The following is a 115,343-nucleotide window of genomic DNA, read 5'->3' on the forward strand; positions in this document are numbered from 1 at the left end:
AAGCATAATCCAGATCGAACCAATTACGATGGTCATCATAATCAGTAATCCGAAAATAAGGGCCATGACATTCCAGCGTGGTTTCTCTGTTTCACGGATATGCATGAAGAAGAAGAGTTGAACAACAAACTGAAGTGCTGCCGTGCCCAGAACAACAATGAGTGTTCCTGTTCTTTCCATCATATCATTGAGAACCACCACAAGTGGAATGATTGTCAGAACGACGGACAGGATGAAGCCGATGACATAAGACTTCAATGAACCATGTTGCTCATGACCGTGGGAATCATGTGAGTTGTGCTCTGACATCTACATCACCCCCATGAGATAGACGATCGACAGGAGGAAAATCCATACGACGTCCAAGAAGTGCCAGTACAAGCTGATTACGTTGATTTTACCGCGAGTAACATCGGTAATACCACGTTTTTTCAGTTGTAACATAAGTCCAATCATCCAGATCAGACCGAGCGATACGTGAAGTCCGTGAGTTCCCACAAGGGTGAAGAATGCGCCAGAAGCAGCACTCGTTGTAAAGCTGAACCCTTCGTGAATCAACTCAATAAACTCATATACTTCCAGTGCGATAAAGCTTGCACCCAGAACGGCTGTAACCGCCAGCCAACTGATTAATTGTTTTACTTTGCCTTGATTCATCGCCAGTACGGCTAGTCCGCTCGTGAATGAACTTGTGAGCAAGATAAACGTTTCGGCAATAACACCAGGCATTTTGATCAATTCAGACAAAATCGGTCCGCCCGCCGTATTGTCACGCAACACAATGAAGGTTGCGAACAATACGGAGAACAGGATAACGTCGGAAATCAGGAAGAACCAGAATCCGAGAATTTTCATTTCCTGTGGATCATGATGTCCATGGTCGTGACCATGTGCATGATTCTCACCGTGCTTAGCGGCTGCTTGAGCCATCTATACCGACCCCCTTAACGACGCTTCGGTACGCTTAATTTCGTCGACCGGAATATAATAATCCGTATCGTATGAGAATGAACGGGCGATCATACAGATCCCTACGCCAGCGAGTCCGAGAATTGCCATCCACAGCCATCCGAAGACAAAGCCGAAACCGGCGATGAACCAGAAGACAGACATGATGAACGGAATTCCAGAGTTCTTCGGCATATGAATCGGCTCAAGCGGTTGCTCTGGCGGATAGATGCCTTTGGCACGACGTTCTTTCTCTTCCCACCACTCATCAATATCATCTCCGCGCGGTGTAACGGCGAAGTTGTATTCAGGAGCTGGTGAAGGAATTGACCACTCCAGCGTACGGCCATCCCATGGATCGGCAGGAGCTTTGAGTGATTTGTATTTGCGAATACCGTCTGCGATTTGCGCAACTTGGAACAGGAATCCGACACCCATCAGGAATGCCCCGATTGTGGATACGAAGTTCAATTCCCACCAGCCAGTATCCCAGCCGTAAGTGCTCAGACGACGTGTCATACCCATCAAGCCGACAGCGTACTGCGGCATGAAGCAGACATAGAAACCAATATTCCAAGTCCAGAATGCCCATTTGCCCAGTTTCTCTTCGAGTTGGAAACCGAACATTTTAGGCCACCAGTAGTACAGACCTGCGAAGTATCCGAAGACAACACCACCGATCAATACTTGGTGGAAGTGGGCAATCAGGAAGTAACTGTTGTGGAACTGGAAGTCAGCAGGAGCAACGGATAACAGAACGCCTGTCATACCCCCGACAATAAAACACGGGATAAAGGCAAGTGTCCACATCATCGGAGTCGCCATGCGTATCCTTCCTCGATACATGGTAAACAGCCAGTTGAATATCTTAACCCCTGTTGGAATAGCAATCAACATCGTAGTTACGGCGAAGAATGCATTCACGTCTGCTCCGGAACCCATCGTGAAGAAGTGATGCGCCCATGTGAAGAAGGACAGGAAGCTGATGATCAACATTGCGAATACCATCGACTTGTAACCAAACAGTTTTTTCCGAGAGAAGGTACTTACAATCTCGGAGAATACACCGAATGCCGGCAAGACGACAATGTATACCTCAGGGTGACCCCACATCCAGATCAAGTTGATATACATCATTGGGTTACCGCCCAAATCAAGTGTGAAGAAATGCGCCCCGGCAAACCTGTCGAGGAATAACAATGCAAGTGTCACGGTCAAGATTGGGAAAGCGAACAAGATGATAATACAAGTGGAGAATACCGACCATGTGAACATCGGCATTTTCATCCATCTCATGCCTGGCGCACGCATTTTAATGATGGTAACCAGGAAGTTGATACCGGTAGCCAGGGAACCGATACCTGATATCTGTATACCCCATATATAGAAGTTCTGTCCTACCCCTGGACTGTGCGACAGCTCCGATAGAGGCGGATAACTCAGCCATCCTGCATCCGGTGAACCACCGATAACGAAGGACAGGTTAAACAGCATTGCGCCCAAGAAGAACAGCCAGAAGCTGAGTGCATTCAGGAATGGGAACGCAACGTCTCTTGCTCCGATCTGTAGTGGTACGATAACGTTAAATAGACCAAACATAAATGGCATCGCCATGAACAGGATCATGATCGTGCCGTGAGTTGTGAAGACCTGATTATAGTGTTCAGGATTTAGAAATTCATTGTTAGGCATAGCCAGCTGAAGGCGCATCATTAGCGCATCCACACCACCACGGAACAACATGATAATGGAAGCGATGATATACATGATACCGATCTTTTTATGATCGACAGTCGTTAACCAGTTACGCCAGAGCCAGCCCCATTTTTTGAAATAAGTTAGCACCGCTACAATAGTAATCATGGTAATTCCGATAGCTACCATCGCACCATAAATGAGCGGATCACCGGTTACGAAAAACTCCGATGCAAACTCTTTAAGTCCCTCTAACATTGGGGGCCTCCTTTCGAATCTTTAGTTAGCACTCTTGTCCTCGTCTTGATTGGACGTATCAGTTGCATTTTGAATGGCTCCAGAAGCTTCGTTTGAAGTTCCATGTTTGCTATGAGCACTTTGACCATCTACAACATACTTGGTTACGATATTTTGGAACAATCCTTCTGGGAAAGCAGAATAATAAGCAACATTGCTTGTTCCTGGTTCAGCCAGTGCACTGTAACCTTCTGTGGTCAATGGCTGAGAATTCTGTTTCACATCAGCTACCCATTTGTCAAAATCTTCGTCCGATGTAGCATTCACATCAAAACGCATTTCTCCAAAATGCTCACCTGTGAAGTTAGCACCGGAACCCCAGTACTTGCCTTCATGATCTGCCTGCAGGTACAAGGTCATTGCCATACCCGACATTGTATAAATTTGTCCTCCAAGTTGCGGAATCCAGAACGAGTTCATTGGTGAATCCGCAGTGAGTTCAAATTTCACGGGCCGATCTGCCGGAATATTCAACGTGTTGACCGTTGCAATCCCTTGCTCAGGATACATAAACAGCCATTTCCAATCCAGTGAAGACACTTGGATGGTAATTGGTGCTTTCTCGTGAGCCAACGGCTTCGAAGGCTCCAGATCATACGTGTAACGAATCGTAACAATGGCAAGTATTCCAATAATAATAATTGGAACGGTCCACCAGATTGCCTCCGCCTTCGTACTATGAGACCAGTTAGGTTCATAAGCAGCTTTGTTATCCGGCTTGTCGCGGTAACGCCATACGATGACAGCAGACAAAATGAGTACTGGCACAATAATGACAGCACACAAAATTGTCGAGATGACAATCAAATCTCTCTGCGAAGCGCCAATTGGTCCCTTCGGATCCAGAACAACGTACTGCCCGCCTGCCAGCATTGGCCAGACAATCAATGCAATTGTAACCAACGTCAGGACAACCGGAATGATAATCCGGGTTAGCGACCTAGGTTTCTTGTTCATTTTGATCCCCTCTCCTTAAATTCGCTCATACTGAAAAATCAGTATACTACTCTCTTCCTACTAAAGATATCAGAAATGAACAACTTTTTTGTTCTTGTTAACAAATTTGTCGATTTTACACCTTAAATGTGTGAATTTTTTCTCACAAATCGCTTGCATGGTTGATATTTGCTTATTGTAATCTTTACACATCAAGTCACAAAATAAAACCCTTTGCAGTCCCGTTGAACAATGTCAACGAATCCGCAAAGGGCTTTATTGACTGGATTCCGGGAACTTATCCAGTCTTATTATGAACGAATTAACGCAGGATTATAATCAATCGGCGCCTTCGTCTTCCCGGCGTGTATGAACAAGGCCAATCGCTTTGGCAATAACGTAAATAAACACACTACCTACAAGGAATCCAATACCGACCATCAAGCCAAGATTACGATCATTAAATTCATTCAGATTGATCAGACACATGATCACTCCCGTAATGAGTGCGACCCATGCCAGAACTGTCATCGTCAAGACGGCGCGCCGCATATTTTTGTCTTTGCGCTCCAATTGGCTAACCATTGCTGTCTTCGATGCCATAGTAAACACTTCCTTTTCCCTTTTTGTAAGTGCTTTCCTTATACCAATATACCACATCAGTATGATTTTTAGTCAACAAATGTTCAAATTTTCTTCGCAATTTGGACACTTTATTTTGATTTCAACCGTTGACAAAACATTTTTCAATTCATTCATACTTCTTATAACCCAAAAAACGTCTCTTCATAACAGGAACTGCACTTGACCTTATGAAACCTTTATGAACTACTCATTTTCAACGGTAAAAATACAAAAAAAGACGGCACAATGGAATACTCCAAAGTTGCCGTCTTTTTTATCTTTAATAAGGGAACCGTATATAATGAGGACCTGCTCTTCCCTTGTAACCTGCCACCCAAACTATTGGGGATTATGTTCGTTCCGTGTCTCCAACCAATTATTCTTGATGACGTTCTGATACCAGTAATAACTCTCCTTCGGTGTTCTCACGAGTGAACGATAGTCCATATGAACAAGACCAAAACGCATGCGGTAGCCTTCTGCCCACTCGAAATTATCCATCAGTGACCATGCCATGTACCCTTTCAGGTTAATGCCGTCATTAATGATGCGATGAATTTGAGCCAAATGCTGTTCATAATAGGCAATCCGGCGATCATCATTAATTTTGCCATTCTCCAGATCATCATTGATGCAGGCACCATTCTCTGTGATATATACATCCACATTTCCGTATTTTTGCAAGTAATGCATAAATTCATACAAACCACGTGATTCCACAGGCCAGCCAATATCGGTTTTGGTGAGGCCCATATCAACTTCTTCCGATTGCAGAGCACCTGCCTCCGGATTGAAGCGATTGATCCCCATCGTGTAATAGTTAATGCCGAGCAGATCGATCGGTTGTGAGATGATCTCCATATCGCCTTCCTGAATTGGCACAGTAGCCCCTGCTTCTGCAAACCAATCCACCATAAACTGCGGATATGAACCTTTGTAGATTGGATCTAGGAACCAATCGGTATTGAGCGCAATCGATCGGTCACAGGCAGCTTGGTCCTCAGGGGATTTGCTGTACGGCTCAGCCCAGCATACGTTCGGAGCAATTCCAATCTGACCTGTTGTTCCCAAGCGACGGAAGGATTGAACGGCTTTACCATGAGCAACCAGCAATCCATGAGCCACATTAATTGACGTTTGCAGGTCTTTGTTTCCTGGCGCATGAATCCCGAGAAGGTTCGACAGGAACGCGATACACCATGGTTCATTAAATGTCAGCCAAAAGTTGATCTTGCCTGAGAATTCTTTGAAAATCACTTCGGCATATTTCACAAAAGCGTCTATCGTTCTTCGGTTGCCCCAACCCCCGTCATCCTCCAGCGTTTGTGGAAGATCCCAGTGATACAGCGTGAGGAACGGTTCGATGCCAGCCTCTAACAATGCATCCACGAAGCGATGGTAGAAGTCCAGTCCTTCCCGATTGATCTCCCCATCTCCGTCAGGAATAATGCGCGGCCACGCAATGGAGAACCGGTACGTATTAATCCCGAGTTTCTTCATCAGTTCGATGTCTTCCTCGTAACGGTGGTAACTGTCACATGCGACATCCCCATTGTCTCCGTTATATACCTTGCCAGGTGTGCGCGCAAACGTATCCCAGATGGATACCCCGCGTCCACCTTCCTGTGCCGCTCCTTCTATTTGATAGGAAGCTGTTGCTGTCCCCCAGCGGAAATCTTGCGGAAATTTAAAAATGGTCATGGTTGGCTCCTCCGTCTCATGATGACACGCGGATCGTCTGTCCTACGGTCATCGTTAAAATAATTACATAATCGCCCTGAGGCGTAAGCTCTGCCTTGGCTTGTTCATGTCCTTCCACGCGTAGCGGATAAGCACTGCGAAGGGTAAGCGACTCACTTCGATCTGCCTTAATAACCGCTGAAGCAAGCTTGTTGTCCGTCCACGTTATGGCTACCGTATAACCACCTCTTGCACGAAGCCCTTCAACTCGACCTTGAGTCCAGAGTTCGGGTAGTGCCGGCAGTAAATGTAACTCGTTCAAGTGGCTCTGCAATAACATCTCCGCGATTCCGGCCGTACCTCCAAAATTACCATCGATCTGGAATGGTGGATGGTCATCAAACAGATTTGGATGTGTGGACCGGGCCAGCAACGTGCGCACAAACTGATGTGCCTGGCTGCTATCCAGCAGTCGTGCATACAGATTGATCAACCATGCACAGCTCCATCCTGTATGCCCGCCACCTTGTGAGATACGACGTTCAAGCGATACCCGTGCTGCTTCTACCAATTCCGGTGTGTGTACTCGATTGATCTGCTCTCCCGGATACAGTCCATACAGATGGGAGACGTGACGATGCCCTGGCTCGGATTCGGCAAAATCCTTAAACCACTCCAGCAATTGTCCTTCGCTTCCAATTCGGAATGGATAGAGTTTGTCCAGAGCCTCCCCCCACTCGCCCGCCAATGACTCATCTAGATTCAATTGCTTCGCGGCCTCAATACAGCGGGTGAACAGTTCACGAATTAACGTCATATCCATCGTTGAAGCCATGGATATACTGCGTGCCTCCCCATTATCTGTGAGAAACTTGTTCTCTGGTGAAGTGGATGGAATCGTGACCAGATAACCGTCAGGTCCTTCCACCAACCAGTCGAGACAGAACAAGGCAGCCTCTTTCATGATGGGATACGCACGTTTCTCAAGAAAACGCTGATCCCCGGTAAATTGGTAATGCTCCCATAGATGCGAGGTCAGCCAAACGCCGCCCATTGGCCAGAATGCCCAGCTCGCGTCTCCGCCTGTAGGTGTGGTGGTTCTCCAGATATCCACGTTATGATGCGCAGTCCATCCACGGGCTCCGTAGAGAATCCGTGCTGTTCTGCGCCCTGTATCACTGAGATCTGTCAGCATATCGAACAGCGGCTCATGACATTCACTGAGATTGCAGACTTCTGCCGGCCAGTAATTCATTTCCGTGTTGATGTTGATTGTGTAGTCACTATGCCATGGCGGCTCTACCTGATGGTTCCAGATTCCCTGCAGATTGGCAGGCTGGCTGCCTGGACGCGAACTAGCCATTAACAGATATCTTCCATATTGAAAATAAAGTGCCTCCAGTCCAGGATCTTGTTGCCCTGCCTGATAAGCCTGCAGCCGCTCATCTGTAGGTAATTCGGCGTTAGCCGATACCCCTAAATCAATAGAGACTCTGTTAAACAGCGCACTATGATCCTGAATATGTCGGTCACGAAGGCCTTCCACGCCATGTGTGATCGCTTTGGAGATCAACTCCTTGCATTCCTCTTCCAATACAGGATGATCCTTCAGAGGTAACACATCGTAACTCTCAAAGGAGGTAGCCGCTGCCAGATAGAAAACAACCTGGTCAGCACCCTGAATATGTAACTTGCCTTCCAGATTGGAGACCTTCACCTGATCGCCAGATGCCGTGAATGCTACACGGACAGCATAAGCCGTTCCCCGATCCTCTTCATAGAGGACGGATTCCGGGTGATCTCTGAAGTAATTGGACTCCACGTGACTTGGGCACCGACTGAACATGGTTAGTGCATCTCCCGAAGTCTCAACGCGATAAGGATGGGGACTGTCTAGCGTAACACTTACACTCACAGCGCCCTTCTGATCAGCAGTTAATGTGCAGACCATCAGATCATCCGAAGCACTGGAATACACTTCACGTACGTAACGAATTCCTTCCCATGAGTACGTCGTGGTTGCAATACCCGATTCCAGATCAAGTTCCCGTTCAAATGCATCATATGAAAGATCATCCAGACCTTCATGGTGCAATAGAAAGTGACCCATTGGCTGATAGGCCTCTACATCACGACCGAGCATTTCACGGTTTAACAAATCCTCAGCTTCACCATATTGTCCGGACAGGATCAACTCACGTGTCTGTTTCAAATACCGCTGGCTGCTGTATTGAATCGTATCCCGTGGAAATCCTGACCATAATGTATCTTCATTGAGCTGAATTCGTTCATCTGCTGCGCCACCGTACACCATGCCTCCAAGACGGCCGTTCCCGATGGGGAGCGCTTCTTCCCAGCGTTTTGCCGGTTGTTGATACCATAGACGATTGATTTTAGTTTGGTTATTGTGTTGGGACATGATTAGCTCCTGTTCCTGAATCAGCTGTATATTCCTTATGTCATAAAACGTTTTCGGTAAGTGCTTACAATAATAAAATTATATGTGATTTCAAAATTTGCGTCAATGCAAATCATCACATCATTACACAAAAAAAAGGCCCCATATAGGGCCCTTTCCTTGTTTAACCATGGATCACAGACAATCCATGTTATTTTACGTCTTTTCCTGTCCACAGAGAGACACGTTCCTTAACCCAAACCGTAAATTGTTTCTCCATTTCAACTGCACCCGCTTTGTCCAAATCAGCCAGTAAAGCATCATAGGTTGCATCAAAGTTTGCTGGTGTAGTCAGAACAGCTTCCGGAATCCGTTTACGGATGATATCCTGTGTTTTCTGGAACGTTACCTCATAGTCTGTACCGGAAGGTACGGACATGTTATACGCTGCGCCCCAATCCTTAACTGGCAGATCTTCTTCAGCCGGATAGAACTCTTTCCAAGTCGTGATACCGTAAGCTTTCAGTGTTTCTTTCTCTGCAGCTGTGTAACCAGCTACAATCTGCTCTGGGAAGTTCGTTGTGTAATAGTTATCCGTTGAATCTTTTACCCCATCACCGTATCTTGCGCTAAATACGTTGTACATCCCAATTCCTGTTTCCTTACTGAAATTGGAGTTGTCATTCGTTTTGCGGTCCTGAACGTCATCTGGAATCACGCGTTTACCATCTTCTACGTTGTAATGTTCACCTTCGATACCCCAGTTTCTCAGAACTTGTCCTTCATCGGAAGCAAGCCAATCCATGAATTTGATGATACGCACTGGATCTTTGGCCGAAGTTGTAATCCCGATGCCATAACCGTCAAATCCGGCTGGTTGGAACGTGTGATCCACAATTTCATCGTTAAGTGATACAGAGAAGTGAGCGTATGTGGCATCATCCTTGCCAGATGATTTAAGTGCGTTCTCCGCTTCTTGATAGTTCCACTCTTGGTCAATCAGACCGAGGACACGACCACTGGCAATTTTGGACTTGTATTGGTCATCCTTTTGAACAAATGCATCTTTGTCCAGTAGGCCTTCATTGTACATTTTATTCAACCAGCGGAAATATTCTCTTTCCTCTGGACGTTTGTAGTGCAATTTTGCTTCATACGTTTCAGGGTCAATGTAATATTCACCATCATCCGGTGCACCTGTTGCCTGGAAAGCTGGATTCGTTACCGTGATCATGATTTTCCAATCATCTGCATTTAATGTTAATGGAATGGTTGGTTGACCATCAATCGTTGGATGTTTTTCATAATAGGCTCTGAGTACATTCTCGTAATCCTCAAGTGTCTTCACTTCAGGGTATCCAAGCTCTTTCAATACTCTTTGTTGAATTTCGAATCCACCTGTAGCGTCAAACGTAACATTATCGACACCCATATTGGTTGGAATGGTATAGATCGCTTGATCTTCGAGACTGTATTTCAAACGGTTCATCTGTTCCCCATAGATTTTTTTCAAATTGGGAGCATGCTCCTCAATCAGATCCGTGAGATCCAGCATCGCGCCTGCATCCACAAGCTTAGATAAGTTACCTTTAGGGTAAATCATATCCGGAAAGTCACCACTGGCAGCCATCAGTGCAATCTTCTGGTTACCACCATCATTTACATCATATTCAGCTTCAATTGTAACGCCTGTTTGCTCCGTGATCTTTTTACCAACAGCATCTTGCATCTTGTTCCAGGTCGGACTAGCATCCGCTCCAAAGAACGTAACTGTAATGGGTTCGGTACCGCTGGACTCCGAAGTCTCTTTGGTTCCCGAATTCCCGCAGCCAGCTGTAACCAACATTGCACTTGCGAGCATCAACATTGCAAACGTCTTGGGTGTATTGCCTTTCATTTTGCCTCTCATTGTCTAGTTCCCCCTATTATTTATGAAGGTTTTATCTGTATAACAGGCTTTATGCCTGAGGATACCACTTTTTTTGAATACGCTTTCGAGTTCATTCATTCCGACGTTTTTAGTGAAGCTGACGTTTCGATTCTGTAAAAAGAAGATTATTCTTCTAACAGACGTAAAACGTTTTCGGAAATGAAATAAACCGCTTACTGAAAGTGCTTACATGATAGATTATACTGCTATCGCCACCTTACGTCAACAACAAAAAAAGCCCTTTTTCAAGGGCTTTTTTGCAATGAAAATCCTTAACTTTAATGCTTTGTTTTCAAGCTTATTTCACATCTTTTCCAGTCCACAGGGAGACACGTTCTTTCACCCAAACCGTGTATTGTTTCTCCATTTCTACTGCACCTGCTTTATCAAGTTCAGCCAGGAGACTGTCATACACGCTGTCAAAGTTCTCAGGTTTGGCAAGGATCGCTTCTGGGATCCGTTTGCGGATGATATCCTGTGTTTTCTGGAATGTTACGTTGTAGTCTGTGTCAGAAGGTACAGGCATATTATACGCTGCGCCCCAATCTTTTAATTTCAATTCGTCTTCGGATGGATAGAAATCTTTCCATGTTGTGATACCGTATGCTTTCAACGTTTCCTTCTCAGCTGGTGTGTAGCTTGCTTGGATCTGCTCTGGGAAGTTCGTTGTATAGTAGTTGTCTGTAGAATCTTTTACACCATCACCGTATCTTGCGCTGAAAATATTGTACAACCCAACTCCTGTTTCTTTCGTGAAATTGGAGTTGTCATTTGTTTTGCGTTCCTGAACCTCGTCAGGAATCACACGTTTGCCATTTTCTACATTGTAGTGTTCACCTTCAATACCCCAGTTTCTCAACACCTGGCCTTCATCGGAAGCGAGCCAATCCATGAATTTGATAATCCGTACCGGATCTTTGGCCGAAGTTGTAATCCCGATGCCATAACCGTCAAATCCTGTTGGCTGGAAGGTGTGATCCACAATGTCCTTGTTCAGGGACACGGAGAAGTGAGCATATGTGGCTTCGTCCTTACCTGCTGCTTTGAGAGCGTTCTCAGCTTCGCCATAGTTCCAGTCTTGGTCGATCAGACCGAGTACACGGCCACTGGCGATTTTGGATTTGTATTGATCATCTTTTTGAACAAAAGTATCTTTGTCGAGCAGGCCTTCATTGTACATTTTGTTCAACCAGCGGAAGTATTCTTTCTCCTCTGGACGTTTGTAGTGAAGCATCGCTTCATACGTTTCAGGATTAATGTAATATTCCCCATCATCCGGTGCACCTGTTGCCTGGAAGGCCGGGTTCGTTACCGTGATCATGATCTTCCAGTCATCTGCATTGAGTGTCAGTGGAATGGTTGGTTGACCATCAATCGTTGGATGCTTTTCATAATACGCTCTAAGAACGTTTTCGTAATCCTCAAGTGTTTTCACTTCTGGGTATCCCAGTTCTTTCAACACTCTTTGCTGAATTTCGAATCCACCACCTGCATCAAAAGCAACGTTATCTACACCCATGTTGGTTGGAATAGCATAGATCGCTTGATCTTCCAGACTGTATTTCAAACGATTCATCTGATCGCCATATATCTTTTTCAGGTTAGGTGCATGTTCCTCAATCAGGTCAGTCAGGTCCAGCATTGCGCCTGCATCCACCAGCTTCGACAGGTTACCTTTAGGAAAGATAATATCAGGGTAATCACCGCTGGCAGCCATCAAAGGTATCTTTTGGTCGCCACCATTGTTCACATCGTATTCTGCTTCAATTGTAACACCTGTTCTTTTGGTAATCTCTTGGCCCACTGCATCTTTCATGTTGTTCCAGCTTGGACTTGCATCTGCACCAAAGAATGTAAAGGTCACTGGAGTGGTTGTATCTCCGGAATCAACCGGCTTTTCTGAAGCGTTAGTTCCTCCTCCACTGCCGCTGCATCCTGCTGTAATTGCAAGTGCACTGGCTAACAGAAGCATTGCGAATGTTTTTGGTGTTTTGCCCTTCATGTGTAATCCCCCTTATGGATATTAATGAAGCTGTATATTTGTATAACAGGCTGACCTGCACATACCGTGACCAGATGAAACAAATGTAATTTTCTTGTTTTTATAACATTAGAAGCGTTTTCTTTAAAACGGTGAATGGATCTTCACACACCTTAATTTACTCGTCACCCTCTGGAATTCCCCTTGAATAAATGAGAATGATGTATGTTGTTTTTCTCTGATGTACGAGACAATGTAAGTGCTTTCATAATTGAATAATAATCGCTCCTATATCCCTTGTCAATAGTGAATTTATAAAATTGAAAACGTTTTTTAGAAAACGTTTTAGGTATAAAAAAGAACCCGGTTATCCGGGTTCTTTCTCGGTTTGAATCCATTTAATCGATAGCTTATTTAGTCTCTTCACCGCTCCACAATTGAACACGGTTTTGAACGAGTTCTGTGTATTGTTTCTCCATATCCTCTGCTCCTGCATTGTTCACTTCATCAATCATGCCATCATAGATGGCATCGAACTGCTCAGGAGTACTCAGGATGGCTTCCGGGATGCGTTTCCGAATGATATCCTGTGTTTTCTTGAAGATGACGTTGTAGTTGGAGTCACCTGGTGTTGGCAGATTGTATGCTGCTCCCCATGGTTTGATCGGGAACTCGTCTTCACTCGGGAACAGATCTTTCCACGTCGTAGCACCGTAAGCTTTGAGTGTTTCTTTCTCTGCATCGGAATATGCTGCCACGATCTGTTCAGGGAAATTCGTAGTGTAGTAGTTATCCGTTGAATCCTTCACACCGTCTCCATAGTGACCAGACATATTGGTGTACAGTCCAATACCCGTTTCTTTCTGGAATACGGCTGCATTATTGGTTTTCTGATCCAGAATGTCGGCAGGAATGACACGTTTGCCGTCCTTCACTTCGTACTGTTTGCCCTCAATTCCCCAGTTCATCAGCACTTGCCCTTCTTCAGAAGCCAGGTAATCGAAGAATTTGATCGTACGAACCGGATCAGGATTCGATGTGGTAATCCCTACACCCCAACCGGATACAAAACCTGGATCTTGGTAAGCATGATCCTTGATATCCTCGGACAGGGTTACCGGGAAGTGTGAATACGTTGCTTCATCCTTGCCCGCAGATTTCAGTGCATTTTCTGCATCGGAATAACCCCAATCCTGGTCAATGACACCCAGAACACGTCCACTTGCAATTTTGGATTTGTATTGGTCTGTTTTTTGGATGAAGCTGTCCTGATCCAGCAATCCAGTGTTATACATATGGTTCAACCAGCGGAAGTACTCTTTTTCCTCTGGACGTTTGTAATGCAGACTTGCTTCATACGTCTCTGGATCGATATAGTATTCACCGTCATCCGGAGCACCTGTTGCCTGGAAGGCAGGGTTCGTTACGGTAATCATGATTCTCCAATCATCCGCGTCCAATGTTAACGGGATTGTTGGCTGACCATCAATTGTTGGGTGTTTCTCTTTGTACGCCTTCAATACATTCTCGTAATCCTCAAGTGTACGCACTTCCGGGTATCCGAGTTCTTTCAGTACACGGTGTTGAATACCAAATCCACCACCTGCATCAAAGTACTTCTGGTCTACCGCATAATACGTCGGCAGCACATAAATAGCCTGATCTTCATTACTGTATTTCAACCGGTCCATGTAATTACCATACAGCTTCTTCAGATTGGGAGCATATTGGTCGATCAGATCTGTCAGATCGAGCATTGCTCCGGCATCCACCAGTTTGCTGAGTTCTCCTTTGGGGGAGACAATATCCGGATAGTCTCCGCTCGCCGCCATTAAGGATATTTTATCTTGACCACCACTAACGGCAAATTCACCGTTAAGGGTTATCCCTGTTTTTTCCGTAAGGACTTTACCTACTTCATCCTTCATGCCATTCCAGTTCGGACTGGGGTCAACGCTGAAGAAATCAAAAGTAAGTGGAGTTGTCTCTGCGCTTGTATCCTTGAACGACGTATCACTGCCGCTTCCTCCACCGCAACCTGCGAGTAAAGACATTGCAAGCACTGGTGCCAGTGCAATCTTCATTTTGGAACTTGCCATAATGGTAATCCTCCCTGTTTCATATGTCTGTTTGTCCGGGACTTTTTTGTCCCTGTCTATAGCTTCATGAATACCACACCGCAGCCCTATACGGTGAAGCGCAGACCAAATGGCTGCGCTTCGGGTATCCTGATGCTTCATTTGTTTGTAGATGTACGGCCGCTCTATGTGGCAGCCTGTACCCAATTGTTTAACCTTTTACTGCGCCCAGTGTCATACCGCCAACAAAGTACTTCTGAAGGAATGGATATACAATGAGGATTGGAACCGTTACAACGATCGTAATCGCCATTTTGATCGATTCCGGTGAAATCTGTGTCATTTGCTGTGCCATATCATTGGCATTTCGTCCAGCACCTGAGCCTTGCTGCGTACTTTGCAATACTTTCATCAGCTCATATTGGAGCGTGGTCAGATGTGCCTTTGAACCATTATACAGGTACGTATCGAACCACGCATTCCATTGACCTACAGCCAGGAACAATGCGATGGTAGCAAGCACTGGTTTACACAGTGGCAAGATGATTCTGTAATAGATTGTAAAGTCATTCGCTCCGTCCAGCTTCGCGGATTCCTGCAATGAGTATGGCAGGCCATCAATGAAGGAACGGATGATGAAGACGTTAAATGCACTGATCATGCCAGGCAATACATATACCCAAAATGTACCGATCAGGTCCAAGTCACGCATCAGGATGTATACCGGAATCAGACCACCGGAGAAATACATCGTGAGTGCGAGTGTTGTGGATACAAATTTTCTAAGTCCAAAGTCAGGTCTGCTCAGTGTAAAGGCGATCATGGATGAACTGATCAATCCGAGCACGGTACCTACAAGTGTACGCAGAATGGAGATCTGCAAACCTTGTAGCAATCCATCATATTGGAAAATCGTTTTGTAATTCTGTAATGTGAATTCGCGAGGCCACAAGTAAATTCCGCCACGTACTGTATCTGTCGAGTTATTGAGTGAGATGGCTAGTACGTTAAGGAATGGATAAAGTGTTACAACCAGCACCATGGTCATCGCGAGGATGTTGAATATATCGAACAGTTTATCGCCCCGAGTAGCATTGAATGCTTTGTTCGCCATAATGTCGTCCCCTCCCTACATGATGCTTTCTTTTGTGAATTTTTTGAACAAGCCGTTCGCAGTAAACAGAAGGATGATACTGACAACGGAGTTGAATATACCTATGGCTGTACCATATGAGAATCGTCCCATATTCAAACCATAATTGAGCGCGTATAGATCAAGTACTTCCGAGTAGTCTGTGACCAGACTGTTTTGTAGCAAAAATTGCTTCTCGAAACCGATACTGATCAGATGTCCAATTGACATGATGAAAAGTACGGAAATCGTGGTCCGTATGCCAGGCAGCGTGATGTGCCACATCTGTCTCCAGCGGTTGGCTCCATCTACACGGGAAGCTTCATACAGCTCATTGTCGATACCTGTAATCGCCGCCAGATAGATGATGGCATTCCAACCGGTTTCCTTCCACATATCTGAAGCGGTTACAATGTACCAGAACAAGTTCCCCTTGGCCATGAATTGGATCGGCTGATCGATAATGTTCAGTCCTACCAATAGATCATTGATAATCCCGCCATCGGTGGAGAGCATCTTGGTGATAATACCTGCCACAACGACCCAGGATACAAAGTGAGGCAGATATGATACCGTTTGCACGGCACGTTTGAAGAACATGCCTCTCATTTCATTCAAGAGAATAGCGAAGAATATCGGTACGATAAAACCGACAACCAGTCCCATCAAACTCATTGCAAGTGTATTTCGAAGTACCAGATAGAAACGATCATCACTGAACAGCTCTACAAAGTGTTTAAAACCAACCCACTCTTGATCACCAAACGATCTGGCAGGTTTATAATTTTGGAAAGCCATCGTCCATCCCCATAGTGGCAGATAGTTAAAAACGAAAACCCAAGCTACGAATGGCAATGACATGAGATAGAGATATTTCTGCTGTTTCATTCTGTCCCAAATTCCGTTCCGCCGATTCTTTAAAGGCGGTTTGGGGTCACTGCTTCTGTTCGCGGAAGCGGATTTTTTTGTTAGCGTTTCCATCTCCGTTCCCCCTCCTCTGTTTTATAAAATAATCATACCCGATAGAGCGTTTTCAAAATACCATCTGGATTTTAGAGAAAATCATATAAAAATTAGATATAGACATATATAATCAGACATTAATTCGTTAAAATCAGTGATATATTCTACTTTTAAATGAAACAAAAGTTATATTAAGGTAATATATTATCTAAATTGGTAAATTTCGAAAACGTTTTATAGAAATCGTTTACTTCAAACTGATTGCATACAAAAAGGACCCTTTCGGGTCCCTATAATTACAATGTGAATTGAATCGTTTGCAGTTTAACGATGCCGAGTAATTGCGCTACGGATATGGAGGTTGCTGGACGGAATTGATCTCCATGCAGATACGCAAGTATCTCCTGAAATAAAAAGGCGACTTCTGGACGCTTCATTAAAGCCAGGTTGGCAAACGGAAGTGAGGATATCAAAATCTTACCCTTCCCTACTTTTGCCTCAAAGGCATAAGCGAGTCGTTTGGCCCGATGGAAATGGTCCACCACTTCGATCAGCGGCTCCACCCCGGGCAACGTATCCAAACCTATCGCTGGTGTACCGTTCACCAAGTGATACCAATGCCAGTCCGAAGCCCCATCATGCGGGAAGGACCCTAGTAGTGCTAGCTGTTCTCTCAAATACATGCCCATCGTTGCACCAGGCTGTGTAGCAAACATCAGGTAATTCCAGAATACAGGCAGATACTTGGTCTTCACTGAATCATATAACCCTTCTGCGGTTGACTGTAGCCAAACACTCCCCCCGTTGACCACATAATCAACGACATTGGGTGTTAACGACTGAACGATCACCAAGTCAATCTCCCGATTTTTCAACAACTGAAATCCATCGATGCGATCTACGCCATCATGTTGTGCTTCCCCGAGAAGTGGCTGCAGCTCTGCCACGGTATTCCAGAACCGATTCGAACCCGGATGAGACTGATAAAAAGGAAACGACCAGCCATGCCATACATTCGCTACAGTTCTTTCCAAATCGCCTGATATCAACTCCGCCTCAATCCGAAAAGCCGCTGCTGCTTCCCGAGGTGCTGTAGCGACGATGCTTCCCAGTGACATGACGGACCCACATTGGATATCTCCGGTCTTCCATTCTCCTTCAGTGAGTATCACATCATCGCTTATTAACCTCCACTGAATGAGCGCGTCCTCAAGCGGCTCCTTACCGTAGTGAGAGATGCGTACATCGACATGAATGGATTCTCCGGCGTAAAATGTACGCTCCTTGCAGCTTAATAACAGCACCACATCTGCGTTGAAACGCATGAATTCTTCTGGTGTTGTAATGCCTTTGTCATCCCAAAATACATCAAGAATGCCCGTCGTAGCATGTCCCTGCCCTGGAAAATCGCGAATGTCCAGAAGCTGTACCCCCGCAGCGTCCGGTGTTCGCCGAATTCGCTCCATGGCTTCTTTTAAGGAACGTACCAGATGGGTACCACTGACCTGTTGAAAATGCTCGAGGTCCTCCATCATTCCTTTGTTAGTTAACGATTCTTCGATCGGTCGTAACCAGCTAGGACGCAATACGCCAGTATACTTGGCTCGCTCTTGGGGCCGCACATACATGGTGTACTGTGCATGTTCGTGCCCAATGACGGGATGCTCCGCAAGCCGGGTGACTGCATGATAGTCCAGCGTGGTATCCGGCACAGCTGAGTATGCGGATTCCAGGGGGGGATGCCAGTTCAACGACTGGATATAATAATCACCTTCCCGCCCTTGCGCCGGAAGTTGTCCAAAACCTGTATTGTCCGTATATAACCGGGTTGGGTCGATATCCCTTGCCCTCGATACCCATGCATTGAGTTCAGGGTGACCATTCGGGCCAATGAGTTCATTCCCCATGGAGAACATGACGAATGAAGGATGTCTATGCAGCGACTGAAGCAACCCGTCCAGTTCTTGTGTCAGATAGGACAATACTTCAGCTGGCGCAGACTGATCCGATTGCTCAAAGAAACGAGACCAATGGGGAAGTTCTGCCTGTACCAGCATGCCGACTTCATCAGCCGCCTCCCAGAAAGGCTCCGGCGCGCTCCACCCATGCAGTCGGACATGATTGAAACCATACGATCTGGCGATTCGAAACTGCTGAAGATAATGCTCCTTGTCCCAGACGGGATAACCCGTCAGTGGGAAGATACAGCAATCGACGTACCCACGCAGATATACTGGTGTCCCATTCAATTCAAGCTGCTTCCCGTTTGTTGCAAAGGAGCGTACACCAAATGATTGCTCCAGTCGATCCAGTTCCTGTTCACCTTCATGGAGACGGATCACTGCCTTGTATAATTCAGGGGATTCATCCGACCATTTTGCGATAGACTTTTCTGTTCCAAGTTCCAATTGCCACTGTTCTATTACAGCGTTGATTTCAGTTAAACCTGCTGAGCTTATATCCACATGTGATGGATCACTCAGATTCACATTACAACTATATCGATTAAGCCATGTGCCGTCCGGATGCTGGATATCCACATGTAATTGCATTGATCTAGCCGATTCATTTGCGGGAGCGCTTACAGTACAATCAACCAGAATGGTTCCGTTCTCAGCATCTGGTTGAATACGTAACGTCTGTAATCGGCAGGGAGGCATACTGTCCAGATAAACACCACCTGTGATTCCCCCCCAGGCTGTGGCCGTATGCAATGAATGAATATGGCTACCCGCCAGCGGAAGTTTCATCGTATTATCCACGCGGATCTCCACACGATTCACTTCTCCCTGCTTCACCAGAGAAGTGACATCCCACTTCTGTTGATTCACCAGACTATCCTGCTGCCCGGCATACTGTCCATTGATCCAGAGATGCGTTGTCCATCGGACACCTTCCAATCTGAATACATAGTGGCATCCGGGATCCTCTGATGGAACATGGACATCCTGAGCATACCAGGCTGAGCCTTCATACTCGCGTACCTTTGTCCAGGTATCGAGCCTTTCGTATTCAGGCTCATCTCCGTATCCTTGCTCTTCCCATGAACCGGGAATCTGAATGGTCTCCCATGATGTGTTTTCACACTGTGATGGCGGTAATATCTCTTGTTCAACGAGTTTATCGGACTCCAGATCCAAACAAAACTGCCATGTTCCATTTAAGTTCAATGGTTGACGTACAGCGCCTATATCAGATACATTCATATCGTATAGCCATCCCTTCAACTGGATTCTTGTAAATCCAGTCTAAAATGTGAAACATTCCGTGACCATTGCTTATCATGGGAAGTGCATGGACAATATGATGAATCTGGGAATTTCTCAGCAATACCGAAAACGTTTTACACAATAGGCAAGGGCTAGGCCCCGCACTCCATACTTATTCCTCGTTTATATCCGTAGCCGTTCCTTTAATTGATGATTGGTTTCTGGCCTGTTTGTACGCGGAAGGGGATTCACCTACATACTTCTTGAACTTACCGTGGAAATAGTCCACGTTCGCATATCCCACTCTGGCCGCAACCTGATGGACCTTGAGTCCTTCATCCAGCAATTCCTTGGCCTTTTCCATACGGACCTTGTCCAGAAATACATTAAAGTACTCTCCTGTATGGTTCTTGAACAACTTGCCAAGATAACTACTGTTATAGTTGAATACTTCAGCAAGTACCTCCAGCTTGAGATTTTCGCCAGGGTTACGCTGGATAAATTCAATCATCTGTTTTAATACAGTATCCTTACTTCCTCCACCCATACGTTGAATAAGTCGATTCAAATGTTCCGCTGCCATGACTTTGAGGTCAGACATCGTAAATTGATGATAGACTTCATTAATCAGAACCGAATGTTCCTGCATAATGGAGTGCATATGTTGATTCGTCGCTGCAAGCTTGTTGAACGCCAGGGAAAATACCTGTGAGAACGCCGTCTTGATCGCTTGCTCTGTTCGGTGATATGGAACCAGGCGCTCTTCCATCTCACCCAGTACTCGCATAACGGACTCACTACTTCGGATGTCTAACGCATAATACAGCTTGTCCGCAAGTTCGTCCTCAACTGGCTCATGGGCTCCGTCCACAGCTTCAATTTCTGGCTTAACAACGCTTTCGCTGCCTTCATTCCACAAAATGATGCGTTGCTCCGTGAACAAGAAGCGTTCCCCGAGTAAACGATTCGCCTGTGTGTATGACCGCGCAATTTCAGAAGTGGAATGTACAGGTTCTCCCGCAGCACCGTACATGTGAACCTCCCATTCTCCCAACAGTCCTTCCAGCTCATCATACAGATTTCTTGCAGAAGACTCGGATGTGATTGTTTCCTTACTTAACAGCCCCAGACCTGAATGGAACGAGAATACAATGCCTCGGTCTTTATGGTCAAATGCTTCAATCAGTTTGCGTTTCATAACACTTCCCCGTTGCAGGTCGGGGGCTACATGCAGCTCCAGCAGCACAATCTGATAGTGAGGCCAGTGCAGTCCCAAGCTATCTTCTTCCATGCTACCCGCACCCTCCAGACTGTCAAAGAGCAAAGCCTCGATCTGATGCTCCCGATAGACGGTATCTTCACCAGCATGACGTGCAATTGTCTCCCGTTCACGGGTCAGGATTGTAGCAATACGCTCCAGTTCACCAATAATCTCTTCTTCATCCACCGGTTTGAGCAGATAACCATCCACACCAAAACTGATGGCTTTTTTGGCATAATCAAAATCCGCGTAACCACTTAATATCAAAAAGTGCGAATCCGGATGATTCCGGCGGACTTCTTCAATCACATCCAGCCCGGTCATACCGGGCATACGAATGTCAATAATCGTCAGATCAGGCTCCAATTCCTCAAACCGGGAGATGGCCTCACGCCCGCTGGCAGCTGTAGCGATGACCTGGAATCCGTATTTTTCCCACTCGATAATGGTTGTCAGTCCCTCACGTATGCTCGGTTCGTCATCCACCAAAAATACTTTATACATGTTGGTCCCCTCCTGCTGGCAAAGTGAAAGAAACCTCTGTTCCTTCCCCATATACACTCTTAATCTGTAATCCATACGGCTCGCCGTACGTCAATGTTAAGCGTTGATGTACATTACGCATGCCGATCCGACTCTTCTCCTGTTCCTCCGGTCCACAGATAAACTGCATCACCTCAGCCAGTCGTTCTGGCGTTATGCCTGCACCATTGTCATCCACACGGATCTGTACAATGTTCTCAACTAAACGAATACTTATATGAACACGGACTGTCCCCTCTTTGTTCTCCAGACCATGGACAATCGCATTCTCAACCAAAGGTTGAATAATCAAAGGCGGAATGTACATCTTCTCCACCTCGGGATCGATATGAATCTGGAATGCGAGGCGATCGCCGTACCGGAATTTCTGAATTTCCAAATAGGAACGTACCATTTCTAGTTCAGCCCGGAAGGTTGTTTTTCCACTGCCAATCTCCAGACTCTTGCGCATTAGCTTGCCCAACAGCCTGACGATGTTGGCAATCTCTGCTTCCCCTTTGATATGGGCTTTCATGCGAATGGACTCCAATGCATTAAACAAGAAATGGGGATTGATCTGGCTCGCCATCATTTTCAGTTTAATCTCTTTTTGTGCGATTTCCAATTGATTGTTCTGTTCGGTCGCTTCTACCACCTGCGTCATGAGTTCATTGATACTTTTCACCATATAGTTGAACTGTCTTGATAGTTGCCCAATCTCATCATTTCCATCAATCCGTGAAGTCACGTTCAGGTCTCCTAATGCAAGCTTGTTGAGGTGTTTACTCAGCCGGAGCAATCGGTTCGAAGTGAGGAACGAGATGATATATACGAATAGTAGGGCGATCACCAGCACCAGTATAATAAAAATCATGCCAATCAAGCTGACGGTGTTGGCGTCTTTGACGATATTTTTGGTGGCAAAAACCGAAATCACCTTCAGGCTATTCATGCTCGATCCAGGGCCCAGCTCATCAATAACAATATTAGATGGTTCCCCCCGGAAATCACCCTCTATGGTGCCTTTCGCCTGATTCTGCAGATCAACGCCAAAATCAAGCTCATCCAGCGTTTTACCCACCAGCTCGGTATTCTTGGCTGCAACCACATACCCCTGCTCGTCCGTAATCATCGTCTCGAACTGTTCCTGACGTAGCAATCCGTTCAGCTCATCCTGATTGATCACAATCATCAACACGCCCTCTGTCCGATACTCGGCAAAAGGTACTTTGCGCACCAGGCTGAGCTTGTGTACAGGATTATCTTCCTTGTCTGGGATGTAGAACCACCCGATGCTGGTTGTTTTCAATGCCTGTTGGTACCAGTAACTCTCTTCCGTCTGCTTGTCTACCGGAATGAATTCGAGGTTGTTGATCAATGTTGGGTTAGTTGAGTAAAAGCGAATGCCGGCTATCTCACGGTACAAACGCCTGTATTCCTGAAAGTCTTTGTATGCAAGATACGCTGAGGTTAACTCCACAACGCTCTTGTACCGCTTATTCACGATCTCCTTGAGATCCGCATTAAACATTAAAAGATTGGATATATCGGTTGGTACACGCAGCATGGTTGCTGTCTGGCTCTTGATCTTGTCCACATTGATGATCGTCTGTCCTATCGCATTGTCCAGGGCTTGCTGGCGAAAATAACTGGTCACAGCAAGACCAACAATCAGGACCGGAATCATGACAACCAGTACATAGGAAATGAGCAATTTATGCTTTAATTTGAGATTATTGGTGGTTCGTATCAGCCTTTTCAACATGTCTGCACCTTCCGTCATCTGTATAAGCGCTTACATATAAACAGCAGGATCAGGATGCCCTGTCCTCAGAATTAATCATACCACATAACCGCCAGAATTCGGATTGTCATTGCAATGGGTAATATATTGCCAGGCCTACAAGCCAGCCTACCTCTAGTAGAAGAGGCCGCCATTAACATGGCGACCAGGCTTACGGAATTATTTTCTACTGACAGAAGTTTAGCGACTCCTAGTTGGACGGAATCTATATCCTTTGGCTCATGGGCATCTGGAACCTTGTTCAACATCCAGCCTGACTTTACTTACGAACTGTTGATGGGTTAGAAAAGCCAAAAAGGCACTCCCACGATTGGAAGTGCCTTCTCCGTATAAGATTTACTCATATGTGTTAAGGACGAGGTGTACTTACCCCATTGAGGATCAGTTTAGGATGAATATCAGCGTTCAGCGAAGCAGAAACTGCACAATATTTTTCCTCAGCCATCTGGATGGCTTTCCAGATACGATAATCCGGGATATCCCCATCGACTTTGAAGATCAGATCAATGGATGTGAAGCCTTTGGGCATCTCTTCACTTCGTGTGCCTTGCGCTTCAATCTCAATCGATTCAATTTTGTCCAAAAATGCGTCCAGAATCATCGTAATATCGATTCCCATACAGCCACCGAGACCCGCCAGTAACAATTCCATCGGGGTAGCTCCCTTGCTGTCACCACCATAAGCAGCAGTGGCATCCATGCCAACGGCGTAGCCAGAGGGTCCTTCGGAAGTAAACGCACGTTTGCCTTTCCATACGGTTGTTACATTCATGATGTTATCCTTCTTTCTTAAAATTCAGTAATCTGTTGCAAGAAACGGCGAGTGCGTTCTTGCTTCGGCTGTTCAAAGAACGCCTGTGGACTTGCTTCTTCCACAATCGATCCATCCGCCATAAAGACGATTTTGTTCGCCACATTACGGGCAAACTTCAATTCATGCGTCACAACCAGCATCGTCATACCTTCCTCTGCCAGCTCCTTCATGACGGAAAGCACTTCTCCGACCAATTCAGGATCAAGAGCTGAAGTGGGCTCATCAAACAACATCACTTCCGGCTCCATGGCAAGTGCACGTGCAATGGCAACCCGCTGCTGTTGTCCACCGGACAATCGGGATGGATACGCATCCTGCTTGTCCGACAAGCCGACCCGATCCAGCAGAATTCGGCCGCGTTCAGCTGCTTCGTCCCGTTTGATTTTTTTCACCGTAACGAGACCTTCCATCACATTACCCAGCACTGACTTGTGCGGATACAGATTGAATTGCTGGAATACCATGCCGGTCTGGCGACGAATCTCCAGTACCCGGGCACGCTGGACTCGCAGCGGATCTGCGCTGTTGACCACAATGCCGTTGACTTCGATCTGTCCTCCGGACAGCTCCTCCAGCCCATTCAGACAGCGCAGTAAGGTACTTTTGCCTGAACCACTTGGGCCGAGCAATACAACAATATCTTTGGCATCGACATGAAGATCGATGTTCGTAAGTACTTCATTTTGCTGAAAACGTTTGGTAAGTCCAGTTGTTGTAATCATCGGTTCTCTCCTCCCCTCAGTAAGCCCGGGCCAACCGGCGCTCCACTTGTTCCAGAATGGCCGAGAAGCCGATACTCATGATCCAGTAGATCACACCGATGGCCAGATAAAACGGCATGTTCAATGCATATTGTGATACCAGCAGTTGTGCTGACCGTAATAACTCGGTGACACCAATCGCCGCCACAAGTGATGTTTCCTTCAACATGCCAATGAAGGTGTTACCCATCGGCGGGATGGCAATGCGCACAGCCTGCGGGAAGATAATCCGTCTCATCGCTTGAGCCGGGGTCATTCCCGTTGCATATGCAGCTTCGGTCTGTCCTTTTGGTACAGCCTGAATGGCTCCACGGAACGTCTCCGACAGAAACGCTCCTGCATTCAGACTGAGTCCCAGACATGCAGCCGTGAGTGATCCCAAGGTCACTCCATAATCGACCAATCCGTAATAAATGACGAATAATTGCACCAGCAGCGGGGTTCCCCGCATGATGGATACATAAAACCTTGCGATCAACCTAAGCCACATCGGTCCCTTCAGACGAGCAATGGCAACGAGCACTCCAATGATGAACGCAAAAAACATGGAGATCACAGTTACATACAGCGTATAGTAAGCCCCCTTCAGAAAAAAGGGGATATTCTCAAATACCAGTTCCATGGGTCAAATCTTCCCTTCGCCTTGCAGGTTCGTTATTGCGCAGGCTCTTCACCAAACCATTTTTTGAAAATGGTATTGTACGTGCCATCATCTTTCATGCCTTTGAGAGCATCATTCAGTGCTGCTACGAGTTCCGGATTGTCTTTACGAACAGCAATACCTGCCTGGTCACTCTTAATCGGTTCACCTACAGCTTTAATATTCAACCCGTTGGCATCCACAATCGGTTTCAGTGCATACATATTGTTAATTGTTGCGTCAATCCGACCAGCATTCAGATCTTTGAGTGAAGAGATGACATCGTCATAGGTTTTAATCGTGAAGTCTCCCACTTTTGGCAATACTTCATTGCGCAGATATGATTCATCATTTGTACCCAAACCTACGCCAATCGTTTTTCCTTTGAAGTCTTCCAGCTTGGTAATATCGTTATTATCTTCTTTTACAATAATTTTAACTTGGTTCGTAATATACGGATCACTGAAATCCAGTACTTTCTTACGATCATCGGTAATCGTCATCTGGCTGATAATGGCATCCAGCTTTTTGGCTTGCAGACTTGGTGTCAGACCGGAGAACTCCTGAGATACAAATTCAACTTCAACCCCAAGACGCTTCGCAACTTCACGTGCAATATCAGCATCGTAGCCGTCCATTTCTTTCTTATCGTTCAGGAAGTTGTACGGTGCGTATGTGCCCATCATGCCCACTTTGATAACGCCAGCCGACTTGATCTGCTCCAATTCATTACTTGCCTGTGCACCATTTGTGCTTCCATTGTCTGTTGCCTTACTTCCACAAGCACTAAGTACCAGCACGGTCATCAGCAGAATTGCTGTCAAAGACCAGCCTTTACGAGTTTTCGATCCATATGTTTTGTTCATTACGTTAACTTCCTCTCAGTCGTGTATTAATCTGGATGTGCATTGGGTTAATTTATTGTGACTAAACCGCAGTTGTACCCATTATTCCCTGCTATTTGTTTAATCATGTGAATCTTACGAGCCTAATAGTCCGTAAAACTCAAAGCTTGCTGCCTCAGCTGCCAGCGATGAAGCTGTCATGGCTGAGAACTTGCTGTGCAACTCATCGGAACCGAACAACCAGCGTGTTATCATGCCTTCAATCATGCTTACCAATAGCGCTGCTCGAAGCGGTACATCCATGCCCTTAGGCAACATGCCGAGCTCGATGGCACGTTCCATATTGTGACGAAACGCAGTTTCCACAGCATTACGTGTCTCCTCGACCAGGCGTTGTACGGATTCTTCCGTCACGATGCCTTTGAGCAACAGTTCCATAAAATAGCGATTCTGCGCGGCAAACAAAAACAAGTCAGTGAACAGCCTTTCCGATGCTTTCACCATATCTTCTACCGATCCTGCATCCTTGCGGTACCCTTGTCCGATCGCCTCAAGCAACTCCTCCTTGCCCGTTAAGACAATCTCCGAAGCAATGGCTTCTTTACTCTTGAAGTGCCAGTAGAACGTCCCTTGCGCCACACCAGCCTCGCGGACGATATCGGAAATTTTCGTCTGATGGTAGCCTTGGGTTGCAAAACGCTCCATCGCTATGCGTATTATTTGGTCCCGCCGTTCTTCACCGGGTTCCAAACCGTTGATTTTGGTCATTCATGTAACCCTCCCGATTGATCAGTCAGTCAGTTAATTTATATCCTATGGGATAACTAGGTTTTTGTCAATATAGTTTTAAACAAATGGTTACAAGTATAAGTTGAAGTTGAGTGCATTTGTGATCATAATAGGTGATAGCCTTGTTCAAATGAACAGGCATGGTCAAGCAGGACAGCCTATGCTGTCACCTGCATTTCAAGGAGGAAGAGAATTGGATATTATATCATCCATTATTATGGGCATCATCGAAGGTTTGACAGAATTTTTGCCCGTATCCTCCACTGGACACATGATCCTGACTGCCCATTTGCTCGGTTTATCAGAGGACAACGAGTCAGTCAAAACGTTTGAGGTGGTTGTTCAACTCGGAGCTGTACTTGCTGTTGTAGTACTGTACTGGAACAAATTCATTGATATGTTCCGCTTCACTGGAGGGAGCAGACCTTACTCCCGCCGCCTCAATCTGGGACATATCTTCCTGGCGATGGTTCCTGCCGTAGTCATCGGACTTGTATTCCGCGACTGGATCAAAGCACATTTGTTTGGTCCGGAAACAGTGCTGTACAGCCTCGTTATAGGTGGTATATTGATGATCGTGGCCGAACGCTGGAGCCGTAAGAGTGAACGAATTACAACCCATGATGTTGACGATATCTCTTACAAACAGGCATTCACGGTGGGTATATTTCAGATCTTGGCATTGTGGCCAGGCTTCTCCCGTTCCGGGTCAACGATCTCAGGCGGTCTCATTGCAGGGGTAAGCCGTGTAGCCGCTGCGGAGTTCACATTCCTCGTGTCTGTACCAATTATGATTGGTGCTACGGGATATGACCTTTACAAAAGTATCGATCACCTGAACAGCAGTGATTTCCCAATCTTTGCGATTGGATTCATCGCTGCTTTCATCGTCGCCATGCTTGCGATCAAGACGTTCCTGTCCATTTTGAAAAAATTGAGCCTGACCGTCTTTGCTGTATATCGCTTTGTCTTGGCAGCCGTGTTCTTTATTATTTTGATGTAAGCATTACAACTCAAGTAAATAGAACGGCAAAATCAATGGCGGCCTCACTTTCCCTTGGGAAGTGAGGCCGCCATATTTTATATTCTGAGCTACGTTTCTGTTGCTTCACGATTCTGTAACGGCTTCAGAGACAGGAATATCTGTAATTAGAAGAAGTTTGACCCTTCATTACTTCCTTCTCTGCCGGATTGGATCATGGGTGATGCCGACTAGGTTTACTATGTATTATGGACATCCATATTTATGTTCACTTCTGAAATGCAGGCTGGCTAGTACCACTCTTTTACTTGAATGTTCCGGTGTTTCTTTCGACTCTTTAATCTCTCACGCAGATTATATCTATTCTCCTTTTGTTCCTGCAGCAGTTGTTTTACTCCAATCATCAACAATCGATATCTCCGGTCGTCATTGTGACTTAATTGGTGCATTTCCTCAAAAATTTCATTCTTCATATGGGTCTTGTTCACTCCAAATATTCAGTTTGTTCTCACAGTATACATGGGAGCACTGAACAAATTCTAAACAAGCGTTGTTTCTCCACTTCGAATGCAGATTTGAATACACATCATGCGTGCTGGAATGAAGCAGAAAAACCCTTCCTGTCGCGTGACAAGAAGAGGTTTCCTTAGCTAAGTTAATTAAACAAACTGCTGAGCCTTCGTTCGCTTAAACTTTGGATTCAAGCGTCTCCAGATACTCGGAGATTTGAGCAGGTGTTTTAGCCCATTTGCTATGCAGATGTGCGATTTTCTTGCCGTTCTGGAAGACGAGCAGGCTTGGAATCCCGCGTACACCATTCTCTTCGGCAAAAGGCTGGAACTTCTCTGCATCCAGGGCATAGAAGGTTTTGTCCGTATGTTGGTCGATAACATCCCCGATAAAACGATCCAGGTTTTTGCAATCCGGACACCAGGTTGTATCAAATTTAATGACGGTAAAACCATCAGAGTTGATTGTATCCAAATACTGCTGTTCACTTTGAATTCTTTCCATATGTCTTCTCTCCCTTTTATGTTCCTTTTTTGGCTGATCTTCATTGTACCTTGTATAGTTACAATTGAAAATAGGCTGTACCGAGTTAACGATGCTGCTTGTACAGATTAGCGGGACTAAGCTCTCGTATTTCCTGAATTTCCGCAGCGGTGAGTGCAGGCGAATTCGAAGCAGCAATATTGTGCAGCAACTGTTCTCTTGAACTGGCACCAGGGACAACAGCTGCTACGGCAGGATGGGATAATGCGTAGCGAATAGCCGTCTGAGCCATGCTCCGTTGATCCGTAACAAGACGACTTAGCCCTTGCCGAATGGTATATAGTTGCTCTGGTGTGTAGTCCAGATAACCTTTGTCTGCCTTGGCAGATCCAGAATCGGCTAGCACACCGCTAGCTACGGGCCCACGGGCAATTACGCTGATCCCCTTTTGTTCCAACAAAGGCAGCACTTCTTCTTCCGCTCTGCGGTCAGCAATGCTGTACTGGTTCATCACACTGACGATGGATGCCCTCTTTACATAATCCCGAATCACATTGGGACGAATGGAGGAAATTCCGTAATATCGGATAAGTCCTTCCTTCTTCAGTTCCTCAAACGCTTCAATCGTCTCTTCGATGGGGTCGTCCAAGGTCCCGCCATGCAGCTGATACAGATCGATGTAATCGGTCTGCAGACGCTTCAGACTTTCATGTACAGCCTGCTTAATGTAGGCTTTGGACGGGTCCCATGACCAGCCCTCTTTGCCCGGCATACGACGATTACCTACTTTGGTCGCCACAATGACTTGGTCCCGACGCCCTTTAATAGCTTGTCCTACAATTTCCTCATTACGCCCTGCGTCGTACAGATCAGCAGTATCCAGCAGATTGACTCCATGATCCAGAGCCTCATGAATCAGGCCCATAGCATGCTCCATTTCAGTTCCAAGTGACATACATCCCAGCCCAATCTCAGACACCATCAGTTCGGATGTACCCAGACGATTTTTCTTCATATTGCATCTCCCTTCATACGTTCTGCAAGTATCCATTGTATCATTCTTGCTGACAAAAATCGCTTTACACACAAAAGCAATGGACTGCTTTTGATTGCACAAAAAAACCTGGAACGACTTCATCTCCAGGTTTCTCATGATCATCATTTTAATTCAACGATAAACGAACTATCGCAATCTATTTCACTTCCACGCGTGGTCTAGTTTTACTTGTTCCATTGGACGACGAATTGGAGTTTTTCATCATACCCGAGACAGTGCTAAACAACTTATCTCTTGCTTGTTTGTTCCTCATCAGATAAGTCACACCTGCGCCGATAGCCGTCATGATAATTCCTCTTCTTTTAGACATGTGCTTCTCCTCCTTCAGGATAAATGTACATCGTGTCTTGTTTGACAATTACCCTGTGGGAGCAAAACGAAACGAAGTGCAAGCTTGATCGCAGAAAAAAAGATGACCGCTGAATTAAAATTCAGCGGTCATCTTCACTTGCTCTGTTGAGGCATAAACGTTCACACACCCGTTTAATCAGATGGCGTTGCCACATGGGTCATCTCTTCATGTTTGTAGGTAGAACCATCGGCGGTCAGATAAAAGTGTCCGATGGGATGCAGATCTTCATCCAATTCGTAGACAAGCGGAATGCCTGTCGGGATATTGAGCGCCATCACGTCTGCTTCGGACAATTGGTCCAGATGCATGACGAGTGAACGGAGCGTGTTCCCATGCGCAGAGATCAGCACTCTTTTGCCAGCAGACACCATCGGTTTAATCTCCGCATTCCAGTAGTCCAGTACACGCTTCGAAGTATCCATCAGGTTCTCCGTAAAAGGAATGGTACATCCGAGCCGCTTGTACTTGTCCAGATCCTGCACATAACGGTCATCCGTTTCGTCCAGTGCCGGGGGAGATACGTTCACGGATCGTCTCCATTCCTTTACTTGGTCTTCCCCATACTTCAGAGCCGTCTGCTGTTTGTTCAGTCCTTGCAGCGCACCATAATGGCGTTCATTCAGCTTCCAAGTCTTCGTAATGGGAATCCACATGAGGTCCATTTCATCCAGCGCAATATCGAGTGTTCGGATAGAACGTTTCAGCACGGATGCATAGGCGTAATCAAAATCAAATCCCTGTTCCTTCATGATCTTCCCTGCTTTGCGAGCTTCTCCGTAACCATCCGTCGTCAGATCCACATCTGTCCATCCGGTAAAACGATTCTCTACATTCCACATGCTCTGTCCATGGCGAATCAAAACAACTCTGTACATAAACGTGAACCCTCCTTCCATGGAAACATTACCCGCAGGTCAAACTAATTAGCACAGTGAAACGTTCATTACATTAATAATATGGTGCCATCATGAGATATACCACAACACCTGTAGAACTGACGTACAGCCAGATTGGCATAGTCCAACGTGCGATTTTGCGGTGTTTTTTCAATTGATTCGTCCAACCCCAGACAAGTGTGAACAATGCCAATGGAACAATCAGGGCTGCCAGTATACTATGGGTAATCAGAATGAAGAAATAGATCGAACGAATGATGCCCTCGCCGCCGTATTTGGACGTCTCTGGTGAGAGGTAATGGAACGTCAGATAGGTCACAAGGAATAACAGTGTCGTTGAGAATGCAGCAAGAATAAATCGTTTGTGCAGCTTCACATTCCGCTTGATAATAGCAATAAGCGCTGCGAGCAGGAAGATGAAGGTAAAGCTGTTAAACACGGCATTAAACCGCGGCAACACCGTAATATCAAAGGTTACATCACCTTTGTAACCAATCGATGGTGCGAAGAACAATAATAAAATAATGACATTAGCGAGAATGGAAATGGTGATAATGATGCCTGCGAAATTTTTATTACTCGTCGGGGATGGAATGTTCGGCTCCCCTTTGTTATTTTTGCCCAATGCAAAATCCTCCTCATATCCTAACTTCTATGTTCTATATCATTATATCTCGGCAATTCCGGGCTGTTAAGTGACAACACTCTGAACAAAAACCTTAGTACTACATGATAAAATGCCCCTTTACGGCTATTTTCAATCAAATCCAAACCAGCTCCCATTTACCCAAGTCCATATTTGTGGTATAATTATTGCAATTAATCACATACGCGTTGAAACTGGAGGAGCCTGTCACCAAGGGCCCCTCTTTGTCTTTTTCAGGCACAGAACGGCACTTTTCCTAATGCCTTTCTGTGCCTTTTTGTCTTTTTTAAGCTGAGAATGGATCGCCCTTGGGCTGGTTAACCTATAGACGCTACTACTGGAGGGGATAAACCTATGGAATTTATTTTGGTTCTTGCACTTATTTTAATCTTCACCAAACTTGCTGGTGATCTATCCGTAAGATTGGGTCAACCATCGGTTTTAGGAAAGCTGATTGTGGGTGTCGTCCTCGGGCCTGCAATTCTCGGTTGGGTTCAGCAAAGTGATTTTGTGCATTATATGGCTGAGATCGGGGTATTGCTGTTAATGTTCATTGCCGGACTTGAAACCGATCTGGAGCAATTAAAGAAAAACTGGAAGGCGGCCTTTGCCGTAGCAGTCGGCGGTATTATTTTGCCTTTTATCGGAGGATACGGTTCCGCCATGGCCTTTGGTATGTCACAGACACACGCGCTGTTCTTTGGACTTTTATTCTGTGCCACTTCCGTCAGCATTTCGGTTCAGACACTGAAAGACATGGATCAACTCAGCTCTCGTGAGGGTACAACAATCCTTGGAGCAGCTGTCGTTGATGATGTTCTGGTCGTTGTCATTCTTGCCGTTATGATGAGCTTGCTGGGTACTGGTGGAGGAGACACTTCGATCTCCTTGCTTATTGGTAAAAAGCTGTTGTTCTTTGTGATCATCATCGCTGCCAGCTGGTTCCTTGTTCCACGCATCATGAAGTGGATGGCACCACTGAAAGTAACCGAGACCGTCATTACTGCGGGATTAATTATTTGTTTTGGCTTCTCGTACTTTGCAGAGTGGATGGGTGTTGCTGGAATCATTGGAGCATTTGCCGCGGGTATCGCCATCTCCCAAACCAACTTCAAACATGAAGTCGAAACCAAACTGGAACCGATCGCCTACGGAATTTTTGTTCCAGTGTTCTTTGTAAGTATTGGCTTAAATGTCACCTTTGATGGTGTGGGTTCACAAATTTGGTTTATTGTTGTTATCAGTCTTATCGCTATTATTACCAAACTTGTCGGTGGTGGAGCTGGTGCACGACTGACCGGATTTAATATGACATCTTCACTGGCCATTGGTTCAGGAATGATATCAAGAGGTGAAGTTGCTCTCATTATCGCTTCAACGGGACTTGCTTCCGGATTACTTGATCCGGAATACTTCACGAGCGTTGTGATCATGGTCATTGTGACTACACTGGTTACTCCACCACTCCTCAAAATCACCTTTGCACGCAAAAAAGGGGAAAAACAAGTCGAACGAGGAATTGAAGAATCTCATTTAAGTGGTTAAGGGCATGTCACCGTTCAAAACTTAACAGTCCGCTTTGATCCATTTTCCCTTCAACGCGAAGGTTGGAAATGGTCGGAGCGGCTTTTTGTATTTTCACATGACAACCTGAAGCCCTGTTCACGTTCGTTTTATTTTATTTTTAGAGGAGATGAAGACGATGAGCATTGATTTTGATGAGGCTTACGAAGTCTGGATGCACTCCCTTTTGGAGGAAGAAACGAACCCTAGAGTGCTGTCCAGACTGGAAAATGGACTTGAACATGGCACATTGGAATTTTTGCGTTCAGTCTGGTTTCCGTTGATGAAAAACTTTAACCATTTGCAACCCGAATGGGAAGTTCGAGACTTTCATAACGGCTATCGATATCTGGATCTTGCATACATGCCAGGTAACGGCGTTAAGGCAGGTATTGAAATCCAAGGATACGGGCCACATGCCCGTGATCTGGATGTACGGCGTTTTAAAGATTTATGCTGGCGGAATTGTCTGCTAACGCTGGATGATTGGATTTTTCTGCCGATCACTTATATCTCCATTAAGGATGAACCGAAACGGTGCCAGCAGCTTGTGCTGTCTTTTATGGGAAAATTCATTGCTACGGACGTTCCGACATCCTTAAATTGGCTAGAAGCCGAGGCTGTTCGTTATGCCAGACGCATCATTCGTCCATTCGCCCCCTCGGAACTAGCAACACACCTGCGAATCACGGATCAGCATGCTCGAAGAGTTCTTCACAGCCTGATTGATCAACAAGTATTACTTGAAATAGCTTGCGGGCTAGTTTACAGCTCCAAGGGTAAGTTGCTTGTAGTCGATTAAATTACTTAGAATGAGGTCTCCTACCATATATAGAAAAACAAAAAAAGACCACCTTACACTCAAGAGGTCTTCGATCTTTGCCTGTTGTTGCAACAGGCTGTCCCATTTTAAGTTAGTACACCGACATAAAAACCAATGGAGATAAAGGCAACACACCATACAAAAGCACCAATGCCCGATACGAGGACGTACCTGCCGATGGCCATCTTGCTAATTCCGGAGAAACAACACATCAGATGACGAATGCCTGGAATGAAGTAACCCAGGATGATGGACCAATATCCATATTTGAGAAACCACGACTCCACCCTGCTGAATCGTTTGGCATTGACGCCGACCCACTTGCCGTATTTTTCAACCAGCGGCCTGCCCGCCTTCTTGCCGATCATGTAGCTGAGCAATCCGCCGGTAAATGCCCCACCGAAACTGACGGCGATGGATACGGAGTAATTCAATACCGAGATGGAGGCGAGATATCCGACAAAAGTCATCATCACCTCATCCGGAATCGGCATGCCAATAACGCCAAGAGCCAGTAGTCCGTATATTGCGAAATAACCATATTGACCAATAAATTCTTTTGCAAATTCCATACTGACTCGCTCCTTATTTCGGTTCCACAATATCCTTCTCATGTGAGGCTAACACTTGTTTTAGAGACGGGAATCGGATTTGGCTCACCATGAGACCGGATAATACAATAATGACAAGATAGGCTACACCCTGTGTGAAATAAGGACTCCAGAGTGCGAAAAAGGACATCAGACCTCCGGCAAATGTAATCGGCATCCCTACAAAACCACTGCTTCCTGTCTTCTGACAGTTATAACGGGCCAGACGCAAAGCACCACAAACCGGAAACAATGCAGTCAGGGCCATCCCCAGCACACTCACTTCAAGCATGGAATTCAGGTACAGAATCAGCACGGGTGCTGTTCCGAATGAAACTACATCCGCAAGTGAGTCCAGGGACTTGCCGAACTCACCCTCACAATGCAATTTACGAGCCGCATACCCGTCAAACAGATCAAAGAACATCGCTACCCATATCATCATCACAGCCAGGGCAAATTCACCATGAATAGCCATAATAACTGCCAACATGCCTGAACTCAGATTCCCCAAGGTTAAAATCGATGGTAAAGACTTCATAAGATTTGACTCCCTTTCGTACTAGGCTTTAGGAAAAATAATATAAAAACGGACTCCATCCGGTGTATTCTCCACTCCATAACTGCACCCATGCAGATCAAGAATCTGCTTCGCAATGGCCAGACCAAGCCCGGTCCCCCCCATTTTACGATTACGTGAGCGCTCTACCCGATAGAACCTCTCCCATATATACTGCCGCTCAGCTTCAGCTATCTGCTCGCCCTTGTTCTCAATGGAAATATGGACAAAACCTTCACGCCTGCTAATCTCAATAGTTATATCGGTATGTGGTATCGCATGACGTATAGCATTCATCATGATATTGAAAATAACTTGCTCCAGCTTGCTTCGGTCACCCTCAACCGTCTGTTCTGTTGTGGATACAAGCACCACATCCAATCCTTTGTCCTTCAGTTGCGGACCCAGACGGCCGGCGATATCTTCAATCATGTCAGCAAGTGCAACAGCATCCGTATTCAATTGAACCGCTGAGGATTCCAGTCGCACCAGATCCAGCATCTCTTCAACCATCGTTTCCATTTTGATCGCCTCATCGGCAATGATCTCAATGTAACGCTCCCGTTTGCTCTCACTCACGCCATCCTTCAGCCCTTCAGAATATCCCTTAATAATGCTGATTGGCGTCTTAAGTTCATGTGATGCATCGGCAAAAAACTTGCGCTGACGCTGTTCAATCTCCTGTTTCATTTCCATATCTGTACGCATCTGCGTGTTGGCCTGCCTCAGTTCTTCCAGTGTCTGACCCAAAGTTCCCGACAAGGCATTGAGGCTATTAGACAGACTGCCGATTTCATCATTACGCCGGATGGGTGATTTCACCGTAAAATCCAGCGTAGACATCTTCTTGGCGACATGGTTCAAGGCCAAGAGCGGCTTCGTTACAATTCGGGACAGGAGTAACGCCAGCAACAGAATCAATATAAATGCCCCTATGCCGAAATACGCATAGAACAAACGGGTTGCCTCATTCGCTTCCCTCATCTCCTGTAGAGAGGTGAGCGAGAAGATCAGTTGTTGCTCGGGTCCGGAACGATGCGCTGGAGCAATGGTGATGACATTGCGAACACCGCTCCAGCTATCCATCCACTCTTCATTGAGCATTTTGCCATTCGCCAAGGCCAGTTGGTCTTCGGTGGACAAAGGGAACCGGCTATCCAGTGCTTGCACCAGCAGGCCCTGCCTCTGACTCCACGTTGCCAGATTGGGAAGAACTACCTCAGTCAATACGCCAGACCATTCCTTTACCGGTTCAATTGATTCCTGAAAGCTTTCTGTTCCCCATGCGGCAGAAGTGGCATCCTGGATTTTGAATGGATAGACCATGGACTCGCTGGCCGGACCTCTCACCGTCAGTTCTTGCCCATATTTCAGATGGGATGTAATCCAGCCAGCATTCTCACTATTGATAAACAAGGACAAGGACACCTTCACGTGACTTCCATCTTCCTGAAGCAACGTAATGTGGAACGGGTCATTAACCAGTCTTCCGGTATTCGTCAGAATGACCAGATGTGACTGATTCTGACGCATGAACTTCCCGGTCTCCTTGGCTAGCTGTAAATCACTCCAATGTCCATTGGAATATTGCTGTTCGAACTTGGACAGCTTTTTCTTCATACTGCTGACCTTTTGATGCTGGTAGAAGTCGGGGAACCAGACCAACTGGGCAAAAACCGTCGTACCATATAAAAGAACCAGACATCCTGCCATGACCAGGAAAAGCTTCATCGTTACGCCATTTCTTCTCATGCTTCTGCCTCGAAACGATATCCAGTGCCAATCACCGTCCGGATACACTTGGCTTCATCACCCAATTTGCTGCGCAACTTCTTGATGTGAGTATCCACAACACGTGAGTCACCTTCAAAATCAAATCCCCAGATCCGATTCAAAATGGCATCCCGGGACAACACAATGCCTGCATTACGTACCAAATAAAGCAACAGATCATATTCCTTTGGTGCAAGTTCCACTTCAATTCCGTCCTTCTCCAGGCGTCTGGCCCATGGATCAAGGGTTACCTGTCCGAAGCGAATCACACCCTGCTCTCGTCCAATTGCACCTTCAACACGCTTCATTAATGTCTCTGCACGTGCAACCAGCACACGTGGACTAAACGGCTTGGTAACGTAATCGTCTACGCCCAGCTGAAATCCATGAATTTTATCGTCATCCTCGGACCGTGCAGTCAGCATGATAATAGGTACGGTGGATTGGGATCGAATATGCCCACATAACGTCCATCCATCCATTTCAGGCATCAAAACATCCAGAATAACCAGATCCACCTCATGCAGAGCCAACAGTTCCAGTGCCTGTACTCCATGTTCTGCTTCTATGACGTTCCATTGTTCTTTTATGAAATAATCGGCCACAATCTCACGAATGCGGCTTTCATCTTCCACCAGAAGCACTGTTCTGATCATGGCCGACTCTCCTTTTTAGATTTCTGATGTTAACATACCTATTCCATGTGTCGTTCATGTGTCCATACATGTTTTGGAATGCTCCCATGATATATACGATTAATATAAGCCAAAAGTTACTAATTTTTATAAAAATTCGCATGAAAAAGAAGCCATCAACGAGCAAGTTCCTGCTCATTGACAGCTACTTGAATGAAATCGAAGTGTGTTATCCAGAATTGATGCGCTACTGCGCGCTCCCTGGTAACACTTAGCGTTGTTGCTCCAGACGGTGTGCCACATGCAGTGTCGGACCAACAAAACGGTTCAGCGGGAATCCGCCAGCAATCGCTTTGGTCACAAAGGCTTTACCTTCACGAACAGCCTCTTTCACTGAAAGACCACGAGCCAATCCAGCGGTAATCGCCGCAGACGTCGTGCAGCCCGCACCATGCGTATATCCGGAGCCGACAACATCGGCTTCAAACCATTCGTAGTTGGTTCCATCATAGAGTAGATCCATTGCTTTACCAGGGCTAATGACACCTCTGTCCTTGATCAGGACATGTTTCGAGCCATGGGCATGAATTGCTGCTGCCGCTGCTTCCATCTGTTCCTTGGAGCGAATCGGTCCACTCTTCGCCAGTTGGGATGCTTCGAACAGATTAGGGGTAACCAGATCAGCACCTGGCAACAGGAATTCGATCATCGCTTCCGTATTTTCCGGTTGCAGTACTTCGTCTGTACCTTTGCAAACCATTACCGGATCGATAACGATCTGTGGCAGACCGCTGCGGCGAATATGTTTTGCTACCAGTTCAATAATATCTACAGAACCGAGCATACCTGTCTTCATAGCATCGAAACCGATACCGTCCAGAACAGTGCGAAGCTGCGCTTCAACTACATTTAATTCAACAGGAAAGACCTGGTGATCCCATGTTTCGGGCTCCATTGCCACAACCGTAGTCAGTACGGTCATGCCATACACACCCAGCTCCTGAAAAGTTTTCAAATCAGCTTGAATACCTGCACCGCCGCTCGTGTCCGAACCAGCTATTGTTAATGTTTTTGGAATCGTCATGGTAGTTGCATTCTCCTTCGTGTCTCAGTTGACATTATCCTATCCCTTGTACGAGCGGATGTCAATGGCATCTGAAGCCATACAGAGCATGGTTTTCCGAATGTTTCAGTTCACATCTTTGGTCTCCAGACGAACCATGGACATTGAAGCAATCCATATCCCTATTGCTCCAAGGGTCAGAGGGATAATAATAAGCGAATGAATGGAAACTTCCGACCCGTTGAAGCCAGAGCAGACAATCAAAACCAGCAAAATGGACGAGACCATCGTAGTGGTAACAGAATGCTTACGCATACCGAAGAATAGGGGAATGAGTGCCATACATGCAGCCGATAGAGAACTCATACTGTACTTCACCAGAAGTCCCAATATATCCTGATTTGTCAATGATCCGGGAATGAAGGAGTAGAAATGATTAACAATCAACAACAGTGAACCCATCAACAGATCGGTAACCATAATCATCACAAATGTAAAACCAAACACGATAATCAATTTTGCAGCAATGATTTTATGACGCTGGATGGGATAGGTGAACATGACGTTCATCGTTTTATTTCTATACTCACTGATCACCAGCTTGGATATTAAAGCTCCGGCAAATATGATAAAGGTCGCTCTCACAAATGTATCGATAATCATAAAGGCGGTCTGGTAATCGGCATAGGCATAATCTTCTGCTCCCACATCCACGAATCCAATCATGATCAGGAAAAGAAGAATGGCTAAACTGGCAATACCTGCACCTGCAAAATTACGTGCAAAGCGGTGCTTCCGCATCTCAAGTCTGATGAGTTTAAGCAACGTCTTCATCCCCTTTCACAAGCTTCATGAAGTGTTCTTCCAGGGAATGAGCCCGTTTGGATATCGATTCGATCTCAATACCATGCTGAATCAGCTTGGTGGTTAATTCCGATGGAATAATTCCCGGATCATAGATGCGTAACGTTTGGTCATCAACCAGTTTATAATTACTCAAACCAAGCTGATGTTCAATGACATAGGTCGCTTTGCGGATATCTACTGCCTGTAACTCGATGTACTCATTTTGACTTCCACGAATGCTCTCCATCGATACCTCTTCCACCAAACGACCGCCGCGAATGACACCAACCGTGTCCGCAATCTGCTCTATCTCACCAAGAATGTGACTGGAGACCAACAGGGTGATCCGATACTCATTACTAAGTCGCTTGAACAAATCTCGCATTTCCCGGATCCCTACCGGATCCAATCCATTAATCGGTTCATCCAGAATGAGCAGTTCAGGTGTGGTTATGAGTGCACGAGCCAATCCCAGCCTTTGCTTCATGCCCAAGGAGAAGTCTTTGATCGGTTTCTTGCCCGTATCCTTCAGCCCTACCATTTCCATCGTGTTGTCGATGATCTTTTTGTTGTAGAATCCCATGTATTCACAGTGAAGCTCCAGATTCTCGCGAGCAGACAACCTATCGTAGAAAAAAGGATATTCAATAATACTGCCCATTCGCTTCAGCACTTCATAGGAGGTCGGCGTAAGCTTCTCCCCAAACAGTTCAATCTCTCCTGTGGTTGGTTTGACGAGATTGGTGAGCATCTTCATGATGGTTGTTTTACCTGCACCATTCGGACCGAGGAATCCATAGATCTCACCTTGCTTAATATTCATATTGACGTTGGATACAACCTCCACCCCTTCATATACTTTGGTCACATCTATTGTTCTTGCGATATAATTCATCGTCTTGTTCTCCTTTACGTCCCCTGTCCGGGTTCCTATATCTATATTGTAAAGAGAAAAGTCTTCTTTTTTATTAATCAAATCTTACAAAAACCTTAAGTCTGACCGGACACGCCAACGCAGGGTCTACCGAGCCTTTAAATTAACCGAAAATACAGTCCGTTGATGTGGCACACTATGCAAGTGAATACTTCCACCCATCCGCTCAATTAGCCGTTTCGTAATGGTCAGACCCAGGCCGCTGCCTTGATAGAGTCGATTGCGGGAATCCTCCAGTGTATACATGCGTTCAAACACACGACTATGCTCGCTCTCCGGAATCCCTTTTCCCTGGTCCCAGATCTGTACCGTCACAGGTCCACCTATCGAATGATCCAGTGAAAGCCCCAGTACCTTACCCTCTGCCCCGTATTTCATTCCATTGGTGATGAGATTATCCAGCACACGGTCCAATGCTTCTTCATTCGCTTGCACGAAGATATCCCCATCAGGTATCTCCAGCTCCACGTGCAACCCAAGATTCGTCAACATTTCATAAAAGGAAAGCATCTTCAACCGGCATAATTCGCTGATATTCACTCGACTAAGCACCAGTTCCGTATCTCCAGATTCCAGCTTCGCCAGATCAAAAAAGGAATGGATCAAACGCAGCACTTCCTGCGCCTTATCCTGTATTTTCTCCGTCATCATCTTCCGTTCCTGATCGGTCAATGATGGGCTGTGCAGCAAGGTCTCACTATAACCCAGCACTACCGTGAGTGGCGTTTTCAGATCATGCGAAATGTTGGAGAGCATATTACGCATCTCCTTCTCCTGGTTCGCATACCCTGCTTTGGCGCGGTGCGCATGATCCAGCAGCTGGTTCATGTCTTTCAGAAGCCGACTAACTTGATCATCACTATTGAATACGAGCAAGCGCTCAAAGGTGCCTTGGTCCAGAATTGCGGATATTTTCTGATGAATATAGGACAGGTGTTGGTTTCTTTTCCGGAATTTCAACCACAATACAATGAAGGCAATGGCCAGAATACCCGTCGTGATGGCAAAAATCAGTGTCATCCCTGCTCCGCCTCCAGCTTATACCCGATGCCCCAGAGTGTCTTGATATACTGGGGAGCCGAAGGATCTGCCTCCAGTTTCTCACGCAGACGACGCATATGTACGTTAATGATATTTTCGTCTCCATAATAATGATCGTTCCAGACGGAAGCGTAGATCTGTGCCTTGGTGAACACTTTGCCAGGATGGGTAACCAACAGCTTCAGAATTCCAAATTCCTTGGATGTCAGCTTGACGGGTGTACCATCACGCTCCACCTCGTACGTCTCCATGTCAACTACGAGTCCTCCTATGTGAATACGCTGATCTGTAGCCACTTCAGCCACAGACGGAGTCGTATAATTGGCGCGGCGAATCGCAGCTTTGATGCGGGCAGTCAGTTCGATTAATGAGAACGGTTTGCTCAAGTAATCATCTGCGCCGAAGCCCAGGCCTAACGCTTTGTCCACCTCCCCATCCTTTGCAGACAGAATGAGCACAGGTACCAGACTGGCTGCCCGAATGGTTTGCAGCACATCCATCCCATTTTTGAGGGGCAGCATCAGATCCAGAATAACCAGATCATACCCGGGCTGTGACTGGCTGAACTGACGTTCTGCCTCTAAGCCGTCATATGCATAGGTGACGTCGTAGCCCTCTTTTTCCAAGTATGGCCCGACCATCTCACTAATTGAACGATCATCTTCAACAAGCAACAAGCGGTGACTTAACACATGTTTCCCTCCAACAAGAACAGTTTTCTTTATTACCTCACAGTTTGTTTGAATTGGCAATGACATACGAAAAAACCTGACAGGATCAACACTTTGACATCAAGTGTGTTTCCTGCCAGGTCTATGAGAGTCTATAGATGAATGCTGTGCGTCTAATCTCTGTATCCGTTCTCGCTGTGTATCCAGCACAGTCCAATGGTTCCTGCACCTGCATGGATACTTACCACAGGGATAAACGGCATGATTTCGGTCTTTAATCTAGGCAGCAGAGCTGCAATCTGTTTTTTGATTGTAACAGCTTCTTCCTGATTGTTGGCATGCATAATGCACACATGCTTTACTTTCTCCATATCCAGCTTGAGCATATCGAGCATGCGCTCTTTTGTCCGCTTGAACGTGCGGATCTTCTCATTCACAACCACTTTGCCCTCTTCAAATCGAAGCAGCAGATGGATCTTGAGCAGTTGACTGATGATCAGCTGTGTACCCGACACCCGTCCACTGCGATGAAGATGCTGAAGACTGGCAGGTATGAGGTAAAAGGACATGTTATCAATCATCTGTTCAATGTTTACTTTGATCTCGGCAGCTGAACATCCCTGCTTCTGCCATTCCAGTCCTTGCATAATCATCTCACGGTGAGGATAGGCACCTGCCTTTGAATCAATTGCGGTCACCGTCACTCCTGCAATCTCTGCAGCCTGCATGGACGTATGCAGCGTTCCGCTAAGCTCTGTAGAGCAATGAATCGTAATAATCTCATCGTACTTGTCTTTGAGCGACTCATACAGTTCAATGAATTCGCCAATGGGTGGCTGCGAACTGCTCGCACGTGAAGCCTCCGCAAGTTTCTCATAGAACATTTCAGATGTAATGTCATCGGTCTCCCGGTAACATTCCTCTCCAAATACGATGCGCAGCGGTACGATATAGATATGATTTTGCTCCGCAAAAACGGGATCCAGTGTACTGGTACTATCGGTGACCCATGCAATTTTCTTCATGACATCCTTCTCTCTTGCCGGATTGTTCATTCTGTATCCTAATCGTCAAGCACAAGCCCGGCGGTTTATTTAAAATTTGAATATTTCACATTGTAAACGTTTGCGATATTACCTCTCAATTATAAAGGAACGGACAGACCGTTGTCTTGTGGCGCAATCATGAACACCCCTGTTAATACCATTATTAGCTAAAAAAATGTCTTGCCTGTGAAGGAATAAATTGGTATGCTGTTGTCCTTCTCTCTTTTTCGCCTTGACTGAAGTGAACGGAAACGCCGTTCAATCCACTTATCGGAGGTGTCACATGCTTTATTTCACTCTGGCTTCCAAAGCCTACTCCCGGAATCTGCAATACCGCGGGGCACACATGGTACATAACCTGGCAAGCGCCATGTTTGGTTACATGTATGCCTGCCTCTGGATCGGCATCGGGGCCGACCATACTCTCGGAGAATACGGGACACAGGGGATGATCAGTTACATTGCGTTCACGCAATCCTCTCTCTGGATCTCGGGTTTTCTCACGAACGGATTGGGTATTCCCTTATCCGTCAGGACAGGGCAGATCGCACTGGATCTGATGAGGCCTGTTCATCTGTTCACCCACCTGATGGCACGCGAATGGGGGCAGATTGCCTACCAGTTTGTGTACAAAAGCATTCCGATCTACCTGCTCTTCTCCATTGTCTTTTCCCTGCATTGGCCCTCAGACGTTTCAACACTATTCTATGCCGCACTTGGTCTTGCCGGCGCCGCATACCTATCCATCTGCATGAACTACATCATTGGTGCCACGTCGATGTGGACCACGGAGTCCTCCTGGCTTCACTGGGGCAATCACGCGATGATGAATCTGCTGGCTGGTTTTTTCATTCCGCTGGAGTGGCTACCGAACTGGCTTGAACAACTTGCCTGGATATCACCCTACCCTTTCCTGCTCTATGTACCAACCCGAATCTATCTTGGTTTCGAAGATGGCTCCTTGTTATGGGGAACCTTGCTTTGGTGTGTCTTCATGACGTTGATCTGTCTTGCGATCACCCAAGTGTTACGTCGTAAAGTGGAGGTACAAGGCGGATGAAGCGAACTTCCTGGTTCAATTTATATAAAATGCTGATTCGAACAAGCATCCGCAGCCGGATGCAATACAAGTTCAATTTCATCATGGCATCCGTACTCGCCGCTTTAATTCAAATCTCCGAGTTTCTGATGGTCGCTCTCGTGCTGCACAAATTCGGAGCAATTAAAGGCTGGTCCCTCCATGAGATCGGCTATCTCTTCGCCATCATGACGTTATCCAAAACACTGTACCGCACATTCGGCAATGAGGTTCACCATCTGGAAAAATATCTGGTTAATGGCGAGCTTGACCAACTGTTAACTCGTCCCATGCCCGTATTGCTCGCACTGCTGCCCCAAAACTTCCGCATCATGGCTGGGGAAGTCCTGCAAGGCGGGTTCATTCTCTGCTGGTCTTTGGCAGGCATGATGCATAGCGGACAGATTGGCTGGATAGCCATTCCCTTCTCCCTGCTCATTATCCTGACGGGCGCAGTCATTCTCTTCTCCATCGGACTTGCTACCGCCACACTCGGATTCTGGACCACACGTATTGAGGAATTACAGACGATCACTGAAGATGCCGCACGAACGGCTGCCCAATATCCGCTAACGTTATATCCCAAATGGATGTCTGGCATTCTGCTAACGGTCATTCCGGTAGGATTCGTCAACTACATTCCATCACTTTACCTGCTACGGGGTGAAGGAGGAGCGTGGACTCTTGTTGCTGTTGCGGCGGTTGCCGCACTGAGCTTGGCTGCAAGTCTGCGTTTCTGGCAATTCGGCATGACCAAATATCAAAGTACAGGTAGCTAAGGAGGCGGTACGAATCATGAACATGATCACAGCAAGGCATCTGCAAAAGGAATTCAAAACTCCTGTTATTCGCGAAGGACGTTTCTCCGGTCTACGTACGTTATTTTCACGTGAATATGTGTCCAAGGAAGCGGTACGTGATATCAGTTTTGATATCGGCCCAGGGGAATTTGTGGGCTATATCGGTCCGAACGGAGCTGGCAAGTCTACCACGATCAAAATGCTGACAGGTATCCTTCACCCAACCTCGGGTGAGGTACGACTTGGTGGTATGAACCCGCATCAGGACAGACGCAGAACAGTTGGTCGACTGGGCGTTGTGTTTGGACAGCGCAGTCAGCTCTGGTGGGATCTGCCTGTGAAAGATTCATATGATATTCTGGCCGAGATGTACGGCGTCCGTGCCGAGGACAAAAAGAGGCGGCTGTCCCAGTTCGCTGAGCTACTGGACCTTGAATCGTTCTGGGCCACGCCTGTCCGCAAGCTCTCGCTTGGACAACGCATGCGAGCGGATCTCGCAGCTTCCATGCTGCATGATCCCGAACTGCTTTTTCTCGATGAACCAACAATTGGACTGGATGTGAACGCAAAGCGGAACATTCGCCAGTTTCTACGTACATTAAATGAAACGTTTGGCAAAACGATTTTGCTGACCACCCATGACATGGACGACATTGAACAGTTATGCAGCCGGGTCATGGTAATTAACCATGGTCAACTAACATATGACGGCACGATCTCGTCACTTCGCGAAACCATCGGACTACCTACGCTGATTCGGGTAACATTCCGGGGAGCGTTTCATATCCCGGATGTTGTGTCGTCCGCGATACATATTACTGGAGTGGAAGGACAGATTGTCACCGTCGAAGTGAACCGGAAGGAATGGAGCACAATGGACATTCTGAAACAGTTGGAGCACTGGGGTCAGATCGAAGATGTAGAGATGAAAGAACCGGATTTCGAAGATATCATTCATCGGGTGTATTAGTCGGCCCATTTTGTGAGGAAATAGGATGAAGACCTGTTCTTACGCCGTTACATGAAAGAGGGACATGGCGTACTGTAATAACGGAGGTGAAGTGTCATGCTTGTAACCAAACATGTCCTTGCAGCATCCAGCGCACACGCTACTCCCTACTTCATCGTACGTGGCATGATGCCGGGACCCGTGATGTTCATTACATCCGGGGTTCACGGGAATGAAACGGCGAGTATGGCCGCTGCGCAAAAACTCGCAGATGATATTGCGACAGGTCGTCACGCCATTCAGCGAGGGCTGTTAATTATCGTGCCACGCGTGAACCAGCAAGCCTACGCTAAGAAAATCAGAGGCAAGCCAGATTTGAATCGTACGTTTCCACGTCGTATGTCAGGCAAGGCCAAGCATCCGCTCGCTGCGGCAGTTTTTCAGCTGGCGCGTGAACATCGGGCCGACTGGTGGCTTGATCTGCATGAAGCCAACGGCCTGTCTCAACTGAGTTCACGAGTGCTTGGACAGACGTTGATCACCAATCCCGGCAGTCGGACAATTCCAGCTTGCAGAAGAGTTATCGAACGGATGAATCGGTCGATTGCCATTCGTAATCGTCATTTTAACCTCAAACAGCATGAATTGCCGGGATCTGCCCGTACAGCGGCTTCAAGACTATTACAAGCCCGTTCCGTCACGGTGGAGACCTGTTGGAGTCTGAAACGCTCGACCCGTATCAAGTATCAGACGAAGATTGTGCACCATTTTCTGCGTGAAGCGGGTATGTCATGATCAAGACGATTAAGATAGAACTAAAAGAAACCTCGAACAGAAAGCGCCCGAAGTACATCCCCAGGTGTTCTCTGTTCGAGGTGTTTTTTTATCTCTGCATCATGGCTTCCAGTATTTTATTACCCACAGGGTCTAGCGGCATGAGTGGATAAAGGTCTTTTCTAGTTATAAACTTGAATATCGTATCCAGATACTCATCCACAATAGAGGCTGATCCAAAACAATAATTGGACAATAATACGACCCCTATACCCTGTTCCTTGTTTATAGCCAAATAACTGGAGAAACCAAATGTGCCACCGTTATGCCAGAGAATATCCTGATCTAACAGCTTATCCTTATGCCATCCTAAATATAAGTCCGAGTCTCCAATCATTATAGGAACATGACTTTTTTGTATTGCAGAGGCTATCGGATGATCATCATTAAGGTTGGCCTGAACAAATAAACACATATCGTGAACCGATGACTTGATCGCCCCAGCCCCTGCATGTACACTAAGATCCCAGTGAGGGACTTTTTTCCCCGTTGACGTATGTCCATCCACAAATCTGCCATTCTGTTCTGGATTCAGCATAGCTGCTGTCTCCGTCATGTTTAATGGACCTGTGATATATTTTTTAAGCAGATCGTCATATGTACTTCCTGATACTTTACATAGGATATAACCCAGTAAGCCCACGCCGGTATTGGAATACTCAAATGAACCCATCTGATCCGTAAAGTCAGCAGCGGTTAAAAAAGCAAGTAAATCATCCTCGGTATAATCTGAATACGGATTCAATCGGTTTTTCGTGGGGTTCAGATTTGTGGCAAGTCTAGGTAATCCAGAGGTATGCGTAGCAAGACTTTTTAAGGTAACCTTATTCAAATAATCGTTTTTACCATTGTGTATGTACCTGCCAACCGTGTCATCCGTGGAAAGCTGCTGTTGACGTTCCAATTCTAATAGAAGGATAGATGTAAAAAGTTTGGTGACAGAGCCGATTTCGAACAATCTATGTTCAGGCGCAGCCACGCTCTTCTTTTTGGGATTGCCCAATGAATGATATTCGATATCTTCCTTTGTAATAACGCCAATCTCAAGATGCAGATGTTTCTTTCCTTTGATGTAATCGGATACAAAACCTTGTAAATCCCTCATAGAAAATGTTACTCCTTTTGTTGGTGTGAATTTCATTATTGAAACCACGTTAACCACCACTATGTATTGGCAAACTACACTATGTATTCTTTCTAAATCTCCGATTCCCTGCTCAATAGTCCACGCCTGTTTTCTCTTAAACAGGAAAAGAGCCGCGATTACGGCTCTTTCTTCTGCACCCTGAACGATTGAATATAATTATCGATATCGTCCTCCGGTGTATGCAACAGTCGTGCCAGATGAATCTGCATCTGTTCCAGATGGTCAATATGTGTCTGAATGTCAGCGATGCGTTCGCGTACAAGGGTTTTTAACGTATCCTTTTCCATGTCTTCCTGGCTGAGTAGTTGCAGGGTCTCTTGTATCTCCTTTAAGGAGTAACCCAGCAACTGGGCATCCTTAATGAACTTAATTTTGACCAGATAATCCTCGGTATACACCCGATATCCGTTGGAGGAACGACGGGGAGCAGGCAGAATTCCACTATCTTCGTAATAACGGAGGGTTGCCATACTTACACCGGTACGCTTAGCCAGCTCTCCTCTTGTCATGGTTTCCATGCCTACGCCTCCATCCTTCTGCAGATTTATTGTGTTTCTTCGTTGCGTATCTTAGTATATGTGGCATCATAGGTGGCCTCGGGAAATTGTGCTGAAGATCCTTGCAGCAATGGCTGCTCTTTCCCTTTCAGATAACGGTCAAAGAATGCCCGCGCATAGGATCTGGTTATATCCACATTATGTTCTGGCGTCATGCCTCTGGCAAACATTTTCGGTGAAATTAACGAAATATCCGTAAAGCTTTGATGGAACAAATTCTCTACTGTCAGATAATAGGTATCATTAAGACTATTTGACATCACCCGATCCAAATCAGGCTCAAACTCGGGATAAAATACTTTATCCTTGGCAGTGGCGTCCGGGTCCAGACTTTTGTCTGTCCCACCCGACATGATATACATAAACGGCTGTTTCAAGGCTGTTGTGGATACTTTACCCCAGAAACCGCCTTCCAGGCTAAGTCCCGCTTGGAATCGCTCATCCTGCGCCAGTGTTTCCGCTGTTGTTGCCCCACCATACGAATGTCCCATAATGCCGACGTGATCGAGATCAAGCTTGCCTTGCAGCAGTTGATTCGGGTCATGTGAATTCCACTGGGTAAGCGTATTGAGAACAAAGCTTGCATCATCTGCACGTATGCCTATGCCTTCTACATTATATTGATATAATTCCGCTGACGTTGCAAATTCAGGGTCAGCCTGATAGGAAACTGCACGTCCATCGGGAAATGTCACTTGTGCTGACGTATAAGGGTGATCTATCCCCACGACAATGTAACCGTGGCTAACCAGCTCCTCAATCATCGTCATGCTCTGAAAACGGGCTGAGCGGATACCCGGCGAGAATAGCAAAACCGGATACTTGCTTTGGACGGCGGACATCTCAGCTCCTTGCACCACATGTGTTGGAATGGTATCCAGATAACTGAACACCTGAGACGGGATGCCAAACACCAGACTGATCGCTTCTCCCAGTTCACTAGGATAATGCTCCAGCGGCAGCCCTTTGGCGGTTTTCTGATCCACCGGATACCACACATTAATCATAAGTTCCCGCTTATCTCCGGCCTTGGGTGTTTTGGTCTCTTCGCGAGATTCATCCACCAGGTGTTGTGAGAATGTCCCAATGGCATATGTGCCGGTTGGTTCAGGCATCGTAAAAGCAGGTAAGAGCCAGGTCAGTATAATTGAACATGTACTGAAGGCCAGAAGCAGAATCGATACCAGCGTCATCTTTATTATTGAAAGACGGTTGGGTCTCCGCACGCTCTGAACATAACGATCACCGCGGTATGATTTCATGAGTTGAATGATTAACGTAATGAATAATACAAGTGTAACGATATAGGTTGGTATCATCTGCACGCGAAATGAATTGATCAAGCCATGCAGAAGCACTGCCAGAACCAGAGCTGTGAGTATGCCCACTGTTATTGCCCGGCGCTTCGGAAACACTAGCATGAGTACCGTAGCTGCTACGGTTACCAATACCAAAATCCATTCTAAAATTCTCATTATTCAGCCTCCAATATTTCTTGATAAAAAAAGAATAAACCTTGAAGTATACTTCAAGGTCAAGGCTGAATATATGACGAAAAATCGTAGACACACTGAAACACCCGGTAAATATGCCATACCGCCTGAAAGAGCTTGCACGGTATATTCATCGGGTGAACTACAACGATTACTCCACGGTTACCTTTGTTCTAGGCATGGTATGCATCGCTCCTGAGGTTACATGCGCCTGAACGACATACACTCCGGGTTCCTGAAATGCATGTTTTACTTCATATATACCATCGCCTATAGATACAGCCTTCGTCGCTCCCCGAGATTCAAGTTCTTCGGCACTCATCATTCCTTGATCGAATGAAGGGGCTTCGGGTTCATCCTGCTCATTCCATACCTGAAACTGTACATGATCCGCATCATTTACAGGCTGTTCTCCCTGTGTCAGCTTGATCTGCAAAGCGACTTCTTCCTTGGCAGATACCTTATCCGGAATCATAAGTTTCACTTTGATCATCTCTGGCATCTCGCCCGATTGTGACTGTTCCTCATAAGAGCATCCCACCGTCAGGAGGAGCAGAATAATGAAGGGCATGAACCACCGAGCTTGTCCGCTCATCACCATCTATCCTTTCTTATTAAGAAGATTTTGGTGTTTTGCCGATGCCCCACAGCATCACGATGATGATAATAAAGGCGATCAGTGCCAGTAATGGAATCGTGATGAAACCAAACCAGTTCAAATAGTCGGTATAACATGGAACCTTACCGCATGCGACGGCATTACCTGTAGCTGAAAAAATACGCTGGATCGTTACATGATATAACGAAATGCCGCCACCGACGAAACTCAGTGGCAGTACGTATTTGGTGATACCCACGTCATCCTTAAAGTAGGCAATGCCCAGCAAGATGGTTAGTGGATACATGAATATACGCTGGTACCAGCATAGATCACATGGAAGATACCCCTTGATCTCACTGAAATAGAGACTCCCCCCTGTTGCAATAACGGAAACGGTCCAAGCAACAAATAAACGGGTATCCACATTTCTCGCTGGACGCTCCGATTTTGATGATGTACTCATTCCTCTGTCCCCCTCTTCATTTTGCTTATACCAAATTATCATACATCATTCTAGACTCCATCGGCTATTCAAGCTGTTATGTAGGTCATTACTCGATGATTATACCAAATATTTGAACTTTTGGGTGAATACAAAAAAGCTGCCGTATGGGGCAGCTCTTTTGTTTGATTCGGTATATAAAACGTTGGATTACATCGATTTAGTCAGCGTAATGGAACCATCTTTTTGTGCCCATTTCACGTCCCAGTTCAGAAGTTCAGCAATGAAGCGCAGAGGTACTTGTGTACGTCCATCTTTATTTACAAATACAGTTGAACCCACATTTTTCTTTACGCCGTTTACTTCCATAATGTTGTTGTTCACCCAGAATTCAAGGATATCATCGCCAGCCATTACCGTTACTTGTTTTGCTTTTTTGTCCCATTTCACTGTTGCACCAATACCTTCACTCAGGAAACGCAATGGAATGTATGTTGTGTTTTTCCAAAGCACTGGTGTAGTATCCATGTTGGTTGTTTTGTCGTTAATTTTCAGCATTTTGCTGTTCAGTTGCATCCACACCGTTGTCATTTCTGGCGCTGGTGCAGGTGTTGCTGGCTCTTGGAATTTGTCGTTGAATTGAGTCACGATGGCGTTACCAAGGGCTTGACCTACACCAAACATCACTTTGAAACCTTCACGATTTGTTGTGTACGAAGCATCATAGTTACCTGCTGCATATTGATTCAATACGTTTTGCACTTGATTTTCATGTGTTGTCAGCGCTTGTTGTCCTGCTGCTTTTGGCAGATTTCCAGCTGTTGCTGAATCCAGGAATGTAGCAAATTCTGTTGTAAATTCATCAATACGTTTCTCTACTGCCGCACGAGCCGCAGCATCGTTGTTTTTAACAGCTTTTACATAATCGCTTTGTGCATTAACGTGGTTGGTTACCCAAATTTTCTCGAAAGCATTGGCACCATCGTTACCGTAAACGGAAGCAATCGCTGCTTTGAAGTCAGTTGTGTTTCCAGCTTCAGCAGTAATCAATGCGTTGGAAGCCGCTGTACGTCCATCAAATTCCTCTTGCATTTGCAGAGCCGAAAGCGCAAAGTGTTCGGAAGCCAAGTGGTTGAGTGCAGATCTCAGATCAGCTGCTTTTGTATCCGCTTTGGTATTTTCGAATTTCTCAGGCATTTGTGTCGTAATTGCTGTGGAGAGTGCTTTACTTACGTCGAACATTTCTTTGAAACCTTCACGGTAAGCCTTGTATGCATCAGCGTAATCTCCAGCTACATACTCATCAAATACTTTTTGCACGAGATCTTCATGTACTTTCAACGCCTGTTTGGCTGCTGCTTTTGGCAATTTGCCTTCGGTTGCTGTGCTCAGGAATGTGGAGAACTCATCCACGAAACCGTTGATGTTTGCCTGTGCTTGTTTGATTCCAGCCTGGTTGCCCATTTTGGTTGCTTTCACCAGATCATCTGTATATTTGTTATGAGAGCGGAAGATGCGTTCGAATTCTTTGGCACCTGCGTCACCATATAGGGAGGCGATTGCCGGTTGCATATCCAGTGCATTCTGGTCGAGTGCTTTGTAGGCTGCGTCTGCGTCTTTTGCTCCGTCATATGCTTTGGCCATTGCGGTTACTGCGAGTGCAAAGTGCTCGGACAGCAGGTGATCCAGGTTCGCTCTCAGGTCAGCCGCCGGTGTGTTCACGGATGCTTTCATCATGGTCATTGGTGTTTGTGGTGCGGAAGCTGCTCCAGCGATCCCCGGCATCAACAGTGTTAAGCTAAGTACAGGTGCGATAAACTTCTTCATCTTCATTTTCATTACGTGTTCACTCCTCGATTATGTTTTGTGTATAATTTCTTTCCTCGTCGTCGTCTTCATAGGGTGTAACGCAGGGTTCTCTCTTCTGGATCACTCTGTGGGCAAAAAAAATTCACAGCCTTCAGTAAGGAAAGCTGCGAATGCCTGTTGTATCAAGGTTTTTTTGAATTAAAAAAATATAAAATTGTAGTGATCTTTCCGATCCAAGACTACATACATACTGTAATATAGATACTTCATTTTCCTTTATTTCTCAACTAAAGCTTACATCAAAGGTTATCCTGAAGTACAATAAGGACATATCATATTATTCGCGAAGGAGGTCCATTCATGACCTGGTTGCCTTATGTTTTAATTGTGGGTATCGCCTTGTTTGGAGGTATTGCTACCATGATCATCGGAAATTCCAAAGCCAATCAGACCAGCAACCCCGAATATGACCGCCGCACAAAGCAAAACCTAAGCAAACTTTCCTATGTATACGTTGGTGCGATTGTCCTTGGTTTTGGCGGACTCATCCTCTATCTTTTTAACTAAAATGTTACGATTCGGCAAAGAATACGTTCAACACACCAAGCAGTTTCAGTGTTCGTTCTACATTCTCCGTATATATACACATGTTTACAAGTTGGAGATAATTCAGAATTATTCTGGATATGTTCGGGGTTTAATATAAAGCCATAAGGGACAGCGAGCCCATTAAATAAAACTAACCCCCAACTTGAAGGAGAGATATATGATGAAAAAAAACATGAAGAAATCCGTAGCAACGATGATGGTACTGGGCATGACACTAACAGGAGCAACGGGTGTATTCGCCGGAACACAACTGGAGAAAATCTCCGCATACCTTAACCATGGAATTAGCTTTAATGTCGATGGCGCGGCTTACTCACCAACGGATGGCAATGGCAACAAACTTGCGCCAATTACTTATAACAACTCTACTTATCTGCCCGTACGAGCGCTTGCTGATGCACTGCATGTGCCTGTATCCTATGACGGCAAAAAAGGACAGGTCATGATCGGCCAAGCTACCAGCAATCCATCAGCCTTAACGAATGTAACGTATAGTGCAGCACAAAAAGAGGCGATTCAAAAAGCTTTTGCACAATTCGATGGGTTCGAGACCGCTTATGCACCTCAGCAGATGATCGCAGGTGACACGTTCAAAAGTGTAGGTGCGGGTGGCGACGGCGTCAGTTTTGTCTTCAACCATATGAAAGTGGATGTGTCTCCAAGAGATTATTCGGACGGTTATACGAGCAAAGACGTGAAACTGTCCAATGGCGTGATCGCCAAATGGTACACACCAGATCAAACGGGCATGCTCACGTTCCAACTGGATGATCGCTACGTTACGCTTAGCTCCCCGGATCATAAGCTGAGCCAAGCTCAGTTGCAACAAGTCGCTGTCTCTGTTCAGAAGGCAACTGGCAACAACGATCAAGGGACCACTGCATTTGCTGACGTGAACTATAGCAAACAACAATTGGATAATATTCGCAAAGCATTTGCGAAGTTTGACGGGTTCACAACAGCCTATGCCCCACAACATATGGTTGCTGGAGATACGTTCAAAAGCGTAGGTGCAGGCGGTGATGGTGTAAACTTTGTTTTCAATCGTATGAATGTCACGGTATCCCCTAAAGACTACTCGTTCAGCTATGATGGCAAAACGGTAAAACTGCCTAATGGCGTATCAGCCAAATGGTACACACCAGATCAAACGGATATGCTCACGTTCAAGCTGGATGATCGTTATGTAACTGTCAGTTCACCGAATAACCAATTGACTCACACTCAACTGGAGCAAATGGCGGTATCTGTACAAAAAGTGAAATAAACAAAATAAACACACATCATTTCGGTCCCACTCTATGAGTTGGGGCTGATTTGATGTGTGTTACGTATGCTCAAACTCTGCACAAAGATCTCTTCCTGTTCGTCCCTCCCTATCCTGCAATTAACTCTCTGCCTTGTTCATGACCTGGCGAAGCCAGTAATACCGATGCAAGTCCATGATAAAATGAAATACCACAAAAGCCAGCATAATGTATACACACATTAGCACAACAGCCACAGTCTGCTGTGTAACAAAGGCCAGTGAAATATTGGCCAGAAGATATGCTCCGCTTGTAATCATCGTTATTGTGGCAACAGGCACACCCGTGCTTTTATCCCCTTTTTTACGCTGAGGGGGCTGCTGCAGCTTACGCAAATGAAACTTCATGTACTGGAACAAGGCAAAACCATATACCACAAATGATCCAATGCCGTACCAAGGTGTCGACAGACCAAGTGTCCCGTAGGCAAACTTCTGAACAATCACCATAAATCCCACAGAACAAACGATGCCAAATACGCCTCGGAACAATACATAATTCAGTTGAAGTCTGCGCGGGGCCGCAATCAGGGCAATAGCCCATATATTCATAAAGCCCAGCGGTGGCACGAGAATATACGCATACAGCGATTGGAACGGGACACTGAACACGGGAATAAGCAGAAATACGTTAAGAAAAAACAGGACAAGTATGCCTGCACTCAGCCGAATACCATCTACCGCATAGACGACATAAGGTGAATCTTCATAAGGTTTTGAACGTTTATTATTCACCATTATAACTCTTCCTTGATAGATTCATTTTGTCATGACTACAATGCCATTTCCGTTAAACGAATAACCCTGCGATAGGCCATCGCATCCATCACATCCTCCCAGTCGAGTTCACTGGCATTAACGTCTCGATAATACACGGCAGCAGCAGGCAAAGAACCAACCAGTGGCCCTGTTCCACCACATATCAGGCTACCGCCGTCTCCACCTTTGGGCATCACATCCCCAGCCGAATCCTGTGTAAGCTCATACTTGTAGGGATCACCAGCAAATTGCACCCCAAAGAAATTTGGCAGTTCCAGATCATAAGGACGATCATCCTTTTCTTCAACCCGGGAAGAGGCCGTCTCTGCCGATCCATCCACAATCTCATCCACGCCTTCCAGACTTCCAAAATGCTTCAATCTCATCGTATAGTCGAAGCTGTCACCCCAGGGAAATAACGTGCGACAACCGCCGCCATAGATATACTCCCATTCGTCTTCGGTCAGCAAACCAAAACCCGCCGCAGCTTCCTCCCTCACAACGTCTTCCAACTCTATTCCTTCGTTGAACCACAGAATTCGGACTTCATTCTCACTTTGGCGAATCAGACGAAATTGTTGATGCAATTCATATTCACGTATTTCCGACTGCTTAAACTGCTCCAGTGCTGAAGGGAAATCAGGATTTTCCTGTGCAAATGCTTCCTCCTTGGACACTTCAATCCAGCCAAGTGAGATCAGTTCGCATTCAACAAGCATCGGCGCAATGTTGACCGTTCTTACAGGTGACATTTGACTCGCCAGAAACGAATCCACGTCCTCCACACCATACTCACTGACCGTTTCATGCAGGTCGGCTGAGGTCACTTCGTTCATACCATGCTGCCAACGATCCCAGCCGAGTGTTACTTGATCCCCAGGCACAAACACAAATCTCAGCCCATCCTCCGTAAATACACCTGTCTCTATTCGCTGACCAAACCGTTCAAATGTCTCGAGACCCTCATATACCATACCGTCTGGTAACTGACGAACAAGCTTACGCATCGAAGCCTCTTTGTCCTGAGCATTCAACGCCTGCCACATGTCTCGACTCCATGTTTCCATAACTCTCCCCACCCTTCCTTATACACTCTCACTTCTCTAAAATGCTTTACTGGGTGACACAGTACAATCTAACTTGTTCACATTTTTATTTCCCTGCGGCCTGCAACAGTTCCAGCAATAATTCCTTCCGTCTTCCCTCCGCTTTGCGAGCGAGCGTTGAGAGCTTCTCCACCTTGCCAAAGATCGGATAGATTACACGTTCCGCTTCATAATGCTCAAGTTTTTGAATCTGTCTAACCAACAGTTCGAGTATTTCCTCATTCTCCAGTTCGGGCTGAATCTTTAGCTTCAAACTATCGGTGGAACGACGCAAGCTGGCGACTAACGCAGGTATGGATTGAGCCTGTACACCCTGTTTTTCTACTAACGCCGCAATGAACTTATCCTGAATCAACTGATGCTCATCATCCACTTCGCCCATGTAATATTCAACCAGCGGGAAATACTGCTCATCCACAAGCCCCAGTCCAAAGGTTGCATAACTGCCCGGCATACAGCTTTTCTCTCCCTCGGTATCCTCGTAGAACTCAAACTCCTGGATAGCCTCACGCGCATACTCTTCCAGAAGTGGATGCAGCTCCGGGTACTCCAGTGCATTGGCAAAGAATCGGTGGGTATCCGACTTCGCGAGTCCTTTGATCGGCAAATACTGCTTTACGGCAGATTTTAGCTTGACCTTATAACCTTTCGGAAAGCCCTGTTTCAATAAATGAGTGATAAAGGTAAGTGCCTGCTGATAGGCACTTCGCTCTTCCTTACGAATGTGAATGGTCATCAGTGCAAATACATCATTTGCTTTGCATTCTACTTCTTCCGTTTTCACATGAATATCGTCCTTCGCATACGTTCCGCTACCTTCTGTCATCATCCGTGCCGCACGTTTGCTACCAAGCTGCTTCGCGAGTTCCAGAAAAGTCACACCTTTGGGTTTGCTATAACTCGGCTCAAAACGTAGAATCATGACCGCCGCGTATAACAGCAGATCGATTGGTTGAGTCTCGGATGTTTGCTGCTCCCCATGCTCGTCCAAATGTAGAGCTGTCTGTGTTTCAATGTTCGATTGAAGCGTTGCTCCGGGCTTAAGTGAATATTCATTGGTACGATAAGGCGAAGACTGAACATCATAATACTGTGGCAAAAACTGATTCTCCGTCCATGTCGTCACCGCACGAGTAATCTCACCACGATGTTCCGCAAGTGCCTCCGGACGCCCCTGATTCAACTCTTGTATCCGGTCATACTGCTTGATCGTCCATGCTACATCCAACTCCGGGAACAGCTTTGGATCGAGCAGATGACTCGTCAAAAAGAAGGATTCCAATGGCTTCGTTGGATATGTACTGTTCTCCAGATTCTTGTCTACATAGGTATGAATACGATCAAGGAGCAGCTCTCTTTTCTCTTCGTTGATCCATTCCAATAAAGTCAATTGCAGCTTGCCTTCGGTTGTTGGAAATTTCCCGCGGAAAGTGAAGCGGTAGTCAATCAACGGAGTATCTGCCAGCTTGTCCAATCTGCCCTGAACAACCTCAACAAGCTTAGGCCCGATCTCGTTCCGTACCTGTTCCTCGGTAAAGGCTCCTTCCTGCTTTGATTTCACATCATCATCCAAACCCAGATCCAGGCTGTCTACCGTGGTCCGTCCAGGTCTGTAATCAAGCACAATATCATTAAAAATACCCATTTGCAGTGTAGTTCGCTTCACAACACTTTCCAAGTCATCCCGCTTGTCCTGTTCATCAAACCATTCATGAATCGTCGTTATCATCTCTTCCATAGCCTGATCATAAAGTGTACTCATCTGATCTCCTGCCTTCCCATGCATCTTAAGATGTTCATCAACCACACTTGAATTTCTATGAATCCCGGACCAGTCCGAGGTATCTATGTTATAAATACGTATTAATGTTCGTATATTCCCTATTATTTTACTCTCTCAAGTACACCCGGAACAATAAGGCTTACGCACGGTTGCTTGCTAGTCAAAGAGATCTACGGATTCCTTTTTTTTCATATCTATGTACGCTCTCGGCATGCCCTCGCTATCGTCATCCCCACGTTGTATAATCATTGTATTCCTTTTCAGGAGGTCTGACGAAATGAGCTACAGCAAATACTTCCCCTTGGAAAACTATTTGAATCAAGTTTCAATCACCCTTACATATGCAGAGCTTGAGGAGATTCTCGGATTTACGTTACCCCCTACAGCGTATAATCGCGAACAATGGTGGGTGAATAATTCCAATAATCATACACAGGCACTATCCTGGTTAAATGCCGGATGGAAGGTGGATAATGTGGTTTTAGGAAAAAACGTTACTTTTGTCCGTTGCGAGTCTAATTGATTATGTACTTACTTGCACTGATGGTACTCGTCATTTCAGGTTCAGTGTGCTTAATAGATATTTTGTTCGGTATAAAAGATTCGGGTGAAGGAATCCGATTATTGGTTACGACTTCAAAGGCTCTATTTTTCTTATCCTTGTTGTTTTTTATCATTAAAATGCCTAATAAAAAAGCAGGGTAGATCCGATGAATTCATCAGTTTCCCCCTGCTTTTTAAATTAATTAACTGTCTTATACCACTCGTTCACTTCGGCGGTAATATCATCCCCGCCCATGGATTTCCACTTTGTCACAAACGCATCAAATTCCTCAATGCCCACCTGACCATAGATGATCTTGCTGAACGTATCCTTCTCCAGCTTGTCGATCGCGTCCTTCTTCATTTTCATCGTCTCGGTTGGTGCTCCCGTGAACTTGTTCTTGATCGCATTATCTTTATTTGCAACGACGACTTCAGCGGCGACAAACACTTCCGGTTTGTTCGCAATTTTCGTATTTTTCTCAAAAGGAGTCTCCGGTTCCTTGCCCTTCGCAAGTTCCGCCAGCGTATCCATCATGAGATTCGGAATCCGTGCACCATCATACGTAATTGTATATTTGAGTGGTGATACGCCGTCCTTCACTTCAGCTTCACCAACAACTTTGCCATCCACGATGTCATAGTCATATCCTTGTGCAAAGCCATGTTCGAACTCGCTGCCCACTTCCGGATTGGCAAAGTTGTCGAATAGATAATTTTGATACGTGAAGAAAATCTCCGGGTTCGCCATGTCTTTGTTAATCAGCACCACCCCATTGCTTGCACCAGAACCATGTTGGTGGCTCTCACCTGTTGGTCCTGTAGGTAAGGCAATGGCCTTGTACGTGGCACCGTCCACATTTTTCTTCACATCATCAATCGGCCAGTTTGGCATCCAGTGTGGTCCCACGATAATGCCTGCTTTACCTGCGGTGAACAATTCTGCTGCCTTGATCTCGTCATAGACGCCTGCTTCTTTGGGCAGGTAACCTTTGGACAACCAATCTTTCATCGTTGCTAGGCCTTCCTTCACACCTGGCTGGATGGAGCCATATTGCAGTGTGCCGTCTCCAGCATCATTCCATTGACCAGGCATCGTCTTGTACATGCCGAAGATCCAGCCGGATTCCGTCATCCAGGTATTGAGCGCATTTTTCATGCCCACGGTCAGACCATACGTATCTTTCTTACCGTTCCCATCGGGGTCCTGATTCGTAAAAGCATCCATGACCGTAACCAGTTCATCCATGGTTTTTGGTTCTTCCAGTCCCAACTTCTTCAGCCAGTCTTCCCGAATAAACATGACCGAATCGCCGTTGTAGGCATAATCGAAGATTGGAATGCCATAACGCTCGCCCTCATACATGTACGGATACCATTCCTCCGGTGCTGATTCAGAAGCCTGTTTCCATGTGTCCGAAGCATACTTGTCAAACAACTCACCTGCATTCGCAAATTTGCCGGACTCAATTAATTCCCGGACCAGATTGTAGTCTCCCCGAATGGAGACGATATCCGGCAGTTCTTCGTTAGCGGACAGGGACAAGCGTAATTTCGTGTAAAATGCATCATTGGTCACTGATACGGCCCACGGTGTGGTCAGATCGATGCCAAGTCGTTCCTTGGCCCATTTGGTATGCACATTGTTCTGTGCCGTTTCCCCGTTCTTGAATTTCGTATCATCATTCCAGGCCCGCAAATAACTCATCTGTACCGCCGGTTCATACTTCCCGTCTTGCAGAGCAAGTGGTGCAGCGGCTTCCTTCGCCGGTTCTTCCTTGGCCCCCGAACTACATGCCGTTACAGCAACCATCGTGATTGCGAGCAATGTTGTCATCATTTTTCTATACATAGACTAACCCCTCCTCAGGTAACTTGGATACCCTTATGTGCCAAATGCACCTTACATGAAAAGGATAGTGCAGCCAGGGAGGCAAACATATATCACAATTTCAATGTTCATATTGATTTGTTAACCGTTCCGAAAATCCTGCGGGGTCAGTCCATAATGTTTGCGGAACACCTGAATGAAATAAGGCGTGTTATTGTACCCCACTTCCTGACCGACTTCATAGATCTTCATCGCCGTATGCTTGAGCAAATGAACCGCACGTTCCATTCTGGAACGGATAATATAATCACTAATGCCTTCACCTGTGGATTGTTTGTACATTTTCGACAGATACACGGGATGCAAATGCACCTCTCCGGCAATGACTTGCAACGATAGATCCTCGCCTAGATGATGGTCAATCCATTGCTGCACCTGCCGAATCAGCGTTGATCCGGCATCCTGTCCCGCATCGCTTGTGCTCTCTTCCCACTGCTGCATCACAGACCGAGTCCACGTTTCCAGACTACGCAGCGAGATGCCATAACCATCCTTGAGCAACTGCTGGTACTGCTCGCCAAGCACTTCGGCTAACTGTCTTCCTTCCCGGTGAGCCATATAGGAGAATGCCGCCGCCAAATAATGAAAAGCCACATATACATGTTCCGGAAACACACTGTTCGACAGTTCGGCAAAGATCTGATCAATCTTACGGTGTGCATCCTCCATGCGCCCGGCTTCCAGTAACGTCGTCAGACCTGGCGGTTCATACAGCGCTGCAAGTGATTTCAAGGTAGCCCCATTGGTTCCTGCCGCCGCATTCAGATGTAATCCTTTGCCAGCCTCGGCTTGCTTGCGAAGCGCACTCACAGCTTGATGATATAGTTGCGGCACCTGATCTGGGAAACGCCCCATACGACTAACAAACAGGGAAATGGTCGCGTTCAGATATTGCCTCACACTGTGGATTAACCGTTCTCCAAGCCGTCCCATTAGCATTTCCGGTTCAGCTTGGGTTTGTTTGGGACTGGCCATGAAGACCAGATCATCATAGGCGTCATCCGTATGGCAGAGATGATAGGTACTGCCGTAGATCTCTTCCACCACATTGGAGATGGCATACTTCATCAGTCGAAACGCTTTATGTGTGGGTTGATGGTCATCATACCGGATGAGCAACAGTTGCATTTTATCCTGTGGACGGAACCCGATCTCCAGTTGCTCCAGCTTGCCTTGGAGTTCTGCATCCGCAAATTTATGCCCTAATAATACATCCTTCATCAGCTCCGCCCGCTTCTCGGGCAGATGTTCCCTCACCGAATACATGGCCCGCTGATGCAGCATTTGTTTCTCACCCTCTAGACGAATCTGCACGGCGGCCTGCTGCACGGATTCGATCAGTTCCTCATCTCGGACCGGCTTGAGCAGATAACTAACCGTCCCGTGTTTGAGCGCCTGCTTCGCATAATCGAAGGAGGCATGACCCGATAAAATAATACATTTCGTCTGTTCCCACTTTTGCCTGATGTGACTGACCAGATCCAGACCGGACAGACCCGGCATGCGGATATCCGTGATAATAATATGGACCTGATGTGATGCCATATGTTCCAAGGCTTCTTTGACCGAATAGGCTTTGAATACCTGACCAATCCCGTGTTCTCTCCACGGTATTGAGACAGCGATCGACTCTACTGCCGAATGTTCATCATCCACGACCATCAGATTCATCATGCGGTTGTTCCTCCTCAAACCATCGAATTTCTACACTAAGTCCACCATAGGGAATCGCTCCAAAATGAAGCCCGGACGACAGCCCATATCGCGTAACGAGACGCTGGTGCACATTCCATGTGCCTGTTCCAATCTCCTCACCCATCGGTTCATTGATCTCCCGTTCCAATTCGGCAATCTCTTCCGCTGTCAGCGTGACACCATCATTGTCAACAAACAGGCTATATCTTGTATATTTCCGACCCTCTATATGTTCGGGTACCGCCATCCCCGTTACGACGACATGCCCACTGCCCTCCATCGGCTCAATGCCATGGATCACCGCATTCTCTACGATGGGTTGAATGAGCAGTCGCGGAATGTGAAGCAACATCAGTTGCTGCGGTACGGCAATCTCGTAGGTCAGCCGGTTGGTCCGCATCTGTTGAATGGACAGATAATGGTCCAGCAGCCGGATTTCTTCCTCTACTGTCGTCATATCATTCTCGCCCCGCGTAATGTAGCGATAGTAGTCTCCCAGACTTAGCGACATGGCAATAACGGCTTCACGGTTGCCGAGCTGGGTCATATTTTTGATATAAAACAGGCAATTGTACAGGAAATGCGGATTGATCTGTGATTGCAGATGTTTCAATGTTGCTTCCCGTGAACGGATCCGTTCCTCGTATACCTTCTCGATCAGTTCCTGAATCTGCTCTGCCATATGGTTGAAGCTCTGGGTGAGATACGCGAATTCATCACGAGAGTGATCGACCGGAATCCGTGTGGACAGCTGCCCTTTGCGAATCTGTTGCAGCCCTCTCATCAAACGATGGATGGGCACCTGAACTTTTCGATACAAAAGCAGTGCAGCCCCGATACTCAACACGAGCAGTAACAAAATGGAGGTAATAAACATATTTCGACTCTTGTCCATCGGGGTTAACAAATCATCCAATACCACCGGGTTCACGTATACCGCTTGCAGTTGTTTGGAGTGCACGTAACTGACCAGATATTGTTTACCGCCCACCTCCAATTGATGATTGCCTTCCCTCTCCGGCCCGTTAAAAGGCATATCACGCATAATCGCTTCGACCAGTTCGGGGTCCGCCGTACGGTTCAGCAACGGATCGTTACCTGGTACCAGCAAGAAGGGATCTCCGCCCTGCGTTTCTTTAAAATCATCCAACATGGCAACCACGTTCATCGGGTCAAAATTAATCTCCATCACCGTTCGTACACCTGTGTTTACCGGTTTTTCATTCCACTCGTAGTTGTCCGTGAAAAAGTAGGTGAAACTCCCCTGCTCCAGCTGCCATTGACCCGGTTGCGGAAACGTCAACATCTTCTCATCGTAGACCGTCCGGCTGGACATGGTGGATAACACAAGTTCCGCTTGTGGCAGCACAATGGTAATATCGTTCTTCCAGCGGCTGGTGGACTGGTACAACGATAATTTGTCGAGAATATCCAGATAGATACTGTTCTTCTCATATTGGCTGGTTGAGTCCGTCATGTAACGGTAATGCAGGATACTCGGATCTCGCAGCAATGTCAGGCCATATAGTGAGAGCTGCTCGATATTTTTATCCACCTGGGAACTGAAATAATTGAACTGGTTCAGACTCGACTGCTGTTTCTCCTCCACCACCATGTCCACATTTGCCTGGTTCGCGTATGTATACAGCAGCAGAATGGGTACGAGCAGGCAAATTAAGAGAATGACCGTCTTCGCAAATACTGTGAATTTCATCGTTTCACCCTGTTCCTGAATTTGAAGTCGTTCTACACCGAAGTCCTATTTTATATTGAAAACCCTTACATTTCTATATGATTTTATGTTCTCCGGCTTTCCTGTGACTTGAAATCCTATGTTTCCATCAACAAGTTAATATTTCAACATCCGCATTGAAATGTTGTTCTATAGTCCACCCTTTTCCGTTGCTATAATTCAGTTGCTCCACTCTGTGCAGAGGTTTGCTCGCCTCATGTTGCCCGGGCTGGACGAGATAAAGGAGGGACCCTGATGGCTATGGAACAACCGTTAACAACCAATATGCCGGTGCGAAAAATGACACCCCATCCACGCAAACGTACCCGCTGGAATTTCAAACGCACGTGGCCGCTGCATCTGATGCTGCTGCCTGCTGTACTGCTCACATTGCTGTTCGCCTATGTGCCCATGGGCGGCATTATTATTGCTTTTCAGGATTTCAAACCGTGGCTGGGGTTCACTGGCTCCAAATGGGTGGGCTGGGACAACTTCCGGTTCATGTTCGAATATCCCGACAGCGTTCAGGTCATCTGGAACACAGTGCTAATTGCTTCAATGAAGATTGTGGCTGGACTTGTAGCCCCTGTGGTGTTTGCCATTTTGCTGAATGAGGTTCGGAACTCTACGTTCAAACGTTTCTCACAGACCTTGGTGTATCTGCCCCATTTCCTGTCCTGGGTTGTCCTGGGCGGCATTCTGCTTGATATGTTATCACCGGAAGGTGGGCTGGTAAATCAGGTGCTGGCCGCGGCTGGTGTTGAACCGATCTTCTTTCTGGGAGATGGCGACTGGTTCCGTGTAACGGTGGTTGTCAGTGATGTGTGGAAGGAGTTTGGATTCGGGACGATTGTATTTCTGGCAGCACTTGCGGGCATTAACCCGGCATTGTATGAGGCTTCAGAGGTAGATGGGGCAACACGACTCAGACAGACATTGCACATTACCCTGCCTGCACTCGTGCCAATGATTATCGTGGTAGGTACGTTATCGCTGGGCAATATCCTGAATGCAGGCTTTGACCAGATCTTTAACCTGTACAATCCCTTGGTATATGAGAAGGGCGATATTATCGATACCTTTGTCTACCGGATGGGGATTTTGAATGGCAAAATGAGCTTTGCAACCGCCGTTGGACTATTCAAATCATTTGTCGCGATGTTCCTGGTCATCTCTGCGTACCGGATGGCGTACAAAATCGCCAATTACCGTATTTTTTAAGAAGCATTTTGCATAAATCCAGACAGCGACTTTCAATAAGAAAGATAGAGATCGAAATGGTTCAGTTCGTCTATATCTTGTACACGCGAGCGATTCAAATCGAATTATGCAAAATGTAGAGGAGGAATCAAGGTGTATCACAAAACAACCGGGTACCGTATATTCAATGGTTTTAACCTGATATTCATCGCGGCCGTCTCAATCCTGTGCATCCTGCCACTGGTCCATATTCTGGCCGTTTCCTTCAGTGGTAAAGCGGCAGCATCCGCCAATCTGGTGACACTTTGGCCCATAGATTTTACGGTGGACGCCTATACCAAAACATTTGGTAACAGTAACTTTCTGAGTGCACTCTGGATTTCAGTCCAACGTACGATTCTGGGCACACTGCTCAGTATGACACTTGTCTTCCTGACGGCTTATCCGTTATCCAAGGAGAGCCTGCATTTCAAGGGACGCTCGTTATATGCGTGGTTTTTCATCTTCACGATGCTGTTTAGCGGGGGATTAATTCCATCCTATATTTTGATCCAGAAGCTTGGGCTGATGAATACGATGTGGGCTCTCATTTTGCCAGGCGCGGTGGCTGTCTGGAACCTGATTCTCATGATGAACTTTTTCCGCAATGTTCCAAAAGAGCTGGAAGAAGCCGCATTCATTGATGGAGCCAACCATATCACAACTCTGTTCAAAATCTATCTGCCTGTTTCCATGCCCGCCATTGCCACGATTTCTTTATTCACGATGGTAGGTCAGTGGAATTCCTGGTTCGACGGGCTGATCTATATGAATGATGCTTCCAAATATCCACTCGCCACGTTAATGCAGACTATAATCGTACAGCAAGATTTCTCCAACATGAACGTGGATGCAACGCAGCTCCAGAATATGTCTCAACGTACGGTGAACGCAGCTCAGATCTTTATTGGCGCTTTGCCGATTCTGCTCGTATATCCGTTCTTGCAGCGTTTCTTCGTTAAGGGAATTGTGCTCGGGGCGGTAAAAGAGTAAAGCAAACACACGGAATTCCTTCTTGGAATTCTTTGTTCAGAAAGGTTATGATTTCAGCTGATTCGTAATCGTTCTCCCACGAGTTGCGTTGTTATATTCATTAATTAACTCATCCAATACCATGGATTGGCGAATAACCTCCGGATGCCATAGTTCCGGGTATTGAGCTGCAACCTGGTAGAGCCTTTGCCGTGCATGTTCGATACATTCCTGAATGGTTTCCGGATTATGTACCATACTCCCGCCCCCTGTTGTCCTTGAATATCATCATCCAAAAAAGACCATCTAATATAATATTCGGAACAAGAGGGGATTTGGATTACCCCAAAATTAAAAATTTTGTTTATTTTTTCTTGTAAAAGTTATGATTAGCGTGGATCACATGGGCTGATGTGTATATGTTCAATATAAATAAACCGGATGGGCTGTAGCCTGTCCGGTTTTATTCCTGCTGAGTTTTTCAATTTTCTCTGTCATGCTCCAATTATCTTAATCCAACATCCTTAAAACGATTGCCTATCGTCTCTGGAAAGACACGTTTAATGGCATCAATGGCACGTTGTTCCGTAGCCCCTGCCTTCCCTATAAGCTTAATTATCCTTTGTACACAATCTGGTTCCTTCGTATTCCATGAGATTGAATCATTAACTACATCAACAATCTCCGAATACAGTTCTGCGAGCAATGCATACTCACGCATGACATGAACCATCCGAGCTGATAGGTACTCCAGCCCTGCAACATAAGAGGCAATGTCCAGTCTTGATCTGGCATAATAGCGCAGTACAGTTGCCGCTTGTTCTGTGTCATATGTTCCAGACTGCAAAGTAGCTGCCATAACCGTATACGCAGCCGATCCACAGGCATAATCCTGGGACGGCAGCATGTAGTCATGGGTTTCCCATTTGTATACGGCCTGAATTAATGATTCCTTGCAAACTTCCCATAGATCCACAGATTCATGAGATTCCAGCACCTGATAGTACCAGTATGGCGTACTGTTCCTGCCAAATGAATCATAGGGCAGACGAATGGCTTCATGTCCTTCACTTTCTCCAATAAACAGCACCTGCTCCTCATCATCATATCCGGCAGCAATGACAAATTGATCATGCCAGAGAATCGCACCTATTCCCCGGTCAATGGACGCCTTGATGTCAAGCACTGACTGCTTCTGATAGAGCGGAAAAGTCGGTTCAAATGAAAATCCACCATGTTGTCCCGTTGTTACGCCAAGAAAATCAGCCGCCACAAAGTTCTCTGCCATCCAGTTGTATGCCGAGATTGATTCTGCGGTCAGACGCCGATCCACCACTAATCGGAATGCACTTGCCGTCATACCTGCAATCATGTGACGCGGGAAATCCATCCACTGTGTGTGCAATAAAATGAGGTACATCGCATCTGTATACGAACCCACACCGTTCCGTGATAGGTGTGCATCAGCAGAGGTTCGGGCTCGCGGGAAGCGAATCAAATCCTGCAATACTTTGGCTGCCATCATCCGTCACTCCTTCCTCCCTCATTCTATCGTGCGGAGTGTGCTCCCCACCGTGGTATAGTGGATCTTTTACGGTCAGGATACTTCCTGGATATCAATCGAAAATAATCAATAGCCTGCTCTTCCAGTGCTTTTGCCTTCACTAGTACCTGTGCTAGATCTTCTGTGGTGTCTGGTCGCAAGACACGGCTATTCTCCTGCTGAACCATATATCCTTTCATTTGGTCAATTAACGTCCCAAGCTGTTCATAGCATGCACAAGCGTGGTCCAGTTCGTTCCATATCCCTCGAACACCCTGCAAATACATTCGTATTTCGGATCGCGAATGGCAGAAGGATTCCAAAATATAACCTGCACCGGATTCATCGAAATCCCCACTCCGCAGGGCCTCCACCCACACATCATATGCCTTTTTACCTGAAGCAATATTCTGATTAGGTAACAGACGATAGGGAATATCCCAATCCTCAATCGCCAGTCTCAGGGATTCCAGCAGCATCTGTTGTTCAGGGATGCGGACCTGATCACCAAACACCTGACAATACCAAAATCCGGTAAAGTTTAAGCCGAAATTGTCATACAACAAAATCTGCGGTTCCTCGCTCCATCCGTCTTGCACATAAAAGATGCGGTCACTGTTATCATATCCATGAATAACACCGAACTCAGGAATCCAGTAAATTACACCAGTGCCTTCATCAATACTCCGTCTCACCCAGTTCACTGCATCCTGTTGGTAATAACCAAACGTGGAATGACGTGTACGTCCCCCATCCCAGATCGTGAATATCCCCAGGTTATCGACTCCGGGACGATGCGCTTCCCCCCACTGTCCATACGCTGTAACCGACATGGGAAGTAGTCTGCGATGCACCGACAGCTTGAAAGCCATGCCCGTATATCCGGCAAGTACAACCTTGGAACCTTGAAACTGGCCCGTATGGGTTAGTATCGCATGCAGACTATCGACGTACGATTTGGACTCCCGCTTCATGATGAGGTTATCTAAAATATTCTCAGCCAAGGACGGATCTTCTCCTCTCTATGCTGCTTTATTCCACGTTTTGCTTACGTTGTATCGAGAGCCTGTCCATTAATCCTTCCGCGCTTTGCTGAAGCTTGCGCCTAAGCCACCCAGGAGACAATAGTTCCTCCCATTCGCTAATAAACAAATGCTGCAAGAAAGCGTCCGTGTCATAAAATTCAATTGAATAAATCTGATCTTGCCTAGCCCGAATACGATACCCTTGCCATAGGTCCATTTGCTGTAATTCTTTCAAGCGAATCTCAGCTACAAACGGTTTACGCACAGGCAGTGGTTCTTCCCATCCACCTAGGAGCGCATCTGACCTGTACTCAAATCTCTCATCCAAGATCGATACATGAACAATACCCTCCAAGCGAATGGCCACTTGCTGTACAGGGTCTGCTTCATAACCCACCACGTAATCGGCGTTAAACTGGGATATCATCTTTAATGGACACAAGGAAAACTGCCGTTCTCCATCGTGATCCCTGTAATGAATATGTACTCTGCGCAAGTCAGTTATGGCATGGGACAACAATTCAAAGAATTGCAGTTGTTTCGGTTGCGCCGAAAATACCGGAAGCTCACTACTTCCCATCGGTTGTTCCTCCAACGTAAAACGCTCCAGCAAATGTGCTACACGTTTCACCGCGTCCGATTGATCATAATCGTAATGTCGATAGCGATGTGCCAGATATTTCAGCACACGCTGCTCTTCTTCAGTCATATACAAATGGGGCAATCGAAAAGTCTGATCCTCATAACAATAGCCCCGATATTTTGCCATATACACCAAAGGGGCTCGCAGGGAACTTGCCATATATTCAATATCACGCTGAGCCTGACGACGGGAGATTTCAAATTCACGGGCAAGCCAGCTGCTATTCGGAAAACGTCCACCCCGAATCTGTTCGTCAAACCAGTGAATCCGATGCATGTTACTCATCTTCCCGCCCCCATCTCATCCATTCCTAATATATTCGATTATATCAAAAGACATGGCCCGTTCCGAAGAACAGGCCGGTTATGTTACACATGTGCCTTATCCACTCTGGATTGCACAGCTTTGAAGCATTTCTTGCATACTTTCAGACTTGTACCGTCTGTTTTTGTTTGCGTATACAACAATTTAATTCGGGTACTGCTACACACCGGGCATGTTCCCCGGCCCCTGGAAGGAAGACTCCACAAGACGCGTCCTCTTTTCGTTTTTGCCAATGGTTGTGAACCTCTTTTCGATATGGTTTGTGTGTTCACCGTTATTATATAGGGCAAGGTACGACACAGAATGTCGCATCAGTTTTAAAGGTTGTTCAAAAAGTCCCCAATTGATCACGAAGTAGCCCAAGAAGCGAACTCGACATCGAATCTTGCGTTCACCTTCGGAGTCCGGTGCTCATGTAGGTTTGCCTACACTCCGCTCCTCCTCCTTCAGGTTCTCGCAACCTTCTCGGTGCTGAATCGTTAACTTTTTGAACATGCAGTAGCAGAAAATAAAAAATGTCCCCTCTTCGACCTGAAGAAAGGACAACATTTAGGAAGGTTCTGTGCTCGTCTGAGCTGCGGCCTGCAATAACGGTTGCAGGAGTCCTGGAAAGCGCGTTTCCAGATCATCGGATCGCAGGGTGAGAAAGTGCTGAGTGCCCTGCACTCTGACCCGAATAACTCCAGCTTCCCGCAAGGTACGAATGTGATGCGACATCGTTGACTTCACAACAGGTGCATGAAAATGACTGCACGGCTGCTCCCCGCTTCTCGCTGCTTCCGCAACAATCCCAAGACGGGTCGGGTCGCTTAACGCATACAATACGGAGGAAAGTTCAATATCTGACACCTGTGGATGATGTAAAATTTTCATACTGTAGTCTCCTTTTCTCAGACTATCCATTGTATTTTAACACACATCCATGATATATTTCTAATGTTCGACACCAATCGAACTTTAATGATTTCGTTATGTAACCCCTGCTGTCAGGCACGGGATTGACATCATACTACATTTTGCAAATGTTACACACCGTTTCTGAAATGTTGCGAAATACACATTCACTTTAGGAGGTTTTTATGAACAACACCGCAACCGCATCATCAGGGGAACGGACCGGAATACAGGAAGGATTAATTGTAGGCTTGCTTGGCTTCACCGTTGTACTCGTTGTGATGAATACAATGATGTTTAATCTGGCTCTGCCCAAAATTGCAGCCGAATTTATGCTTACATCCGTCGCTTCTTCATGGATTGTTACAGGGTATTCCATTGTATTTGCCATTTCCTCGATTACGTTCTCACGTCTATCGGATTTCATACCTATTCGTACATTATTCACGACCGGGCTTACGTTACTTGGTGCGGCATCCGTTCTCGGGTTCTTCAGTAATCATTTCATCATTTTGCTCATTGCACGTCTGATCCAGGCTGCAGGTGCTGCTTCGGTTCCCGGGCTCGCTATTGTACTAATTACCCGATACATTCCCAATGATCGCCGGGGTAAATCGATGGCTGTCATCATGTCCGCGAGTTCACTGGGGCTTGGACTTGGTCCCGTCATCGGCGGAAGTATTACTCAGTTTCTGGGATGGCATGATCTGTTTATCGTTACGGGATTAACGTTATTCTTGATTCCTGTATTCTTTAAACTGCTTCCTCGGGAAACACCGCAAAAAGGTTCATTTGACCTACTCGGTGCCGTGCTTCTTGCCATCGGTACTACAGGTGTGTTGTTATTCCTGACTTCCCGTCAGTGGTACACGCTTGTTATCGGTGCTGCGGCACTGCTTCTGTTCTGGCTCCGAATTCGGCGCGCGGCAGACCCGTTTGTTCAACCTGCTTTGTTCAAAGACAAAAAATATATGATGCTCAGCTCGTTGGGGATTGTATCGTACATTAATAACTTCTCAACGTTGTTTCTGTTACCGCAAATTTTGGCACATCTATATGGACTCACACCTGCTCAATCGGGACTTGTCATCTTCCCGGGTGCAGTCGTGTCCATGCTGCTGTCCAACAGGATCGGCCGCATGATTGACCGACATGGCAATACGTTGCTGCTGAAGTTTGCACCATGGCTGCTACTGGCAGCTGCCGGGTTATTCGCCTTATTTGCAGACAATAACATCTACGCCATTATGGCTGTCTATGTCCTGCTCAGCGTAGGCTTCTCTTCCCTAACCACCAGCGTGTCCAATGAATTGTCTGGCAATCTGACCATGGATCAGGTTGGTGCAGGTATGGGATTGTTCCAACTTAGTCAGTTCTTCAGCGGTGCTTTCAGCGTTGCTGTCACTGGTGTAGCGTTGACTGCGATGCAAAACATGCCGCTATCCTCAGCGTATACTAATATTTTCTGGGGCATGACTGTAGTTGCAATCGCATCGGTTATTTTCTCTCAAGTGTATCTAAGAATGCAGTCACGAAAAAAAGTTGCTGCTTAATATGAAGCAAATCATCAAAAAGGCCCGTAAAGCGACGTTTGCTTTACGGGCCTTTTTGATTTTCGTAAGATTAGTGATACCCTTAACTGGCAACAAGATGTTTGACCAAGTCATGGGCCTCTTGTTCCAGAGCTATAATTTCTCCGATTTTACCCAGCACTCGATCTAACATATGATATCGACGATCCAGATCCAGGTATTGACTTTTCAATGTCATATTAGCCGCGAGATTCCATCGTTGCGCAGCATATTCATACGTCTCCACCAGTTGAGAAATATCCGGATTGTACGGTATTCCTTCTCTTAGGAAATGGCCATACAAATATCTGTTATTACTTATGCCCGCCAAGTCGCCATACATATTGTCCAGATATTCTTCCGTCAATGCGGATGAATCTTGCATATGCTGACGTGTAGCGTCGATATACCTTTCAATGGCAGGCAAACCAACATACGGATTAACCAATTCATACCACTCAACCTGTTTGGTTAGCTGCCCGGATATTCCATCCATGATTTCATGATTTTGTTGAAGCATTTCGTAGAACTCTCTCTCTTTCACCTGCTCAACGGCATTCCCAACATCTAATGTAGCATAACGATAACGCGTACCCTCACGGATTAATGGCGTCTGACCTAGATCAAGCGCTTCAAATAACGCCTGTTCATCCATATTACCTTTCAAATGATAAAAATCATCAATAAACTCAAACTGTCCATCTGCATAGTCGGACAAGACAATACAATGCGACGAATGAAGTAATTGATAAAGTGAATTGTACTTCATGTAATATACATCAACCCATACAATGACTGCTTCGTTTTGCTGAAGCAACGTCATGATTTCCTGGATAACCTCGATCCGTTCGTTTGTTCTGACGATATTCAAATCAATATGATGAATGCGTTGAAACTCATTTTCAACAGTCATATAAGTAGGGACAAGTTTCGGGGTGCCTCTCTCCGGGTCTTCATGGTACATCATCCCGCATTGCTTCCATACCGCCAGGAAGTTCGTGATTTCTTTATAGTTGAGAATGCTGCTTACACATAGGGTAAAGCAATCTTCACCTTCTGTATGTGCTTCTCTTGACTGAATATTCATATATTCCACTCCTTCCCTAAGGTTAGTGCAAAGATATGCATGCATGGATTGTCTGGCAATAGGATCTTGTCAAATGAAATGGGTTCTTCCAGCGTAATCTGCTGGAACCAAATAATAGGCTGTTTGGATGTCAGTAAGATACCCTTTTGTGTACACATCCCGCTACATTGAAACATAATTTCTTCATTATAATGTGGACTCGTCTCGGTCCAGTTTGTCAGATCCAATGACGCTCTTCCCATCCGCTCTCCGGCTCGTTCAAAATCAATGAATTCATGGTATGAACCATTATCTGCCGCACCCAGAATATATAATGTCGAATATAGATCCAATAGTACCGGAATGCGCTGCCTATCCAGTTCTATATTATTAAATGCCTGTCTGCGTAAAGGAAAATGAAACGGAACATCCCGCCATTGCACATTCTCCTGATCAGGAAGTTCGTCTCCAGGGTATGAGGAACCAAAGGTCGTGAAATTCCCTATCTGGTTTGTATCCAGATAGCTAAAACCATTGTTGTTATAGTGCTCTTCCAAAGGTAGTGGACAATAGATGGTCATGTCATTAACCTCCTAGAATCATTCTATTTACGTCAGGTGACAGTTGACCCGACACCTTGCCGCTGCTCCTTGAACAACGTGTCATACACCTCATGCCACCCGGCCAGTTCCAGATGAGTGCCCGTAGCAACAATCTCTCCCTGATCGAGCACAATGACTTGCTCGGCATCCTGAATAGCTGAATACCGGTGGGCGATCACAAGCACCGTCATATGCTGTGCAATCCTACGGATCACCTCATTTATTTTCCGTTCCGAGTCATTATCCAGTGCAGAGGTTGCTTCATCCAGAATAAGCATTCGGGGTCTTGTTAACAGCACCCTCGCAAGCGCCAAACGCTGCTTCTGGCCTCCGGACAACTTAATACTTGACTCACCCAGAACCGTATTATACTTGTCAGGCAATTCTTCAATGAAGTCATCCAGCAAAGCCATGCGGCAAACCTCTCGTATCTCTTCTTCTGTAGCCCGTGGCTGTACGAGTCTGAGATTATCCATGATGGACATACTGAACAAGGTATTCTCCTGCATAACCACCCCTATATGTTGATAAAGGTAGTCTGATCCCAAGTCACCAATGGGCTGTCCGTCAACGAGAATAGCCCCTTGCTGTGTTTCATTCTGCCCTAAAATAAGTTTGATTAACGTGCTCTTACCCGAACCACTTCTGCCTACGATCGCTGTATAATCACCAGGCTGGATGTTCAGATTAATCTCATGCAAGACATCACTTTGATTCTCCTGATAACGAAAGGAGACATCCTTGAATTCGAGATGCCCTTGGAACTCTGGCTGTAGTCCGAGCTTTCTCTGTGGTACAACGGGTAGTTCCAGCAATTCAACGATCCGTTCAATGGAAGGTGTCACATCATGAAGTTGAACATTGGAGGCATTAATTTCATTAATGTTGTTAATCATCTGTTGATAGTATGTCAGAAAAACAAGTAGTCCCCCGATTGTTAATTCTCCCTGAAAAATCAGCAACCCGCCGATAAAATAAAGATTCATCTTATTAATAAAGTCATCCTGAAAGGTGTAGTACAGCTCATTGGCATACGTATATGCCAGATGTCGGAATTTGATTTTGCCAAAACGTTTCCAATATCCCACAAACTTGATGGATTCTTTGCGTTGCATATTCAGTGCCTTGATTTCCTTCCAGTGTCTGAAGCTGTTCGATATCCATGTCTCATATTCTCCGGTAGTCTGGCGGAATTCAGAGACCAGTACTTTGGCTTTTTTGCCCAATCGGGAACTGATGACAAAGGAAATAGGAAGCATAACAAAACCCAGCAAAGCCATCTTCCAATTCAGCGATAACAGAATAACCACATACGCCCCTACGCTGATCCATTTGAACGTATAATCAATCAAATGCAAAAAGATAAAGTCTTTAACCAGTGTGACGTCTCCATCCAGCCTATTCTTCAGATCTCCCGCACTATAGCGCTCATATAAAGTTGGCTTCATGCGCACTAATCTTTTCCACATGTTCAGCTGCAAATCGAGCTTGGTTCGACCTAATAACCGGTTACTGAACAGCGTTTGTAAACCCAGAGCGGTTGTCTCCAACGCAAATAAGCCCAGGTATCCAGCAAGGATATAGGGTAACATTCCAAGCTCCCGTCCAACCATGACATGATCAATGAGCAGCTTGTACAGATAAGGGATCATGAGCGCAATAGCAGTCAAGGCCAATTTCAGTGTACCTAGAATGAAGATTTGACGGTTCGCATTTTTGATAAATGGCTTAATCTGTTTAAAGAGTGCATACCGGGAAGTTGACGGTGTCTTCGTCACGACATCAGTCCCTCCTTCCGGATGAAATCTTCTGCAAATAACTCACGGTAGTGCTCGCTATTCTCCAGCAGATATCCATGCGTGCCTGTAGCCACAATGCGTCCCTGATGTACAACAGCAACCCGATCAGCATTCAGGATGGAGGATAAGCGATGGGCGATGACAATCGAAGCACGATCCTTGCTCAATTTCTGCCAGGAAAGCTGGACCGCTTGTTCAGCTTCATAGTCCAAAGCGGAAGTGGCTTCGTCGAATATAATTAATTTGGGTTGTTTCAGAAAAATGCGGGCAATAGACAGACGCTGCTTTTGTCCACCGGAGAACTCCATTTCCCCTACACCAATAACGGTGTCCAGACCCTGAGGAAGAGAACGGATAAAGTCTCCAATATAGGCCTGATCACATGCCTCCAGCAATTGATCATCATCCGCATGAGCGCTGCCAAGCATCAGATTGTAACGGATGGTTTCATGGAACAGAATGGCCTCCTGCTGCACAATTCCTACTCTCTTGCGCAGTCGAGACAGAGAATAGTCATCTATATGCCTGCCACCAATTCGAATCTCCCCTTCCTCCGGGGTGTAGAAACCGAGCAGCATGTTCACAATCGTTGTTTTGCCCGAGCCACTCTTACCTACAAGCGCAACAGATTCATGAGCACCGATCTCCAACGTGAGACCGTCCAGCACATAGGGACCCTGTTCATCATACCTAAATCTCACTTGCTTGAATGACGTCTCCCCATTTCCCATCTCAACTTCAGATTGACCACCGCTCCTCTCCGTCTCTTCATCCAGAAGATCAAAGACTTTGCGGGACTGTACCGTCAGCTTGGGCAGATTCACAACCGCCTCGTAGATCATCATCATGGATTGATTATTCTTGGTCAGATACGACATAATGGCAACAAAGGCTCCTGCCGTAAGCTGTCCCTGAACAATAAGCACACCCGCAATGGCATAGATACACAGATCTGATAACAAAAAAATAAATGCATTAGAGCGGGTAGACATCCATTTCATGACTTCTGTCTGATTGTCGAGACGAATAACGTCTGCGCTCTGTCCCGTGAACAGTGTAGTGACCCTTCTGCCACTCCCCAACAAACGAATATCCCTCATGCCTTGAAGCATCTCCAGCATCCAGCTGACAAAATGGCCGTATTTCCCACGCAAAATGGTCTGCTGCTTGGTCATCTTACGATTAAAATACTGTGATACCCAGACCGAAACCGGAACCAGCACCATCATGGCCAGGGCGATATACGGATTGAGATAAAATAAAAAAACAAACGAAACCAGCAATTTCGTAAATGGAGCTGCCATCTGAAAAATGATTAACTCTATTAACTGCATGACAGAATCCGTGTCTCTTGTTAGACGTGTGACCAGATCACCGGTCTGGGCTTTTTGAAAATAAGATGCTTTAAAATGAAGAATGCGATCAAATAAACTTTTTCGAATATCAAATAAAAATTTAACATTCAGGTAGATCCAGATGGATTTAATGATCCAACTTAGAGCCCTTACACCTACATACAAAGCAATATAAGTCAAAATAACATAGCCGAAGAAATGAAGATTACGGTGATAGAATACTTCGTCGATCAAGATGGCAAAAATAAGCGGTCCAATCAGATCCACCACCACCATGATTAGCTCGCAGAACAACATGGTAATCAAGCTGATTCGGTAGGGTTTGGCGAATGTACGGATTCGTTTGCTCAGTGAAATATTCTCCATGCCATCCTCCTCTAGGATATCCAGCTCTCAAGTACGGTCTGGCTCTGGGATTGTACCTCGGTAACAATCGAGAACTCGGTTGTATGGGATAACTTCATCCGCTCCGCCAGCTCTTCATTCCATACACCTTCAGCTGTAATTCGAGTCGTAGTTGATGTGGGGTCCTGGTTAACCTCAAGGATCTGGGCAGCGTAACGTTTACCTTGTTCCTCTGTGTACCAGATCAAGGAGTCTCCCTTCTGAAACCCCGTAATAGGCTCTTCTGTAAATTCAGCTATAATGTGTACTTTGACATCCTCCCCTTGCAGTGATTCAGACCCTGCAGTTGCCGTTGCCGTCTCACTGCGCAGATAGGAGGTCGTATGAAATTGCATGGCTAACGTCACTAATGCTGTCACAGTTAATCCAATAATGATAAGTGCAGCCACGGGTAATTGAATCGAAAGCCGGAACCAGATCTGTCCTATTCGTTTAGTCCGGCTCATGTTCCGAATCTCCTTCAATGAGGCTGACCAGGTAATCCCTGAAATCGGCTATGGTGTCGGTTTGCACAAATGCCAATTGATCATCGTCTATCTCAATGTTGAATACTTTCTCCATCTCCACCACAATTTTAATGTAATCGAGTGAATTCGTTCCAAGTTCCCCCCAGGCTTGATCCATCTGAATATCCGTTCCATACTCCATAACCTTGTCGATGACCTGTATTATTTGAGTCTCCAATGTCATGATTTCACTCATTCAGATCCTCCCCATCATGTGAGATTTAACCAACTCATCGTAATACTCCCGTTCAAGCACACTTATATTTCTGTATATCTCAGGGAGTTTATGAAATGATGTTGGTTTATATGAAGAAGTAAGCACATACTTGGCCAGAACTGCGCGAATGTCACTCCACTCCATGACAATGCGCTCACGAATATGTGTCAATCTGGAATCCGCGCCAGTTAGATTGGCACAACGATACACCTCGGCCTTTTTGGCACTAATCAATTTATGAAGCGAAATGACCCAATCCTCCGCTATGGAAGACACCACATGTTGATCCTGAACAACGGCCTCAAACTGTGGCACACTCTCCTCCAGTCTTGCCAGACTGTTCTCTACCCGCTCCTGTTGCTCTTCAATATGATCCACATAGATCTTCCAGTAAGCCTCCAACTGTTTCGAACTGGCATCTCTTTGATGTATCACCGGATAATGCTTATTGTAGAACGTATAGAAGGTGTGATTTTCCATATTAAAATGCTCGATATAGCCATGATAGCTATCCGACAGATCCTGGTAACTAACAATTCGTTCTTCATACGACAAGTTATCATGATGCTTATGCTCCATCACGGTAAACGTCTGGTTGATCGGATCAGCACCGTATACAAGCCAGGTATGTGGAATATGCTTTTTGAGATACGTATCATTGCGTATAGATGTGTAGTAGACGTCAACCCAGACAATAACCGGTTTGGCATTCAGAACCGCTCGACTGACATCCTGTATAATGTCCTCGCTAGCTTTTACCATTTCATAACCAATGTCCAGATCGTCCAGAATGTCTGTATCCTTGCGACAGGAGAAGAAACCATTCACAAGAAATTGCTTATTCTCAGACCATAGATACTCATCCACATGATGGATGAAAAACGGATGTATGTTTTTGTTCTGTTGCAATACAATGGGAAATAGAGAGTTATAGAAGCATAATTTGAAAAAGACTTCGTTAAAAGGCTGATATCCACCGGAATGGGCTAGCTGTGAATGCTCCATACCCAATGATGATGACGTCTTGTTAATCTTTACCACGCCAGATGGCTGTCCGTTATTTTCACTTTCATATGAATCGGCAAGCTCGGGATTCTCTTCCAGAACTGCTGCAAGCATCCTTATGGTGGGATTGTCATACAAAATGGAAGGCAGGACCCGAATACCGAGATTCTCCAGTTCAACCTCCATTCGGATCACAAGCAGGGAGTGCCCGCCAAGCTGAAAGAAGTCGTCGTCAATACCGATCCGTTCCATCTCCAGCAATGTACGCCAAACTTGCACCAGTTGGTGCTCCAGCTCATTCGTAGACGGTGCATAGTTCATGCCAAAATGTAATGACTGCCTCTGGTTCAATAACTCTCGTGTATCTATCTTCCCATGGATCGTTCGCGGCATATGTGATATTTGAATATATCTTGAAGGCAGCATATATTCGGGCAACAATGACATCAGATATTGGCGAATATCCATGACATACAGTTCCGTATCGGCCACAATATAAGCGGTCAGCACCTTCTCACCTTCGACTCCGGTCGTCAGTACAACACATTCGTCAATTGGACCGTAACGGTTCAGATGTCGCTCTACTTCTGCCAATTCAATCCGATGGCCCCTGACCTTAACCTGCTTGTCCATCCTTCCCAGAAACAACATGCGGCCTTCCGCTGTCCACATTCCTATATCCCCTGTGCGAAACATCCGCTCTCCTTCAACAAACGGTGACTCGACAAACTTCTGATCTGTCAATTCCTGCAATCCTATATACCCGCGAGACACCCCGTTGCCCGAAATACATATTTCTCCGGGTACGCCTATGGGCAACATTCGTCCATGACGATCTCCAATGTGTACAAAATAACCTTGAATAGGGCGCCCCACTGGAATCGGATCAACAGTCTCTGATGACAGCTTCTCATAGAGTGCACATACCGTCGTCTCGGTGGGGCCGTACGTATTGTATACATTGGTATAGGTGAGCAGATGTCCAATATCCGCCATCTTCAATACATCTCCACCGCTGATAATGGTGCGAACACTCGCAAGATTGGGCATCCGGTTAAGTTCCCTCAGGATATGAGGTGTAGTACTGACAAGGGTGACCTTGTGTCTGTCCAGTAACTGCACCAATCCGTGGATATCCAGCAGTTGTTCTCGTTGAACCACAACCAGTGTTGCCCCGGCAGTTAATCCAGGAAACACCTCTTCCATATAAGTATCAAAGGTACTCGCTGCTTGTTGAAGCACCTTGTCTGTTGAATTTAGTTGAAACTCGGCTTGAAAAGCGTTCACGTATGCACTCAGATTTCGTTGCTCTACTCCGACCCCTTTGGGCTCACCCGTTGAGCCGGACGTATACAGAATGTAGGCTAGACCATTCATATCGGGTACGAAACTTAAACCACTTCCATCTTCTATTCTCCATGGAGCAGCATCCAGCTCAATCATTTCTATGCCTGAGCCTGAAGGCATAGCCAATGTCATCTCCTCTAAAGCTCGATGTACATTCGTTTCCAACAGTCCCGTAAGAATAATGCGGGCATCCGATTCCATTAAAATATGGCGTATACGCTCCATGGGATATTCAGGATGAAGAGGAATATAGGTTCCTCCTGCTTTGAACACCGCCAGGATTGTAATGATTAACTCCATGGAGCCTGCCATCATAACGGGGACTGGACTCTCCGCAGTCACCCCAGAAGCAATCAGGAGACGGGCAAGCTGATTGGATTGCTCCTCCAGAGACTGATACGAAATCTGGCGATCTCCCTCTATAACCGCAGTCTGGTTGGGTGTTCTGTTTACTTGTTCAAGAAATAGAGCACAGACAGAACGTGCCTCCGGCAGGAACAAACGTGGACTCCTGTTCCATCTTTCCATGATTTCATTCTCCTCTTCCAGAGAAAGGAGCTGACTCATGGATAGCGGTTGGTCTGGTAAGGCTGTTGTCTGTTCCAGCAATCGTATGTAGTGGGAACATAAACGCTCAGGTTGGCTGGATTCAAGGGATATGGCACCATAACGGAGAGTCATCTGAAGTCGTTGATCTACCCGGTCAAACGCCAGTGAACAATGGGCTCCTTCATCCAGAATAGGTTCCTCATGGATTCCTTTCATATACAGGACCGTCTTCAACTCGCACTCCTCGGGAAGCCGCCCCAGCTTCTCTGCCATCTTATCGTAAGGAAAATGCCAGTACGTTCGGGCGGACATGACTTCAGATTTGGTATGTAATACCAATTGTCTGAACGATGCTGTCTCGTCTACTTTTCCACGAATTGCGAGCAAGTGGGAACTTCGAAAATCTTCGACTTGTTCTGGAGTCAGGGGCATACCCAGCAACATATCTTGATGTCCATAATAACGATACAACAGATGTTGAAATCCCGATAAGAGCAATATATACAACGCCAAATTTGACCCCCCACTCATGCGGATCAATCTTGCGGACAATTCATCTGGAAAGGATAAGGAAAGGATCTGTACGTTGGGTTCTCCAGTCTGTATCGAAGGTTGCAGAATTCCATCAAACAACGTTCCAATATGAATATCGCCATCTAGTTGTTTCTGCCAATACGCTCGTTCTTCCTTAAATTTATCACTCGACATCATAACATTAAGTAGATGGATATCCATGATCTCACCCCGAATACATAGTAAACCGGCACAACAAGTGTTGATCACACCTGTCCTGCCGGTTGATTGTTGTACACGTGCTTGTTTATGCCGTAGTAACTTTCAGGTCACTCCACAAATAATACTGCCCCGTCTCGTCCAGGATCTGGTGGAACCAGTCATCCCGTTCTTCCTGCTCTACTTGTTTGGTTTCGAATATCGTTCCGAGCCATCCCAGCGACTGTTTCATCTGCTCCGTAGTCGGGGCCTGATCCGCCGCCTCAAGCTCCTCTTGAAGCTGTTGAATCTGTTTATATGGCTCAACGACTCCTTTTTGATATTCCTCCTGATTCCAATTCCGATTAGGTGTAGCTACAGCCGCAGCCATACATTTCGTTACTACCGTTGGTCTCGGTCTGGATACAACAGCCTGATCCAGTAACTCTTTCAGTGCTTTACGATCCTCTTTCTGTCCGTAGGCAAAAGACTTCATACCGAGCTTATCCATTTCTACCAGTCCGCTCAGGACATTTTTGGGTCCAAGTTCAATCGTCAGCGTAACTCCATGCTTCTTGAGATATTGCATCGTCTGTGCCCACTTGACCGGCTGGGACAGCTGCCTTTGGAGAAGTCCCGTAATTCGCCCGGCTTCGGTGTATGGCGTGGCGGTAACATTGGATACGACAGGCCACTTGAATGGATGGAAACGATAATTGGCAAGTTCCACCCCAAGCTGTTCACCAGCCGACTCCATCAAGCGGCTATGGAACGGCGCACTCATCATCAACGGGGTTGTCTGGGCATCCTGGTCCAGCAGGATGGATTCCACTTGTTCAATCGAATCCTGATGACCGGATATGGCATACTGGCTCGAAGCATTGTAACAGGAAATCGCAGACCAAGCCGTATCGGTTGACACTTGCTCGCAGGCTCTGCGGATCATCTCCTCATCGGCGCCATCAATGATGGTCATGGCTCCATCTGCTTCATCTGCGATAAGTTCCGTCAATTCCCCGCGTCGCTTGGTGATCCGCACAGCATCACCAAATGTCATAGCACCGGAGCACGCTAGAGCTGCATACTCACCCAGGCTGTGGCCTGCGCAGAATTGCGGGTTGATCCCGATCTCCTCCATGTAGACACGATAGGCAACCACACTCGCTGTCAACAATGCCGGCTGCATATTGGAAGGTTTGTTCAGATCAAAAAGGCTGCCTTCAAAACTCAATTTGGCCAAATCAAAGCCCAGAATATGGTTGGCTTCTTCATACGTTTGTCTTGCAATCTCGTACTGATCATAGAAGTTTTTCATCATCCCTACATATTGAGAACCTTGCCCTGGAAACAGAAATGCTATTTTTTCCATTGATTAAACACCTCGCCTCTTAGATTGGGTTTACGCGATAACTTCCATGGACACATACGCAGGCTGATCCTGGATCATGCTTAGATCACTCTCAAACAAATAAAAATCTCCGTTCTGCTCAATCTCACGGAATCCGGCAAATTTGTAAGTGATCATCATCGTACGATTGCGATCTGTTGATACAAACTCGGCCTGCAAACGGACATTCGCTTCCTTAGCCATACGCATCACATGATGCAGCAGCAATGTACCTGCTCCTCTGGACATGACGCGGCAGGACACCAACAGCAGTTTCAGTGTCCACACTTCGTCATTTAATTCGAGCAACGCCAGGCCGATTTTGCCATACGTACCGTACTTGTCTTCCAGTCCCGCAATCAGCAGTTTGTGGCGTGGAGAATACCGGAATTGATCGAGTTCCTCGTAAGAGTAGGTATAACCTGTGGCGTTCAGTTGATGTGTTCTGACCGTCAGTTCTTCTGCACGCTGTAGATCCCCTTCCTTCACTTCAGAGATCGTGAAGATCATGCCAAGGGAGGCCAGGAATTCATCCTGAGTACCTTCGAACTCCTCCTCCTTCTCATTGCGGGCAATATCATTCATATACATCTTTCTGCGTAAGGCAGAATCCTCGGTAATGAAACGTGGCTTCATCTCATCCATATCTGTTAATTCAAGATAGGCCATCGCATCGATACAGAGGACGTCGGGGTGAGTGAATAATACTTCCTCACGTTCGAAAGGCTGATCATCGATAAAAGCAATCGTGTCCATTCCGATATTGATGGATTCCACGATGGTTTTCACAGATCGGGATTTGGCATTCCAATTGATTTGTGGATAGATAAAATATTCGCGTAGACCGAATTCTTCCAACTTGGCCATCGCCAGTTCATGATCGTTACGGCTGGCAATCGATTGCAGAATTCCTCGTTCATCCAGAGTACAGATAACTTCCACAATATTTTCTTTCAGCGTGACCTGTTCATCCTCCAGCAAAATTCCGTTCCAAATCGTATGGTCCAAGTCCCAGATTACACATTTTATTTTTTTCATGACAGAACAGCCTCCTCTTGTACGGATTCATAGGTACTCGCAGCATATGAAGCAATAACCATTTCATGCATTTGTGTGGTGCCCTCGATAATCTCATTCACACGAGCATCCCGGTAAAATCGCTCCACCGGATACTCCGCACTACAGCCCTTGGCTCCATGAATCTGTACCGCACGGTGCGCTACCTTATTGACCATATCTGCCGCATAGTATTTCGCCGTCCAGGTTTCCATAATGGAATCCGGGTCCATCACTTCTTTCAGATATCCGGATTGATAACATAAAAGCCGCGCCGCTTTCACATCCACTATGATCTCCGTCAGCATTTTCTGAATTAACTGATTTTCCTGCAAGAGGACTCCGAACTGACGGCGGCTGCCTGCATAACTCAGCGAAGCATCCAGACAGGCTTGTCCCAGTCCAACACAGCCCCAAGCTACGGTATAGCGACCATAATCCAAGCAATGCAAGGCCACCATAGAGACACCTATACCTGAACTCCCCACCATACGATCGGATTCAACGTAAACATGCTCCAGATGCAGTTCCGCCAGCATCGAGCCTTTAACCCCCAACATCCCGTTGATAGGCTGTATCTTCAATCCTGGGTTGTTCCGTTCCACCAGGAACGCGGTTGGTTTATCATTCACCTGGGCAAAGATGAGAAATAGGTCAGCAAGCTGACCCATCGTGATCCACTTTTTCTTCCCGTTCAACACATATCCTTCGCCATTGAATTCGGCTACGCTCTCGATGCTTTTGGCATCACTACCAACTCCGGGTTCGCTCAAACCAAAGGCTCCAATGACTTCACCCGAGGCCAGACGTGGCAACCAATAGGAACGCATCTCTTCAGAACCAAACTTCTGAATGGCTATGGCAACCATACCGTGAACCGTAAGCAGACTTCGTACGGATGAACATCCTCTTCCGATCTCCTCGTTCAGCACCCCAACCGATATCGGATCAAGCCCCATACCTCCATATTCCCGAGGAATCATAGAACCCAGATAACCTGAGGATTTCAGCGAGTCGATCACCTCTGGATGAAGCCGTTCTTCTCTATCGTGCAAGCCTGCGTACGGGACGATATATTGATTGGTAAATGATGCAGCATCCTGCTTGCAATGTAACTGCTGTTCGCTCAATTCCATTTTCAACACGTTAACCTCCTATAATGGGACCGGATGAATGCACATTTTTCACACTGTACTGGGGAGAGAATCGGCGGCTTTTAGGAACTGACCGTCTTGCTCTCAATAAGCTCAACGATGGCATTAATGGACTTGAAGTTCTGCAAATCCAGATCTTTATTGTCGACACGAATGGAGAATTCCTTCTCCAGAAACATAACCAGCTGCATCGCAAACAACGAATTCACAAAACCAAGGGCAAAGATGTCCTCGTCGTCCTGAAGCTCATGCTTTTTGAAAAAACGACCCAAAAACTTGCGAACTCTACCTTTAACTTCTTCCATGTGTATAACTCCCTTTCCCTCATTAAAATGGTTTTGAATACGCAATAAAGCTTGTTTATGCCATGAATTATTCATGTCGTTGATTAGTAACTATAGAAACCTTCCCCTGATTTTCTTCCGGTCTGTCCGGCGTGCACCATCTTTCTCAGTAAAGGACAACAACGGAATTTTGGGTCCTGGTAGCTCTCATACAGCACATCAAGAGAATCCACAACGGTATCCAAGCCAATTAAATCCGCAGTCTCCAAAGGTCCCATCGTATGGCCGTAACATTTAACAAAAATATCATCCACCTCACGTGCTGTAGCCACCTGATCCTGAAGAACAAAAGCAGCTTCATTCATAAACAGATGGGAAATGCGGTTTGAGACAAATCCGGGATAGTCGTTAACCAGAATCGTCTCTTTACCGATCGATGACAATAGTTCAGTTACTTCTTCAATGGTACGTTCCGAGGTATGCATCCCCTTAATCACTTCAACGGCTGATTTCAAGGGAACCGGATTCATAAAATGGGTACCAATGACCCGATCAGGCCGTTTGGTTAATGCCGCAATTTTGGTAATCGAGATACATGAAGTGTTCACCAGAAATATGCATGCCTCATGACAGATCGAATCGATCCGGCCGTACACTTCCTTTTTGATGTCCCACTGTTCATTCACATTTTCAACGATGATATCCGCTTCACGAAGCATCTCCAGTTCTGTCGTCATATGGATGCGCTCCATAATAATCTCCGGGTCTTCCAGTCCCTCTACTTTCTTGAATAACTTTAGCATTCGGATATTGTTATAGATCTCTTCTCCGGCGATCTCCAGCACTTCATCCTTGATGTCCACCAAGACAACTTCATGACCTGTCTGTGCAAAACTTTGGGCTACACCGCGGCCCATCACCCCTGCTCCAATTACCCCGATCTTCTTCATCGTCCCTGTTCCTCCTGTTTGTGGGGGAGAAGCCGTGCTCTCCCTGATCAGAAATTAAAATCAAGATCTTCTGCGGCTGAATCGTAAGAAACCAGCATATGCTTGCTGCTTTCCAGTTCAATCTCACCAAGCTTCTGTTCCGGATGAAGCAATAACTGTTGCAGCAGCGCTACATAATCGTGAAGCATCTTCTCCGCCGTTTCCCGTTTGAAGAGCTTGGTCCGATACTCCAGATTAAATCGCAGCTTGTCATGTTTCTCGATGATTTCGAGATACACGTCATAACGGCTTTCCGCAGCTCCAAACTCATACGGAGTTGTGGTGAATTTGCCGACTGTAACGTCCACTGTACCTACATTCTGAAGTGCAAACATCGCATCAAATAAAGGATTGCGGTGTCTGTCTCTGTTCAGGTTAAGCTTCCGCACCAGATCCTCGAACTGAAACTGTTGATTCTCGTAAGATTTCAAGGCAGCTTCCCTAACTTCAGCCAGCAGTTCCAGGAATGTTTTCCCGGATTTTGGTTTGGTACGAATCGTGATGATGTTAATAAACACACCAACAACATCCTCCAGATCGGCGTGAGATCTGCCCGCAATGGGAGAGCCTACAACGATATCATCCTGATCTGCATATTTAGAAAGCAACACGTTGTACGCTGCAAGCAGCAACATAAACAAGGTTGTTCCTGTCTTGGCAGCCATGCGATCCAGATCCATAGTCAATGTTTCATTGCCGATAAATACAACCTGATCTCCTTCGAATTCATTAGCCAAAGGACGAGGATAATCGGTAGGCAATTTGAGCTGCGGGATAGAATCCTCATACAGATTCAGCCAATACTCTTCCTGTTTGAGCAGAGCACCGGAAGAGAGCAAGGCATTATGCCACACCGCATAATCTTTGTACTGGATGGTGAGTGGTTTCAGCTCACGCCCTTCATACAGATCTATGATCTCCTGCATAATGATGTCCATCGACATGCCATCCGTAATAATGTGGTGCATGTCAAAAAATACGGCGTGTACACGATCATCAAGCTTAACCACCTCAAAGCGGAACAAAGGCGCCTGATCCAGCTCAAAAGGTTTCACGAAACCAAGGAGCTTCTCGGTGAGTTGTTCCCGAGTGGACTCCGAGTAACCGACGTTGAAGTCGACCTGGTCCCACACCTTCTGATATGGAATTCCGTCCAGAAATTCAAAGGAAGTCCGGAAAGATTCATGACGTTGAATCAGCTTGCGAATGATCTGTTCAAATGCCCCGTGCTCAAAATCTCCCTCCATGATGGAGGCTCTTGGGATGTTTGCATTGGTATTTTGACCCTCAAGCCGGTCCAGAACTACGAATCTCTTCTGCGCAGAAGAAACCGGGTAATACGGTTGGGGCTCCACACGAGTCAGCACAGGCAGTGCTCCCTCGGAATCTCCGCTGATGGAGACACCATAAGACTCTTCCAGATAAGCAGCCGATTCCGCAATGGTTGGATACATCAGGATCTCTGCTGTATTCACCAGGATCGACAACTCTTTGGTGAGACCATTGGCGATCTTGAGACCCAAGATGGAGTCTCCACCCAGCTCATAGAAATCATCATAAATACTGAGTTCATTGACCCCAAGTGACTTACTCCATAATCGACCTAAGGCGCTCTCAATGATGGAATAATCTTCGTCTGTCCTGCCCAACAACTTCATGTCGCCCGATTCTTCCTGTGCACGACTGGCATTCCCCTTGCGTCCGGTTTCAATAGCTTCGCTAATGTCAGAAGAGAACAGCATGAGCGGCATGTCATCAGAGACATGCTGATAGATTCCCTCCCGGTTAAGTTCCCCGATCAGAACCTGGGTTACATCCTTGCCCATGGCTTCTTGCAGTCCCTGTATACCTCTGGCCGTCGTAATCGCCTTGAATCCCCCATCTGAATTGGCATGAAAATCCCGGGCCATGCCGGTTTCTTTCCACGCGGTCCAGTTCACGGCAAGGGTGGACAGACCTGCCTGCCTGCGATGTGCCGCAAACGAATCCATATAGGCATTGGCAGCAGTATAGTCTCCTTGTCCAGGTTCACTAAAGAACGTTGTAGCCGTTGAGAACATGACAAAGAAGTCCGGATGGTCCGCACGTGTCAGTTGATCCAAACTCCATGTCCCCAGCACTTTAGGCCGCATGACACGTTCAAAGGCTTCACGTTCTTTGTTCATCAGGAAACCTTCTCCAGCCACACCAGCACCGTGAATGATACCAGACACGGGTCCGTGCTGCTGTCTGATCTTGCTTAGCACCGATGCGAGCTGAAGAGGATCAGCAATATCTACGCTGTATAGATGTACTTCTGCGCCCCGAGCTTCCATCTCTTTGATCCGCCCAATCTGAGCAGTTAACTTGGTTTCCTCACCTGAGGACAGCACATCTTCCCATGTTGCCCGTTCTGGAAACGGTGAACGATTCATCAACACAAGTTTGATTTTCTCCGGCGCCAAAGACAATGCACTCGCCGTCTCCAGTCCAATCCCGCCTGTCCCTCCAGTGATGAGGTACACGCCACCTTCACGCATGTGTATCGGTTGGTCGGGCAGCAAGGAAATTGGGATTTCACCCAGCTCCTGGACATATCGACGCCCCTTACGATAAGCGGCAAGATATAACGTGTCAGGATCACGAATTTCCTGCAACCATTGATCTAGTGGTGTCTCGTCATCGATATCAATGCTTCGACAGCGGAATTGATTCATCTCATGGCAGATAGTCTTGCCAAGCCCAACCATGGGTGCATGCTCTGGACGAATGTACGGCTCACTGCCTGTAACGCTTTGTGTACAAGATGTCACCAGTACCAGATCGACTGGTCGTTTGAAATGAATCTTGGACATCGCTTTGGACAGATAAAACAGACTATACACGCCGCGATCAAGCGACTCCTCCAATTCGCCCACAGTACCTTCATCCGCATGCTGATCCAGTGCAAAGAAATGAAGGAGCTGCGAGATTTTATAAGGCTCTACCGCTCGAATGAACCGTTCATAATCTTCTTCACATGATCGAATGGTAAATTCGGCGTTGGCTTGATTGGTATAGGACTCTCCGCGGTAAACCTTGATCACGAGCCGCCCTTCCGCTTCCAGTTTCCCGGCTACGGATGAGGCAATACCACTTCTATCCATCAATATCACAACTGGCTCTGTATTGCCTCCATGCTGATCCATTGATATTCGATTCATTTCTTTCCACATAGCCGCATAATGCAGTGGAGCCGCGGCCTCTTCTATAGAGACCTCACGCAGCTGTGGACGTTCGGGAATATGGATCCAGCAGCGCTTCCGTTCCAGCGGATACGCGGGCAAGCTGACTTTGCGAGCATGTTCACCTGCGTACAGTTCTTCCCAGTCCGCATCTGCTCCCTGTACATACAGATGGGCAATCTGCTTTAACAAATACTCCGACTCGCGTCCATCCTGTACAAAGCTCTGAATGGCCGAACGCATTAATTGGCTCAGACCCAATTTTTCCGATTCGGTCATTTCACCAGCTGCCCTATCCTTCTTACTCTTGGGAACAGTACGATGTTCACCGAACTCAACTCCCGGCAGTGCAATGGATTGGAATGATCTGTTCTCCAGCTGTCTCAGCGTATTCAGCAAACCTTCCGTATCCCGTACCATAAGTGATAACCGGAACGGGTAATGCCCCCGTCCTGTGCTTGCTGTACTGCACATATCTACGAGTTCATATCGCTCGTTTCGGTCCAGCAGACGAACATATTCAGCAACCAGCCGCTGAAGTGCCTCTTCGGATCGAGCAGACAATACCAGCAAATGAGGACGTGCTGGTGCAGATACAGGTTTAATCACTGGTGGTTCTTCCAGGATGACATGACAATTCGTTCCACTGATGCCAAATGCGCTGACACCGCAGCGACGAGGTCCGTCCTTCACCTTCCACGGTCGTAATCGTGTATTCACATATACAGGCGAAGCATGAAAATCAATATTTCGGTTTGGACGGTTAAAATGAAGATTCGGCGGAATCACACCATGCCTGACAGCAAGTGCCGCCTTGATCAGGCTGATCATACCTGCTGCCTCAGAGGTATGACCCAGATTGGTTTTAATAGAACCGACCGCACAGAATTGACGTCGATCCGTGAATTGTCGGAACGCATTTTGGATGCCTTTAATTTCAATTGGGTCACCCAGTGCGGTTCCTGTGCCATGCGTTTCCATGTACGTGATCGTTTCAGGATGAATACCTGCCTGTTTCCAGGCCTTCGTAATGACTTCCTGTTGAGCCGCTGGATTGGGAGCCGTAATGCCGGCTGAACTGCCATCCTGATTCATGGCAGTGCCTTTGAGAACAGCGTATACCTGATCCCCATCCCTAAGCGCATCCTCCAGTCTTTTTAGCATGACTACTCCGATGCCTTCACCAAGCCCGGCACCATCAGAGTCATCATCAAATGCTCTGGTCTTTCCGTCACCAGACTCCAGACCCTGGAGCATGTTTTCGTTCTTTTTGGTGATCGGCATGGTTGAGATTTTGATTCCACCCACTGCGGCCATGCTGCACTCTCCGCTTAACAGGGCACGCGAAGCAATATGCACCGCTGTAAGGGATGAAGAACAGGCCGTATCCACCAACATGCTTGGCCCTTTCAAGTTCAGTAAATACGATATGCGAGCAGGAATGATGGATGGTGTGTTACCCACCACGGCATCCGGCAGAGCGCCCAAATCCGTCTCATATATAAATCGTGAATACATATCAACCGTGTTTGTTGAATAACCCAAATAGACCCCGGTATCCGAACCGGCCAGTTTCCCGCCGCCGTAACCCGCGTCCTCAATGGCCCTCCACACGGTCTCCAGGAAGAGACGCTGATTGGGATCTGTCAGACTCGCTTCTTTCGGTGATAATTTAAAGAATGAATAATCGAATAAGTCAATGTCTTCTATAAAAGCTCCCGCTTTGGAATCCAGTTCCGGGAGGTCCAGCCTTGTATTTTGCAAATACCAGTCCAGATCTTGTTGTCGTCGTTCCGGGAGAGGACGGATATGATCCACCTTGCCTTGAATATGCTCCCAGAATTCGAATACATCGGTTGTGGAAGCCACATTCAGAGCCATCCCTACAATGGCTAAATCCCCGGACAATGGCCCAGAAGCCGTCTGCCCTGTATGCTGCTGATCTTGAGGACACGTCTCTGCTTGCTTCGCATTTTCCGGTGATGTCTGTTCTTCACTGGTTGCAGAAGCATCCATGTCGCCCAGTACAGTAACCGTATCTTCTTCCGATTCACCATGTTCCTTGAATATATATTCAGCCAGCTTGTGAATCGTCGAAAATTCAAACAAGTCCGTTACGGCAAGAACGCCAGGGTATCTTTTGGAAAGTCCCGCGTGAATTTTCAACAGCAGAATGGAATCAGCACCAAGCTCGAAAAAGTTCTCATAGATATCTATCTCGTCAAATCCCAGAACTTCTTTGCATACGCTGGCAACATGCCGTTCAGTAGCCGTATATCCTCCCTCGATCTTGCCTGATAATTTCACTTCACCGCTTGAAGTACTTCCAGCCTTCTTGGTCGACCTCGTTTTGGAAGCAGCACTTTGCAGATATTCAGCCACTTTGCCACTGAGTTCTGTGGACAATCGAACCTGCATTTTATCCAGCAAACGAACGCCGCCGCCACTGAAGTTCAGTTGCCCGATCAGCACCCTGCGAATGGAGGAGTTCATGGCTTGTTCCAAACCTCTTATCGCCTGTGCTGTAAGGACTGTTTTGAAGATGGTATCTGCGGTGAAACCAGCATCCACCGACATGCCAGTCTCTTTCCATGTTGTCCAGTTCACGGTGAGTGTTCGTTTTCCTCTCAAGGAACGTTCATCGGCGAAGGCATCCAGGTAGGCATTAGCCGCCACGTAGTCTGCTTGCGTTACGCCACTGAACATCGTCGCTACAGAAGAATACATCACAAAGAAATCCAGATCGTCACTGTGAGTCAGTTCGTCCAGATTCCAGGTACCATATATTTTGGATGCCAGCACTTCGCTGAATCGTTCTTCACTTCGATCTACCAGAAGTTGATCTCCACCAACACCCGCACCATGAATGATTCCATGAATAGCACCATAACGTGTACGCATATCCCGAATTACCCGATCCATCGCTTCCCGGTCAGCCACATCCGCACTGTACCAGGAGACTTCCGAACCTGCGGCCTCCAGCTCCGTAACAGCTGTAATGAAACGGCAAAGCTTGGCTTGACCGGGCTGATTCATCAGGTTATCCCAATGTACACGCTCCGGTATCGGGGTGCGATTGATCAGAGCCAGACGCACGGGAGCTTTGGAAGCCAGGAAACGCGCTGTTTCCAGACCAATACCACCGCCACCACCTGTAATCAGGTACACGCCCTGAGGGCGTACAGATATTGGGGTATCCCCTGCAACCTGCACACGCGTAAATTCTTCAACGTAACGTTGTCCACCACGATACGCGATCAGATAGTCCCCCTGATCTTCTGTCCCCAGTGCTTCCTCGATCCAGACATCTGCAGGGGTATCAGCATCTATGTCAAAGGAGCGGAAAGAAATGGACGGATGCTCACGGTTCAACACCTTGCTTAAGCTCAGGAATGGCGCATGTTCTGGCCGCTGAGCGTATTCATCTCCCGTAATATGGTGAGCATTCATTGCAATCAGTGTCATACCAGCAATCTCGGCAAAGTCACTTCTCATCAGAGCACGTACCAAATAATACACACTGTACACACCTCGGCGCTGACTGTTCTGCAATTCATTCAGACTTTGAATACCCGACTGCCCGGTATCCAGAGAACAGCCAACATGAATGATGTGATCCACCGACTTGCCCCGAAGGCTTGCAAAGAGAAGGTCATAATCTGACTCCTGATCACCAAGTGTATATCGATTATCACTCAAGTCTGCATAAACAGAGCCCAGGGCTGCCCGGATCACCTTCACTCCAGTACGTGCAAGCACATGGGCTACAGAATCAGCTGCACCGGACCTGCCTTCCATCAACAATACCGTTCCCGGTAAAACGGAGATCCCGCTACCTGTACGTTTCCACTCAGCAGTTCTCCATTGCATCGTATAATGAAATTCTTCTGTGTCTTGTTCAGACACTGCCGCGCCTCTGTCGATACGTCTGGATACCAATTCGTCAGGGAGATCAATCCAGCAGCGATGAGATTCGAAAGGGTACACAGGTAGACTGACCCTACGCACCTCCGTACCTTTGTACAGTTCCACCCAATCCACATCGGCCCCTTGGACGTATAACGAACCAAGTTCGGATACGCCTGCCTCATCATTCCACTCGGAAAGGTTAATGCCTTGTGTAATCTCCTGTACCCGTCGATCGAGCTTCTTCCGTGACGCTGCTGTCATGTCACCAGGTTCCAGCTGTGATTTGCTGGCAGGTACAATCTTGTGCTCCCCATAACTGAACCATGACTCAGGTTCATTCCACGTTTCCGCCAAGGATAGCACTTGCAGCTTCAGTCCAAGATCCGCAAGATTCGCTGCCACTATAGCCAATCTGAAGTTATAGTGTCCTCTGCCAACACTCGCGGTATAACACAGATCCTGCAGATGGCATGCGGGCGGTTTTTCCTGTATTAAACGGCTATATGTTGTGACAAGGTCCCGCAGAGCTGGCTCAGACTTGGCGGACAACACGACCAGACCTATTTTCGCATAAGAAGCGTCAGCAACCGTGGCAACCGGTGCTTCTTCCAGCACCAGATGGCAGTTCGTTCCGCTAAAACCAAAACTACTGACCGCACAGCGCATCGGAGACTCTTTTCCTTCCCATTTGCGGAGCCTGGTGTTGACATACACGGGCGATGTCTTGAAATCGATCTGTCCATTGGGCCTGTCAAAATGAAGTGACGGCGGGATTTCACGGTTTTTGATAACCAGTGCCGCCTTGATCAGACTGACCAGACCTGCCGCTTCATAGGGATGACCCATATTCGATTTCACAGTACCAATCGGACAAAACTGCTTCTTATCCGTGTACTTCTGAAAAGCAAGCTCCAAGCCTTCAAGTTCCAGCGGATCTCCCAGTTTAGTACCCGTTCCATGGGTCTCAATGTAGGACAAGGTCTCGGGGTGAATTCCCGCCTGATCCCATGCTCTAGATATCACATCAGCCTGGGCCTCCGGATTGGGAGCAGTGATTCCAATGGAAGCTCCGTCCTGATTAATGGCGCTGCCTTTGATGACTGCATAGATCTGGTCCTTGTCCTTGAGCGCTTTACTCAACGGTTTCAGTAATACGGTAGCAACCCCTTCACTGATTCCAGCCCCATCCGATGAATGATCAAAGGCTCTGGTCCGTCCATCCGATGCTTCAAGTCCCCCGCGGTAATATTCCGTATCCAGAGGCATCAGGTTCACACGCAATCCACCAGCAAGTGCCATATCACAGTCACCATTCCGAATGGACTGGCAGGCAAGATGCACGGCCACCAATGAGGATGAACAGGCGGTGTCCACCACCATCGAAGGGCCTTTCAGATCCAGAAGATACGAGATTCGTGCAGGCATCATGGCAGAAATATTGCCCACGGCCGCATCCGAAGTTAACTGGATATCAATATCCTGGATCATTCGCAAGTAGCTGTCCTTAATATTGCTGGCAAATCCCAGGTACACACCTGTCCGGCTGCCAGCCAGGCTTTTCCCACCATATCCCGCATCCTCAAGAGCACTCCAGGCCGTTCGCAGGAACAGCCTCTGAAAAGGATCCATTAGTGCCGCGTCCCGTGGGGGTATCCGAAATAATTTGTAATCAAATTGATCGATGTCTTTCAGATAGGAACCATCACTATATTTGATGTCCTCTCCATAGCCCGCATATCGGAGGTACGCATCAATATTTTGACGACGAGAGTCTGGAAAATTGGCAATGGAATCACAGCGATCACGGATGTTGTCCCAAAACTCGCCGATATTATCCGCAGACGGAAGCATGGCCGATATGCCAACAATGGCGATTCCCTCAGAGTCGCTTCGCTTCCCCTCCGATTTCAATCCTTTGAGCAGTTGGGCGGCAACTTGCTTATCAATCTTGCCCGCAGCTGCATTCTCAATAATGATTCTCAGCATCTGGCTTGTTTGGTTCATCGGGTTCTCCTTCCTCAACGATCCTCGAAGCTCTTGACTGCATCGTCAATGCTCAGGTTACCAGCTTCAATATCCTTAAACAGTTGTTCAAAATCATCCACCGGTGGGGCTGGCTCAGCAGCCGGTTTTATATCCAGCTTGGTCATGACAAATTGGGATAGTGCATGTACACTGGTGTACGAAAACAGATGGATTAGTTTCATTTTGCCTGGATAGACTTCTTCGAGCAGAGAGAATAACCGATTTAACAGAATAGAATCTCCGCCCAGATCAAAAAAGCTATCGTGGATATCCAGCTCTTCAAAACCAAGCACTTCGTTATACATGCCTGCAATCTGCCTTTCGATGCTGTTGTAATCCTCGCCGTCTTTTCCTTTGAGTTCAACATGTGCATTCGCCGATTTGTTTCGTTTAGCTGCAGCAGGAGCCACCTGACGCGACTCTTCCAACTTCTCGGCTTCTTTCAGTCTGTTCGTCATCTCTTCGGAGAATCGGAATGGAAATTTGGTCAACAGTGCTTTGGCAAACCGTGGGTGGTATGTAAATTCCCCGATCAACACACGCGGCACCTCTTTGTTCAATGCTGCAAAAAATCCGGCCGTTGCCTGTTCGGTCGGAAGGGCTTTTGTAATGGCGTCCACATTAAAACCATAATCCACAGACATGCCCGCTTCTTTCCACGAAGACCAGTTAATAGACAAGGTCTTCAGGCCGCTTTTGCTGCGCGAGTAAGACAAAGCATCCAGATATGCATTGGCCGCTGAATAATCTCCTTGTCCAACCTCACTTGACAGCGACAGACCGGAAGAGAAAAAGACCAGGAAATCAAGCTCATCCTGACGGGTCAGTTGGTCCAGTATCCAGGCTCCCTGCACTTTTGGATGAAGGACTTCGTCAAACGTTTCCTGCGTTTTGCGGATCAAATATCCAACCGCCGGTACACCTGCACCGTGGATCACTCCTGTGATGGACCCATGCTTTTCCCTGACATCGGCCAGTACATCCTGCATCGCTTCATAATCCGATACATCCGCTGCATAACAGGATACTTCTGAACCCTGTTGTTCAATCTCCAGGAAATTGCGGAGACGAGCAGCCGTCTTGGATTCAAGCTCAGGGTCATTAAGCAGTGTCTCCCATTCCGATCTTGCAGGCACTGGGGTACGCCCAATTAACACAAGTTTGACCTCTGCTTGGGAAGCGAAAAATTTTGCCATTTCCTGACCAATCCCGCCTGTACCTCCAGTAATGACATACACACCACCCTGTTGAATATGGACAGGAGAATCTGTCAGCTCATCGGCTTGAACCTCACCCAATTCCTCGATATAACGGACCCCACTACGATAGGCAGAGGTATAACTCTGATCTTGGGAACCCATTTCCTGAAGCAGTTCATCTGCCCCTGCGCTTTCGTCCAGATCAATGCTTCGACAGGTAATATGCGGATATTCCAAGGCGAGCACTTTACCCAAACCGTATAACGAGGCCGCTTCAGGAGAAAGTCGACTCTCATCCGTTGTAACTTCGTAGACCTGTTCGGAGACCAGCATCATATTCAGTGCGTTGTCACTTCCGTGTTCAATGAGTGCACGAATCAGATAAAACAGGCTATATACGCCCTTTTGCTGACTATGTTCCAAGTCCTGAAGTGTATGAATTTCTGCAGAACTCAGCACCGCAAAGAGATGTACAATGTCACTTATGGATGTATTCCCCAGCGCTGCAAATAGCTCAGCAAAGTTGCTTTCCGAACCATTCACCGTGAACGAACCGTCAGGTTCATGCTTGAAAGATTCTCCGTAACGCACCTCAATTACTTGGCGCCCTGACTGCTTAAGGCGTTCAATCAATGCGCTTCCCCGTTTACCCTCATCCTTCAAAATCAGAACTGCACCTGTTCCCTGAATCGGTTCTGGCTCTGTTAGATCAGCTTTCCTCCAGTTCATCCGATAGAATCGGGCTGGCGTCGGTTCTTCCGAGACCGCACTGCTGCAATTTGCGGTAGCGGCAGTACGAGCGCCCTCGGGAACTTCAAACCAGCAGCGAGTCCGGGTAAATGGATAGGTTGGCAGACTTGTTTTGCGCAGTCCGTCTCCTGTGTATAGAAGCTCCCAGTTCAGTTCTGCACCTTGTACATAATGCAGTCCAATCTGGTCCAGTATGTCCTGTACAGCCTGCTGACCCTTACCCATCTTCGCCAGTTCCGGATTCAGACTCATAGTCCGATGGCCCTTGTGGCCATCTTCGCCACCTGTGGCTGGTGAATCTGTACGATTTTGATCGTTGCTAACCTTGTGATAACCGTAATATATCCCTGGACTTCGATGTCCACTGGGTCCACTACTTTTGCTTAAATTCTCATCGGCTCCGATCATTCGTCCAGCTTCATTTAATCGAAGCAAGAGCTCTTCCGCATCCTGCCCGGTGACCAGTAAACGGTAGGCGTAGTGCCCCCTCCCTGTGTTGGCGGTATAACACAGAGAAGGTACATTCTGAGTTTCAACTTGAGAGAGAACGTAAGTATATTCCGTAATCAGCGTCTGGAGCGCTGCCTGCGTTTTGGCCGATACGGTTAGAAGATGTTCTCCGCGTATTTCCAGCTCTTTCACCGTAGTGGTCGGCGCTTCTTCCAGCACAATGTGACAATTGGTCCCACTGATGCCAAATGCACTAACACCGCTACGTCGTGGCGTGGCCGCGTTATCCCACTCCCGCAACCGGGCATTCACATAGACCGGGGATGCCGCAAAATCGATGGCCCGATTCGGTCTGTGAAAATGTTTGGAGGCAGGAATCTGTTTATGTTTCAGTGACAAGGCCGATTTGATCAAACCCACGACACCAGCCGCCTCTGACAGGTGACCGATATTCGTTTTGACCGAGCCGATTCCGCAAAATTGACTTTTACCCGTGTGACGCCGGAATGCCTGCTCAATCCCTTGTACCTCAAGCGGATCGCCCAGCATGGTGCCACTGCCATGAGTCTCAATATAAGAGACCGTCTCGGGATCGATACCCGCATCCGCCCAGGCTTGAAGAATCGCTTCCGTCTGTGCCTCCGGGTTCGGGGCAGCGATACTGATGGATTTACCGTCCTGGTTTACGCCATACCCTTTGATAACAGCGTAGATCTGATCCCGGTCTTCCAACGCTTTATCCAATGGTTTGAGCATCACCACCCCTGCGCCTTCACCAATACCCGATCCGTCCGAATCGTCATCAAACGCTTTGGTTCTCCAATCGGTGGACTCAATCCCAATTTTGATATGATCACTCTTTAGCGGAACCAGATTAATCTTGATTCCCCCAACGAGCGCCTGATCGCATTGCCCTTCCTTGATCGCCTGACACGCCAGTGTAATGGCCACCAGAGAGGATGAACAAGACGTATCCACTACCAAGCTCGGCCCTTTTAAATCCAGTAAGAAGGATAACCGACCAGCCGCTACAGAAGCCAGATTACCCACAAGCGAGTACGCAAAGGATTCCGGTTCCGCATCGTAGATAAAACGTGAGTAAAGATCCCGAATATTGTTGGAAAGGCCTAGGTATACCCCCGTGCGGCTGCCAACCAGTTTCCCTCCCCCATACCCTGCGTCCTCGATCGCTTTCCATGCCGTTTCCAGAAACAGCCTGTGATTGGGGTCCGTCAGACTGGCTTCTTTGGGTGACATTTTAAAATAGGCATAATCAAATTTATCAATCTCATCCAGATAGGCATTTTCGTTGAATTGAATCTCGTCTGGCGACATACCTAGATATTGCAGATACGAATGAATGTCCGGCACTCTGGATGCCGGAAAGGAACGAATGCTGTCCGTACCACTGACGATATTGTCCCAGAATTCTTCGGGAGAATCAGCTTGCGGCAATTTCAAAGCCATGCCCACAATGGCAATATCTTTGGCAGTATTGGTTGACCCGGACGCAGTATAGGCGTCCTCCTCCGATTTGAGTTTTTTGAGCAGCTGCACGGCCACTGTTTTGTCCAAGCTTCCGTCTTGCAGATGTTCCATGACAAACTTGTATACACTCTCCACCACAGTTCCTCCTTTACAGGTTAATCAGGTTATTCAAAGCCTGCTGCAGCGTAACGTCGCCACTCTCCATCTGGTCGATTACACGCTTCAGATCCTGCTCCATGTCTTGTGGCTTCGAAGTAGCCTTCTCATCCATAAACCGAGCCAATCTGCTAATATTGGAGTTCGCAAACAAATCCGTGACTTTGGTCAAACCAGGAAACTGCTGATCAATCCGGGTCTGAACCTGTATAAGCACAATGGAATCAGCACCCATCTCGAAGAAACTGTCCCCTACATTAATCTCATGAAAACCAAGCATCGTTCGACAGATGGAAGCGAGTGCCTTTTCAGTTGGTGTATAGGATGCGTCTGATTTACCTGTCAAAACCACTTCTCCGTCACGTTCCTCTGATGAGGATACCCGGAGACGCTTGTTGGCCATTTGCTTCATCCGTTGGTCCAGTTGAACGCGAATAGCGGAAGAGAGATCAAACGGACTTTTGGCCAGTGCCGATATCAATTGACCCTCATAATGAATCTGACCAATAAGTACTCGGCGAACCGATGATTGCCGCATCACAAGAGATAATTGATTCATCGCTTGTTCCGTAGGCATGGCTTTGAACAACGTATCCACAGCAAACCCGTGCTCTGCTGACATACCCGTTTCCTTCCAGGTAGACCATTGCACAGTCAGCGTGCGCTTGCCCATCATTGATCTGAAGTCAGCATATGCATCTAGGTAGGCATTGGCAGCAATGTAATCCGCCTGTCCCGGGGCGCTGAATACCGAAGCGATCGATGAATATAGCACCATAAAATCGAGATGATCCTGTTCGGTAAGTTGATCCAATACCCAAGTACCATGTACTTTGGGAGAGAATACCTCGGTGAATCCCGCCTGTGAACGGCTTGTGATCATTTCCGAGCTTCCAACCCCTGCGCCATGGACAACCCCTTTAATTTTCCCGAACGTTGCCCGAAGCTGATCCAGAACTACACGCATGGTATCCAGATCCGACACATCTGCAGCATGGCAACTAACCTGATGTCCCCGGCTCTCCAGTTCACGAATAACTGTAATTTGATGAATCACCTTGAATCTCGATTGTTCTGCAACAATGGCATCCCATTCCTCACGTGCAGGCATCGGTGTACGGCTGATTAATGCTAGGTTCACTGGAGCGTCGGAAGCCAGATATCGCGCCGTTTCCAAGCCAATTCCACCGGTACCACCGGTAATGATGTACACACCATCGTTGTCAAAAATAAAGGCATCTTCAGCAGGTGCAGGTTCATTCAATGCTCTGAACTCCTGAACATACCGTGTTCCATTACGATAGGCCACCTCATAATAGGAAGATGTTGTACCGATCTCTTGCAACAACTGCTCCAGAGAAGAGTTCTCATCCATATCTATACAACGGCAATGAATCTGTATGTTCTCCTTGCCTACCACTCTGCCCATTCCAAAGGCAGAAGCCAGATGAGGCTTTATCCGCTCCGTACCGGTAATGCAATTGACCTCACGGGATACCAGAACTAACTCCATGGGCTGGCTCAGAGAACTGGACAACAGCGCTCGAATAAACCGGAAGAACCCATATACACGTTCATCTAGAACAGACTCTAATGATTCCATGTCACTAGATACACTTGCTGCATGTTCATCACTGCCCACACCGTTTAGATACACCACTCTGGAAAGTTGGTCTAGGCCCGCCTGTTGCAGCACACGCTGATAGACTTCCACCTGTTCCAGATTTCGACTGTCCGGGTCAGATTGCAGAACATCCGCCTGAAGTACGGTATATACCTGCATCCCCGACTGTTCCATACGGGCTGCTATCTCAGCTGCATAATCGGACCCATCCAGAAGTACCAGTGTAGTACCATGGCTCGCTTCGATCGGCTGATCGGAATCCTCTTTCGCTATCTCCTTCTGCTGCCATACAAGCTCGTAGGCTTCCGGTACCGATCTGGTGCTCGCTTGTGCATACACTGAAGACTGCTCGGGAAGATCCACCCAGCAGCGTGTATTATCGTATGGATACAATGGAAGACTGATTTTACGAATTTCCTCTTCCCTGTACATCAGGCTCCAATCCACGTCACTGCCTGTAGTGTACAGTCTGCATAATTCATATAATAAACCCGGATCTGAAGACTCCATGTATCGGGATAGGCAATCTCTGCCCTCCTGCTTCAAGATGGACTTCTCCTGCCCCGTCAATTCGTGGTCTTTCCCTTCGATCTTCTCTGTGACTACTTTATGCACGCCATAATAGAGCTGATGCTCACCTGTGGATTCGAGACCTGATGTAGCGAGTAGCCGCAACTTCATGAGCAGATCGGATGTGTCCGTCACTCCAAAGGCAATCCGATATACATGATGCCAGCGCCCCGTATTCGCGGTATAACATATGTTTTTGAGCGAAAGTTCCTGCTGACGTTCTGAGATAAAACGGATATAGTTATCAACCAGCGCAAGTAATGACTTGCGGCTCTTGGCACTTAGCGTGAACACCTCCACATCTCTGGTAATCTTCCGTTCCTGGATCACAGGTGGCTCTTCCAGTACGAGATGGCAATTGGTTCCGCTAAATCCAAAGGCACTGACTCCGCAGCGAAGCGGCTCCCCGTTCCCGTCCCATGGTCTCGATTTCGTGTTGACATACAACGGCGAATCCTGGAATGAAATGGATGAGTTAGGCTTATCAAAATGAAGCGTAGGAGGTAATACCCGATGCTTCAAGGCCATAGCCGCTTTAACCAGACTGCCCACACCAGCTGCTTCAAACAAATGGCCTATATTGGACTTGACTGAGCCTATAGCAACAAACTGATGCTTGTCTGTATATCGGCGCAGCGCTGTGGTAAGTCCATCCATTTCAATTGGATCGCCGAGCTTCGTCGCTGTACCATGCGTCTCCACGTAACCAATGGTCGAAGGATCAATACCGGCATCCTGCCATGCCTTCACAATGACATCCGTCTGTGCTTCAGGATTCGGAGCCGTAATGCCAATCGAAGCTCCATCCTGATTAATTGCACTTCCTTTGATAACCGCATAAATATTGTCTTTATCCGCAATCGCCTTGCTTAGTGACTTCAATACTACGGCGGCTCCGCCTTCACCAAGCCCCGAACCATCTGCTTCTTGATCAAATGGCTTGGTTAATCCATCCGAAGATTCAATGCCAACTTTCAAATAATCATGATCCAACGGACTGAGGCTGATCCGTGCACCTGCGACAATCGCCATCTCGCAATCACCATTACGAATGGCCCGGCAGGCCAGATGGGTAGCGACAAGTGATGCAGAACATGCCGTGTCAATCACCATCGTAGGCCCCTTGAGATCCAGTGGATAGGCAATACGAGTCGGCATCATGGCTGTGATGTTCCCGACAATGGACATCGGATATTGATAGGGGTCCAGATCACAGATCATTTTGAGATAAGAATCGTTCAGGCTACTTGCAAAACCCATATAGACACCTGTATTTGTTCCTTCGATGCGCCCTCCGTAACCTGCATCCTCTACCGCATGCCATGACGTCTTCATGAATAACCGCTGAATCGGGTCCGTTAATCCGGCCTCCTTCGGAGACAAACGGAAATACTTATAATCAAACTGATCAATATTATCCAGAAATGCACCCTGAAGGTACTGCACTTCTTTGTCCGCACCCAGCTTGGCATTCATCCATTGATGATAGGCATCCATGTCTTTTTTGCGTCCCTCTGGAAAATCCGTTGTACAGTCCACACCGTTCAAGATGTTGTCCCAATACTGCTCTGCCGTATCAGCCATTGGCATTTCCGCAGCAATCCCAATAATGGCGATGGCCTCATCCTGTTCAACGATTGGTTTCTTTTGCTCCAGAGGAGCAGCCGCTTTTGCTTTTACAGCCGTGCCGTTACCCTGGTTCACATGCAGTGCCAGCTTATGGATAGACGTATGTGCAAATAAATGAGCAATCTTCACTTTACCCGGAAACTCCTCGTTCAGCCTCTCATGCATACGGATCAGCATAATGGAGTTGCCCCCGAGATCGAAGAAATTATCATAGATATTGATCTCCTGATAACCCAGAATCTCACTGTATATGCGTGCTACCTGCTGCTCGGTTTCCGAATAGAGTCCCCCTTCATTCCCTGAAAGATCTACGGGCCCCGTATGCTTCTCCTGTGGTACGGTCCGGTTGGAACGATTCGATGCTCCCTGGTCAGCGATTTCCTTACTCCGCTTCACTCCAGCTTCCAACTTATCCGACAAACGGAACGGGAACTGCCCAAGTGCAGCGAGATGTTTACTTCCATAATTCATCGCACCGATGAATACTCGCGAGAGTTGTCTGCTCATGGCTGCTTCCATCGCTGCGATACCATCCGTTGTAGGAATGGTTTTAAACATGCCATCCACATTGATACCAAATTCTACGGACATCCCGGTCTCTTTCCACGATACCCAATCAATGGAGAGTGTTCTTCGACCCTGCCCTGTCCTCCATGCCGCGAAGGAATCCAAGTAACAATTGGCTGCCGTATAATCCCCTTGTCCAATTTCACCGATCACAGATATACCGGAAGAGAACAATACCATAAAGTCCATGTCTTGATCTCGCGTCAGTTTCTCCAGAATCCAGGTTCCCTTCACCTTGGGTCCAAGAATGGTCTGGAATTCCTCATCGCTTTTGCGATATATAAATCCGTCTCCGGGAATACCTGCTCCATGAATAACACCATGTATGTCCCCGTAGCGGTGGGTGATATCCTGAATCACTTCCGTCATGCCCGCAACATCGGCAAGATCCGCATTATAATAATGAACGGTTGCGCCCAATGCTTCCAGTTCAAGGATGCCTTGCATCTTGGGACCGCGGGAATCTTGGCCTGCTTCCAATATGTCTTCCCATTCCTCCTTTGCCGGAAGAAGTGTCCGACCAACAATCGCCAGCTTCACTTGCTCCGAAGAAGCCAGAAACCGTGCTGCTTCCAGACCAATACCACTTGTACCGCCTGTCACGAGATATAAACCGCCTGGACGCACCTTGAAAGGTACGCTCTCATGTTCATTAAGATCCATCTCTGTAAAGGTCTCCGTATAACGCTGGCCTTCACGATACGAAACAGCATAAGCTTCACCGTTGATATGTCTTTCCTTGAGGATATCCTTCGCAGATATGGACTGATCCACATCTATAAACTTGCTCCGAATATGTCCATATTCCTGCTGAATCACTTTACCAAGTCCCATTAAGAGTGCATTATGAGGGGTAATCCTCTCTTCTCTTCCTGTGACTTGTCCAGCGTACTCAGCAATCAGGTTCAGATGAATTTCTTCAGCAAAGCCTTTGCTCATAAGCGCCTGAATCAGATAGACCGGTGAGTAGAAAGCTTCCTGTTGTCTGGCTTCAATAGCTGCCAAATCTTCAGGATATAATGAATTGCCCATCATGGATAAATAGATGATTTCAGTAATTTCACCGTCTGTGAACATGTTTAACAGCTCAGTATAGGCCGCCGGAGCAGCTCCGCCGACTTCGTATTGATTCTCCGATATTTGCCGGAACTGGTTACCCGGTCTCACATGGACTACCCGCTTGCATTCGCCCTCCAGTTCTGCCGACAGTTCCTGTTCCAATTCGGTACCATTACCGATCATCATGACTGTGCCTGAAGAGGAAGGCACCGAGGTATGCAAAGTCGTATTCCCATCGTCCTCTATCCAGCGCACCGTATGAAAATAGTCCTTTAACGACACAGCAGTCGGGTCTTGAATATCAATCCAGCATCTGCTGGGCTCAAACGGATACGTAGGTAAACTCAACTTCCGTACCTGTCTTCTTTGATATAGCTGCCCCCAATCCATCGTTGCACCCTCCGCATAGAGTAAAGCCAGCTCCCGAAGTGCTGATTCATCCCATACAAGAGGACTGGAAGCAAGTTCTTTGATCCGTTCCTGTGCCTGAGACGATTGACGTCTGGTGCGCTCACGTTCTTCCGATCCCATACGCTCGGCTCCTGTAGGCTTAGGAGCGGGAGCACCGGTATAGACTCCCTCTTGTGTCTTCAATTGGGTCCACGGTTGTTCCAACAGGTGAATCAGTTGAGCCGTGTCTTCCACAAGCAGGGACAGACGATGTTCATAATGCCCACGACCTGTAGCTGCCGTATAACAGACATTCGCAACAGGAACTTCACGATTCTCCTTCAGGAAACGCTCATACCGCTGGAGCAATCGAATAAGCGCTTCTTCCGTCTGAGCCGAACATACAAACAGCTGCTTGCCTAAATCCTGATCCTCTCCTGGGTCTTGAGCAGTAACGGCTGGAGCTTCCTCAAGCACGACATGACAGTTGGTTCCGCTGAATCCAAAAGCACTGACACCACATCTGCGCGGGACTCCCTCTTCCGCTTCCCAGGGTCGGAGTTGTGTATTCACATACACTGGCGTTTGCTCAAACCGGATGTTGCGGTTGGGTTTGGCAAAATGAAGAGACGGCGGCAGCTTCTGATGTTTCAAGGCCATCACTGCTTTGAGCAGCCCTGTTACGCCTGCACATTCATATAAATGACCGATATTGGATTTCACAGAGCCAATCGCGCAAAATTGTTTTTTGGTGGTAAACTGTTCAAAAGCATTGGTAATCCCTTTAATCTCAATCGGGTCTCCTAGCTCCGTCGCTGTACCATGGGCTTCAATATAACGGATGGTCTCAGGGTCAATCCCCGCTTCTTCCCATGCCTTCACGATCGCTTCGGATTGGGCACGCGGATTCGGTGCAGTCAACCCAATAGAGGTTCCATCCTGATTGGCAGCAGTTCCCTTAATGACGGCGTAGATATGATCCCCATCCTCAATGGCCCGACTTAACGGTTTTAGAAGAATGGCGGCCACACCTTCACCCACACCTGCCCCATCTGAGGCATCATCAAATGTCCGCGTCTCCCCGTCGGAGGACTCAATGCCAAATTGCTCATATTTATTAAAAACAGGGAGCGTATTCACCTTCACCCCACCCGCTATGGCTGCATCACACTCACCACTTCGGATCGACTGACAGGCCATATGAACAGCAACAAGAGATGATGAACATGCAGTATCCACCACCATGCTGGGGCCTTTCAAATTCAGCAAATAGGATATTCTCCCCGCCAGTACCGCAGTCACATTGCCCGTTACCGAGATGGAGATGGATTCCGGTTCTACATCGGCGATAATATTGGCATAATTGTCTCGGGTGCTGCTGTAATACCCTACATACAATCCCGTATTGCTACCGGATAACTTTGCGCCTCCATAACCTGCATCTTCCACCGCTTCCCATGCCGTCTGGAGAAAAATTCTCTGGTCAGGACTCATCAGGGCTGCTTCTTTGGGTGTCAGCTTAAAGTAGCGATAATCAAATTTGTCCACTTCATCCAGGTAGGAACCTTTAATAAAGCTCAGCCCATCTTCATCCTGCTGTTTGAAACGTACATATTTCAGCACATCCTCTTGTCTCGCTTCAGGGAACTCCACAATGGAATTCACTTTGTTCTCGATATTGTTCCAGAACTCCTCCACATGATCAGCCATGGGCATATGCGCAGATATGCCGATAATGGCAATATCTGCACGAGTGTTCTTTTTCTGCTGTTTCAACAGCGTAATCATATCAATCGCCGTTTTTTTGTCGATTTTGCCACCAGATGTATTCTCAATAATGTATTTAAGCAACTGTTCCAATGTATCGTCCCCTTACATATCAGATATGTTTTAATCCTTTGAGCATATCCTCCATGCTGATCTTGCCATCTTCCAACTGATCAAAAAGAGAATGGACTTCCTCGTCCAGCGCAATTGCACCACCTACAGGCTCCTCTACCTGTTTCTTCTCCCGTTTGTGGCCTGTTTTATCAGCGAGATATCCACCCAATCGGTGCACAGACGGATGTTCGAACAGATCTGCAACAACGAGTACCCCCGGGTACTGACGGTCAAGTTGTGCATACATTTGTTTCACCAGAATCGAGTCAGCTCCAAGTTCGAAGAAACTGTCATGGATATCAATTTCATTAAAGCCCAGAATAGCTTGGCACACTTCGGCAACCTTTCTCTCCCATGGTGTGTATTCTCCGTCATCCGCACCATTCAGCACGGTATCCTGCCGGGCTACACTTTGCGGGGTCACTGGCGCTGGCGCCTTCGGTGATGAAGTTCTCTGTAGACGTGAATCAATCCAGCTCTCCACTTGAGGAGAAAGTCTAAACGGATAGTTGCGAATCATCTTCAACATGCCACGGTCTGTCGACATCTGTCCTATCAATACACGTTCAATCTGACGTCCTTCCACCTGATCCAGCCAAGTCAGAGCCTCTTTATTGGTCATTGCTTTGAAAAGGGTGTCTACTCCGTAGCCCGTTGCGGCAGCTGCGCCTGTTTCTTTCCAGGTTGACCAGTTGACCGTCATCGTTCCGTCCATCTCTTGGTTGCGATAGGCTGCGTAAGCATCCTGATACGCATTGGCAGCAACGTAATCGGCCTGTCCCGGTCCGCTAAATAACGTTGCAATGGATGAAAACATCACAAAAAAGTCTGGATTGTCCTCTCTGGTGAGTTGATCCACGACCTGGGTTCCTTGCACTTTAGGGCATAATACACGTTCAGCTTCTTCTATCGTTCTATCCTTAAGTGGATGATCTCCACCTACAGCGACCCCTGCTCCATGAATGACACCTGCAATGCGAACGTATTTCTGACGTAATTCACTCAAAATCATTCGCATGGAAGCTTCATCTGAAATGTCTGCTTGGTAAGGAAGAACTGTCGCACCAGCAGCTTCCATTTGTTGCACAGATCGGATTTTCTGAGCTAACACTTCGTTGGAATGTGTAGCAAGAATGCTATCCCACTCTTCTCGTGCGGGAAGCGAAGTTCTGTTCACCAGTGCGAGTGTAATTCCCGGGTATCGCTCCGCGAGTTGTAATCCAAGCTCCAGCCCAATGCCGCCCAGTCCGCCAGTAATGAGATACAATCCGTCATTGCGAATGTTGTAGTTCCATTTAGGATACGCACTCGGGTCCAGCGCTCCAAACTGCTGAATGTAACGCGTACCTGCACGATAAGCTACACCATAATCATCACTTTCATGATCCAGTTCAGCCACAATATCCTGGAGCGAAGTCTCCGCGTCCACTTGGATGGATCGGCATTGCAGGCGTGCATCTTCTTTTCGTCCAGCCAAACCCAGACCAAACATCAGGGCAGCCTGAGGAAATACATTTTCTTCTCTTCCGGTGATGGAATGGATTGGATTCGTCAACAACACCAGGTCAACAGGCTCCTGTGATTGGGCACCTATCATCTCCTGAAGGAGATAGAAGAATGGATGAAAGGACTGATCCTGTTGAATATAGATAATCCGGGTGATCGTCAATTTTTCCAAATGAGCCCACAATTGTTCCATGCTCTCACGATGGTCTGAAATGACATACTTCTCGGAAGATACTTGAAGGAACGAAGGTCCATCAAACACTTCTATAACCTGATGCCCCTGCTGCTGTAGTGTCTTACGAAGAGATAGATCTTCTCTTTTTTCCTCTCTTTTTTCGTCCATAAAAATAACGATATGACCTTCCGATAACTTCCGATCGAAATTACGTTCCGGTTCAGGAACCCAACCCAACTCATAATGGTGAATGTTCTCCATAGCGCTGGCATCCGTCTTGGTTTGGGACGGAGGAGCAGATAGCTCAATCCAGCAGCGATGAGCTTCAAATGGATACGTCGGGATGCTGATTCGGCGAACATCCTCACCTGAATACAGGCTTGGCCAGCTTACCTCCCCACCCCCAAGATAGGTTTCACAATGAGCGGTTAAATGCAGCTGACTGGACTCCGGGATTGACTGCTCTCGAATGAATTCCAATCCGCCTTCTTCAAGTTCGGCCAGTTGGGCGAGCAAATCCTCTTTGCTGGAAGCAATCCGTACCAGACGGTGTTCATAATGGGTTCGGGAGGTGCCTGCCGTGTAACATATATCAGCTAACGTGTGATCGGTTGTTTTCAGATATTTCGTATATTTGGATATATATTGTTGCAGGGCTTGAAGCGTCTTGGCTGAAAGAGGGAAGAGGTACTCCCGCGTCTCAGTCTCGCTGTTGGTTTCCATTGCACCCGCCTGCTCCAGAATGAGATGGCAATTGGTTCCGCTGAATCCAAATGCACTGACACCCATTCGTACAGGTTCACCCTCAGCAGGCCAGATTCGGTTACGTGTATTTACATACACAGGCGTTCCACTAAAATCAATATTGCGATTCGGGCGATCGAAATGCTGCACCGCAGGTAAAATTCCTTTTTTTAAGGACAATACGGATTTAACAAGTCCTGTAATCCCAGCACTTTCATACAAATGTCCGATATTGGACTTCACCGAACCGATCGCACAAAATTGCCTCTTATCGGTGTATTGCTCAAATGCTCCCTTAATGCCATCGATTTCAATCGGATCTCCCAAGACAGTCCCGGTTCCATGGGTTTCAATATAAGCGATACTTTCCGGATCGACCCCCGCAGCTTTCCACGCCTTCACAATGACCTCACTCTGGGCTCTGGCATTCGGCGCCGTAATCCCCATGGAGTTCCCGTCCTGGTTAATGGCACTGCCCTTAATGACTGCATACACCTGGTCCTTGTCCCTGATAGCATCCTGAAGTGGTTTCAGCATAATGACTGCCGCACCTTCACCTATTCCGGAACCATCTGAGCTATCATCAAAGGGGCGTGTCATGCCATTCGATGATTCAATGCCCATTCGGTAGTAATCCTTGTCCAGAGGAAGAACGTTGAGTTTTACGCCTCCTGCCAGCGCCATGTCACACTCACCCAAACGAATGGCATTACAAGCATGATGCACTGCAACCAGAGATGAAGAACAGGCAGTGTCCACCACCATACTCGGCCCTCTCAGATCAAGAAGGTATGATAAACGGCTGGGTAAAATGCAGGATAGATTGCCTGTGACCGAGATCGGCAGAGACTGTGGCTCCACATCATGAATCATCTCTTTATACCGATAACCTTCCAGATCGGATACCAGTCCAACGTATACTCCTGTATTGCTTCCCGCCAGCTTCTCACTGGTATATCCTCCATCTTCAAAAGCGGCCCAAGCTGTCTCCATAAAGATACGTTGAGCCGGATTCATTAAACTGGCTTCCTTTGGGGTAAATCGAAAAAAGGGATAATCAAAGGTATCGATATGTTCCAGATAAGAGCCATCCAAATATTTGGTGTCTTCACCAGGGTTCATTTTACGAGAGATGTAATTATCGGCATCCTGGCGTCGCTGCTCCGGCAGATCCCTCGTACAATCCAGACCATGCAACAAGTTATTCCAGAATTGCTCCGCATCATCTGCCAAGGGCATACGAACACTGAGCCCAACGATCGCGATATCACCCGGACGGATAGTAGCTGGAGTTGCCACTGGAGGTAGCTGACTAGACGACTCCGTCTGAGCTGTGTCACGAATACCCAGTTCACTGAAATCCATCAGTTTGTTTTTCATTGTTTTATCCCCTTTCAGCCGCTGAGCGGAGACTTTCAATCACTTTGGCAAGCATTTGATCATAGGTTCTGAAAAAAAGGTTCCATTGAACCGTATTCATTCCGGGTTTACAATACAGCGTTACCACCATATTTCGTTTTTCATTCTGAATTTCACAGATGACATCAAACAGTTCCTCCAGCGCCCCCCTGCCTCCACTGACATAATCTGCCTCGTAAAATAGCGGACGGATGGCGTCATGCTGTGATCTCATCCCTGCTCTAACCAGATCCTGGATATGATGACCAGGCTGTTCGTCTGCTGTATGTAAAGCTTGTTTAGCTAGGGCAAACAACTCATTGAAATCCTGCACCTCTTGCACATCCAGCGGAATGGAACTGATATGATTCATCCGATAAATCAGTGTATAGACCGTGAGTTGCGGCTGATTGCCAATCTCCGTCAACAGATATGCAAACAAAGACCATAACCATTCTACAGGCGTGCAGCCTGCCGTTTTGGACAAGTTCCTGATTTCATTAAAGCGATCCTTCTCGATCCGGAATTCATACCGATGGTCTTGAAGGGCCTGTCCACCATTCTGCATGTAATCCAATGGAACAGGGTATGCTTCCAGTTCCATGCCTTCCTGGTCTGCGATGAATTTGGCAAGTCTGGAGATCGTAGGATAGGCAAACATATTGGTTAACGTAATTTGGGCTGGATATAATTTTTCAAGTTGATTATAGACCTGGGCAAGAAGCAGAGAATCACTCCCTAAGTCAAAAAAATTAATCGTGGTTGTGACTCCCGCATCAGCTCCCAGCACCACATGAAATACGTCCAGAATAGTTGTCTCTAGCTGTTCAATTGAAGTAATCTGCCGTTGATTCATTGGACACCTCACCTCCGTATAGGATCTACTCCATATAACTTGTTAATGTCTGATTGATCATGCTAGTCACCCGATGCATACTGCCTTCAAATAAATAAAAATGCCCCCCTTTGTATATCCGGGCGGCACTTCCTTGTTCCGTATAACCTCTCCAACGTTCTGCACAATCCAGAATGTAACCTTCATCCTCTGCTCCGTTCAGTATCGTGATATCACATTGCAGCTTATAAGGCTTCTCTTCGTAGGTATACGTCTCATTCATCTCCAGATCCTTACGTAATATGGGGATAAACATATCCATCAGTTGCTGGTTCTCAAAGAACTCATCCGGGGTACCGCCCATTTCCTTAATGCGGTCGATGAACTGTCCTTCGGGCAAATGGTAATAGACCTGTTCTTTTTTATAATCCGGCGTCTCTCGCCCCGAGAAAAACATGTGTATGGGTTTCCTGAACTGCTCTTCATGCATTTTGTTATACAGTTCATAGATAATCAGACTTCCGAGGCTATGTCCAAATAGGGCATATGGCTCCTCATCTGGTAAATCGCTAGATATATAATCAAATACATCATCTACACTTTGCTGAATACTCTCATAGAGCGGCTTGGAGAATTTCAATCCACGTCCTGCAAGTTCAACCGGATTCAGCACAATGGATTCGGATAACCCCTTTTTCCATTTGTTATATATTGATGCTGAACCACCTGCATAAGGGACACAATATAATCGCATCTTGGTCATAATCTCCTCTCCACTTACACGACTTCTCCCCATCTAATCGCTGTAGCGCAATAATACGTTCCAGCCCCGGCCCCAACCAACACAACACGATTACCTGCTTTCAGTGCCCCTTGCTTCACAGCCTCGGTCACCGCAATTGGCAAACAGGCGTTAGAGGTATACCCGTATTTTTCCATCGTCATATAGGCTTTTTCTTGTGGGATGCCCAAGGCAACGGCGAGTTCTCGAATCAGATTACTGTTCGTTTGCGGGAAAATAAACAGATCTACTTCCCCCATATTCCATTTTACTTTGCGCAAAAGACGATTCACGAGCCGTGGGATACCTCGGACCAATTGTTCATATAAATATCGGCCATTGGACGTATAGACGGAAACAGATCCGTCAGGAATGTGTCCATAATGAACAGGCAATGTTCCATAACTGATATCTTCCATATTCTCGTGATGCATGATTCCGTTCAAAAAAACGCTGTGATAAGAGTCATTTTCATCTAATTCCTGTAAGACAAATGCCCCTGCGCCGTCTCCCACACTGGAACATGCTGCCCGATCCTGCCAATCCGTTACTTTCGAATAGGTATCCGCGCCGATGACTAGAATATTGCTTATATCTTCTTCAGCCTGGAACGTATAATACGCATTCAATAATCCATAGCTGAACCCGGCACAGCCCGCGCGAAGATCCAGACAAATGGCTTGGTCTGCTCCAAGCTTTTCCTTCACAAGAGCGGACGGATGTGGTATTAAACGATCCGGTGTGAAGGTCGCCATAATGATCATATCAATATCCTCGGCATCCATCGCAGCCTGCTCTATAGCTTGTCTCGCAGCTTCCAATGCCAAATCACTGGTATACTCATGCTTATGGGAGATTCTTCGTTCGCGGATTCCAAGGTTATGGTAGATCCAGTCCGCATTGGCGTTAATGTCCATGGCCTCCAGCCCCTGATTCGTCAACACGGATTCCGGCACATACATGCCGATACCGCGAATGGTCATTTGTCTCATGCATCACGTCTTCCTTTCCTGAATCCAAGGTGAGCAGCCCTCTCTGAAAACAATAAATTTCCTGAAGACAACAAAAAGAACAGCTCAGCCGCTTGTTTGCGCTTTACTGTCACAGAAATACCTTATTCAACAACATGTAGTGATGACTGCTCAACGTACATGGCTTCGCCCTGTTGATACACAATGTGTATTTCAGTGTTTATGCATATGACTCCTTTGGTTGCAAAATGTGCCTAAGCTTCATTCTGCTCCTCCGGTTTTGGTTGTCGTATGTGACCATAACATGTCTGAGTACTCATTTTTCTTGTGTTGCATATAAAATTTCAACACCCAAATCAACTAATTTGGGTTCATCGTAGCCTGTTAGATGAAGCCACACCTTTGCTCTGCGTGTATGCTTGTCAATCTTCTTAATGATGCCTTCGTTTCCCATCAATGGGCCATCCAGCACCACAACT

At 46.7% G+C, this 115,343-nt stretch carries 87 protein-coding genes (2 of these 87 only partly in view); 13 read left to right on the forward strand and 74 right to left on the reverse strand.

Features of this window, described 5'->3' with window-relative positions; translation table 11 throughout:
- The 20 genes from cyoD to MKZ13_RS26670 form a co-directional block, all read right to left on the reverse strand.
- Positions 1-309, reverse strand: the 5' portion of a protein-coding gene (cyoD, locus tag MKZ13_RS26575) for a cytochrome o ubiquinol oxidase subunit IV (RefSeq protein ID WP_036606914.1). 21 nt of this gene lie to the left of the window's left edge; 309 of the gene's 330 nt are visible here — the first part of the coding sequence; the start codon lies at positions 307-309; its stop codon lies off the left edge, out of view.
- Positions 310-930 (reverse strand): cytochrome o ubiquinol oxidase subunit III, encoded by a 621-nt coding sequence (cyoC, locus tag MKZ13_RS26580; RefSeq protein WP_036606911.1) that lies wholly within the window; start codon positions 928-930, stop codon positions 310-312.
- Positions 931-2,901, reverse strand: a complete 1,971-nt coding sequence (locus tag MKZ13_RS26585) for a cbb3-type cytochrome c oxidase subunit I (protein ID WP_076212762.1) — start codon at positions 2,899-2,901, stop codon at positions 931-933.
- 21 nt (positions 2,902-2,922) lie between these two features.
- Positions 2,923-3,897, reverse strand: coding sequence for a ubiquinol oxidase subunit II (cyoA, locus tag MKZ13_RS26590; RefSeq protein WP_145325834.1), 975 nt, complete (start codon positions 3,895-3,897; stop codon positions 2,923-2,925).
- Positions 3,898-4,215: 318 nt separating this feature from the next.
- A complete protein-coding gene (locus tag MKZ13_RS26595; RefSeq protein ID WP_036606904.1) occupies positions 4,216-4,479 on the reverse strand; it encodes a hypothetical protein in 264 nt (87 codons plus the stop codon).
- Positions 4,480-4,839: 360 nt separating this feature from the next.
- Positions 4,840-6,201, reverse strand: coding sequence for a GH1 family beta-glucosidase (locus MKZ13_RS26600; protein ID WP_339179483.1), 1,362 nt, complete (start codon positions 6,199-6,201; stop codon positions 4,840-4,842).
- Positions 6,202-6,217: 16 nt separating this feature from the next.
- Entirely contained in the window at positions 6,218-8,599 is a 2,382-nt protein-coding gene (locus MKZ13_RS26605; RefSeq protein ID WP_221820753.1) for a glycoside hydrolase family 95 protein, read from the reverse strand.
- A 190-nt stretch (positions 8,600-8,789) separates the two neighbouring features.
- Complete coding sequence (locus MKZ13_RS26610; protein WP_026081466.1) at positions 8,790-10,475, reverse strand: ABC transporter substrate-binding protein; 1,686 nt, start codon at positions 10,473-10,475, stop codon at positions 8,790-8,792.
- A gap of 331 nt (positions 10,476-10,806) precedes the next feature.
- Positions 10,807-12,510 (reverse strand): ABC transporter substrate-binding protein, encoded by a 1,704-nt coding sequence (locus tag MKZ13_RS26615; RefSeq protein WP_339179487.1) that lies wholly within the window; start codon positions 12,508-12,510, stop codon positions 10,807-10,809.
- Between the two features lie 389 nt (positions 12,511-12,899).
- Positions 12,900-14,588, reverse strand: a complete 1,689-nt coding sequence (locus tag MKZ13_RS26620; protein WP_339179489.1) for an ABC transporter substrate-binding protein — start codon at positions 14,586-14,588, stop codon at positions 12,900-12,902.
- A 190-nt stretch (positions 14,589-14,778) separates the two neighbouring features.
- A complete protein-coding gene (locus MKZ13_RS26625; RefSeq protein WP_127546605.1) occupies positions 14,779-15,681 on the reverse strand; it encodes a carbohydrate ABC transporter permease in 903 nt (300 codons plus the stop codon).
- Positions 15,682-15,696: 15 nt separating this feature from the next.
- Positions 15,697-16,680: a sugar ABC transporter permease gene (locus MKZ13_RS26630; protein WP_127546607.1), complete on the reverse strand. Its 984-nt coding sequence runs from the start codon at positions 16,678-16,680 to the stop codon at positions 15,697-15,699.
- Positions 16,681-16,958: 278 nt separating this feature from the next.
- Positions 16,959-19,868 (reverse strand): sugar-binding domain-containing protein, encoded by a 2,910-nt coding sequence (locus tag MKZ13_RS26635; protein WP_339179492.1) that lies wholly within the window; start codon positions 19,866-19,868, stop codon positions 16,959-16,961.
- Between the two features lie 175 nt (positions 19,869-20,043).
- On the reverse strand, positions 20,044-21,636 hold the full coding sequence (locus tag MKZ13_RS26640) for a response regulator transcription factor (protein WP_339179494.1): 1,593 nt from the start codon (positions 21,634-21,636) through the stop codon (positions 20,044-20,046).
- Entirely contained in the window at positions 21,629-23,419 is a 1,791-nt protein-coding gene (locus MKZ13_RS26645; protein ID WP_100529851.1) for a histidine kinase, read from the reverse strand. Before MKZ13_RS26645 ends, MKZ13_RS26640 begins: the two co-directional genes overlap by 8 nt.
- A 388-nt stretch (positions 23,420-23,807) precedes the next feature.
- Entirely contained in the window at positions 23,808-24,230 is a 423-nt protein-coding gene (locus tag MKZ13_RS26650) for an OsmC family protein (protein WP_017692209.1), read from the reverse strand.
- Positions 24,231-24,247: 17 nt separating this feature from the next.
- Positions 24,248-24,994 (reverse strand): amino acid ABC transporter ATP-binding protein, encoded by a 747-nt coding sequence (locus MKZ13_RS26655; RefSeq protein ID WP_221820738.1) that lies wholly within the window; start codon positions 24,992-24,994, stop codon positions 24,248-24,250.
- A gap of 16 nt (positions 24,995-25,010) precedes the next feature.
- On the reverse strand, positions 25,011-25,655 hold the full coding sequence (locus tag MKZ13_RS26660; RefSeq protein ID WP_017692207.1) for an amino acid ABC transporter permease: 645 nt from the start codon (positions 25,653-25,655) through the stop codon (positions 25,011-25,013).
- 32 nt (positions 25,656-25,687) lie between these two features.
- Positions 25,688-26,539: a transporter substrate-binding domain-containing protein gene (locus MKZ13_RS26665; protein ID WP_221820733.1), complete on the reverse strand. Its 852-nt coding sequence runs from the start codon at positions 26,537-26,539 to the stop codon at positions 25,688-25,690.
- 114 nt (positions 26,540-26,653) lie between these two features.
- On the reverse strand, positions 26,654-27,286 hold the full coding sequence (locus MKZ13_RS26670; RefSeq protein ID WP_221820732.1) for a TetR/AcrR family transcriptional regulator: 633 nt from the start codon (positions 27,284-27,286) through the stop codon (positions 26,654-26,656).
- 181 nt (positions 27,287-27,467) lie between these two features.
- Between MKZ13_RS26670 and bacA the strand changes: the two genes are divergently transcribed.
- Positions 27,468-28,310 carry an undecaprenyl-diphosphate phosphatase gene (gene bacA / locus MKZ13_RS26675; RefSeq protein WP_339185456.1) on the forward strand — a complete coding sequence of 281 codons (843 nt, stop codon included), beginning with the start codon at positions 27,468-27,470 and terminating at the stop codon, positions 28,308-28,310.
- 269 nt (positions 28,311-28,579) lie between these two features.
- On the opposite strand, the gene MKZ13_RS26680 is transcribed toward bacA, so the two are convergent.
- From MKZ13_RS26680 to MKZ13_RS26705, 6 genes are all read right to left on the reverse strand, one after another.
- Complete coding sequence (locus tag MKZ13_RS26680; RefSeq protein WP_074096490.1) at positions 28,580-28,762, reverse strand: hypothetical protein; 183 nt, start codon at positions 28,760-28,762, stop codon at positions 28,580-28,582.
- Positions 28,763-28,976: 214 nt separating this feature from the next.
- Entirely contained in the window at positions 28,977-29,303 is a 327-nt protein-coding gene (locus tag MKZ13_RS26685) for a thioredoxin family protein (protein WP_017692202.1), read from the reverse strand.
- Between the two features lie 85 nt (positions 29,304-29,388).
- A complete protein-coding gene (locus MKZ13_RS26690; protein ID WP_339179501.1) occupies positions 29,389-30,297 on the reverse strand; it encodes an aldo/keto reductase in 909 nt (302 codons plus the stop codon).
- 178 nt (positions 30,298-30,475) lie between these two features.
- A complete protein-coding gene (locus MKZ13_RS26695) occupies positions 30,476-30,649 on the reverse strand; it encodes a hypothetical protein (RefSeq protein ID WP_179088546.1) in 174 nt (57 codons plus the stop codon).
- Positions 30,650-30,822: 173 nt separating this feature from the next.
- Positions 30,823-31,566, reverse strand: a complete 744-nt coding sequence (gpmA, locus tag MKZ13_RS26700) for a 2,3-diphosphoglycerate-dependent phosphoglycerate mutase (protein ID WP_339179506.1) — start codon at positions 31,564-31,566, stop codon at positions 30,823-30,825.
- A 73-nt stretch (positions 31,567-31,639) separates the two neighbouring features.
- The gene (locus tag MKZ13_RS26705; RefSeq protein WP_017692198.1) at positions 31,640-32,212 is read right to left on the reverse strand and encodes a DUF420 domain-containing protein; all 573 of its coding nucleotides are present in this window, start codon (positions 32,210-32,212) and stop codon (positions 31,640-31,642) included.
- 375 nt (positions 32,213-32,587) lie between these two features.
- Here MKZ13_RS26705 and MKZ13_RS26710 point away from each other — a divergent pair, with 375 nt between their 5' ends.
- Positions 32,588-33,778, forward strand: coding sequence for a cation:proton antiporter (locus MKZ13_RS26710; protein ID WP_221820726.1), 1,191 nt, complete (start codon positions 32,588-32,590; stop codon positions 33,776-33,778).
- A 157-nt stretch (positions 33,779-33,935) separates the two neighbouring features.
- Positions 33,936-34,598: a transcriptional regulator gene (locus tag MKZ13_RS26715; protein WP_221820724.1), complete on the forward strand. Its 663-nt coding sequence runs from the start codon at positions 33,936-33,938 to the stop codon at positions 34,596-34,598.
- 107 nt (positions 34,599-34,705) lie between these two features.
- On the opposite strand, the gene MKZ13_RS26720 is transcribed toward MKZ13_RS26715, so the two are convergent.
- The 10 genes from MKZ13_RS26720 to MKZ13_RS26765 form a co-directional block, all read right to left on the reverse strand.
- On the reverse strand, positions 34,706-35,191 hold the full coding sequence (locus MKZ13_RS26720) for a DedA family protein (RefSeq protein ID WP_221820722.1): 486 nt from the start codon (positions 35,189-35,191) through the stop codon (positions 34,706-34,708).
- Positions 35,192-35,204: 13 nt separating this feature from the next.
- The gene (gene pssA, locus MKZ13_RS26725; protein WP_221820721.1) at positions 35,205-35,750 is read right to left on the reverse strand and encodes a CDP-diacylglycerol--serine O-phosphatidyltransferase; all 546 of its coding nucleotides are present in this window, start codon (positions 35,748-35,750) and stop codon (positions 35,205-35,207) included.
- Between the two features lie 21 nt (positions 35,751-35,771).
- Positions 35,772-37,520 (reverse strand): HAMP domain-containing sensor histidine kinase, encoded by a 1,749-nt coding sequence (locus MKZ13_RS26730; RefSeq protein ID WP_221820720.1) that lies wholly within the window; start codon positions 37,518-37,520, stop codon positions 35,772-35,774.
- Positions 37,517-38,197, reverse strand: a complete 681-nt coding sequence (locus tag MKZ13_RS26735; protein ID WP_221820719.1) for a response regulator transcription factor — start codon at positions 38,195-38,197, stop codon at positions 37,517-37,519. Before MKZ13_RS26735 ends, MKZ13_RS26730 begins: the two co-directional genes overlap by 4 nt.
- A gap of 250 nt (positions 38,198-38,447) precedes the next feature.
- A complete protein-coding gene (gene thiD / locus MKZ13_RS26740; protein ID WP_017692191.1) occupies positions 38,448-39,260 on the reverse strand; it encodes a bifunctional hydroxymethylpyrimidine kinase/phosphomethylpyrimidine kinase in 813 nt (270 codons plus the stop codon).
- A 105-nt stretch (positions 39,261-39,365) separates the two neighbouring features.
- Positions 39,366-40,073, reverse strand: coding sequence for an ABC transporter permease (locus MKZ13_RS26745; protein ID WP_339179514.1), 708 nt, complete (start codon positions 40,071-40,073; stop codon positions 39,366-39,368).
- Positions 40,057-40,980, reverse strand: a complete 924-nt coding sequence (locus tag MKZ13_RS26750; protein WP_221820711.1) for an ABC transporter ATP-binding protein — start codon at positions 40,978-40,980, stop codon at positions 40,057-40,059. The genes MKZ13_RS26745 and MKZ13_RS26750 overlap by 17 nt, the downstream gene beginning before the upstream one ends.
- Before the next feature lie 126 nt (positions 40,981-41,106).
- Positions 41,107-42,039, reverse strand: a complete 933-nt coding sequence (locus tag MKZ13_RS26755) for a sensor histidine kinase (protein ID WP_339179517.1) — start codon at positions 42,037-42,039, stop codon at positions 41,107-41,109.
- Positions 42,036-42,752, reverse strand: a complete 717-nt coding sequence (locus MKZ13_RS26760; RefSeq protein WP_313771440.1) for a response regulator transcription factor — start codon at positions 42,750-42,752, stop codon at positions 42,036-42,038. The genes MKZ13_RS26755 and MKZ13_RS26760 overlap by 4 nt, the downstream gene beginning before the upstream one ends.
- Positions 42,753-42,904: 152 nt before the next feature.
- The gene (locus MKZ13_RS26765) at positions 42,905-43,786 is read right to left on the reverse strand and encodes a DegV family protein (RefSeq protein ID WP_313771439.1); all 882 of its coding nucleotides are present in this window, start codon (positions 43,784-43,786) and stop codon (positions 42,905-42,907) included.
- A 274-nt stretch (positions 43,787-44,060) separates the two neighbouring features.
- On the opposite strand from MKZ13_RS26765, the gene MKZ13_RS26770 reads away from it, so the two are divergent.
- The 4 genes from MKZ13_RS26770 to MKZ13_RS26785 all read left to right on the forward strand — a co-directional run bounded on the left by MKZ13_RS26770 (position 44,061) and on the right by MKZ13_RS26785 (position 47,399).
- Complete coding sequence (locus MKZ13_RS26770) at positions 44,061-44,837, forward strand: ABC-2 family transporter protein (protein ID WP_036606839.1); 777 nt, start codon at positions 44,061-44,063, stop codon at positions 44,835-44,837.
- Positions 44,834-45,634 (forward strand): ABC-2 family transporter protein, encoded by an 801-nt coding sequence (locus tag MKZ13_RS26775; RefSeq protein ID WP_339179522.1) that lies wholly within the window; start codon positions 44,834-44,836, stop codon positions 45,632-45,634. Before MKZ13_RS26770 ends, MKZ13_RS26775 begins: the two co-directional genes overlap by 4 nt.
- A gap of 22 nt (positions 45,635-45,656) precedes the next feature.
- Positions 45,657-46,625, forward strand: a complete 969-nt coding sequence (locus MKZ13_RS26780; RefSeq protein ID WP_339185457.1) for an ATP-binding cassette domain-containing protein — start codon at positions 45,657-45,659, stop codon at positions 46,623-46,625.
- A 96-nt stretch (positions 46,626-46,721) separates the two neighbouring features.
- Positions 46,722-47,399 carry a succinylglutamate desuccinylase/aspartoacylase family protein gene (locus MKZ13_RS26785; protein WP_076212848.1) on the forward strand — a complete coding sequence of 226 codons (678 nt, stop codon included), beginning with the start codon at positions 46,722-46,724 and terminating at the stop codon, positions 47,397-47,399.
- Positions 47,400-47,487: 88 nt separating this feature from the next.
- On the opposite strand, the gene MKZ13_RS26790 is transcribed toward MKZ13_RS26785, so the two are convergent.
- The 6 genes from MKZ13_RS26790 to MKZ13_RS26815 form a co-directional block, all read right to left on the reverse strand.
- Complete coding sequence (locus tag MKZ13_RS26790; protein ID WP_339179526.1) at positions 47,488-48,579, reverse strand: serine hydrolase domain-containing protein; 1,092 nt, start codon at positions 48,577-48,579, stop codon at positions 47,488-47,490.
- Between the two features lie 122 nt (positions 48,580-48,701).
- On the reverse strand, positions 48,702-49,103 hold the full coding sequence (locus tag MKZ13_RS26795; protein ID WP_221820703.1) for a MerR family transcriptional regulator: 402 nt from the start codon (positions 49,101-49,103) through the stop codon (positions 48,702-48,704).
- Positions 49,104-49,129: 26 nt separating this feature from the next.
- On the reverse strand, positions 49,130-50,617 hold the full coding sequence (locus tag MKZ13_RS26800; protein WP_339179531.1) for a lipase: 1,488 nt from the start codon (positions 50,615-50,617) through the stop codon (positions 49,130-49,132).
- Positions 50,618-50,786: 169 nt separating this feature from the next.
- Positions 50,787-51,230, reverse strand: coding sequence for a FixH family protein (locus tag MKZ13_RS26805; protein WP_339179534.1), 444 nt, complete (start codon positions 51,228-51,230; stop codon positions 50,787-50,789).
- A 19-nt stretch (positions 51,231-51,249) separates the two neighbouring features.
- Positions 51,250-51,699 (reverse strand): disulfide oxidoreductase, encoded by a 450-nt coding sequence (locus tag MKZ13_RS26810; RefSeq protein WP_339179536.1) that lies wholly within the window; start codon positions 51,697-51,699, stop codon positions 51,250-51,252.
- Positions 51,700-51,888: 189 nt separating this feature from the next.
- Positions 51,889-53,517, reverse strand: a complete 1,629-nt coding sequence (locus MKZ13_RS26815; protein WP_339179537.1) for a copper amine oxidase N-terminal domain-containing protein — start codon at positions 53,515-53,517, stop codon at positions 51,889-51,891.
- 330 nt (positions 53,518-53,847) lie between these two features.
- Between MKZ13_RS26815 and MKZ13_RS26820 the strand changes: the two genes are divergently transcribed.
- Both MKZ13_RS26820 and MKZ13_RS26825 read left to right on the forward strand, forming a co-directional pair.
- Positions 53,848-54,054, forward strand: a complete 207-nt coding sequence (locus MKZ13_RS26820; protein WP_017692174.1) for a hypothetical protein — start codon at positions 53,848-53,850, stop codon at positions 54,052-54,054.
- A 199-nt stretch (positions 54,055-54,253) separates the two neighbouring features.
- A complete protein-coding gene (locus tag MKZ13_RS26825; RefSeq protein WP_339179540.1) occupies positions 54,254-55,363 on the forward strand; it encodes a hypothetical protein in 1,110 nt (369 codons plus the stop codon).
- 120 nt (positions 55,364-55,483) lie between these two features.
- Here MKZ13_RS26825 and MKZ13_RS26830 read toward each other — a convergent pair whose 3' ends face one another.
- The 3 genes from MKZ13_RS26830 to MKZ13_RS26840 form a co-directional block, all read right to left on the reverse strand.
- Positions 55,484-56,140 carry a hypothetical protein gene (locus tag MKZ13_RS26830; RefSeq protein WP_237178195.1) on the reverse strand — a complete coding sequence of 219 codons (657 nt, stop codon included), beginning with the start codon at positions 56,138-56,140 and terminating at the stop codon, positions 55,484-55,486.
- Positions 56,141-56,175: 35 nt separating this feature from the next.
- Positions 56,176-57,228 carry a hypothetical protein gene (locus tag MKZ13_RS26835; protein ID WP_339179541.1) on the reverse strand — a complete coding sequence of 351 codons (1,053 nt, stop codon included), beginning with the start codon at positions 57,226-57,228 and terminating at the stop codon, positions 56,176-56,178.
- An 85-nt stretch (positions 57,229-57,313) separates the two neighbouring features.
- On the reverse strand, positions 57,314-59,029 hold the full coding sequence (locus tag MKZ13_RS26840; protein WP_339179543.1) for a DUF6138 family protein: 1,716 nt from the start codon (positions 59,027-59,029) through the stop codon (positions 57,314-57,316).
- A gap of 298 nt (positions 59,030-59,327) precedes the next feature.
- Between MKZ13_RS26840 and MKZ13_RS26845 the strand changes: the two genes are divergently transcribed.
- Positions 59,328-59,573, forward strand: coding sequence for a hypothetical protein (locus tag MKZ13_RS26845; protein WP_339179545.1), 246 nt, complete (start codon positions 59,328-59,330; stop codon positions 59,571-59,573).
- A 219-nt stretch (positions 59,574-59,792) separates the two neighbouring features.
- Here MKZ13_RS26845 and MKZ13_RS26850 read toward each other — a convergent pair whose 3' ends face one another.
- The 3 genes from MKZ13_RS26850 to MKZ13_RS26860 form a co-directional block, all read right to left on the reverse strand.
- Positions 59,793-61,445 carry an extracellular solute-binding protein gene (locus MKZ13_RS26850; RefSeq protein WP_339179547.1) on the reverse strand — a complete coding sequence of 551 codons (1,653 nt, stop codon included), beginning with the start codon at positions 61,443-61,445 and terminating at the stop codon, positions 59,793-59,795.
- A 120-nt stretch (positions 61,446-61,565) separates the two neighbouring features.
- Positions 61,566-63,158, reverse strand: a complete 1,593-nt coding sequence (locus tag MKZ13_RS26855; RefSeq protein ID WP_339179550.1) for a response regulator — start codon at positions 63,156-63,158, stop codon at positions 61,566-61,568.
- Positions 63,133-64,893: a histidine kinase gene (locus MKZ13_RS26860; protein WP_221820682.1), complete on the reverse strand. Its 1,761-nt coding sequence runs from the start codon at positions 64,891-64,893 to the stop codon at positions 63,133-63,135. The genes MKZ13_RS26855 and MKZ13_RS26860 overlap by 26 nt, the downstream gene beginning before the upstream one ends.
- 303 nt (positions 64,894-65,196) lie before the next feature.
- On the opposite strand from MKZ13_RS26860, the gene MKZ13_RS26865 reads away from it, so the two are divergent.
- Together MKZ13_RS26865 and MKZ13_RS26870 are read left to right on the forward strand one after the other, a co-directional pair.
- Complete coding sequence (locus tag MKZ13_RS26865; protein ID WP_260632716.1) at positions 65,197-66,132, forward strand: ABC transporter permease subunit; 936 nt, start codon at positions 65,197-65,199, stop codon at positions 66,130-66,132.
- A 132-nt stretch (positions 66,133-66,264) separates the two neighbouring features.
- The gene (locus MKZ13_RS26870; RefSeq protein ID WP_211084928.1) at positions 66,265-67,143 is read left to right on the forward strand and encodes a carbohydrate ABC transporter permease; all 879 of its coding nucleotides are present in this window, start codon (positions 66,265-66,267) and stop codon (positions 67,141-67,143) included.
- A 45-nt stretch (positions 67,144-67,188) separates the two neighbouring features.
- Here the strand turns inward: MKZ13_RS26870 and MKZ13_RS26875 are convergent, their stop codons facing one another.
- The 6 genes from MKZ13_RS26875 to MKZ13_RS26900 all read right to left on the reverse strand — a co-directional run bounded on the left by MKZ13_RS26875 (position 67,189) and on the right by MKZ13_RS26900 (position 71,530).
- A complete protein-coding gene (locus MKZ13_RS26875; RefSeq protein ID WP_221820680.1) occupies positions 67,189-67,380 on the reverse strand; it encodes an aspartyl-phosphate phosphatase Spo0E family protein in 192 nt (63 codons plus the stop codon).
- Between the two features lie 247 nt (positions 67,381-67,627).
- The gene (locus tag MKZ13_RS26880) at positions 67,628-68,647 is read right to left on the reverse strand and encodes a hypothetical protein (protein ID WP_339179558.1); all 1,020 of its coding nucleotides are present in this window, start codon (positions 68,645-68,647) and stop codon (positions 67,628-67,630) included.
- A 23-nt stretch (positions 68,648-68,670) separates the two neighbouring features.
- On the reverse strand, positions 68,671-69,669 hold the full coding sequence (locus MKZ13_RS26885) for a hypothetical protein (RefSeq protein ID WP_260632708.1): 999 nt from the start codon (positions 69,667-69,669) through the stop codon (positions 68,671-68,673).
- Positions 69,670-69,697: 28 nt separating this feature from the next.
- Positions 69,698-70,618 (reverse strand): WYL domain-containing protein, encoded by a 921-nt coding sequence (locus MKZ13_RS26890; RefSeq protein WP_339179563.1) that lies wholly within the window; start codon positions 70,616-70,618, stop codon positions 69,698-69,700.
- Positions 70,619-70,701: 83 nt separating this feature from the next.
- A complete protein-coding gene (locus tag MKZ13_RS26895) occupies positions 70,702-70,890 on the reverse strand; it encodes a hypothetical protein (RefSeq protein ID WP_074096524.1) in 189 nt (62 codons plus the stop codon).
- Between the two features lie 316 nt (positions 70,891-71,206).
- Complete coding sequence (locus MKZ13_RS26900; protein ID WP_339179566.1) at positions 71,207-71,530, reverse strand: helix-turn-helix transcriptional regulator; 324 nt, start codon at positions 71,528-71,530, stop codon at positions 71,207-71,209.
- 206 nt (positions 71,531-71,736) lie between these two features.
- Between MKZ13_RS26900 and MKZ13_RS26905 the strand changes: the two genes are divergently transcribed.
- Positions 71,737-73,104: an MFS transporter gene (locus MKZ13_RS26905; RefSeq protein WP_339179569.1), complete on the forward strand. Its 1,368-nt coding sequence runs from the start codon at positions 71,737-71,739 to the stop codon at positions 73,102-73,104.
- Positions 73,105-73,186: 82 nt separating this feature from the next.
- Here the strand turns inward: MKZ13_RS26905 and MKZ13_RS26910 are convergent, their stop codons facing one another.
- From MKZ13_RS26910 to loaP, 20 genes are all read right to left on the reverse strand, one after another.
- The gene (locus tag MKZ13_RS26910; RefSeq protein ID WP_339179571.1) at positions 73,187-74,209 is read right to left on the reverse strand and encodes a BtrH N-terminal domain-containing protein; all 1,023 of its coding nucleotides are present in this window, start codon (positions 74,207-74,209) and stop codon (positions 73,187-73,189) included.
- Positions 74,206-74,769 carry a hypothetical protein gene (locus tag MKZ13_RS26915; RefSeq protein WP_339179573.1) on the reverse strand — a complete coding sequence of 188 codons (564 nt, stop codon included), beginning with the start codon at positions 74,767-74,769 and terminating at the stop codon, positions 74,206-74,208. Before MKZ13_RS26915 ends, MKZ13_RS26910 begins: the two co-directional genes overlap by 4 nt.
- A gap of 32 nt (positions 74,770-74,801) precedes the next feature.
- Entirely contained in the window at positions 74,802-76,568 is a 1,767-nt protein-coding gene (locus MKZ13_RS26920; RefSeq protein ID WP_339179576.1) for an ABC transporter ATP-binding protein, read from the reverse strand.
- Entirely contained in the window at positions 76,565-78,310 is a 1,746-nt protein-coding gene (locus MKZ13_RS26925; RefSeq protein WP_339179578.1) for an ABC transporter ATP-binding protein, read from the reverse strand. Before MKZ13_RS26925 ends, MKZ13_RS26920 begins: the two co-directional genes overlap by 4 nt.
- Positions 78,311-78,321: 11 nt before the next feature.
- Entirely contained in the window at positions 78,322-78,795 is a 474-nt protein-coding gene (locus MKZ13_RS26930; protein WP_339179582.1) for a hypothetical protein, read from the reverse strand.
- On the reverse strand, positions 78,782-79,051 hold the full coding sequence (locus MKZ13_RS26935; protein WP_221820660.1) for a phosphopantetheine-binding protein: 270 nt from the start codon (positions 79,049-79,051) through the stop codon (positions 78,782-78,784). The genes MKZ13_RS26930 and MKZ13_RS26935 overlap by 14 nt, the downstream gene beginning before the upstream one ends.
- A complete protein-coding gene (locus tag MKZ13_RS26940; protein ID WP_339179585.1) occupies positions 79,052-82,684 on the reverse strand; it encodes an amino acid adenylation domain-containing protein in 3,633 nt (1,210 codons plus the stop codon).
- A 109-nt stretch (positions 82,685-82,793) separates the two neighbouring features.
- Positions 82,794-84,053, reverse strand: coding sequence for an ACP S-malonyltransferase (gene fabD, locus MKZ13_RS26945; protein ID WP_339179587.1), 1,260 nt, complete (start codon positions 84,051-84,053; stop codon positions 82,794-82,796).
- 30 nt (positions 84,054-84,083) lie between these two features.
- On the reverse strand, positions 84,084-85,109 hold the full coding sequence (locus tag MKZ13_RS26950) for an HAD-IIIC family phosphatase (protein ID WP_076212928.1): 1,026 nt from the start codon (positions 85,107-85,109) through the stop codon (positions 84,084-84,086).
- On the reverse strand, positions 85,106-86,263 hold the full coding sequence (locus tag MKZ13_RS26955) for an acyl-CoA dehydrogenase family protein (protein ID WP_339185458.1): 1,158 nt from the start codon (positions 86,261-86,263) through the stop codon (positions 85,106-85,108). The genes MKZ13_RS26950 and MKZ13_RS26955 overlap by 4 nt, the downstream gene beginning before the upstream one ends.
- An 80-nt stretch (positions 86,264-86,343) precedes the next feature.
- The gene (locus MKZ13_RS26960; protein WP_076212934.1) at positions 86,344-86,586 is read right to left on the reverse strand and encodes an acyl carrier protein; all 243 of its coding nucleotides are present in this window, start codon (positions 86,584-86,586) and stop codon (positions 86,344-86,346) included.
- Positions 86,587-86,669: 83 nt separating this feature from the next.
- Positions 86,670-87,515 (reverse strand): 3-hydroxyacyl-CoA dehydrogenase NAD-binding domain-containing protein, encoded by an 846-nt coding sequence (locus tag MKZ13_RS26965; protein ID WP_221820648.1) that lies wholly within the window; start codon positions 87,513-87,515, stop codon positions 86,670-86,672.
- Positions 87,516-87,562: 47 nt separating this feature from the next.
- Positions 87,563-96,670 carry an SDR family NAD(P)-dependent oxidoreductase gene (locus MKZ13_RS26970; RefSeq protein WP_339179592.1) on the reverse strand — a complete coding sequence of 3,036 codons (9,108 nt, stop codon included), beginning with the start codon at positions 96,668-96,670 and terminating at the stop codon, positions 87,563-87,565.
- 14 nt (positions 96,671-96,684) lie between these two features.
- The gene (locus tag MKZ13_RS26975; RefSeq protein WP_339179595.1) at positions 96,685-100,713 is read right to left on the reverse strand and encodes an SDR family NAD(P)-dependent oxidoreductase; all 4,029 of its coding nucleotides are present in this window, start codon (positions 100,711-100,713) and stop codon (positions 96,685-96,687) included.
- Between the two features lie 13 nt (positions 100,714-100,726).
- Positions 100,727-108,433, reverse strand: coding sequence for an SDR family NAD(P)-dependent oxidoreductase (locus MKZ13_RS26980; protein ID WP_339179598.1), 7,707 nt, complete (start codon positions 108,431-108,433; stop codon positions 100,727-100,729).
- 19 nt (positions 108,434-108,452) lie between these two features.
- Positions 108,453-112,259: an SDR family NAD(P)-dependent oxidoreductase gene (locus MKZ13_RS26985; RefSeq protein ID WP_339179601.1), complete on the reverse strand. Its 3,807-nt coding sequence runs from the start codon at positions 112,257-112,259 to the stop codon at positions 108,453-108,455.
- A 4-nt stretch (positions 112,260-112,263) separates the two neighbouring features.
- On the reverse strand, positions 112,264-113,133 hold the full coding sequence (locus MKZ13_RS26990; RefSeq protein WP_339179603.1) for a phosphopantetheine-binding protein: 870 nt from the start codon (positions 113,131-113,133) through the stop codon (positions 112,264-112,266).
- A gap of 25 nt (positions 113,134-113,158) precedes the next feature.
- Positions 113,159-113,875, reverse strand: a complete 717-nt coding sequence (locus tag MKZ13_RS26995; RefSeq protein WP_179088547.1) for a thioesterase — start codon at positions 113,873-113,875, stop codon at positions 113,159-113,161.
- 14 nt (positions 113,876-113,889) lie between these two features.
- On the reverse strand, positions 113,890-114,885 hold the full coding sequence (locus MKZ13_RS27000; RefSeq protein WP_339179607.1) for a ketoacyl-ACP synthase III: 996 nt from the start codon (positions 114,883-114,885) through the stop codon (positions 113,890-113,892).
- A gap of 295 nt (positions 114,886-115,180) precedes the next feature.
- Positions 115,181-115,343: the 3' portion of an antiterminator LoaP gene (loaP, locus tag MKZ13_RS27005; protein WP_221820635.1), read on the reverse strand. Its footprint extends 356 nt past the window's final position; 163 of the gene's 519 nt are visible here — the last part of the coding sequence; its start codon lies off the right edge, out of view; it ends in the stop codon at positions 115,181-115,183.

It is taken from the genome of Paenibacillus sp. FSL R5-0701, from assembly GCF_037973995.1.
Classification (GTDB): domain Bacteria; phylum Bacillota; class Bacilli; order Paenibacillales; family Paenibacillaceae; genus Paenibacillus.

What these genes read in the sequence shown, in the direction of transcription:
- cyoC (WP_036606911.1), bottom strand. Translation starts at nt 930, where the DNA reads ATGGCTCAAGCAGCCGCTAAGCACGGTGAGAATCATGCACATGGTCAC.
- MKZ13_RS26585 (WP_076212762.1), bottom strand. Translation starts at nt 2,901, where the DNA reads ATGTTAGAGGGACTTAAAGAGTTTGCATCGGAGTTTTTCGTAACCGGT.
- cyoA (WP_145325834.1), bottom strand. Translation starts at nt 3,897, where the DNA reads ATGAACAAGAAACCTAGGTCGCTAACCCGGATTATCATTCCGGTTGTC.
- MKZ13_RS26595 (WP_036606904.1), bottom strand. Translation starts at nt 4,479, where the DNA reads ATGGCATCGAAGACAGCAATGGTTAGCCAATTGGAGCGCAAAGACAAA.
- MKZ13_RS26600 (WP_339179483.1), bottom strand. Translation starts at nt 6,201, where the DNA reads ATGACCATTTTTAAATTTCCGCAAGATTTCCGCTGGGGGACAGCAACA.
- MKZ13_RS26605 (WP_221820753.1), bottom strand. Translation starts at nt 8,599, where the DNA reads ATGTCCCAACACAATAACCAAACTAAAATCAATCGTCTATGGTATCAA.
- MKZ13_RS26610 (WP_026081466.1), bottom strand. Translation starts at nt 10,475, where the DNA reads ATGAAAGGCAATACACCCAAGACGTTTGCAATGTTGATGCTCGCAAGT.
- MKZ13_RS26615 (WP_339179487.1), bottom strand. Translation starts at nt 12,510, where the DNA reads ATGAAGGGCAAAACACCAAAAACATTCGCAATGCTTCTGTTAGCCAGT.
- MKZ13_RS26620 (WP_339179489.1), bottom strand. Translation starts at nt 14,588, where the DNA reads ATGGCAAGTTCCAAAATGAAGATTGCACTGGCACCAGTGCTTGCAATG.
- MKZ13_RS26625 (WP_127546605.1), bottom strand. Translation starts at nt 15,681, where the DNA reads ATGGCGAACAAAGCATTCAATGCTACTCGGGGCGATAAACTGTTCGAT.
- MKZ13_RS26630 (WP_127546607.1), bottom strand. Translation starts at nt 16,680, where the DNA reads ATGGAAACGCTAACAAAAAAATCCGCTTCCGCGAACAGAAGCAGTGAC.
- MKZ13_RS26635 (WP_339179492.1), bottom strand. Translation starts at nt 19,868, where the DNA reads ATGAATGTATCTGATATAGGCGCTGTACGTCAACCATTGAACTTAAAT.
- MKZ13_RS26640 (WP_339179494.1), bottom strand. Translation starts at nt 21,636, where the DNA reads ATGTATAAAGTATTTTTGGTGGATGACGAACCGAGCATACGTGAGGGA.
- MKZ13_RS26645 (WP_100529851.1), bottom strand. Translation starts at nt 23,419, where the DNA reads ATGTTGAAAAGGCTGATACGAACCACCAATAATCTCAAATTAAAGCAT.
- MKZ13_RS26650 (WP_017692209.1), bottom strand. Translation starts at nt 24,230, where the DNA reads ATGAATGTAACAACCGTATGGAAAGGCAAACGTGCGTTTACTTCCGAA.
- MKZ13_RS26655 (WP_221820738.1), bottom strand. Translation starts at nt 24,994, where the DNA reads ATGATTACAACAACTGGACTTACCAAACGTTTTCAGCAAAATGAAGTA.
- MKZ13_RS26660 (WP_017692207.1), bottom strand. Translation starts at nt 25,655, where the DNA reads ATGGAACTGGTATTTGAGAATATCCCCTTTTTTCTGAAGGGGGCTTAC.
- MKZ13_RS26665 (WP_221820733.1), bottom strand. Translation starts at nt 26,539, where the DNA reads ATGAACAAAACATATGGATCGAAAACTCGTAAAGGCTGGTCTTTGACA.
- MKZ13_RS26670 (WP_221820732.1), bottom strand. Translation starts at nt 27,286, where the DNA reads ATGACCAAAATCAACGGTTTGGAACCCGGTGAAGAACGGCGGGACCAA.
- bacA (WP_339185456.1), top strand. Translation starts at nt 27,468, where the DNA reads ATGCTGTCACCTGCATTTCAAGGAGGAAGAGAATTGGATATTATATCA.
- MKZ13_RS26680 (WP_074096490.1), bottom strand. Translation starts at nt 28,762, where the DNA reads ATGAAGAATGAAATTTTTGAGGAAATGCACCAATTAAGTCACAATGAC.
- MKZ13_RS26685 (WP_017692202.1), bottom strand. Translation starts at nt 29,303, where the DNA reads ATGGAAAGAATTCAAAGTGAACAGCAGTATTTGGATACAATCAACTCT.
- MKZ13_RS26690 (WP_339179501.1), bottom strand. Translation starts at nt 30,297, where the DNA reads ATGAAGAAAAATCGTCTGGGTACATCCGAACTGATGGTGTCTGAGATT.
- MKZ13_RS26695 (WP_179088546.1), bottom strand. Translation starts at nt 30,649, where the DNA reads ATGTCTAAAAGAAGAGGAATTATCATGACGGCTATCGGCGCAGGTGTG.
- gpmA (WP_339179506.1), bottom strand. Translation starts at nt 31,566, where the DNA reads ATGTACAGAGTTGTTTTGATTCGCCATGGACAGAGCATGTGGAATGTA.
- MKZ13_RS26710 (WP_221820726.1), top strand. Translation starts at nt 32,588, where the DNA reads ATGGAATTTATTTTGGTTCTTGCACTTATTTTAATCTTCACCAAACTT.
- MKZ13_RS26715 (WP_221820724.1), top strand. Translation starts at nt 33,936, where the DNA reads ATGAGCATTGATTTTGATGAGGCTTACGAAGTCTGGATGCACTCCCTT.
- MKZ13_RS26720 (WP_221820722.1), bottom strand. Translation starts at nt 35,191, where the DNA reads ATGGAATTTGCAAAAGAATTTATTGGTCAATATGGTTATTTCGCAATA.
- pssA (WP_221820721.1), bottom strand. Translation starts at nt 35,750, where the DNA reads ATGAAGTCTTTACCATCGATTTTAACCTTGGGGAATCTGAGTTCAGGC.
- MKZ13_RS26730 (WP_221820720.1), bottom strand. Translation starts at nt 37,520, where the DNA reads ATGAGAAGAAATGGCGTAACGATGAAGCTTTTCCTGGTCATGGCAGGA.
- MKZ13_RS26735 (WP_221820719.1), bottom strand. Translation starts at nt 38,197, where the DNA reads ATGATCAGAACAGTGCTTCTGGTGGAAGATGAAAGCCGCATTCGTGAG.
- thiD (WP_017692191.1), bottom strand. Translation starts at nt 39,260, where the DNA reads ATGACGATTCCAAAAACATTAACAATAGCTGGTTCGGACACGAGCGGC.
- MKZ13_RS26745 (WP_339179514.1), bottom strand. Translation starts at nt 40,073, where the DNA reads ATGAAGACGTTGCTTAAACTCATCAGACTTGAGATGCGGAAGCACCGC.
- MKZ13_RS26750 (WP_221820711.1), bottom strand. Translation starts at nt 40,980, where the DNA reads ATGAATTATATCGCAAGAACAATAGATGTGACCAAAGTATATGAAGGG.
- MKZ13_RS26755 (WP_339179517.1), bottom strand. Translation starts at nt 42,039, where the DNA reads ATGACACTGATTTTTGCCATCACGACGGGTATTCTGGCCATTGCCTTC.
- MKZ13_RS26765 (WP_313771439.1), bottom strand. Translation starts at nt 43,786, where the DNA reads ATGAACAATCCGGCAAGAGAGAAGGATGTCATGAAGAAAATTGCATGG.
- MKZ13_RS26770 (WP_036606839.1), top strand. Translation starts at nt 44,061, where the DNA reads ATGCTTTATTTCACTCTGGCTTCCAAAGCCTACTCCCGGAATCTGCAA.
- MKZ13_RS26775 (WP_339179522.1), top strand. Translation starts at nt 44,834, where the DNA reads ATGAAGCGAACTTCCTGGTTCAATTTATATAAAATGCTGATTCGAACA.
- MKZ13_RS26780 (WP_339185457.1), top strand. Translation starts at nt 45,657, where the DNA reads ATGATCACAGCAAGGCATCTGCAAAAGGAATTCAAAACTCCTGTTATT.
- MKZ13_RS26785 (WP_076212848.1), top strand. Translation starts at nt 46,722, where the DNA reads ATGCTTGTAACCAAACATGTCCTTGCAGCATCCAGCGCACACGCTACT.
- MKZ13_RS26790 (WP_339179526.1), bottom strand. Translation starts at nt 48,579, where the DNA reads ATGAAATTCACACCAACAAAAGGAGTAACATTTTCTATGAGGGATTTA.
- MKZ13_RS26795 (WP_221820703.1), bottom strand. Translation starts at nt 49,103, where the DNA reads ATGGAAACCATGACAAGAGGAGAGCTGGCTAAGCGTACCGGTGTAAGT.
- MKZ13_RS26800 (WP_339179531.1), bottom strand. Translation starts at nt 50,617, where the DNA reads ATGAGAATTTTAGAATGGATTTTGGTATTGGTAACCGTAGCAGCTACG.
- MKZ13_RS26805 (WP_339179534.1), bottom strand. Translation starts at nt 51,230, where the DNA reads ATGAGCGGACAAGCTCGGTGGTTCATGCCCTTCATTATTCTGCTCCTC.
- MKZ13_RS26810 (WP_339179536.1), bottom strand. Translation starts at nt 51,699, where the DNA reads ATGAGTACATCATCAAAATCGGAGCGTCCAGCGAGAAATGTGGATACC.
- MKZ13_RS26815 (WP_339179537.1), bottom strand. Translation starts at nt 53,517, where the DNA reads ATGAAAATGAAGATGAAGAAGTTTATCGCACCTGTACTTAGCTTAACA.
- MKZ13_RS26820 (WP_017692174.1), top strand. Translation starts at nt 53,848, where the DNA reads ATGACCTGGTTGCCTTATGTTTTAATTGTGGGTATCGCCTTGTTTGGA.
- MKZ13_RS26825 (WP_339179540.1), top strand. Translation starts at nt 54,254, where the DNA reads ATGATGAAAAAAAACATGAAGAAATCCGTAGCAACGATGATGGTACTG.
- MKZ13_RS26830 (WP_237178195.1), bottom strand. Translation starts at nt 56,140, where the DNA reads ATGGTGAATAATAAACGTTCAAAACCTTATGAAGATTCACCTTATGTC.
- MKZ13_RS26835 (WP_339179541.1), bottom strand. Translation starts at nt 57,228, where the DNA reads ATGGAAACATGGAGTCGAGACATGTGGCAGGCGTTGAATGCTCAGGAC.
- MKZ13_RS26840 (WP_339179543.1), bottom strand. Translation starts at nt 59,029, where the DNA reads ATGAGTACACTTTATGATCAGGCTATGGAAGAGATGATAACGACGATT.
- MKZ13_RS26845 (WP_339179545.1), top strand. Translation starts at nt 59,328, where the DNA reads ATGAGCTACAGCAAATACTTCCCCTTGGAAAACTATTTGAATCAAGTT.
- MKZ13_RS26850 (WP_339179547.1), bottom strand. Translation starts at nt 61,445, where the DNA reads ATGTATAGAAAAATGATGACAACATTGCTCGCAATCACGATGGTTGCT.
- MKZ13_RS26855 (WP_339179550.1), bottom strand. Translation starts at nt 63,158, where the DNA reads ATGATGAATCTGATGGTCGTGGATGATGAACATTCGGCAGTAGAGTCG.
- MKZ13_RS26860 (WP_221820682.1), bottom strand. Translation starts at nt 64,893, where the DNA reads ATGAAATTCACAGTATTTGCGAAGACGGTCATTCTCTTAATTTGCCTG.
- MKZ13_RS26865 (WP_260632716.1), top strand. Translation starts at nt 65,197, where the DNA reads ATGCCGGTGCGAAAAATGACACCCCATCCACGCAAACGTACCCGCTGG.
- MKZ13_RS26875 (WP_221820680.1), bottom strand. Translation starts at nt 67,380, where the DNA reads ATGGTACATAATCCGGAAACCATTCAGGAATGTATCGAACATGCACGG.
- MKZ13_RS26880 (WP_339179558.1), bottom strand. Translation starts at nt 68,647, where the DNA reads ATGATGGCAGCCAAAGTATTGCAGGATTTGATTCGCTTCCCGCGAGCC.
- MKZ13_RS26890 (WP_339179563.1), bottom strand. Translation starts at nt 70,618, where the DNA reads ATGAGTAACATGCATCGGATTCACTGGTTTGACGAACAGATTCGGGGT.
- MKZ13_RS26900 (WP_339179566.1), bottom strand. Translation starts at nt 71,530, where the DNA reads ATGAAAATTTTACATCATCCACAGGTGTCAGATATTGAACTTTCCTCC.
- MKZ13_RS26905 (WP_339179569.1), top strand. Translation starts at nt 71,737, where the DNA reads ATGAACAACACCGCAACCGCATCATCAGGGGAACGGACCGGAATACAG.
- MKZ13_RS26910 (WP_339179571.1), bottom strand. Translation starts at nt 74,209, where the DNA reads ATGAATATTCAGTCAAGAGAAGCACATACAGAAGGTGAAGATTGCTTT.
- MKZ13_RS26915 (WP_339179573.1), bottom strand. Translation starts at nt 74,769, where the DNA reads ATGACCATCTATTGTCCACTACCTTTGGAAGAGCACTATAACAACAAT.
- MKZ13_RS26925 (WP_339179578.1), bottom strand. Translation starts at nt 78,310, where the DNA reads ATGGAGAATATTTCACTGAGCAAACGAATCCGTACATTCGCCAAACCC.
- MKZ13_RS26930 (WP_339179582.1), bottom strand. Translation starts at nt 78,795, where the DNA reads ATGAGCCGGACTAAACGAATAGGACAGATCTGGTTCCGGCTTTCGATT.
- MKZ13_RS26935 (WP_221820660.1), bottom strand. Translation starts at nt 79,051, where the DNA reads ATGAGTGAAATCATGACATTGGAGACTCAAATAATACAGGTCATCGAC.
- MKZ13_RS26940 (WP_339179585.1), bottom strand. Translation starts at nt 82,684, where the DNA reads ATGATGTCGAGTGATAAATTTAAGGAAGAACGAGCGTATTGGCAGAAA.
- fabD (WP_339179587.1), bottom strand. Translation starts at nt 84,053, where the DNA reads ATGGAAAAAATAGCATTTCTGTTTCCAGGGCAAGGTTCTCAATATGTA.
- MKZ13_RS26950 (WP_076212928.1), bottom strand. Translation starts at nt 85,109, where the DNA reads ATGAAAAAAATAAAATGTGTAATCTGGGACTTGGACCATACGATTTGG.
- MKZ13_RS26955 (WP_339185458.1), bottom strand. Translation starts at nt 86,263, where the DNA reads ATGGAATTGAGCGAACAGCAGTTACATTGCAAGCAGGATGCTGCATCA.
- MKZ13_RS26960 (WP_076212934.1), bottom strand. Translation starts at nt 86,586, where the DNA reads ATGGAAGAAGTTAAAGGTAGAGTTCGCAAGTTTTTGGGTCGTTTTTTC.
- MKZ13_RS26965 (WP_221820648.1), bottom strand. Translation starts at nt 87,515, where the DNA reads ATGAAGAAGATCGGGGTAATTGGAGCAGGGGTGATGGGCCGCGGTGTA.
- MKZ13_RS26970 (WP_339179592.1), bottom strand. Translation starts at nt 96,670, where the DNA reads ATGAACCAAACAAGCCAGATGCTGAGAATCATTATTGAGAATGCAGCT.
- MKZ13_RS26985 (WP_339179601.1), bottom strand. Translation starts at nt 112,259, where the DNA reads ATGAAAAACAAACTGATGGATTTCAGTGAACTGGGTATTCGTGACACA.
- MKZ13_RS26990 (WP_339179603.1), bottom strand. Translation starts at nt 113,133, where the DNA reads ATGAATCAACGGCAGATTACTTCAATTGAACAGCTAGAGACAACTATT.
- MKZ13_RS26995 (WP_179088547.1), bottom strand. Translation starts at nt 113,875, where the DNA reads ATGACCAAGATGCGATTATATTGTGTCCCTTATGCAGGTGGTTCAGCA.
- MKZ13_RS27000 (WP_339179607.1), bottom strand. Translation starts at nt 114,885, where the DNA reads ATGAGACAAATGACCATTCGCGGTATCGGCATGTATGTGCCGGAATCC.